The 114,801-nt window shown below is 63.2% G+C and carries 97 protein-coding genes, 6 tRNA genes and 1 other RNA gene (1 of these 104 only partly in view); 48 read left to right on the forward strand and 56 right to left on the reverse strand.

Annotated elements, in window-relative coordinates; genetic code table 11:
- Positions 1-579: 579 nt before the first annotated feature.
- The 4 genes from pssA to JFY56_RS15605 form a co-directional block, all read right to left on the reverse strand.
- Positions 580-1,395 carry a CDP-diacylglycerol--serine O-phosphatidyltransferase gene (gene pssA / locus JFY56_RS15590; protein ID WP_208314760.1) on the reverse strand — a complete coding sequence of 272 codons (816 nt, stop codon included), beginning with the start codon at positions 1,393-1,395 and terminating at the stop codon, positions 580-582.
- A gap of 152 nt (positions 1,396-1,547) precedes the next feature.
- Entirely contained in the window at positions 1,548-2,564 is a 1,017-nt protein-coding gene (gene ilvC / locus JFY56_RS15595; RefSeq protein WP_208314761.1) for a ketol-acid reductoisomerase, read from the reverse strand.
- A 46-nt stretch (positions 2,565-2,610) separates the two neighbouring features.
- Entirely contained in the window at positions 2,611-3,102 is a 492-nt protein-coding gene (gene ilvN / locus JFY56_RS15600; RefSeq protein WP_208314762.1) for an acetolactate synthase small subunit, read from the reverse strand.
- A 2-nt stretch (positions 3,103-3,104) separates the two neighbouring features.
- Positions 3,105-4,835 carry an acetolactate synthase 3 large subunit gene (locus JFY56_RS15605; RefSeq protein ID WP_208314763.1) on the reverse strand — a complete coding sequence of 577 codons (1,731 nt, stop codon included), beginning with the start codon at positions 4,833-4,835 and terminating at the stop codon, positions 3,105-3,107.
- A gap of 402 nt (positions 4,836-5,237) precedes the next feature.
- Here JFY56_RS15605 and JFY56_RS15610 point away from each other — a divergent pair, with 402 nt between their 5' ends.
- A complete protein-coding gene (locus JFY56_RS15610) occupies positions 5,238-5,708 on the forward strand; it encodes a DUF4124 domain-containing protein (protein WP_208314764.1) in 471 nt (156 codons plus the stop codon).
- Between the two features lie 10 nt (positions 5,709-5,718).
- On the opposite strand, the gene JFY56_RS15615 is transcribed toward JFY56_RS15610, so the two are convergent.
- From JFY56_RS15615 to mrcB, 3 genes are read right to left on the reverse strand one after another with little or no spacing between them, the layout of a single operon-like run.
- The gene (locus tag JFY56_RS15615; RefSeq protein WP_208314765.1) at positions 5,719-6,048 is read right to left on the reverse strand and encodes a YqcC family protein; all 330 of its coding nucleotides are present in this window, start codon (positions 6,046-6,048) and stop codon (positions 5,719-5,721) included.
- Entirely contained in the window at positions 6,048-6,818 is a 771-nt protein-coding gene (locus tag JFY56_RS15620) for a tetratricopeptide repeat protein (RefSeq protein ID WP_208314766.1), read from the reverse strand. Before JFY56_RS15620 ends, JFY56_RS15615 begins: the two co-directional genes overlap by 1 nt.
- 16 nt (positions 6,819-6,834) lie before the next feature.
- Positions 6,835-9,156, reverse strand: a complete 2,322-nt coding sequence (gene mrcB, locus JFY56_RS15625) for a penicillin-binding protein 1B (protein ID WP_208314767.1) — start codon at positions 9,154-9,156, stop codon at positions 6,835-6,837.
- 215 nt (positions 9,157-9,371) lie between these two features.
- Between mrcB and JFY56_RS15630 the strand changes: the two genes are divergently transcribed.
- The 3 genes from JFY56_RS15630 to JFY56_RS15640 all read left to right on the forward strand — a co-directional run bounded on the left by JFY56_RS15630 (position 9,372) and on the right by JFY56_RS15640 (position 12,319).
- Positions 9,372-10,934, forward strand: a complete 1,563-nt coding sequence (locus JFY56_RS15630) for a bifunctional aminoglycoside phosphotransferase/ATP-binding protein (protein ID WP_208314768.1) — start codon at positions 9,372-9,374, stop codon at positions 10,932-10,934.
- Between the two features lie 219 nt (positions 10,935-11,153).
- Complete coding sequence (locus tag JFY56_RS15635) at positions 11,154-11,426, forward strand: TfoX/Sxy family protein (RefSeq protein ID WP_208314769.1); 273 nt, start codon at positions 11,154-11,156, stop codon at positions 11,424-11,426.
- Positions 11,427-11,527: 101 nt separating this feature from the next.
- The gene (locus JFY56_RS15640) at positions 11,528-12,319 is read left to right on the forward strand and encodes a Crp/Fnr family transcriptional regulator (protein ID WP_208314770.1); all 792 of its coding nucleotides are present in this window, start codon (positions 11,528-11,530) and stop codon (positions 12,317-12,319) included.
- 1,052 nt (positions 12,320-13,371) lie between these two features.
- On the opposite strand, the gene JFY56_RS15645 is transcribed toward JFY56_RS15640, so the two are convergent.
- From JFY56_RS15645 to JFY56_RS15665, 5 genes are read right to left on the reverse strand one after another with little or no spacing between them, the layout of a single operon-like run.
- Complete coding sequence (locus JFY56_RS15645; RefSeq protein ID WP_208314771.1) at positions 13,372-14,265, reverse strand: ChaN family lipoprotein; 894 nt, start codon at positions 14,263-14,265, stop codon at positions 13,372-13,374.
- Positions 14,266-14,276: 11 nt separating this feature from the next.
- On the reverse strand, positions 14,277-15,044 hold the full coding sequence (locus JFY56_RS15650) for a heme ABC transporter ATP-binding protein (RefSeq protein WP_208314772.1): 768 nt from the start codon (positions 15,042-15,044) through the stop codon (positions 14,277-14,279).
- Positions 15,044-16,048 (reverse strand): FecCD family ABC transporter permease, encoded by a 1,005-nt coding sequence (locus tag JFY56_RS15655; protein WP_208315204.1) that lies wholly within the window; start codon positions 16,046-16,048, stop codon positions 15,044-15,046. The genes JFY56_RS15650 and JFY56_RS15655 overlap by 1 nt, the downstream gene beginning before the upstream one ends.
- Before the next feature lie 29 nt (positions 16,049-16,077).
- Positions 16,078-16,971, reverse strand: coding sequence for a heme/hemin ABC transporter substrate-binding protein (locus JFY56_RS15660; protein ID WP_208314773.1), 894 nt, complete (start codon positions 16,969-16,971; stop codon positions 16,078-16,080).
- 13 nt (positions 16,972-16,984) lie between these two features.
- A complete protein-coding gene (locus JFY56_RS15665) occupies positions 16,985-18,046 on the reverse strand; it encodes a hemin-degrading factor (protein WP_328824887.1) in 1,062 nt (353 codons plus the stop codon).
- Positions 18,047-18,233: 187 nt separating this feature from the next.
- Here JFY56_RS15665 and JFY56_RS15670 point away from each other — a divergent pair, with 187 nt between their 5' ends.
- On the forward strand, positions 18,234-20,441 hold the full coding sequence (locus tag JFY56_RS15670; RefSeq protein ID WP_208314774.1) for a TonB-dependent hemoglobin/transferrin/lactoferrin family receptor: 2,208 nt from the start codon (positions 18,234-18,236) through the stop codon (positions 20,439-20,441).
- A gap of 86 nt (positions 20,442-20,527) precedes the next feature.
- Complete coding sequence (locus JFY56_RS15675) at positions 20,528-20,848, forward strand: Rieske (2Fe-2S) protein (RefSeq protein ID WP_208314775.1); 321 nt, start codon at positions 20,528-20,530, stop codon at positions 20,846-20,848.
- A gap of 70 nt (positions 20,849-20,918) precedes the next feature.
- On the opposite strand, the gene sfsA is transcribed toward JFY56_RS15675, so the two are convergent.
- Both sfsA and JFY56_RS15685 read right to left on the reverse strand, forming a co-directional pair.
- Complete coding sequence (gene sfsA / locus JFY56_RS15680) at positions 20,919-21,626, reverse strand: DNA/RNA nuclease SfsA (protein ID WP_208314776.1); 708 nt, start codon at positions 21,624-21,626, stop codon at positions 20,919-20,921.
- Positions 21,626-22,798 (reverse strand): pyridoxal phosphate-dependent aminotransferase, encoded by a 1,173-nt coding sequence (locus JFY56_RS15685; RefSeq protein ID WP_208314777.1) that lies wholly within the window; start codon positions 22,796-22,798, stop codon positions 21,626-21,628. Before JFY56_RS15685 ends, sfsA begins: the two co-directional genes overlap by 1 nt.
- Positions 22,799-22,985: 187 nt before the next feature.
- Here JFY56_RS15685 and dksA point away from each other — a divergent pair, with 187 nt between their 5' ends.
- From dksA to JFY56_RS15770, 17 genes are all read left to right on the forward strand, one after another.
- The gene (dksA, locus tag JFY56_RS15690; RefSeq protein ID WP_208314778.1) at positions 22,986-23,429 is read left to right on the forward strand and encodes an RNA polymerase-binding protein DksA; all 444 of its coding nucleotides are present in this window, start codon (positions 22,986-22,988) and stop codon (positions 23,427-23,429) included.
- Positions 23,430-23,489: 60 nt separating this feature from the next.
- Complete coding sequence (gene gluQRS / locus JFY56_RS15695; protein WP_208314779.1) at positions 23,490-24,374, forward strand: tRNA glutamyl-Q(34) synthetase GluQRS; 885 nt, start codon at positions 23,490-23,492, stop codon at positions 24,372-24,374.
- A 100-nt stretch (positions 24,375-24,474) separates the two neighbouring features.
- Positions 24,475-24,651 (forward strand): hypothetical protein, encoded by a 177-nt coding sequence (locus JFY56_RS15700; RefSeq protein ID WP_090416064.1) that lies wholly within the window; start codon positions 24,475-24,477, stop codon positions 24,649-24,651.
- The gene (locus JFY56_RS15705; RefSeq protein ID WP_208314780.1) at positions 24,635-27,586 is read left to right on the forward strand and encodes a sensor histidine kinase; all 2,952 of its coding nucleotides are present in this window, start codon (positions 24,635-24,637) and stop codon (positions 27,584-27,586) included. Before JFY56_RS15700 ends, JFY56_RS15705 begins: the two co-directional genes overlap by 17 nt.
- A gap of 25 nt (positions 27,587-27,611) precedes the next feature.
- Entirely contained in the window at positions 27,612-29,054 is a 1,443-nt protein-coding gene (locus JFY56_RS15710; protein ID WP_208314781.1) for a sigma-54-dependent transcriptional regulator, read from the forward strand.
- 797 nt (positions 29,055-29,851) lie between these two features.
- A complete protein-coding gene (locus JFY56_RS15715) occupies positions 29,852-31,255 on the forward strand; it encodes a polynucleotide adenylyltransferase PcnB (protein WP_208314782.1) in 1,404 nt (467 codons plus the stop codon).
- On the forward strand, positions 31,252-31,737 hold the full coding sequence (gene folK / locus JFY56_RS15720) for a 2-amino-4-hydroxy-6-hydroxymethyldihydropteridine diphosphokinase (protein ID WP_208314783.1): 486 nt from the start codon (positions 31,252-31,254) through the stop codon (positions 31,735-31,737). Before JFY56_RS15715 ends, folK begins: the two co-directional genes overlap by 4 nt.
- A 189-nt stretch (positions 31,738-31,926) precedes the next feature.
- Positions 31,927-32,727 carry a 3-methyl-2-oxobutanoate hydroxymethyltransferase gene (panB, locus tag JFY56_RS15725; RefSeq protein ID WP_208314784.1) on the forward strand — a complete coding sequence of 267 codons (801 nt, stop codon included), beginning with the start codon at positions 31,927-31,929 and terminating at the stop codon, positions 32,725-32,727.
- Positions 32,724-33,575, forward strand: coding sequence for a pantoate--beta-alanine ligase (gene panC, locus JFY56_RS15730; protein WP_208314785.1), 852 nt, complete (start codon positions 32,724-32,726; stop codon positions 33,573-33,575). Before panB ends, panC begins: the two co-directional genes overlap by 4 nt.
- Before the next feature lie 75 nt (positions 33,576-33,650).
- Positions 33,651-34,031, forward strand: coding sequence for an aspartate 1-decarboxylase (panD, locus tag JFY56_RS15735; RefSeq protein ID WP_208314786.1), 381 nt, complete (start codon positions 33,651-33,653; stop codon positions 34,029-34,031).
- Between the two features lie 71 nt (positions 34,032-34,102).
- On the forward strand, positions 34,103-35,767 hold the full coding sequence (gene pgi, locus JFY56_RS15740) for a glucose-6-phosphate isomerase (RefSeq protein ID WP_208314787.1): 1,665 nt from the start codon (positions 34,103-34,105) through the stop codon (positions 35,765-35,767).
- Positions 35,768-35,904: 137 nt separating this feature from the next.
- Entirely contained in the window at positions 35,905-37,842 is a 1,938-nt protein-coding gene (gene acs, locus JFY56_RS15745) for an acetate--CoA ligase (protein WP_208314788.1), read from the forward strand.
- A 128-nt stretch (positions 37,843-37,970) separates the two neighbouring features.
- Positions 37,971-38,849: an oxygenase MpaB family protein gene (locus JFY56_RS15750; protein WP_208314789.1), complete on the forward strand. Its 879-nt coding sequence runs from the start codon at positions 37,971-37,973 to the stop codon at positions 38,847-38,849.
- 92 nt (positions 38,850-38,941) lie between these two features.
- Positions 38,942-40,120 carry an acetyl-CoA C-acetyltransferase gene (locus tag JFY56_RS15755; RefSeq protein WP_208314790.1) on the forward strand — a complete coding sequence of 393 codons (1,179 nt, stop codon included), beginning with the start codon at positions 38,942-38,944 and terminating at the stop codon, positions 40,118-40,120.
- 208 nt (positions 40,121-40,328) lie between these two features.
- A complete protein-coding gene (locus JFY56_RS15760; RefSeq protein ID WP_208314791.1) occupies positions 40,329-43,373 on the forward strand; it encodes a DUF748 domain-containing protein in 3,045 nt (1,014 codons plus the stop codon).
- Positions 43,370-43,669 carry a DUF2845 domain-containing protein gene (locus JFY56_RS15765; protein ID WP_208314792.1) on the forward strand — a complete coding sequence of 100 codons (300 nt, stop codon included), beginning with the start codon at positions 43,370-43,372 and terminating at the stop codon, positions 43,667-43,669. Before JFY56_RS15760 ends, JFY56_RS15765 begins: the two co-directional genes overlap by 4 nt.
- 13 nt (positions 43,670-43,682) lie before the next feature.
- Positions 43,683-43,985, forward strand: coding sequence for a DUF2845 domain-containing protein (locus JFY56_RS15770; protein ID WP_208314793.1), 303 nt, complete (start codon positions 43,683-43,685; stop codon positions 43,983-43,985).
- A gap of 121 nt (positions 43,986-44,106) precedes the next feature.
- Here the strand turns inward: JFY56_RS15770 and JFY56_RS15775 are convergent, their stop codons facing one another.
- The 16 genes from JFY56_RS15775 to rlmE form a co-directional block, all read right to left on the reverse strand.
- The gene (locus JFY56_RS15775) at positions 44,107-44,457 is read right to left on the reverse strand and encodes a BON domain-containing protein (protein ID WP_208315206.1); all 351 of its coding nucleotides are present in this window, start codon (positions 44,455-44,457) and stop codon (positions 44,107-44,109) included.
- A gap of 260 nt (positions 44,458-44,717) precedes the next feature.
- The gene (gene pnp / locus JFY56_RS15780) at positions 44,718-46,823 is read right to left on the reverse strand and encodes a polyribonucleotide nucleotidyltransferase (protein ID WP_208314794.1); all 2,106 of its coding nucleotides are present in this window, start codon (positions 46,821-46,823) and stop codon (positions 44,718-44,720) included.
- A 164-nt stretch (positions 46,824-46,987) separates the two neighbouring features.
- The gene (gene rpsO / locus JFY56_RS15785; protein WP_208314795.1) at positions 46,988-47,257 is read right to left on the reverse strand and encodes a 30S ribosomal protein S15; all 270 of its coding nucleotides are present in this window, start codon (positions 47,255-47,257) and stop codon (positions 46,988-46,990) included.
- Positions 47,258-47,355: 98 nt separating this feature from the next.
- Positions 47,356-48,270 (reverse strand): tRNA pseudouridine(55) synthase TruB, encoded by a 915-nt coding sequence (gene truB, locus JFY56_RS15790; RefSeq protein WP_208314796.1) that lies wholly within the window; start codon positions 48,268-48,270, stop codon positions 47,356-47,358.
- Between the two features lie 3 nt (positions 48,271-48,273).
- Entirely contained in the window at positions 48,274-48,663 is a 390-nt protein-coding gene (gene rbfA, locus JFY56_RS15795) for a 30S ribosome-binding factor RbfA (RefSeq protein ID WP_208314797.1), read from the reverse strand.
- 104 nt (positions 48,664-48,767) lie between these two features.
- A complete protein-coding gene (infB, locus tag JFY56_RS15800) occupies positions 48,768-51,293 on the reverse strand; it encodes a translation initiation factor IF-2 (protein ID WP_208314798.1) in 2,526 nt (841 codons plus the stop codon).
- A gap of 27 nt (positions 51,294-51,320) precedes the next feature.
- A complete protein-coding gene (gene nusA / locus JFY56_RS15805; protein WP_208314799.1) occupies positions 51,321-52,802 on the reverse strand; it encodes a transcription termination factor NusA in 1,482 nt (493 codons plus the stop codon).
- A 45-nt stretch (positions 52,803-52,847) separates the two neighbouring features.
- Positions 52,848-53,306 (reverse strand): ribosome maturation factor RimP, encoded by a 459-nt coding sequence (gene rimP / locus JFY56_RS15810; protein ID WP_208314800.1) that lies wholly within the window; start codon positions 53,304-53,306, stop codon positions 52,848-52,850.
- A gap of 124 nt (positions 53,307-53,430) precedes the next feature.
- A tRNA-Met gene (locus JFY56_RS15815) sits at positions 53,431-53,507 on the reverse strand.
- 91 nt (positions 53,508-53,598) lie between these two features.
- Positions 53,599-53,684, reverse strand: a tRNA-Leu gene (locus tag JFY56_RS15820).
- 10 nt (positions 53,685-53,694) lie between these two features.
- Positions 53,695-54,084: a preprotein translocase subunit SecG gene (gene secG / locus JFY56_RS15825; protein ID WP_208314801.1), complete on the reverse strand. Its 390-nt coding sequence runs from the start codon at positions 54,082-54,084 to the stop codon at positions 53,695-53,697.
- A 3-nt stretch (positions 54,085-54,087) separates the two neighbouring features.
- Positions 54,088-54,843: a triose-phosphate isomerase gene (gene tpiA, locus JFY56_RS15830; RefSeq protein ID WP_208314802.1), complete on the reverse strand. Its 756-nt coding sequence runs from the start codon at positions 54,841-54,843 to the stop codon at positions 54,088-54,090.
- Positions 54,844-54,908: 65 nt separating this feature from the next.
- Positions 54,909-56,249: a phosphoglucosamine mutase gene (glmM, locus tag JFY56_RS15835; protein WP_208314803.1), complete on the reverse strand. Its 1,341-nt coding sequence runs from the start codon at positions 56,247-56,249 to the stop codon at positions 54,909-54,911.
- Positions 56,246-57,115: a dihydropteroate synthase gene (gene folP / locus JFY56_RS15840; RefSeq protein ID WP_208314804.1), complete on the reverse strand. Its 870-nt coding sequence runs from the start codon at positions 57,113-57,115 to the stop codon at positions 56,246-56,248. Before folP ends, glmM begins: the two co-directional genes overlap by 4 nt.
- Before the next feature lie 9 nt (positions 57,116-57,124).
- The gene (gene ftsH, locus JFY56_RS15845; protein ID WP_208314805.1) at positions 57,125-59,032 is read right to left on the reverse strand and encodes an ATP-dependent zinc metalloprotease FtsH; all 1,908 of its coding nucleotides are present in this window, start codon (positions 59,030-59,032) and stop codon (positions 57,125-57,127) included.
- Between the two features lie 200 nt (positions 59,033-59,232).
- Positions 59,233-59,856, reverse strand: coding sequence for a 23S rRNA (uridine(2552)-2'-O)-methyltransferase RlmE (gene rlmE / locus JFY56_RS15850; RefSeq protein WP_208314806.1), 624 nt, complete (start codon positions 59,854-59,856; stop codon positions 59,233-59,235).
- Between the two features lie 77 nt (positions 59,857-59,933).
- Between rlmE and yhbY the strand changes: the two genes are divergently transcribed.
- Positions 59,934-60,248 carry a ribosome assembly RNA-binding protein YhbY gene (yhbY, locus tag JFY56_RS15855; protein ID WP_208314807.1) on the forward strand — a complete coding sequence of 105 codons (315 nt, stop codon included), beginning with the start codon at positions 59,934-59,936 and terminating at the stop codon, positions 60,246-60,248.
- Between the two features lie 46 nt (positions 60,249-60,294).
- Here yhbY and JFY56_RS15860 read toward each other — a convergent pair whose 3' ends face one another.
- From JFY56_RS15860 to grpE, 9 genes are all read right to left on the reverse strand, one after another.
- A complete protein-coding gene (locus JFY56_RS15860; RefSeq protein WP_208314808.1) occupies positions 60,295-60,693 on the reverse strand; it encodes a DUF4149 domain-containing protein in 399 nt (132 codons plus the stop codon).
- A gap of 10 nt (positions 60,694-60,703) precedes the next feature.
- The gene (greA, locus tag JFY56_RS15865; RefSeq protein ID WP_208314809.1) at positions 60,704-61,180 is read right to left on the reverse strand and encodes a transcription elongation factor GreA; all 477 of its coding nucleotides are present in this window, start codon (positions 61,178-61,180) and stop codon (positions 60,704-60,706) included.
- Positions 61,177-64,398 carry a carbamoyl-phosphate synthase large subunit gene (gene carB / locus JFY56_RS15870; RefSeq protein WP_208314810.1) on the reverse strand — a complete coding sequence of 1,074 codons (3,222 nt, stop codon included), beginning with the start codon at positions 64,396-64,398 and terminating at the stop codon, positions 61,177-61,179. Before carB ends, greA begins: the two co-directional genes overlap by 4 nt.
- Positions 64,399-64,417: 19 nt before the next feature.
- Positions 64,418-65,068 (reverse strand): leucine efflux protein LeuE, encoded by a 651-nt coding sequence (gene leuE / locus JFY56_RS15875; protein WP_208315207.1) that lies wholly within the window; start codon positions 65,066-65,068, stop codon positions 64,418-64,420.
- 14 nt (positions 65,069-65,082) lie between these two features.
- Positions 65,083-66,219, reverse strand: coding sequence for a glutamine-hydrolyzing carbamoyl-phosphate synthase small subunit (carA, locus tag JFY56_RS15880; protein ID WP_208314811.1), 1,137 nt, complete (start codon positions 66,217-66,219; stop codon positions 65,083-65,085).
- A gap of 195 nt (positions 66,220-66,414) precedes the next feature.
- Positions 66,415-67,221 (reverse strand): 4-hydroxy-tetrahydrodipicolinate reductase, encoded by an 807-nt coding sequence (dapB, locus tag JFY56_RS15885; RefSeq protein ID WP_208314812.1) that lies wholly within the window; start codon positions 67,219-67,221, stop codon positions 66,415-66,417.
- Positions 67,222-67,288: 67 nt separating this feature from the next.
- Positions 67,289-68,419: a molecular chaperone DnaJ gene (gene dnaJ, locus JFY56_RS15890; protein WP_208314813.1), complete on the reverse strand. Its 1,131-nt coding sequence runs from the start codon at positions 68,417-68,419 to the stop codon at positions 67,289-67,291.
- A gap of 123 nt (positions 68,420-68,542) precedes the next feature.
- Positions 68,543-70,459, reverse strand: a complete 1,917-nt coding sequence (dnaK, locus tag JFY56_RS15895) for a molecular chaperone DnaK (protein WP_208314814.1) — start codon at positions 70,457-70,459, stop codon at positions 68,543-68,545.
- An 89-nt stretch (positions 70,460-70,548) separates the two neighbouring features.
- Positions 70,549-71,112 (reverse strand): nucleotide exchange factor GrpE, encoded by a 564-nt coding sequence (grpE, locus tag JFY56_RS15900; RefSeq protein ID WP_208314815.1) that lies wholly within the window; start codon positions 71,110-71,112, stop codon positions 70,549-70,551.
- Positions 71,113-71,279: 167 nt separating this feature from the next.
- Here grpE and recN point away from each other — a divergent pair, with 167 nt between their 5' ends.
- Positions 71,280-72,956: a DNA repair protein RecN gene (gene recN / locus JFY56_RS15905; RefSeq protein WP_208314816.1), complete on the forward strand. Its 1,677-nt coding sequence runs from the start codon at positions 71,280-71,282 to the stop codon at positions 72,954-72,956.
- A gap of 232 nt (positions 72,957-73,188) precedes the next feature.
- Here recN and fur read toward each other — a convergent pair whose 3' ends face one another.
- On the reverse strand, positions 73,189-73,593 hold the full coding sequence (gene fur, locus JFY56_RS15910; RefSeq protein WP_208314817.1) for a ferric iron uptake transcriptional regulator: 405 nt from the start codon (positions 73,591-73,593) through the stop codon (positions 73,189-73,191).
- Between the two features lie 97 nt (positions 73,594-73,690).
- Here fur and bamE point away from each other — a divergent pair, with 97 nt between their 5' ends.
- Positions 73,691-74,224, forward strand: coding sequence for an outer membrane protein assembly factor BamE (gene bamE / locus JFY56_RS15915; RefSeq protein WP_208314818.1), 534 nt, complete (start codon positions 73,691-73,693; stop codon positions 74,222-74,224).
- Between the two features lie 52 nt (positions 74,225-74,276).
- Here bamE and JFY56_RS15920 read toward each other — a convergent pair whose 3' ends face one another.
- Positions 74,277-74,585 (reverse strand): RnfH family protein, encoded by a 309-nt coding sequence (locus JFY56_RS15920; RefSeq protein ID WP_208314819.1) that lies wholly within the window; start codon positions 74,583-74,585, stop codon positions 74,277-74,279.
- Positions 74,578-75,012, reverse strand: a complete 435-nt coding sequence (locus JFY56_RS15925; RefSeq protein WP_208314820.1) for a type II toxin-antitoxin system RatA family toxin — start codon at positions 75,010-75,012, stop codon at positions 74,578-74,580. Before JFY56_RS15925 ends, JFY56_RS15920 begins: the two co-directional genes overlap by 8 nt.
- Positions 75,013-75,220: 208 nt before the next feature.
- Here JFY56_RS15925 and smpB point away from each other — a divergent pair, with 208 nt between their 5' ends.
- Positions 75,221-75,700: an SsrA-binding protein SmpB gene (gene smpB, locus JFY56_RS15930; protein ID WP_208314821.1), complete on the forward strand. Its 480-nt coding sequence runs from the start codon at positions 75,221-75,223 to the stop codon at positions 75,698-75,700.
- A gap of 29 nt (positions 75,701-75,729) precedes the next feature.
- Here smpB and JFY56_RS15935 read toward each other — a convergent pair whose 3' ends face one another.
- Positions 75,730-76,497: an FCD domain-containing protein gene (locus tag JFY56_RS15935; RefSeq protein ID WP_208314822.1), complete on the reverse strand. Its 768-nt coding sequence runs from the start codon at positions 76,495-76,497 to the stop codon at positions 75,730-75,732.
- Positions 76,498-76,793: 296 nt separating this feature from the next.
- Between JFY56_RS15935 and JFY56_RS15940 the strand changes: the two genes are divergently transcribed.
- The 10 genes from JFY56_RS15940 (at position 76,794) to JFY56_RS15985 (ending at position 92,854) form a co-directional block, all read left to right on the forward strand.
- Positions 76,794-78,467 (forward strand): lactate permease LctP family transporter, encoded by a 1,674-nt coding sequence (locus JFY56_RS15940; RefSeq protein ID WP_208314823.1) that lies wholly within the window; start codon positions 76,794-76,796, stop codon positions 78,465-78,467.
- A gap of 152 nt (positions 78,468-78,619) precedes the next feature.
- Positions 78,620-79,765 carry an FMN-dependent L-lactate dehydrogenase LldD gene (gene lldD / locus JFY56_RS15945; RefSeq protein WP_208314824.1) on the forward strand — a complete coding sequence of 382 codons (1,146 nt, stop codon included), beginning with the start codon at positions 78,620-78,622 and terminating at the stop codon, positions 79,763-79,765.
- A gap of 277 nt (positions 79,766-80,042) precedes the next feature.
- Complete coding sequence (locus JFY56_RS15950) at positions 80,043-82,856, forward strand: FAD-binding and (Fe-S)-binding domain-containing protein (protein WP_208314825.1); 2,814 nt, start codon at positions 80,043-80,045, stop codon at positions 82,854-82,856.
- A 206-nt stretch (positions 82,857-83,062) separates the two neighbouring features.
- Positions 83,063-83,323 carry a hypothetical protein gene (locus tag JFY56_RS15955; protein ID WP_208314826.1) on the forward strand — a complete coding sequence of 87 codons (261 nt, stop codon included), beginning with the start codon at positions 83,063-83,065 and terminating at the stop codon, positions 83,321-83,323.
- A gap of 260 nt (positions 83,324-83,583) precedes the next feature.
- Positions 83,584-84,261, forward strand: coding sequence for a type 1 glutamine amidotransferase domain-containing protein (locus tag JFY56_RS15960; RefSeq protein WP_208314827.1), 678 nt, complete (start codon positions 83,584-83,586; stop codon positions 84,259-84,261).
- Positions 84,262-84,334: 73 nt separating this feature from the next.
- Positions 84,335-84,691, forward strand: a transfer-messenger RNA (tmRNA) gene (gene ssrA / locus JFY56_RS15965).
- A 164-nt stretch (positions 84,692-84,855) separates the two neighbouring features.
- Positions 84,856-86,082, forward strand: coding sequence for a tyrosine-type recombinase/integrase (locus tag JFY56_RS15970; protein WP_208314828.1), 1,227 nt, complete (start codon positions 84,856-84,858; stop codon positions 86,080-86,082).
- A gap of 572 nt (positions 86,083-86,654) precedes the next feature.
- Complete coding sequence (gene dsr1 / locus JFY56_RS15975; protein WP_208314829.1) at positions 86,655-90,485, forward strand: anti-phage defense-associated sirtuin Dsr1; 3,831 nt, start codon at positions 86,655-86,657, stop codon at positions 90,483-90,485.
- 1,066 nt (positions 90,486-91,551) lie between these two features.
- Positions 91,552-91,797 carry a YdcH family protein gene (locus tag JFY56_RS15980; RefSeq protein WP_208314830.1) on the forward strand — a complete coding sequence of 82 codons (246 nt, stop codon included), beginning with the start codon at positions 91,552-91,554 and terminating at the stop codon, positions 91,795-91,797.
- Positions 91,798-92,080: 283 nt separating this feature from the next.
- Positions 92,081-92,854 (forward strand): bestrophin-like domain, encoded by a 774-nt coding sequence (locus JFY56_RS15985; protein ID WP_208314831.1) that lies wholly within the window; start codon positions 92,081-92,083, stop codon positions 92,852-92,854.
- 178 nt (positions 92,855-93,032) lie between these two features.
- Here JFY56_RS15985 and JFY56_RS15990 read toward each other — a convergent pair whose 3' ends face one another.
- From JFY56_RS15990 to ampD, 4 genes are all read right to left on the reverse strand, one after another.
- A complete protein-coding gene (locus JFY56_RS15990) occupies positions 93,033-94,502 on the reverse strand; it encodes a sensor histidine kinase (protein WP_208314832.1) in 1,470 nt (489 codons plus the stop codon).
- A gap of 106 nt (positions 94,503-94,608) precedes the next feature.
- Positions 94,609-95,688 (reverse strand): 2OG-Fe(II) oxygenase, encoded by a 1,080-nt coding sequence (locus JFY56_RS15995; RefSeq protein ID WP_208314833.1) that lies wholly within the window; start codon positions 95,686-95,688, stop codon positions 94,609-94,611.
- A 73-nt stretch (positions 95,689-95,761) separates the two neighbouring features.
- A complete protein-coding gene (ampE, locus tag JFY56_RS16000) occupies positions 95,762-96,601 on the reverse strand; it encodes a regulatory signaling modulator protein AmpE (protein WP_208314834.1) in 840 nt (279 codons plus the stop codon).
- The gene (gene ampD, locus JFY56_RS16005) at positions 96,598-97,164 is read right to left on the reverse strand and encodes a 1,6-anhydro-N-acetylmuramyl-L-alanine amidase AmpD (protein WP_208314835.1); all 567 of its coding nucleotides are present in this window, start codon (positions 97,162-97,164) and stop codon (positions 96,598-96,600) included. The genes ampE and ampD overlap by 4 nt, the downstream gene beginning before the upstream one ends.
- Before the next feature lie 383 nt (positions 97,165-97,547).
- Here ampD and JFY56_RS16010 point away from each other — a divergent pair, with 383 nt between their 5' ends.
- A complete protein-coding gene (locus tag JFY56_RS16010) occupies positions 97,548-98,075 on the forward strand; it encodes an REP-associated tyrosine transposase (protein WP_208314836.1) in 528 nt (175 codons plus the stop codon).
- 346 nt (positions 98,076-98,421) lie between these two features.
- On the opposite strand, the gene JFY56_RS16015 is transcribed toward JFY56_RS16010, so the two are convergent.
- Complete coding sequence (locus JFY56_RS16015) at positions 98,422-100,725, reverse strand: DUF1631 domain-containing protein (RefSeq protein ID WP_208314837.1); 2,304 nt, start codon at positions 100,723-100,725, stop codon at positions 98,422-98,424.
- Positions 100,726-101,007: 282 nt separating this feature from the next.
- On the opposite strand from JFY56_RS16015, the gene nadC reads away from it, so the two are divergent.
- Complete coding sequence (nadC, locus tag JFY56_RS16020) at positions 101,008-101,856, forward strand: carboxylating nicotinate-nucleotide diphosphorylase (RefSeq protein WP_208314838.1); 849 nt, start codon at positions 101,008-101,010, stop codon at positions 101,854-101,856.
- A gap of 178 nt (positions 101,857-102,034) precedes the next feature.
- On the opposite strand, the gene JFY56_RS16025 is transcribed toward nadC, so the two are convergent.
- A tRNA-Thr gene (locus JFY56_RS16025) sits at positions 102,035-102,110 on the reverse strand.
- Between the two features lie 135 nt (positions 102,111-102,245).
- Entirely contained in the window at positions 102,246-102,665 is a 420-nt protein-coding gene (locus tag JFY56_RS16030; protein WP_208314839.1) for a pilin, read from the reverse strand.
- 231 nt (positions 102,666-102,896) lie between these two features.
- On the opposite strand from JFY56_RS16030, the gene pilB reads away from it, so the two are divergent.
- The 5 genes from pilB to yacG all read left to right on the forward strand — a co-directional run bounded on the left by pilB (position 102,897) and on the right by yacG (position 107,572).
- Positions 102,897-104,600: a type IV-A pilus assembly ATPase PilB gene (gene pilB, locus JFY56_RS16035; protein ID WP_208314840.1), complete on the forward strand. Its 1,704-nt coding sequence runs from the start codon at positions 102,897-102,899 to the stop codon at positions 104,598-104,600.
- 3 nt (positions 104,601-104,603) lie between these two features.
- Positions 104,604-105,821 (forward strand): type II secretion system F family protein, encoded by a 1,218-nt coding sequence (locus tag JFY56_RS16040; protein ID WP_208314841.1) that lies wholly within the window; start codon positions 104,604-104,606, stop codon positions 105,819-105,821.
- 2 nt (positions 105,822-105,823) lie between these two features.
- Entirely contained in the window at positions 105,824-106,696 is an 873-nt protein-coding gene (locus tag JFY56_RS16045; RefSeq protein WP_208314842.1) for a prepilin peptidase, read from the forward strand.
- Between the two features lie 64 nt (positions 106,697-106,760).
- Entirely contained in the window at positions 106,761-107,369 is a 609-nt protein-coding gene (coaE, locus tag JFY56_RS16050) for a dephospho-CoA kinase (protein ID WP_208314843.1), read from the forward strand.
- The gene (gene yacG / locus JFY56_RS16055; protein WP_208314844.1) at positions 107,366-107,572 is read left to right on the forward strand and encodes a DNA gyrase inhibitor YacG; all 207 of its coding nucleotides are present in this window, start codon (positions 107,366-107,368) and stop codon (positions 107,570-107,572) included. The genes coaE and yacG overlap by 4 nt, the downstream gene beginning before the upstream one ends.
- 302 nt (positions 107,573-107,874) lie before the next feature.
- On the opposite strand, the gene JFY56_RS16060 is transcribed toward yacG, so the two are convergent.
- The 3 genes from JFY56_RS16060 to JFY56_RS16070 are packed head-to-tail and all read right to left on the reverse strand — an operon-like array spanning position 107,875 to position 109,442.
- Positions 107,875-108,558, reverse strand: a complete 684-nt coding sequence (locus tag JFY56_RS16060; RefSeq protein WP_208314845.1) for an energy-coupling factor ABC transporter permease — start codon at positions 108,556-108,558, stop codon at positions 107,875-107,877.
- Positions 108,555-109,022 (reverse strand): FAD/FMN-containing dehydrogenase, encoded by a 468-nt coding sequence (locus JFY56_RS16065; RefSeq protein WP_208314846.1) that lies wholly within the window; start codon positions 109,020-109,022, stop codon positions 108,555-108,557. Before JFY56_RS16065 ends, JFY56_RS16060 begins: the two co-directional genes overlap by 4 nt.
- 3 nt (positions 109,023-109,025) lie before the next feature.
- Positions 109,026-109,442, reverse strand: a complete 417-nt coding sequence (locus JFY56_RS16070; RefSeq protein WP_208314847.1) for a GNAT family N-acetyltransferase — start codon at positions 109,440-109,442, stop codon at positions 109,026-109,028.
- Between the two features lie 101 nt (positions 109,443-109,543).
- Between JFY56_RS16070 and JFY56_RS16075 the strand changes: the two genes are divergently transcribed.
- The 3 genes from JFY56_RS16075 to JFY56_RS16085 all read left to right on the forward strand — a co-directional run bounded on the left by JFY56_RS16075 (position 109,544) and on the right by JFY56_RS16085 (position 112,222).
- Positions 109,544-110,173, forward strand: a complete 630-nt coding sequence (locus JFY56_RS16075) for a DUF1780 domain-containing protein (RefSeq protein ID WP_208314848.1) — start codon at positions 109,544-109,546, stop codon at positions 110,171-110,173.
- A gap of 526 nt (positions 110,174-110,699) precedes the next feature.
- Entirely contained in the window at positions 110,700-110,870 is a 171-nt protein-coding gene (locus tag JFY56_RS16080; RefSeq protein ID WP_208314849.1) for a DUF3094 family protein, read from the forward strand.
- A gap of 53 nt (positions 110,871-110,923) precedes the next feature.
- Positions 110,924-112,222, forward strand: coding sequence for an NAD(P)/FAD-dependent oxidoreductase (locus JFY56_RS16085; protein WP_208314850.1), 1,299 nt, complete (start codon positions 110,924-110,926; stop codon positions 112,220-112,222).
- Positions 112,223-112,709: 487 nt separating this feature from the next.
- Here JFY56_RS16085 and JFY56_RS16090 read toward each other — a convergent pair.
- The 3 genes from JFY56_RS16090 to JFY56_RS16100 form a co-directional block, all read right to left on the reverse strand.
- Positions 112,710-112,785, reverse strand: a tRNA-Lys gene (locus tag JFY56_RS16090).
- 6 nt (positions 112,786-112,791) lie between these two features.
- Positions 112,792-112,868, reverse strand: a tRNA-Pro gene (locus JFY56_RS16095).
- Positions 112,869-112,877: 9 nt separating this feature from the next.
- Positions 112,878-112,953, reverse strand: a tRNA-Asn gene (locus JFY56_RS16100).
- Positions 112,954-113,164: 211 nt separating this feature from the next.
- Here JFY56_RS16100 and JFY56_RS16105 point away from each other — a divergent pair.
- Positions 113,165-114,801 carry the 5' portion of a DUF1631 domain-containing protein gene (locus tag JFY56_RS16105; RefSeq protein ID WP_208314851.1) on the forward strand. 655 nt of this gene lie beyond the right edge of the window, so only the first 1,637 of its 2,292 coding nucleotides appear in the window; the start codon lies at positions 113,165-113,167; its stop codon lies off the right edge, out of view.

The raw sequence follows: 114,801 nt of genomic DNA on the forward strand, positions 1-114,801 counted from the left end.
CAAACTCTTCAGTTCAATACTGCTTGGGTTTTGAGAAAACCCTAAACTTGGCTCAGCAATCGCAAAAAACTCTCGAATTCACGAGTGTTACTTGTGATGCTGATAATCTTGCGATCGATCAGTCTTAACTCACAAGCACCCACACGAATTGCTTGATTCAACTTGTTAAAGAGCAGCTGGTTGAGGCCTTCGCTTCAACCGAGGCGCGCATTCTACGCTAACCTCTTCGTCCGTCAAGCCTTATTTTTCGAAATTTTCGTTTCTACTCAATCGCTTGCGCCAAGGAGAAGATCGAACCTTCTCATCAGCGGGAGGCGCATTCTACAGCGATCAATCTCGCTGTCAAGCCCCTCTCGGCACTTCACTCTCACTTCGTTGCTGCTTAAGTGCTTGATTTTCAAGCTCTTTGCCGGCACCGCCGTGAGAGTGGGGCGCATTATAGGGACTCAGAAAACTGAGTCAACGACTTTCTGAAAGAATTTTCAGCAAGAACGGAAACAGAAAGAAGATAAGGGAGCCGAAAGCAGCGCGGGGACTGGCTTGGCAGCCAGTCCCCGCGGAGATAAAAGCCAGATCGAATCAGCTGACTTGTTTGCGGCGACGCAACTGCAGCAGGTATTGCACCGGACCGGAGCCGGCATAGGCAAGGAACAGCAACAGCAGGATACGCGGCGGATCGGTGAAGACCACGGCGAAGGCCAGCACTACGATCAGGATCGCCACGAATGGAACGCGACCACGCAGGTCCAGATCCTTGAAGCTGTAGTACTTGATATTGCTGACCATCAGCATGCCGGCAGCCGCGACCATCAGGGCCACCAGCAACGATACCTTGGCACCCTGGATCTCGAAATCGGCGAACGCCCAGACCGTACCGGCCACCAGAGCCGCCGCAGCCGGGCTGGCCAGACCGATGAAGAAGCGCTTGTCCGCCTTGCCGACCTGGGTGTTGAAGCGCGCCAGACGCAGCGCCGCACCAGCGACATAGATGAAGGCGACCATCCAGCCGACCTTGCCCAGACTGCTCAGTGCCCACTCGAAAGCAACCAGAGCCGGCGCGACGCCAAAGGCGACCATATCGGAAAGGGAGTCGTATTCGGCACCAAAGGCGCTTTGCGTATTGGTCAGGCGGGCGACGCGACCATCCAGGCCATCCAGCACCATTGCGACGAAGATGGCGATGGCAGCGTTGGAGAACTGCCCGCTCATCGCATTGATGATGGCGTAGAGGCCAGTGAATAGAGCCGCGGTAGTAAACAGGTTGGGCAACAGATAGATGCCGCGATGACGGACCTTGCGGCCATCGGCGTCCTGGCTTTCCTCGATATGCTCATCGATGGGCAGCAGGCTTTCGGCTTCGGGGGCCTTGTTCGGCTCCTCGGGTTGTTCGCTCATGGACAAATTCCTTGGGAACGCGTTAGCAACGGAAAAGCCGAGGCGACTCCTGACTGCAGGGACAGCCCCGGCGCAGTGGCTTTATACCAGATCGCCGGCGGAGAACGAAAAAACGCGGCCAAAGCCGCGTTTCTTCGTGTGTCGAACAGACCTTAGTTCTTGGTCTTGTCGACGATCTTGTTGGCAGCGATCCACGGCATCATGGCGCGCAGCTTCTCGCCGACCACTTCGATGCCATGGGCAGCGTTGTTGCGGCGGTAAGCAGTCATCGACGGGTAGTTGGCCGCGCCTTCGGTGATGAACATCTTGGCGTATTCGCCGTCCTGGATGCGCTTCAGAGCGTTGCGCATGGCCTGACGGGATTCGGCGTTGATCACTTCCGGACCGGTCACGTACTCGCCGTACTCGGCGTTGTTGGAGATCGAGTAGTTCATGTTGGCGATGCCGCCTTCGAACATGAGGTCAACGATCAGCTTCAGCTCGTGCAGGCACTCGAAGTAGGCCATTTCCGGCGCGTAGCCAGCTTCGACCAGAGTTTCGAAACCGGCCTTGACCAGCTCGACGCAACCACCGCAGAGAACAGCCTGCTCGCCGAACAGGTCGGTTTCGGTCTCGTCCTTGAAGGTGGTTTCGATGATGCCGGTACGGCCGCCGCCAACGCCGCAGGCGTAGGACAGGGCGACGTTCTTGGCGTTGCCGGAAGCGTCCTGGTAGATGGCGATCAGGTCAGGGATGCCGCCGCCCTTGACGAACTCGGAACGCACGGTGTGACCCGGGGCCTTCGGCGCGATCATGATCACGTCGAGGTCGGCACGCGGAACGACCTGGTTGTAGTGGATGGAGAAGCCGTGAGCGAAGGCCAGGGTGGCACCCTTCTTCAGGTTCGGCTCGATCTCGTCCTTGTACAGGCGGCCCTGGAACTCGTCCGGAGTCAGGATCATGACTAGGTCGGCAGCGGCGACAGCGCTCGGCACGTCAGCCACTTTCAGACCGTGGGCTTCGGCCTTGGCAACCGAAGAAGAGCCCGGGCGCAGGCCGACGGTAACGTCGACGCCGGAATCTTTCAGGTTGCAGGCATGGGCATGGCCCTGGGAACCGTAACCGATGATGGCAACTTTCTTGCCCTGGATGATGGAAAGGTCACAGTCTTTATCGTAGAAAACGCGCATGGGTATACCCCTGTCAAATATGGCCTCGTGGGCCGTCTTTCAGATTTCAGATGCTCAGAGTCTTGTCGCCGCGGGCAATCCCGGTGACACCACTGCGAACCACTTCGAGGATCGACGCAGTACCGACAGCCTGGATGAAGCTGTCCAGCTTATCGCTGGTGCCAGCCAACTGCACGGTATAAACACTGCTGGTGACGTCGACGATCTGTCCGCGGAAAATGTCGGTAGTACGCTTGACCTCGGCGCGCTGAGCGCCGGTGGCCTTGATCTTCACCAGCATCAGCTCGCGCTCGATGTGCGCACTTTCCGACAGATTGACCAGCTTCACCACCTCGATCAGCTTGTTGAGGTTCTTGGTGATCTGCTCGATGACCTCGTCCTGCCCGACCGTGGTCAGGGTCAGGCGCGACAGGGTCGGGTCCTCGGTCGGGGCGACCGTCAGGCTTTCGATGTTGTAGTTGCGTTGGGAGAACAGACCGACCACGCGGGACAGCGCGCCTGGCTCGTTTTCCAGCAGCAGGGAAATGATGTGTCGCATGATCAGGTACGCTCCGTCTTGCTCAGCCACATGTCGCGCATCGCGCCGCCACGGATCTGCATCGGATAGACGTGTTCGCTGGAATCAACCTGGATGTCCATGAACACTAGGCGGTTCTTCAGAGCGAACGCCTCTTCCATCTTCGGCTTCAGATCCTTCAGATCGGTAACGCGCATGCCGACATGGCCATAGGCCTCGGCCAGCTTGACGAAGTCCGGCAGGGATTCCATGTAGGAGTGCGAATAGCGGCTGTTGTACTGCATGTCCTGCCATTGGCGAACCATGCCCAACGCACCGTTGTTCAGGTTGATGATCTTCACCGGCAGGTCGTACTGCAGGCAGGTCGACAGCTCCTGGATGTTCATCTGGATGCTGCCTTCACCGGTCACGCAGGCCACGTCGGCGTCCGGGAAGTTCAGCTTTACGCCCATCGCCGCCGGGAAGCCGAAGCCCATGGTGCCGAGACCGCCGGAGTTGATCCAGCGATTGGGCTTGTTGAACTTGTAGTACTGCGCCGCGAACATCTGGTGCTGGCCGACGTCGGAAGCGACGAAAGCGTCGCCCTTGGTCACTTCCCACAGAGTCTCGATCACGGTCTGCGGCTTGATGATGCTGCCGTCGCCCTTGTCGTACGGGAAGGTGCCGCGACTGCCGCGCCATTCCTCGATCTGCTTCCACCAGGCAGCCTGGGCTTCCTTGTTCGGGGTCTCGCCGATTTCCTTGAGGATGGCGACCATTTCGGTCAGCACGCTGTCCACCGGACCGACGATCGGGATGTCAGCCTTGACGGTCTTGGAGATCGAGGCCGGGTCGATGTCGACATGGATGATCTTGGCGCCCGGGCAGAACTTGGCTGCCGTTTCACCATTGATCACACGGTCATCGAAGCGCGCGCCGACGGCGAAGATCACGTCCGCATGGTGCATCGCCAGGTTGGCGGGGTAGCTGCCGTGCATGCCGAGCATGCCGAGGAACTGGCGATCGCTGCCCGGATAGCCGCCGAGGCCCATCAGGGTGTTGGTCACCGGCAGGTTGAGCATGCGCGCCACTTCGGTCAGCGGCTCGGCAGCATTGCCCATGATCACGCCGCCACCGGCGTAGAGAATCGGGCGCTTGGCGGCGATCAGCATTTCCGCGGCCTTGCGGATCTGGCCGGAGTGGCCGCGAACCGCCGGGTTGTAGGAGCGCAGCTTGACCTTCTTCGGATAGGAGTACTCGAACTTCTTGGTCGGGTCGCCCATGTCCTTCGGAATATCGACCACCACCGGACCGGGACGGCCGGACTGGGCGATATAGAAGGCCTTCTTGATCACCTCGGGAATTTCCGACGGATGCTTGATGATGAAGCTGTGCTTCACGATCGGGCGGGAAATGCCGACCATGTCGGTTTCCTGGAAGGCATCGGTACCGACCACGGTGCTCGGCACCTGGCCGGAAATGATCACCATCGGGATCGAGTCCATGTACGCGGTAGCGATGCCGGTGATGGCATTGGTCGCGCCCGGACCGGAGGTCACCAGAACCACGCCCGGCTTGCCCGTCGCACGGGCATAGCCGTCGGCCATGTGGGTAGCCGCCTGCTCGTGGCGCACGAGGATGTGCGTCACTTCGTTTTCTTTGAACAGTGCGTCGTAGATATGCAGCAGGGCACCGCCCGGGTACCCGTAGATGTACTTAACGCCTTCGTCACGCAAAGAGCGGACGACCATTTCAGCGCCGGATAAAAGCTCCACGTTTTCACCTCTAGAACGCTATACGGCCTCCCAAAACGGGTGACCGAAACTTGGTTGGCTGCCCGGCAGACATTGGGCGAATGTGATCGCCGGCTACGTCGACTGCCGAATGAGCAGAACTTGGAGGCGCTCCTGGTGTGTTACGGAGCACCTCCACCCAGCGCGAGGTAACGCGAAGCAGGGTGAAGCTGAGCGGCGCGGGTAGCGCCCCTTGTCTGCCGAGTAAAACCAGCTTGCGGCCGGCCCACTGCAGCGAACTTGGGATTCTTCGCATTCAATTGCGTCAAGTCAAGCCATATCTGGCACTGTTCATGCGTGCGCTGTGATCTTTCTCCGGATGAATGCCCTGGCGTTTTGGTTATAGTTACCGGCAAGACTCTGCCTTCCAAGGATCGAAACAGCATGCGACGGTTTATCTTCATGGGCAGCCTGCTGCTCGCCTTGACCACTCCGGCAATGGCTGCGCAGGTCTACAAGTGGGTCGATGACAAGGGCATCACGCATTTCGGCTCGCACCCGCCGGAGGGAACCCGCGCCGCGAGCATCAGCACCAGCACCTCCCAGCCGAAGTCCGGTTTCCCGCTGCCTCCGGCGCCGAAGGCAGCAGCGCAACCGTCGCCGAATGCACCCGTGTCGCCGGCGCCGGCCGATCCGCAGAAAACCGTGGATGAAAAGGTGAAGCGCGACATCGCCCAACAGGAAGCCGAGCGCGGCAAGTATTGCGAGGGCATGCGGACCAATCTGTCACAACTGAAGAACAATCCGCGCGTGCGCGTCCAGGAAGAGAACGGCGAGATGCGCAGATTGCCTGAAGAGGAACGCCAGCAGCGGATTACCCAGACCGAGCAGGCGATCCGGGAAAACTGCGACTAGGAATCGCAGCTCAGGACGCTTCGCCGATCAGCCTGTCGAAGGTCCCGAGCGCGTCGAGCAGGGGCAGCACGCGCACGCCCTGCTCGGCATAGGCCATTTCAGCCATGGCGCGAATACCCGAGGCATGGGGCAGTTCAGCCTCGGCTTCGATGATCAGCTTCATGCGCGGCAGGAATATCCACTGCAGCCACTCCTCGAATGCCAGCGTATCCACGCAGAACGGCTCCGAACTGGCCAGGGCAGTATCACTCGGCGGCAGCAGCGCCCACATCCCCAGAGCACGCAACTCACGCTCGATCAGCAGGAGCTGATCGGCGAGAGCAGGCAGACGCTGGTCCATCACAGGGTTACCTTGGCGTTCTGCCTGGCTTGCGCGGCACCCGCCGAGTCGCCCTGGCGTTCACGGGACTGCGCGATCAGCTCCCACAGGCTGGCCTGCAGGGTCGGCCGCCCACTGGCGTAGGACAGGCCGCGGCGCGCCAGTTGCTCCGCCTGCGGTGCATCGCCCTGGGCAAGGCGCACCTGGGCAAGCTTGTAGAGCACCTGCGGCTCCCGCGGCGCAATACGCTGGGCGCGCTCGAGGCTGGCAGCAGCGCCGTTCAGGTCGCCGCCGCCCTGTTGCTGCTGGGCAGTGGTCAGCAGCGCCAGCACCGGCCCGTCCAACTGCTCGTCGGCGGCCAGGTTGCCGTTGCCGCTGGCAGCGCTGTTTCCACTGGGAATGCCAGTCGGTTGAGATGGCGTTGTCGCTGGCGGCTGGTAGGTTCCACCCACCGTCGGCGACGGCACGCTGCCCGGCGTGCCGTATTGCGGCCCCGGGGTGATCGGCGCCGAGGTGCTGAGCGGCGCGCTGCCGGTCTGTGCCGGGAATGTCTGAATCGGTGCAGCACCTGCGTCCTGCGGAACCATGACCACGACGCCGGAATCGCCTTGCGGAATGTTCTGCGCGGTCCCTGCAGCAGGTGCTTGCTGAGCGCGGCCGCCCGGGCTGACACGCTCCTGATTGGACACCGGGGCACCGGAGTCCTGCACGGGGATCGCCCCGCGCTGGGGAGTCGTACAGCCAGCCAGCAACGCCGATGCGGCCACAGCCGCAAACCAAGCCTTTCTCACTTCGAATCCTCTCGCCTCAGTTCAGCCAGCCACGAACCCAGTCCATCACTTCGTTAGCTGGCGCTTGGATGCCACAGCCAGCGCCTGGTGCCGGCTCGCTACCACGAATATAAGGCATCTGCACGGCACCCGGACAACTGGGGTCGCTGCCCTGGCCAGAATGGGGATCGACCCAGGCCATCACCACATTATCCGGCATCGGCATGTCCAGCGGCAGAGGGTCGGCCTTGCGCATGAAGCTGGTCCAGATCTGCAGGGCTCCGGTGGCACCGGTGAGCGGCGTCTTGCCGTTGTCGTCGCGGCCGATCCAGACCACCGCCAGCAGATCCTGTCCGAAGCCGGAGAACCAGCTGTCGCGGGAGTCGTTGGTGGTGCCGGTCTTGCCCGCCAGGCTCAGCGAGGACGGCAGCTGGTTGTACACCGAGCGCGCCGTACCTTCGCGCATCACCCGCTGCATGGCGTTCTGCACCAGGTAGATGGCGCCCGGATCGAAGCGCTGCTGGACCTGGAAGGGATAACGCTTGAGCGGCTGGCCGTCGGCGGTCAGCACGCTGCGGATACTTCGCAGCGGCGTGTTGAAACCGCCGCTGGCGATGGTCTGGTACATGGTCGCCACCTGCATCGGGCTCATGGCGCCGGCGCCGAGGAGCATCGACGGATAGGCCGGCCAGTTCACCGACACGCCCAATCGCTCCAGGGTCTTGAGTACGTTCGGCACGCCGAGGCTCATGCCCAGCTTGGCCGTCGACAGGTTCAGCGAATTGGCCAGCCCCTGATAGAGGAAGATGGTGCCGCGCGCCTGATGGTCGTAGTTCTGCGGTCTCCAGACCTGGCCATCCCTGCCCTTGATGGAGAACGGCTGGTCCTCGATCCAACTGGTCAGGGTGTACTGGCTGGGCTGTTCCAGGGCGGTCAGGTAGACGGCCGGCTTGACCAGCGAGCCGATCGGCCGCATCGCGTCGATCGCCCGGTTGAAGCCGGCGAAGCGCGGATCGCGGCTGCCGAGCAGCGCCTGGATCTCGCCGGTTTCCGGGTTGGTCACGACCATCGCGGTTTCGGTCTGGTCGACGCCCTTGCGACCGTCCAGCCGCTTGAAGGTCTCCCTGACCGCGCCTTCCGCCTTCAACTGCAGGATCGGATCGAAGCTGGTGAAGATGCGCAGGCCTTCTTCTGTCAGGTCTTCCTCGCGATAGTCCTCGCGCAACTGGCGCTTCACTAGGTCGAGGAAGGCCGGATAGGAGCTGTCGGCCATGCTGCCTTTCTTGGTGATGCCCAGCGGCCGCTGCTTCGCCTGCTCGGCTTCCTGGGCGGTGACCACGCCCTGCTCGGCGAGCACGTCGAGCACTAGGTTGCGCCGCTCCAGCGCGCGCTCCGGGTAGCGCCGCGGGTTGTAGTAGGACGGCCCCTTGACCATGCCGACCAGCAGGGCGACCTGGTGCACTTTCAATTCGGCGAGCGGCTGGCTGAAGAAGTACTGGCTGGCCAGACCGAAGCCATGCACCGCGCGCTGGCCATCCTGGCCGAGGAATACCTCGTTCAGGTACGACTCCATGATGTCGCGCTTGTCGTAATGCAGCTCCAGCAGCAGCGCCATCATCGCTTCGTTGAGCTTGCGCCAGAGGCTGCGCTCATTGGTGAGGAAGTAGTTCTTCACCAACTGCTGGGTCAGGGTGCTGCCGCCCTGGCGCAGGTGCCCGGCGGTGGTGTTGACCCAGACGGCGCGGGCGATGGACTTCAGCGAAACGCCGTGGTGATTCCAGAACTCGCGGTCTTCCACCGCCACCAGGGTATCGAGCAGGTACGGCGGGACCTGATCCAGCTTGATCAGGATGCGGTCCTCATGGTGCGCCGGGTAAAGCCCGCCGATCATCAGCGGCTCCATGCGCGCCACAGCGAGATCGCTGCCATTGGCCCCGGCGAGGCCGGCGACATAATCCCCGGAGAAACGCACACGGATGCGCTGCGCCGGCTCGGTACCTTCGTAGAACTGGAAGCCGCGGGTATTCAGCTCGACCGTATTGCCGGCCACCGAAGCCGCGCCGGGGCCGTTCGCCGCGCTTTCACGGCGATAGCCGAGGGCGTCCAACTCGCGCAGGAAGTCCTCCTTGTTCAGCTTGAGGCCGACGAAGAGCTCCAGCGGCCGGGCGTAGACCTTGGCCGGAATGGTCCAGCGCTTGCCGGAGAATTTCTCCTGGACAGTCGCATCGAGATAGACGGCAAAGCCTGCGACCACGACAAGACCGACCAGAGCGAGCTTTGCAGCCCAGCCCAGCCACTTGTGCAGTTGCGACGAGGATTTACCACGGTTACGGGAACGGGGGGATCGGGGACGCGTCATGGCGGCGCATTATACGTACTTTATCCACAGGGGACAGACGCCGCGGCAGGCAGCGTCCACGCTTGGCTTGTCGCAGGCGGCACGGGGCGCGGCCGCAAGCGACGATGCTTCGACCAGCCGGCCGACGATTGGTTGCCGCGCCCCGGCAAAGTTTGCACCAGCCCCTCCAACCGCCATAATGCCAGGCTTTCGAATTCGCCAAGCAAGGACCTACCGTGAGCCAGACGCTGATCGCCGCCCTGCAGAACCCGGCCCTCTTCCCGCATCCGGTAGAGAACCTCCGACTGATCGAGACCCACATTTCCTGGGTCATTCTCACCGGCCCCTACGTCTACAAGATCAAGAAGCCGGTGAACTTCGGCTTCCTCGACTTCACCAGCCTCGAAGCCCGCAAGCACTTCTGCGAAGAAGAACTGCGCCTCAACCAGCGCCTGACCGAAGGCCTGTACCTCGAAGTCCTGCCGATCACCGGCAGCGAGGATGCACCAGTGCTGGGTGGCGACGGCCCGGCCATCGAGTACGTGCTCAAGTGCCGCGAATTCTCCCAGGAAGGCCTGCTCAGCGAGGTCCAGGCGCGCGGCGAGCTGAGCGAAGCGCACATCGACGCCCTGGCCCGGCAGATCGCCGATTTCCACCAGCGTACTCCGCAGGTCCCCCAGGAAAACCCGCTGGGAACCCCCGAGGCCTGCATGGCGCCGGTGCGGCAGAATTTCGAGCAGATCCGCCCGCTGCTCTCGGAAACCAGCGACCTGCAGCAACTGGACGCCCTGGAAGCCTGGGCGGAAACCTCCTTCGATCGCCTGCTGCCGGTATTCCAGGCGCGCAAGGCCAACGGTCTCATCCATGAATGCCATGGCGACATCCATCTCGGCAATGCCGCGATCATCGACGGTCAGGTGGTGCTGTTCGACTGCATCGAATTCAACGAGCCGTTCCGCTTCACCGATGTCTGCGCCGATTTCGCCTTCCTCGCCATGGACCTCGAGGACCGCGGCCTGAAGAGCCACTCGCGGCGCTTCGTCAGCCAGTACCTCGAATACACTGGCGACTACCAGGCACTGGAATTGCTGAATTTCTACAAAGCCTACCGCGCCCTGGTGCGCGCCAAGATCGCCCTGTTCAGCCTGGCCCATCTCAACGACGCCGTGCAGAAGGCGGCGACCCTGCGCCAGTACCGCAACTACGCCAACCTGGCGGAAAGCTACAGCGCCATTCCCACGCCTTTCCTGGCCATCACCCATGGTGTTTCGGCGGTGGGCAAGAGCGGCGTGGCGCTGCGCCTCGTCGAGGCCCTTGGCGCCATCCGCCTGCGTTCGGATGTCGAGCGCAAACGTCTGTTCGGCGAACAATCGAGCGCCGAGCAGGGCCAGATGAACGCCGGCATCTACAACGCCAATGCCAGCAGCGCGACCTACGAGCGCCTGCATCGACTGGCCGCCGGCATTCTCCGCGCCGGCTATCCGGTGGTGCTCGACGCGACCTACCTGAAGCTCGCACAGCGCGCGGCAGCCTGGGAAGTCGCCGAAAACACCGGCGTGCCCTTCCTGATCCTCGACTGCCACGCCCCGGACAGCGTGATCGCCAGTTGGCTGGGCCAGCGCCAGAGCGAAGGCCGCGATCCTTCCGACGCCACCCTGGAAGTCATCCAGGCCCAGCAGGCCAGCCGCGAGCCACTGAGCACCGCGGAACTGCCGCACAGCAAGCGCGTCGACACGCCGGACAGTGCCAGCCTGGACGGACTGGTGGAGAGCATCCGCCAGCGTCTGCCCGGCCTGTAAGCCCATCGCCACACGGTCGGGTGCGCCGCAACGGGCGCCCCGCCCTCCTCTCCCGCCGTTCCAGGCGCCGCCAGCAGCCGGCCGCGCCCCTTGCGCACAACATCAAAACGCCACGCTTTTCAAGTGGGCCGCTACACTTTCATGCAATGCCCCAGCCGTTGCGAGCAGTTCACGGCCGGTGCGCATCACTGCCCATCGCGCCGCATCGCAAGGATCGAGATGAACGACGAACTGCTGCATCTGAAGAACCTTGGCAAGACCTCGGCCCAATGGCTGCATGCCGTTGGCATTCACAACGCATCGGATCTTCGCCGCCTGGGTGCCGTCGGTGCCTACCGGGCAGTCAGGGCGCGAGGCTTCAGGGCGTCCAAGGTGCTGCTCTATGCCATCGAGGGGGCTCTGCTCGATGTGCACTGGAACGACCTCCCTCCCGCCCACAAGGCCGCGCTTCTCGGCGAGCTTGAGACATTTCCCGCAAGGAACAAGAGCTAGCTCACAGGCGCTGTAGGAAAAGGTTTACCGACTACCCGGACACGCCTATCGTTCCAAGGGCGCTCGTACGCCTTCGACAGCCTGTGCAAGGAATTACGGCTATGTATCTACTTGGAGAACAACCGGCTTACGCGGACCAGCTGATCAATCACCTGCAGGGCATTCCGAGCCAGTTCCTCGCCGGATTGCAGCCTTGCGCAGAATCCATCCGCCTGGAACGAACCGAAGACCTGAGCGCCGAACTGCCGAGCAATCAGCTCTTCCTGATCGAAAACGGCCTGCTGCACGCCCTGGTGGACGAACGGCCGCTGTTCTACCTCCAGGAAGGCGACCTCGTCGGCCTGCGCCAGGGCATCGACCTGCCGCCCTGCCGCTACAGCAGCGACGAGCCGCTGTGCCTGATCCCCTATTCACGCAGCGACGTATTCCGCCACCTGCACGCCAGCGAGCAGCGCCAGGAACAGTTCCTGCACTACCTGCTCGGCCACACCGTCCTGCTTTCCGAGGCCCTGGCGCACCTCAAGCAGCCGGATATCCGCCCCTCCACCGGCTTCCAGCATTTCGCTGCCGGCGACCAGCTGATCCAGCAGGGCGACGATGCCGAGCATGTGTTCATCATCATCGAGGGGCACGCCGAAGCCTTCGTCGACGGACAGAAAGTCGGCGACGTGCAGAAGGACGAGATATTCGGCGCGATGGCGGTATTCACCGGCGAGAAGCGCAGCGCGACGGTGATCGCCAGCGAGCCCTGCACCGTGATGCTGATTCCCAAGGATCAGTTCCTCAACCTGATGCAGAGCAACCCGAAGATCGCCCACAGCCTGGTCGAGGGCATGGCCCGGCGCATCGACCTGTTGAACCGGGAAGTCACCCAGCTGCGCCAGCAGCGCTGACCCAACCGCCCCACCATGGAGAGCCCGGCCAAGCGCCGGGCTCTGTCGTTTTGCAGCGAGCTTCGGCAACAACGCAGCGGCTGCAAAAAAAAGTTTCGCCAGGGCGTTGACATGAAAATGAGAATTGTTATTATTACCACAACTGGTCGCGAGGCCAGTGGATAAGCTGAGAGATTCAACGCAGTCGGACCTCTTCAGATTATCTCCTCATCAGGCTAATCACGGTTTTAGACCCGGCTCTTGCCGGGTCTTTTTTTGCCCGCAGGAAACCCCGGAACTCCGTCGTCGCCCCCGGTTCAAAGCAGGACCACCAAGGGCATCCACCTCCCCCACGCATCCTTTCAACAAATCTCAACGAAGTGAAAAAATACCGTTGACATGGAAATGAGAATTGTTATTATTACCTCACCTGGCCGCGAGGCCAGCCGATAAACTGAGAGATTCAACGCAGTCGGACCTCTTCAGATTATCTCCTCATCAGGCTAATCACGGTTTTAGACCCGGCTCTTGCCGGGTCTTTTTTTTGGTTCTTCGCGGATCATCGGGGAAGTCAGGGACGGCGGTTTTCACCCGTCCTGCCGAAAGTCGGCGTCAAAGTGTAGGAGCAACTGTCTTGCCGCCGATGGTGCTTTTTTGTAGGAGCGAGGGGGACGCCCAGTCCGATGCTCGCGAAGCTTTTGAGTTGCCGGCATTCGCGAGCAGAGCTCGCTCACAGGAATTCGCCCCACGACGGACTGTAGGAGCAACTGTCTTGCATGGTCGTGATGCTTCCCCCTCACCCTAGCCCTCTCCCTCGAGGGAGAGGGGACTGTTCGGAGTCGCCGGTTGGCACGGTGTACCACCTCACACCGTCGCGCCCCCTCTCCCTCCGGGAGAGGGTTGGGGTGAGGGGATCGCAACGCCGGAGTATCTGTAGAAGCGGGCCATGCCCGCGATTCGCGCCCATGGGGCGCTCCTACAGACGCTCCCTTAGCTGAAGCGTGCGAATCTGCGAAAAGCAGCGGCAACGAAAACGGGGCCCGCAGGCCCCGTCGTCTTGTTCCGCTAGCCGATCATTGCTTGCGGGGTATCTTCGCGCAGTGATCCTGCGGTGGCAGGGCCGGCGTGTACCAGACGTAGTCCGCCTGCTGCGCACTGACCGGCTTGCCCACTTCCGCCAGCATCACCACCTGGTCACCCTGCCCCGCTTCCAGGTCCTGCAGGTGCAGGGGCACGCTCAGGTCGCGACGCACATGGAAGCCGCCGGCAAACAGCAGCGCCGGCTGCGGAGCCTTCTTCAACTGCTCCGCCATGCGCCGGTCACGCTGCTGCTGCACGGCCAGCATCGCCGGGATCTGCTTCTTCGGCAGCAGGCCGCAATGGGACTCGCGGATATCGTCCTGCAGCGCCTTGCGCACCTCGGCCCCGGTCGACGCCTTGCCGCTCAGCTTTGGCCGCGACTTGTAAATCTTCATGATCTCCGCCCGATCCAGGTTGGCCGACAGCAGCGGCGCTGGCTGCTGCACCAGCCAGCCGACCAGCGGCCCGTACAGCGACCAATCCCAGCCCTTCTGCCAGGCGAGCTCTTCCTTCAGATCGGCCGGCGGCTCGCCAGCCGCGGTTGCCGCCTGCGCCCTCAGCACGCGCTGCTGCTGGTCCGGATTGATCATCTCCATCAGCACGCTGCCCTGCGGCCGGCGCTCGGCCAGGCCCTGCGCCAGCCACAGTTCAAGAGCATGGTGATCGGGATTGTCGTGCTGCTCACCGACCAGCACACGCGGCGCGCCGGAAAGACGATCGAGCAATTGCGCCGGGCTCAGTCGCTCGCCGGTCCGCAGATCGCGAATGACGCCCAGATCGGCGCTGTCGCGGCCTTCCGGACTCTGCCATTCCGGCAGCGGCGGGGCGACGGAGGGGACCTGGCAGGCGGCCAGGAACAGGACAGAAGCTAGTAAACAGATTCGCATGGAAATTCCTTTCAGCGGGCGACGATCAACGGATGGCCACGCTCTGGATGGCGCTGGACCAGGACATCCAGACCAAAGACTTCACGCAGGGGTTCCGGAAGCAGCACCTCGTCCGGCGTGCCGAACAGATGGGGACTGCCGTCGCGCAGGAGCAGCAGGCGGTCGCAATAACGCGCTGCCAGGTTGAGATCGTGGAGGATCACCAGCACCGCCGCACCGCGCCCGGCGAACTCGCGCACGGCGTGGAGAATGGTGTGCTGGTGCAGCGGATCGAGCATCGAGGTGGGCTCGTCGAGCAGCAACACCTGCTCCGATCCGCCCGGCCACAGCTGCGCCAGTACCCGCGCCAGATGCACGCGCTGGCGTTCGCCGCCGGACAGGGCCAGATAGCTGCGCCCCGCCAGGTGGCCGGCATCCGCGGAGCGCAAGGCTTCGGCGATGATCTCGTTGTCGCGCTGGCGGCCACTGTCATGCGGCAGGCGGCCGAAGCCGACCACCGATTCGACGAGGAAGCCGAAGTTCAGCGTGGACGACTGCGGCAGCACGGCGAGGCGCCGGGCGCGCTCGACGCCTTTCCAGACATCGAGATCACGGCCGGCGAGCGTCACCTGCCCTTCGGCAATCTCCAGCTCGCCATTCAGCGCCCCCAGCAGGGTGCTCTTGCCGGCGCCGTTAGGCCCCAGCACGCCAAGCACTTCGCCCGGCTTCAGTTCCAGCGAAACGCCCTGCAGCACCGTGGTTTTGCCGCGTTTCACCATCAGGTTTTCGGCGCGCAGCATCAGGACCGCCCCCTCACCAGCAAATAAAGGAAGAAGGGTGCGCCGATCATTGCCGTGACGATACCGATCGGCAGTTCGGCCGGCGCCAGCGCCAGACGCGCCACCAGATCGGCGAGCAGCAACAGGATCGCGCCACCGAACATGGAGGCCGGCACCAGCAGGCGATGATCCGGTCCGACGATCAGGCGCAGCAGATGCGGCACCACCAGACCGATGAAGCCGATCAGCCCCGCCGCCGCCACTGCGGCACCGACGCCCAGCGCGGTGCACAGCACCAGCTCGATCTTCAGCCGCTCGACGTCGAAGCCGAGATGACGGGCCTCCGATTCGCCGAGCAGCAGGGCGTTCAGGGCGTCGACCCGGCGCGGCAGCCAGCAGGCGACCAGCAGGGTGATCAGCAGCAGCGGCCAGAGCCGCGGGTAGCTGGCACCGTTGAGGCTGCCCAGGTTCCAGAAGGTCAGGGTGCGCAGGGTCGCGTCATCCGCCAGATAGGTGAACAAGCCGATCAGCGCGCCGGCCAGCGCGGTCAGCGCGATACCGGCGAGCAGCATGGTCGCCACGCTGGTCTGGCCGTTATGGCGACCGAGGCGGTAGACCAGCCAGGTCACGCCCAGACCGCCGCCGAACGCGCAGGCCGAGAGCAGATACGGTGCGAACGCCTCCGGCAGACCACCGAAAGCGGCGCCGAAGACGATTGTCACCGCCGCTCCCAGCGCGGCTCCACTGGATACGCCGACCAGCCCCGGGTCCGCCAGCGGGTTGCGGAACAACCCCTGCATGGCCACGCCGGAAAGCGCCAGCACACCGCCCACCGCCATTCCCAGCAGGGTGCGCGGCAGGCGGATCTGGCCGACGATCAGCTCGGCCTGGCCGAGGTTGTCGGACTGCGCCGAAAGACCAAGAAGGCGCAGCAGCGCCTTCAATGTATCGCCCAGCGGCAGGCTGACCGGCCCGAGGGCCAGGGACAGCCAGAGCACCAGTAGAAGTAACGAACCTAACGCGATGAATAAAGGACGAGCACGGACAGCTTGAGTCAAGGACGACCTTCCGAAATCAGCGGTTGCGCGGAAGGATAAAAGGCTGCGGACAGCGTCGCCAGTCCGTCAGGAATCCTCGGTCCCAGACCGCCGACCAGCAGGGTCGGGTCCATGCTGATCAGCCGACCGTCGTGCACCGCACGGGTTGCCGCCAGCCCCGGGTTCTGCCGGACCAGTGCCGCCCGTGCGGCCTCGTCGGCCAGACTGCGATCGGCCATCACCACGACATCCGGGTTCAGCGCCGTCAGCGCTTCCGTCGACAGGGTCTTGTAGCCCTTGTGCGTGGCCAGGTTACGTCCGCCGGCCCTCTGCACCATCCAGTCGCCGGAAGTGTCCTGCCCTGCCACCAGCAGGCTGGCGCCTGCGCGGCCGATCAGCAGGAGCACGCCCGGAGCTTTCTGTCCCTGCTGCGCCTTGCTCACCCACGTCGCCTGCTGTTCCAGGCGACGCTGGAAGTCGGCGGCGACGCGCTCGGCCTGCTGCGGCTGACCGAGCAGCGCACCGATACGCTGCAGGTTCTCCTGCACCGTCTGTACGTCGGCGCGAGCCGGCAGGGTCTCGATGCGCACGCCCGCCGCACGCAGTTGCTGCAGCACGGGCGGTGGCCCCATTTCCTCGGTGCCGAGCAGCACATCCGGGCGCAGGGCCAGGATGCCCTCGGCCGCCAGCTGACGCTGGTAACCGATCTTCGGCAGGGCGTTCAGGCTGTCGGGGTGCAGGCTGGTGGTGTCGACACCGACCAGCTTGGACTCGCCGCCCAGGGCAACCACCCACTCGCTCAGCGAGCCACCGGCGCTGACCCAGCGTTGCGGCAATGGCTCCGCCACAGCGCTGGTACCAGCGCACAGGAGTGCGCCGAACAATCCGACCAGCAGGCGTTTCGCACGCATCGCGATCTCCTTTTTATTGCGCCGCGTAGGATTCGGCCAGGGCGCGCCAGTCGTCGCGCTCCGGGATACCCGGCTTGCGGGCGCCGAACACCTGCATGATCAGCTCGCCGTCGGCGTCGAAGGCTTCCCAGCTGGTGATCACACCGTCGCTGCTCGGCTTGCGCACACGCCACAGCTGACGCACGCCAGTGGTTTTCAGGTGCAGGTTGAACTCCGGATCGAGCACGTTGAACCAGTCGTTCATCCACTTCAGGTTGGTGACGGTGCCGGTGTGGATCTGGATGCAGTGGGCATTACCGACGAACACCATGATCGGCAGTTGCTGAGCACCGGCGGCTTCGAACAGGCGCGGCAGTTCGGCGACGTCCAGCGGCTCGGCCCACTCGCGACCGGCCAGGCGCAGGGCCTGGGTACGCTCGACCTGATGCTTCTTCAGCAGGGCGAAGAAGTGGTGGGTATCTTTCAGGCTAGCCCAGCCATCCTTCAGGCTGGCAGTGTCGATTTCCGCGTCCGGAGTGGCAGCGGCCTTGGGCTCGGCTTCGCGCAGATCCAGCTCAGCCGACTGCTCCTCGGCACGGAAGCGCTCGACCAGCGGCTCCCAGGCTTCCACCTGGCTGCGGTTGGTGAGGAACACCTTGTGCACCGCGTTGCCCTGCGCGTCGAAGATCTGGATGCTGCGCTGGGTGCCGCGCTCGGTTTCCTCGGCGATGGCGAACACGCTGCTCCAGCCGGCCAGGAACAGGCGCAGGTCGATGTCCGGAGAAACCACCAGACCGATCTGGCCGCCGCCGGAAACCGTCACATCGCGATACGGACCCTTGCGCTCATGCACGCAATGCTCGTTGCGGGTCAGCGCCATGATCGGGCCCAGCTCGCCCAGTGCCGGCAGCAGTTCCTTCCAGTCCGGACGCAGGCGCAGCGCATCCACGCCCAGGCGGCTGGCGGTCAGTTCACCCTCGCTCACCTCCAGACGCTGTGCCGCGTCGCGCGCGCGCATATGCGGCTGCTCGGCGCGCAGGGTCTGCCAGGCACGGTAAAGCTCGGAAGCGTGCTGCGGGATCGCTGAATTCGTCACGGAATTTTCCTCATCTTGTACGGAATAGGGACGCCCGTCCTACAGGCGACATGGGCGCACTTTGCCATACCTCTTATAAAAAATCTATTTGATAATAATTTGCATTTGGTTTCGTAAGTGATTAACTTCTGCACGCTAGTTCCACTACCGGCCAATTGCCATTTCATACAAGACCAATAGGTGCTCCATGTCGACCACTCCGCCTTTCGCTCGCCGTAATTGGCTGGCCCTGCTGTTGCTGAGCCCGTCTCTCGCCCTTGCGAACGACGCCGTTTCCCTTGGCGAAACCACGGTGACCGCTACTCGTATCGAGCAGCCGGTAGACTCAGTTCCGAGCACCGTAAGCGTGCATACCGAACAGGAAATCGACCGTAACAACGCCAACAACATCAAGGACCTGGTGCGTTACGAGCCGGGCGTATCGGTGAGTGGCACCGGCAGCCGCTTCGGCCTTTCCGGCTTCAACATCCGCGGCATCGACGGCAACCGCGTGCTGACCCAGGTCGACGGCGTGGGCGTGCCCTCCGCGTTTGCCTTCGGCCCGTTCCTCGACGCCCGCCGCAACTACATCGACCTGGATACCGTGAAGCGCGTGGAAATCATCCGCGGCCCGGCCAGCTCGCTGTACGGCAGCGATGCGATTGGCGGTGCGGTGAGCTTCATCACCAAGGACCCGGCCGACTATCTCGAAGACGGCGACGACACCTACGCCCGCCTGAAGACCGGCTTCGACGGCTCCGACAGCAGTTGGCTGGGCAGCGCCACCCTCGCCGGCCGCCAGGGCCCGGTGGACGGCCTGGTGACCATCAGCCGCCGCAGCGGCGACGAAACCGAAACCTTCGGCGGCCAGGGCGGCCTCGGCCCGGCGCGCGAAGAAGCCAACCCGGTCGACTTCGACACCGACAACCTGCTGGCCAAGGTGGGCTGGGACTACAAGGAAGGCGCCCGCGTCCAACTGACCTACGACCGCTATGCCGATGACGCCGACACCAACGTGCTCAGCGAATCCAGCACCGCCGGCACGATCCGCACCTCGAACGCCACCGACAGCACCGACCGCGAGCGCATCAGCCTGAACAACCGTTTCCTGGTCGACAGCCCGATCGCCGACCAGGTGCAATGGCAGCTGAGCCATCAGGACAGCCAGATTCGCCAGCAGACCTTCCAGGAACGCTTCAGCGGCGGCCGTCTGCGCGACCGCACCCGCGATTCCAAGTACCAGGAAGAGCTGTGGGCGCTGAACAGCCAGCTGGACAAGCAGTTCCAGCTGAACAACACCGCGCATCACCTGATCTACGGCTTCGACCTCAAGCGCACCGAAAGCAGCGACGTGCGCAAGGGCGGCGAAACCTTCCGCGACACCGGCCGGCCGGTTCCGCCGGCGTTCGGCGGCGAAACCATGCCGCTCAGCGACTTCCCCGATCCGATCACCAACGAGTACGCGGTATTCGTCCAGGACAGCATCGACATCGGCAACTGGACCCTGCTGCCGGGCCTGCGCTACGACTACTACGAGATGAAGCCGCACGTCACGCAGAAGTACCTGAACGGCCAGCCGGTGGACACCGACCCGTCCAACTTCAGCGACCACGCCATCTCGCCGAAACTCGGCGTGACCTACCGCTTCAACGACAACTACAGCGCCTACGGCCAGTACGCCGCCGGCTTCCGCGCGCCGGACCCGATCGATATCTTCGGTGAGTTCATCAACTTCGATATCGGCTACCAGACCATCGCCAACACCAGCCTCAAGCCGGAAACCAGCGACAGCTACGAGATCGGCCTGCGCGGCAAGTTCGACGAGGGCAGCTTCGGCGTCGCCCTGTTCTACAACCGCTACGACGACTTCATCGAGCAGGTCACCCTGCCGAACGACCCGACCGGCAACAACCGCCTGACCTTCCAGTCGGTCAACCTGGACAAGGTCACCATCCGTGGTGCCGAAGCCAAGGGCGACCTGCAACTGGACAAGACGCTCGGCCTGCCGACCGGCACCTACCTGCGCGGCGCCGTTTCCTACGCTCGCGGCAAGGACGAGGAAAGCGGCGAGCCGATCAACAGCATCGACCCGCTCAAAGGCGTGTTCGGCCTGGGTTACGACGCTGGCGGCCGCTTCGGCAGCGAACTGGCCTGGACCCTGGTACAGGGCAAGGAACGCATCAACGACAGCGAAACGCCCAACCAGTACGCGCCGGGCGGCTTCGGCCTGCTCGACCTCAACAGCTGGGTGCGCGTGACCGACAGCGTGACCGTCAACGTCGGCCTGTTCAACCTGACCGACAAGAAGTACTGGCAGTGGGGCGATGTCCGCGGCTTCACCGACAACGCACCGCAGCTCGGCCGCCTGACCCAGCCGGGCCGCTACGCAGCAGCCAACATCGTCTGGGAAATCTGATCGGACGAACCTCTTCGGCACATGGATGTGCCCCCTTCCCCTCCGACGCCGCTTGCGGATAATGCGCGCACGACCGGAGGGCCATCATGATCCTGCTCTGCAGTCCGGACGCACTGGCCGAAGGCCAGAGCCGGAGCTTCGATATCGACGACCTGGCGCTGTTCGCAGTACGCAAGAACGGCAAGGTCCACGCCTACCTCAACCGCTGCCCGCACCGCGCAACCCGTCTGGAATGGGAAGAAGACCGCTTCCTCGACGACAGCGGCAACCTGCTGCGCTGCGCCCATCACGGCGCGCTGTTTCTCATCGATTCCGGCGAATGCATCCAGGGCCCGTGCTTCGGCGACGTGCTGGAGATGCTGGAGTGCCGGGAGGACGAGCGAGGAATCTGGGTAGAACACCCGTAGGTTGGCGCTGAGCTTGCGAAGCCCAACATCCGGCAGCGGCAATGTTGGGCTTCGCAAGCTCAGCGCCAACCTACAGACGCACTTCCAGCTTTCGGCGCAGGCTGACTTCCTGCGGGGTCAGGTCGACGCCATAGGCCAGTATCTCGACGCCGACGTCCCGCGCTTCGCGCAACGCGCGGGTGTAGGCCGGGTCGATCTCTTCCGCCGGTCGTACCGAATCGATGCCGGTCAGGTTCACGCAGTACAGCAGCACGGCGCGCGCCCCGGCGTCGGCCAGCGTTGCCAGCTCCCGCAGGTGCTTGGCGCCGCGAGTGGTCACGGCATCCGGGAAGGCCGCGACCGGCGAGCCGTCGAAACCGAGGGTGACGCTTTTCACCTCGACGAAGACGGCGTTGCCCTCATAGTCCAGGCGAAAATCCGCGCGGCTGTTCTCCACCCCGTAGGCCACCTCCCGGCGCAATGCGGAGAAACCGGCCAGCTCGCTCACCACGCCATCCAGCAAGGCCTCCTCGACGATGCGATTGGCCCGCCCGGTGTTCACGCAGGCCAGCCGGCCCTGCGGCGTTTCGCTGATTTCCCAGGTGCCCGGCAGCTTGCGTCGCGGATCGTCGGAACGGCTGAACCAGACCCGGCAGCCCTCGCTCATGCAATTGAGCATGGAGCCGGTATTCGGGCAGTGGATGGTCAGGCGCTCGCCCTGCGGTGTTTCGATATCGGCGAGGAAGCGCTTGTAGCGGCGCAGCAGGCGCGCCTCCTCGAGAGCCGGCTGGAAACGCATCAGGGACGCCAGCTCTTCAGGCCGCGGGCGATGCGCTCGACCGCCTGCTGCAGACGCTCCAGGTTCTGCGTATAGGCGAAGCGCACGTGGTGCGAAGCGAGGTGGCGGCCGAAGTCCAATCCCGGCGTGATAGCCACGTGCTCGGTTTCGATGAAGTGCTGGCAGAACGCGTAGGCATCGCCGCCGAACGCGCTGATATCCGCATATAGATAGAAGGCCCCCTCCGGCTCCACGGCGATGCGGAAGCCCAGGTCGCGCAGGGCCGGCAGGAGATAATCGCGCCGGCGGGCGAACTCTTCGCGGCGCTGTTCGAGGATTTCCAGGGTGGCCGGCTCGAAGCAGGCCAGCGCGGCATACTGGGCCATGCTCGGTGCGCTGATGTAGAGGTTCTGCGCCAGCTTCTCCAGATCGCCGACCGCTTCCGGTGGCGCCACCAGCCAGCCGAGGCGCCAGCCGGTCATGCCGAAATATTTGGAGAAACTGTTCAGCACGAACGCTTCGTCATCTACCTCCAGCACACTGCTGGCGTCCACGCCGTAGGTCAGGCCGTGGTAGATCTCGTCCACCACCAGATGGCCGCCACGCGCCTTCAGTGCTGCCGACAGCGCCGCCAGTTCGTCCTTGTGCAGCAATGTGCCAGTAGGATTCGCCGGCGATGCCGCCAGAGCGCCTACACTGTCATGATTCCAGTATCGCTCGACGAGCTCGGGAGTCAGCTGGTAGCGGCTCTCCGGCCCGACCGGCACCAGTTGCGCGGCGCCTTCCACCAGGCGCAGGAAGTGCCGGTTGCACGGATAGCCGGGGTCGGCCAGCAGCCAGTGCTTGCCCGGATCGACCAGCAGGCTGCTGGCCAGCAACAGGGCGCCGGAACCGCCGGGGGTGATGAGGATGCGTCCGGGGTCGATGGTTAGCCCGTAGCGCGACGCGTAGAAACCGGAGATGGCCTCGCGCAGCTGCGGAATGCCGCGCGCGGCGGTATAGCGGGTATGCCCGGCGGCGAGCGCGGCCTGGCCGGCGGCGACTATCGGCGCGGCCGTGGTGAAGTCGGGCTCGCCGATCTCGAGGTGGATGACGTCATGGCCCGCCTCCTGCAATTCGTTGGCCCGGGCCAACAGCGCCATGACGTGGAACGGTTCGATGGCGCGGCTACGCGCGCTATAGGAAGTGGCCATGATCAATCCGAACTTGTCGACGAAGAGGCGATTCTAAACAAGCTGTGAGCGAGCGGCAGCATGCTCGATAACCGGGAGTAGCATCGTGGTTATCGTTCTGGTAAGTTCGGCCGCTTGCAAGCGCGGGGCCGGCGACGCCGGAGATGGACTATCCGCGACTGGACTAGAGAGTGAGAGGCGGCCATCCATGACCACCAAAGCAAAGCAACAGAGCAGCCAGCTGATTCGTGGCTTCGAACCCTATCAAGAGAAAAAGGGCGAGGAGTACATGAGCGACCCCATGCGCGCCCACTTCACCTCGATCCTCAACAAGTGGAAGGTTGAGCTGATGGAGGAAGTGGACCGCACCGTTCACCACATGCAGGACGAAGCGGCAAACTTCCCCGATCCGGCCGACCGCGCCAGCCAGGAAGAAGAGTTCAGCCTCGAACTGCGCGCCCGCGACCGCGAGCGCAAGCTGATCAAGAAGATCGACGAGACGCTGCAGCTGATCGAAGACAACGACTACGGCTGGTGCGACTCCTGCGGTGTGGAAATCGGCATCCGCCGCCTGGAAGCCCGCCCGACTGCCACCCTCTGCATCGATTGCAAGACGCTGGCGGAAATCAAGGAAAAGCAGATCGGCTCCTGATTCGATCCTTTCCCGAATGGGGCGCTGCGGCGCCCCTTTTCATTTGCGCCGAGACACTGAATGGCTGAGTCCCACTACGTCGGCCGCTTCGCCCCGACACCGAGCGGCTACCTGCACTTCGGCTCGCTGGTCGCCGCCGTCGCCTCCTACCTCGACGCCCGCGCTGTCGGCGGGCGCTGGCTGGTGCGCATGGAAGACCTCGACCCGCCGCGGGAAGTCCCCGGCGCCCAGGCGGCGATCCTCGATACCCTGGAGCGCTACGGCTTCGAGTGGGACGGCCCGGTCGAACGCCAGAGCGAACGCAGCGAAGCCTACATGGCGGTGATCGAGCAATGGCTGCGCAGCGGCCTGGCCTACGCCTGCACCTGCTCGCGCAAGCAACTGGACGGACTGCACATCTATCCCGGCACCTGCCGCAACGCCGTGCATCCGCTGGAGGATGCGGCACTGCGCATCCGCGTGCCGGAACTGGAATACGCCTTCATCGACCGTGTGCAGGGCGAATTCCGCCAGCACCTGGGGCGCGAGGTCGGCGACTTCATCATCCGCCGCCGCGACGGTCTGTACGCCTATCAGCTCGCGGTGGTGATCGACGACGCCTGGCAGGGCGTGACCGATATCGTCCGCGGCGCCGACCTGCTCGACTCGACGCCGCGCCAGCTCTACCTGCAGGAGTTGCTCGGGGTAACGCAGCCGCGCTACCTGCATGTGCCGCTGATCATCCAGCCGGACGGGCACAAGCTCGGCAAGTCCTATCGCTCGCCACCGCTGCCGCCCGACCATGCCGCACCGCTGCTGATACGCGCCCTGCACGCCCTCGGCCAGCAGCCACCCGGCGAACTCGCCGGCGCCATGCCGCGCGAAGTGCTCGCCTGGGGGATCGGGAGCTGGGATGCCACGCGCATTCCGCGCGTACACAGCATTCCCGAAGCGCAGCTGGAATGAGGCGACGTGGCTCCGGCCCGGTTAGACTCGTCAATGCGTAGCACACTGCTTATTACCGGTTATTACTAGCAGCCTGAAGCCTCCAGCCTGAGCCTTTCCTATGTACATCTATCGACTGGTGCTGATCCTGGTCGTGGGCATCTACCTGTTCTCGCCCGCCATCATGGATTGGTGGACCGCTCCCAATGGCGCCTGGTACCGCCCCTACCTGCTGTGGCTGATCCTGATCGTCGTGACCTTCATTCTGCAGAGCCAGCGCGATGTTGATGACCTTTAGCCTGCCGCAGCTGGTCCTGATCAGCGCCGTCTACCTGACCCTTCTCTTCGGCGTCGCCTGGATCACCGAACGCGGCCTGGTGCCGCGCTGGCTGGTACGCCACCCGCTGATCTACACCCTGTCGCTGGGCGTGTATGCCAGTGCCTGGGCCTTCTATGGCTCCGTCGGCCTGGCCTACGAATACGGCTACGGCTTCCTGGCGATCTACCTGGGTGTGTCCGGCGCCTTCCTGCTGGCGCCGGTGCTGCTCTCGCCGATCCTGCGCATCACCCGCGCCTTCCAGCTGTCGTCGCTGGCCGACCTATTCGCCTTCCGCTTCCGCAGCACCTGGGCCGGCGCGCTGACCACGCTGTTCATGCTGATCGGCGTACTGCCGATGATCGCCCTGCAGTTCCGAGCGGTCACCGACTCCCTGCGCCTGCTCACCCGGCAGCCGGAGCAGACCCACGCCGGCCTGGCCTTCTGCGTGCTGATCATCCTCTTCTCCATCCTCTTCGGCGCACGGCGTATCGCCACCCGCGAGCGGCATGAAGGACTGGTGATGGCGCTGGCGTTCGAGTCGCTGGTCAAGCTGGTGGCCATCGGCGCGCTCGGCCTGTTCGCCCTGTATGCGGTGTTCGACGGCCCGGACGGACTGGAAATCTGGCTGATGCAGAACCAGTCGGCGCTCAACACGCTGCACACGCCGCTCGCCGAAGGGCCGTGGCGCACCCTGCTGCTGATGTTCTTCGCCTCGGCCATCGTCATGCCGCACATGTACCACATGGCGTTCACCGAGAACCTCCGGCCGCGCTCGCTGCTCAGCGCCAGCTGGGGCCTGCCGCTGCTCCTGCTGCCGATGAGCCTGGCCGTGCCGCCGATCCTCTGGGCCGGCCTGTACCTCGGCCTGCCGGTCAATCCGGAATACTTCACCCTCGGCCTGAGCCTCGCCGCCAACAGCCCCGGACTTGCCCTCGCCGCGTACATCGGCGGTATTTCCGCCGCCAGCGGACTGCTCATCGTGATGACCCTGGCGCTGTCCAGCATGGTGCTCAACCACCTGGTCCTGCCGCTCTACCAGCCGCCCGCCGAAGGCAATATCTATCGCTGGCTGAAATGGACCCGGCGGGTACTGATCGTCACCATCATCCTCGCCGGCTACGGCTTCTATTCCCTGCTCGGCCCGGACCACGACCTGTCCGACCTCGGCATCGTTTCCTTCGTCGCCACCCTGCAGTTCCTCCCCGGCACGCTGGCCGTGCTGTACTGGCAGACCGCCAACCGCCGCGGCTTCATCGCCGGGGTGATCGCCGGCATGGCGGTGTGGGCCGTCACCCTGCTGATTCCGCTGCTGAGCAACCTGCAGGGCTTCCAGATTTCCCTGGGCAACACCATCTACATCATCGAGGAAGGCAACTGGCACCTCGCCGCCCTCGCCTCGCTGGCGGCCAACGTGCTGGTGTTCACCCTGGTCTCGCTGTTCAGCGAAGCCAGCGACGAGGAGAAGAGCGCGGCGGAGGCCTGCGCCGTGGACAACGTGCGCCGCCCGCAACGCCGCGCGCTGCTCGCCGGCTCACCGCAGGAATTCGCCACCCAACTGACCAAGCCGCTCGGCGCGAAGACCGCGCAGAAGGAAGTGGAACAGGCACTGCGCGATCTGCACCTGCGCTTCGACGAGCGCCGCCCCTATGCCCTGCGCCGTCTGCGCGACCGCCTCGAGGCCAACCTGTCCGGCCTGATGGGGCCGAGCGTGGCGCAGGACATGGTGGAAACCTTCCTGCCGTACAAGTCCGGCAACGAAAGCTACGTCACCGAGGACATCCACTTCATCGAGAGCCGCCTCGAGGACTACCACTCGCGCCTCACCGGCCTGGCCGCCGAACTCGACGCCCTGCGCCGCTACCACCGGCAGACCCTGCAGGACCTGCCCATGGCCGTCTGCTCGCTGGCCAAGGACCAGGAAATCCTCATGTGGAACCGCGCCATGGAGGAACTCACCGGCACCAGCGCGCAGCGTGTGGTCGGCTCGCGCCTGTCGGCCCTCGGCGAACCCTGGAAGAGTCTGCTGGAAGGCTTCGTCGACGCCAGTTACGAGCACCTGCACAAGCAGCGCCTGGCGGTCGACGGGCAGATCCGCTGGCTCAACCTGCACAAGGCGGCCATCGAAGAGCCCCTGGCGCCCGGCAACAGCGGCCTGGTGCTGCTGGTCGAGGACCTCACCGAAACCCAGGCGCTGGAAGACAAGCTGATCCACTCCGAACGCCTGGCCTCCATCGGCCGCCTCGCTGCCGGCGTCGCCCACGAGATCGGCAACCCGATCACCGGCATCGCCTGCCTGGCGCAGAACCTGCGCGAGGAACGCGAAGGCGACGGCGAACTCAAGGAAATCAGCGAACAGATCCTCGAACAGACCAAGCGGGTCTCGCGCATCGTGCAATCGCTGATGAGCTTCGCCCACGCCGGCGGCAAGCAGGTGCGGACGGAAGCGGTCTGCCTGGCCGACGTTGCCCAGGAGGCCATCAGTCTGCTATCACTGAACCGGCGCAGCGTGGATGTGCAGTTCTTCAACCTCTGCGAACCCACGCACTGGGTCGAAGGCGACGCCCAGCGCCTGGCCCAGGTGCTGATCAACCTGCTGTCCAATGCCCGCGATGCCTCGCCACCCGGCGGCGCGATCCGGGTGCGCAGCGAAGCATCGGAGCAGACCATCGACCTGATCGTGGAAGACGAAGGCAGCGGCATTCCGAAGGCGATCGTCGATCGCCTGTTCGAGCCGTTCTTCACTACCAAGGACCCGGGCAAGGGGACCGGACTCGGCCTCGCGCTGGTCTATTCGATCGTGGAAGAGCATTATGGGCAGATATCCATAGACAGCCCGGCATACCCCGAACGCGAGTGCGGTACGCGCATTCGTGTCACTTTGCCGCGGCATCCTGGCCCGACGGCCGAGCAGTAACGAGCACGTCGAGAGAGCTGAATACATGGCACATATCCTCATCGTCGAAGACGAAACAATCATCCGTTCCGCCCTGCGACGTTTGCTCGAGCGCAACCAGTACCAGGTCAGCGAGGCCGGCTCGGTACAGGAGGCGCAAGAGCGCTACAGCATCCCCTCCTTCGACATGATCGTCAGCGACCTGCGCCTGCCGGGCGCACCGGGTACCGAACTGATCAAGCTGGCCCAGGGCACTCCGGTGCTGATCATGACCAGCTACGCCAGCCTGCGCTCGGCGGTCGACTCGATGAAGATGGGCGCGGTGGACTACATCGCCAAGCCCTTCGACCACGATGAAATGCTCCAGGCAGTGGCGCGCATCCTCAAGGACCGCCAGGAAGCCCGCAGCGCCCAGGCCGAGCGCGGCAGTGCCAGGCCGGCCGCCGAACGCAGCGCCAGCAACGGCGCCGCGGCGGTCGACGGCGAAATCGGCATCATCGGCTCCTGTCCGCCGATGCAGGAGCTGTACGGCAAGATCCGCAAGGTCGCGCCCACCGATTCCAATGTGCTGATCCAGGGCGAGTCCGGCACCGGCAAGGAACTGGTCGCCCGCGCCCTGCACAATCTTTCCCGGCGCACCAAGGCACCGCTGATCTCGGTGAACTGCGCGGCCATTCCGGAAACCCTGATCGAGTCCGAACTGTTCGGTCACGAGAAAGGCGCCTTCACCGGCGCCAGCGCAGGACGCGCCGGCCTGGTGGAAGCCGCCGACGGCGGCACCCTGTTCCTCGACGAGATCGGCGAACTGCCGCTGGAAGCCCAGGCCCGCCTGCTGCGCGTGCTGCAGGAAGGCGAAATCCGCCGGGTCGGCTCGGTGCAATCGCAGAAGGTCGACGTGCGCCTGATCGCCGCCACCCACCGCGATCTGAAGACGCTGGCCAAGACCGGCCAGTTCCGCGAAGACCTGTACTATCGCCTGCACGTGATTTCCCTGAAGCTGCCGCCGCTGCGCGAGCGCGGCGCCGACGTCATGGAAATCGCCCGCGCCTTCCTCGCCCGACAGTGCGAGCAGATGGGCCGCGCACCGCTGAGCTTCTCCCACGAAGCGGAACAGGCCATCCGCCACTACCCGTGGCCGGGTAACGTGCGCGAGCTGGAGAACGCCATCGAGCGCGCGGTCATTCTCAGCGAAGGTTCGGAAATCCCTGCCGACCTGCTGGGCATCGACATCGAGCTGGACGACCTGGAAGACGACTTCGGCGACGAGCTGGACAGCCGCCCTGCCAACGGCCCGAGCACCAGCGCCCACGAGCCTACCGAAGACCTGTCGCTGGAGGACTACTTCCAGCATTTCGTCCTCGAACACCAGGATCACATGACCGAGACCGAGCTGGCCCGCAAGCTGGGCATCAGCCGCAAATGCCTGTGGGAACGCCGCCAGCGCCTGGGCATTCCGCGCCGCAAATCGGGTGCGTCGGCCGACTCGTAACAGCGTGCCAACCTGTTACCTCGGACATGCTCCGTAACAGAAGCCGGGTTCATCGGTAACGAAAACCCGGCTTTTTTGTGCCTGCTCGCCACCAACAAAAATAGCTAAGCCATTGAAAATAAAGGATTTCAAAAAGTTGGCACGCTGCCTGCTTATGTATTTGGCACAACAACAATAACAAGCAAAACAACACAACAAGAACAACACGTAACGGCTCCAGCACAACAAAAACAAAATCGCGGAGGCGCAGCTAACTGATTCTTTTGGAGAAGGGTGCAAGTCGGGAGAAATCCCGCAGCCAGTCGAATAACAATAAAACTGCCCCAAGGCAGCGACGACACTGGTTGGATCGCAAGATCGCCGCTCACTCAGCGACCAAAGCAATCCGTTTGCTCTTGACTGGTCCCGAATTCGGGACGAATCCCCGAGGTGACTGACCTTGCGGGACGGGTCGACAAACAAGAACAACAAGCCCGCAGCATAATAACAACAAGAGCACGCAACAATTTGGGGGAGCTTCGGCTCCCCCAGTAGCTTCCAGCTCCCCTGCCGCTCCACTCCCGCCGCTGCTTTCGTTCACCATCCCCGCACCCGATGCTAGAATCTGGCCTTGAATAAACGGCATCAGAATTGCTGCCTTTCATTAGCGAAATGCATGATGCTCGCTGGTGGCATGAGATGATCCACAGCCGTTCTCCGATAGCGCGACATGACAGAGCGTCGCGTCATCCACAGACCGTCCAGCCAGGAAAGACCAGCGTGCAACCCCATTCCGACAAGCTTCCGATAGTGCCTACATGCTGAAAAAGCTGATCCAGTCCATTCGTTCGCCCCTGCGCAAGAAGCGCGCCGTCCGCACTACTCCGGAAGTCATAGGCAATCACCAGCACCCGTTGCGCCGCGAGCAGTTCAGCCGAAACGCGGTGAATGTGGTCGAGCGCCTGCAGAAGGCCGGCTACCAGGCCTACGTCGTCGGCGGCGGCGTGCGTGACCCGCTGCTGGGCATTCCGCCGAAGGACTTCGACGTCGCCACCAGCGCCACCCCGGAGCAGGTGCGCGCGGAGTTCCGCAACGCCCGGGTGATCGGCCGCCGCTTCAAGCTGGTGCACGTGCACTTCGGTCGCGAGATCATCGAAGTCGCCACCTTCCGCGCCAACCATCCGCAGGACGACGACGAGAGCGACAGCAACCAGTCCTCGCGCAACGAGAGCGGCCGCATCCTGCGCGACAACGTCTACGGCACCCTGGAAGACGATGCCCAGCGCCGCGACTTCACCATGAATGCGCTGTACTTCGACGTCACCGCCGAGCGCATCCTCGACTACGCCCACGGCGTGCACGACATCCGCAATCGCCTGATCCGCCTGATCGGCGATCCCGAGCAGCGTTACCTCGAAGACCCGGTGCGCATGCTGCGTGCCGTGCGTTTCGCCGCCAAGCTCGATTTCGAGATCGAGAAGCACACCGCCCAGCCGATCCATCGCCTGGCGCCGCTGCTGCGCGACATTCCCTCCGCCCGCCTGTTCGACGAAGTGATCAAGCTGTTCCTCAGCGGCCATGCCGAGCGCACCTTCGAACTGCTGGTCCACTACGGCCTGTTCGCCCCGCTGTTCCCGGCCAGCGCCAAGGCCCTGGAACGCGACCCGGAATATGCCGGCAAGCTGATCCGCCAGGCCCTGGCCAATACCGACACGCGCATCCACCAGGGCAAGCCGGTAACCCCGGCGTTCCTCTTCGCCGCCCTGCTCTGGCCGGCGCTGCCGGCTCGCGTCCTGCAACTGCAGGAGCGCGGTATGCCGCCGATCCCGGCGATGCAGGAAGCCGCCCAGGACCTGATCTACGAGCAGTGCCAGCGGACCGCCGTGCCCAAGCGCTTCACCATCCCGATCCGCGAAATCTGGGACATGCAGGAACGCCTGCCGCGACGCCAGGGCAAGCGTGCCGACATGCTGCTGGAGAACCCGCGCTTCCGCGCCGGCTACGACTTCCTCCTGCTGCGCGAGAGCGCCGGCGAGGAGACCGGTGGCCTGGGCGACTGGTGGACCGACTACCAGGACGCCAGCGACAGCGAACGCCGCGGCATGATCCGCAACCTGAGCAGCCAGGAAGACGGCGCCGCGCCGCGCAAACGCCGTCGTGGCGGCAGCAACCGCCGTCGCCGTGGCCCGCGCAGCGACAGCGATGGAGCCGGCAACGAGTGAGCGAGCGCGTCTACATCGGCCTCGGCAGCAACCTCGCCGAGCCGCGCCAGCAGCTGGAAAACGCGCTGGCCGCCCTCGGCGACATCGCACAGACCCACCTGGCCGGCGTATCCCCCCTGTATGTCAGCGATCCCCTCGGCCCGCCCGACCAGCCACGCTACGTCAATGCGGTCGCCGCGCTGGATACCGGACTGGAGCCGCTCGCCCTGCTCGACGCGCTGCAGAAGATCGAGCTGGAACAGGGCCGTGTGCGCAAGGACGAGCGCTGGGGCCCGCGCACCCTCGACCTGGATATCCTGCTGTTCGGCGAGCGCCTGATCGACGAGCCGCGCCTGCGCGTGCCGCACTACCATATGCAGGCGCGCGCCTTCGTGCTCTACCCGCTGGCCGACCTGGCCCCGGATCTGCGCCTGCCGGATGGCCGCGTGCTGGCGGAAATGCTTGCCGCCTGTCCGTTCGAAGGACTCGAGCGACTGCCCTGAACAGGCGGCCTGAGGCCATCATCGCGACGGACGGCGGTAACGCAGTAACAGTCCGGTAACACCCTGTAATTGACTTCAGGTCCCCCCATCAGGACTATAGGTGCCCGTTTGCAATGCGCCGGCGCAGAACCGGCCCAACCAGGCAATGTGAAAAAATGTCGCACATGGTCTGTAACGAGGAACACTTTCATGCCTGATGTAACCGTGACCACCCTGCAGGGGCTGAAGCAAAGCGGCGAAAAGATCGCGATGCTGACCGCCTACGATGCGACGTTCGCTCACATCGCCAGCCAGGCCGGTGCCGACGTGCTGCTCATAGGCGACTCCCTGGGCATGGTGCTGCAAGGTCATGACAGCACGCTGCCGGTGACGGTCAGCGAAATGGCCTACCACACCGCCTGCGTGAAGCGCGGCAACAAGGGCTCGCTGATCCTCACCGACCTGCCCTTCTCCTCCGGCACCTCCCTGCAGCAGACCCTGGCCGACGCGGTCGCCGTGATGCAGGCCGGCGCCCAGATGGTCAAGCTGGAAGGCGGCGCCTGGCTCGCCGAGCCGATCATCCGCCTGGCGCAGATGGGCGTGCCGGTGTGCGCGCACCTCGGCCTCACCCCGCAGGCGGTGAACCTGTTCGGCGGCTTCAAGGTACAGGGCCGCCAGGAAGCGCAGGCCCGCCAGCTGCGCGCCGACGCCATCGCCCTGGAGCAGGCCGGCGCCGCCATGCTGCTGCTGGAGTGCGTGCCGTCCGCCCTGGCCCAGGAAATCAGCGAAGCGGTGAAGATCCCGGTGATCGGCATCGGCGCCGGCAGCGGTACCGACGGCCAGGTGCTGGTGATGCACGACATGCTCGGCCTCTCGCTGACCGGTCGGGCGCCGAAATTCGTCAAGAACTTCATGGAAGGCCAGCCGGACGTCCAGTCGGCCATGGCTGCCTACGTCAAGGCCGTGAAAGACGGCACCTTCCCCGGCCCCGAACACGGATTCTCCTCATGATCACCGTCAAGACCGTCCGCGAACTGCGTGCCGCGATCGCCCGTGCCCGCGGTGAAGGCAAGCGCATCGCGCTGGTGCCGACCATGGGCAATCTCCACGCCGGGCACGCCGCACTGGTGTCCAAGGCCGGCCAGCGCGCCGACTTCGTGGTCGCCAGCATTTTCGTCAACCCGCTGCAGTTCGGCCCCAGCGAAGACCTCGACAAGTACCCGCGCACCCTCGCCGCCGACCAGGAGAAGCTGCTCGAAGCCGGCTGCCACCTGCTGTTCGCCCCGAGCGTCGAGGAAATGTATCCGGACGGCCGGAGCGACCAGACCATCGTCAGCGTGCCCGGCGTTTCCGAGGGCATGTGCGGCGCCAGCCGTCCCGGCCATTTCGATGGCGTGGCGACCGTGGTCTGCAAGCTGCTGAACATGGTGCAGCCGGACATGGCGCTGTTCGGCGAGAAGGACTTCCAGCAACTGGCGGTGATCCGCAAGCTGGTGCGCGACCTGAACATGCCGGTGCAGATCTTCGGTGAGCCGACCGTGCGTGCCGAGGACGGCCTGGCGCTGTCGTCGCGCAACGGTTACCTGAACGACGAGCAGCGCGCCAGCGCCCCGGTCATCCAGCGTACCCTCAAGCTGCTTGGTGAGCGCCTGCAAGCCGGCAGCAGCGACTTCGCCCAACTGATCGACGATGGCCGCCAGCAGATCGAGCAGGCCGGCCTGCGCGTCGACTACCTGGAAATCCGCGAGGCCAACACCCTGCAGCCGGCCCGCTCGGAGGACAAGTCCCTGGTCATCCTGGCGGCGGCCTTCCTTGGCACCACCCGTTTGATCGACAATCTCGCGCTACACCTGGACTAACCCCATGCGAGGCTCTGCCTGGGCCTCGCCAATCCAACCCCGTGCCGCCACACCAAGAAAAAGAGGAGCCCCGTCATGCATGCCATCATGCTCAAGGCCAAACTGCACCGCGCCGAAGTCACCCATGCCGTGCTCGACTATGAAGGCTCCTGCGCCATCGACGGCGAATGGCTGGATCTCGCCGGTATCCGCGAGTACGAGCAGATCCAGATCTACAACGTGGACAACGGCGAGCGCTTCACCACCTATGCGATCCGCGGCGAGGAAGGCTCGCGGATGATCTCGGTCAACGGCGCCGCCGCGCACAAGGCCAAGGTTGGCGACCGCGTGATCATCTGCGCCTATGCGCAGTACAGCGAAGCCGAACTGGCCAACTACCAGCCGCGCATGCTCTACATGGCCCCGGGCAACGAGCTGAGCCACACCAGCAACGCCATCCCGGTCCAGGTAGCCTGATCCCCCCAAGAGCCCGGAATTTCCGGGCTCTTGCGCGTTCAAACAGTAGTCACATCCCCCGCAGGTAAGACATGGAACACCACCTCACACCGCTGGATGCCACCCGCCTCGGCAGTTGGCAGGCGCTCGTCGCGCATCGCAAGGAACTGCAGAACTTCAGCATGCGCCAGGCCTTCGTCGACGACCCGGACCGCTTCAAGCGCTTTTCCCTGAGCGCCTGCGGCCTGTTCCTCGACTTCTCGAAGAACCTGATCCGTGAGGACACCCTCGACCTGCTGGTGCAACTGGCCAAGGACGCCCACCTCGACGACGCCATCCAGGCCATGTTCCGCGGCGACGTGATCAACGCCTCCGAGCGCCGCCCGGTGCTGCATACCGCGCTGCGCCGGCCGATCGGCGACAAGGTTCTGGTGGATGGCGTGGATGTGATGCCGGAAGTGCACCGCGTGCTGCATCAGATGACCGAGCTGGTCGGCGCCGTGCACAACGGCCTGTGGCGCGGCTATACCGAGAAGCCGATCACCGACGTGGTGAACATCGGCATCGGCGGTTCCTTCCTCGGCCCGCAGCTGGTTTCCGAAGCCCTGCTGCCGTTCGCCCAGAAAGGCGTGCGCTGCCACTACCTGGCCAACATCGACGGCAGCGAGTTCCGCGAACTGGCCTGCCGCCTGAGCGCCGAGACCACCCTGTTCATCGTTTCCTCGAAGTCCTTCGGCACCCTGGAAACCCTGAAGAACGCCCAGGCCGCGCGCGCCTGGTACCTGGCCATGGGCGGTAACGAGGCGGAGCTCTACCGGCACTTCATCGCCGTTTCCAGCAACAAGGAAGCCGCCGTCTCCTTCGGCATCCGCACGGAAAACGTGTTCCCGATGTGGGACTGGGTCGGCGGGCGCTATTCGCTGTGGTCGGCCATCGGTCTGCCGATCGCCATGTCGATCGGCATTTCCAACTTCAAGGAACTGCTGTCCGGCGCCTCCAGCATGGACCAGCACTTCCTCACCGCGCCGTTCGCCAGCAACATCCCGGTGCTGCTGGCCCTGCTCGGCGTCTGGTACGGCGATTTCTGGGGTGCACGCAGCCACGCCATCCTGCCGTACGACTACTACCTGCGGAACATCACCGACCACCTGCAGCAACTGGACATGGAATCCAACGGCAAGAGCGTGCGCCAGGACGGCACGCCGGTTTCCGCCGGTACCGGCCCGGTGATCTGGGGCGGCGTCGGCTGCAACGGCCAGCACGCCTACCACCAGTTGCTGCACCAGGGCACGCACCTGATCCCGGCCGACTTCATCGTCCCGGTGAGCAGCTACAACCCGGTCGCCGACCACCATCAGTGGCTGTACGCCAACTGCCTGTCGCAGAGCCAGGCGCTGATGCTCGGCAAGAGCCGCGCGGAAGCGGAAGCCGAGCTGCGCGCCAAGGGCCTGGACGAGGCCGAGGTGCAGCGCCTGGCGCCGCACAAGGTGGTCCCCGGCAACCGCCCGAGCAACACCCTGGTGATGGAGCGCATCAGCCCCCGCCGTCTCGGCGCGCTGATCGCCATGTACGAGCACAAGGTGTACGTGCAGAGCATCCTCTGGGGCATCAACGCCTTCGACCAGTGGGGCGTGGAACTCGGCAAGGACCTCGGCAAGGGCGTCTACGGCCGCCTGGTGGGCAGCGAGGAGTTGCCCGCCGAGGACGCTTCGACCCAGGGACTGATCGACTACTTCCGCGGTCGTCACCGCGGCTGATCCCGCCCCTCCAGAGCCCGGCCCAGCGCCGGGCTCTTCGTTTCCGCCATAGACGGCACTTGAACAGCGCCGGTCATTGGACCAGTCTAGGTCCAGAGTCAAAGTTCCCGCGAACACACAAAAACAAGGAATCAGACATGTTCGAAATCACCGTTCACCCGGTGCCGGACGCCGTTCGCCAGCGTGCCCATCTCGACGACGAGGCCTACCAGCGCCTCTATCGCCAGTCCATCGAGCACCCGGAAACCTTCTGGGGCGAACAGGCCAAGGCTTTCCTCGACTGGTTCAAGCCGTGGAACTCCGTCCACCACGGCGACCTCACCAAGGGCCAGGCCAGTTGGTTCAAGGGTGGCCAACTGAACGTCGCCTACAACTGCATTGACCGCCATCTGGAAAAGCGCGGCGAACAGATCGCCATCATCTGGGAAGGCGACAACCCCGCCGAATCGGCGCACATCACCTACCGCAAGCTGCACAGCCATGTCTGCCGCCTGGCCAACGTGCTGAAGAGCCGCGGCGTGGAGAAAGGCGACCGGGTGTGCATCTACATGCCGATGATTCCCGAAGCCGCCTACGCGATGCTGGCCTGCGCGCGGATCGGCGCGATCCACTCGGTGGTGTTCGGCGGCTTCTCGCCGGACTCCCTGCGCGACCGCATCCTCGATTCCGACTGCCGCACCGTGATCACTGCCGACGAGGGCGTGCGCGGCGGCAAGTACATCCCGCTCAAGCAGAACGTGGAAAAGGCCCTGAAGGACTGCCCGAACGTCTCCACCGTGGTGGTGGTCGAGCGCACCAAGGGCGAGATTCCCTGGGTGGAAGGCCGCGACCTGTGGTACCACGAGGCGCTGAAGACGGCCAGCGACGACTGCGCGCCGGAACCGATGGACGCCGAGGACGCGCTGTTCATCCTCTACACCTCGGGCTCGACCGGCAAACCCAAGGGCGTACTGCACACCACCGGCGGTTATCTGCTGAACGTGGCGATGACCCACAAGTACGTGTTCGACTACCACGAAGGCGACATTTTCTGGTGCACCGCCGATGTCGGCTGGGTCACCGGGCACAGCTACATCGTCTACGGTCCGCTGGCCAACGGTGCCACCACGCTGATGTTCGAGGGCGTACCAAACTATCCGGACGCCTCACGTTTCTGGCAGGTGATCGACAAGCACCAGGTGAACATCTTCTACACCGCGCCGACCGCGCTGCGTGCGCTGATGCGCGAGGGCGAGGGGCCGGTGAAGAAGACCTCGCGCGCCAGCCTGCGTCTGCTCGGCTCCGTGGGCGAGCCGATCAACCCGGAAGCCTGGGAGTGGTACTACCACGTGGTCGGCGAAACCCGCTGCCCGATCGTCGATACCTGGTGGCAGACCGAGACCGGCAGCATCCTCATCACCCCGCTGCCCGGCGCCACCTCGCTGAAACCGGGTTCGGCCACCCGCCCGTTCTTCGGCGTGCAGCCGGCGCTGCTCGACGAGCAGGGCAAGGAGATCGACGGCCCCGGCGCCGGCGTGCTGGCGATCAAGGCCAGTTGGCCGAGCCAGATCCGCAGCGTCTATGGCGACCACCAGCGGATGATCGACACCTACTTCAAGCCCTATCCCGGCTACTACTTCACCGGCGACGGCGCACGCCGCGACGAGGACGGCTACTACTGGATCACCGGGCGGGTCGACGACGTGATCAACGTCTCCGGCCACCGCATCGGCACCGCCGAAGTGGAAAGCGCCCTGGTGCTGCACGACGCGGTCGCCGAGGCGGCGGTGGTGGGTTATCCGCACGACCTCAAGGGCCAAGGCATCTACGCCTTCGTCACACCGATGAGCGGCGTGGAGCCCAGCGACGAGCTGAAGCAGGAACTGCTTGGACTGGTCAGCAAGGAGATCGGCAGCTTCGCCAAGCCGGAGCTGATCCAGTGGGCCCCCGCCCTGCCGAAGACCCGTTCGGGCAAGATCATGCGACGCATCCTGCGCAAGATCGCCTGCAACGAGCTGGAAAACCTTGGCGACACCTCGACGCTGGCCGACCCGAGCGTGGTGCAGGGGCTGATCGAGGCGCGACTGAACCGGTAGCGCGGCTGCAAGCTGCAAGCTGCAAGCTGCAAGCTGCAAGCTGCAAGCTGCAAGCTGCAAGCAAGAGGTTACAGTTGTCTGTGTGCTCTAACTTGCAGCTTTCCGCTTGAAGCTCGAAGCTATCCGTCATGGAAACCATCCGCCGTCACATCGAAAGCCAGGTGCTCAGCCTGACCGGCCTCGCCCTCGGCGGGGTCGACTTCGAGTCGCCCAAGGGCGATCCCGGTCTGTTCGGGCCGGATTCGGCGTGCTGGAAAGTGCATGGCGACTTCAGCTCCATGCTGATCGGCGGCATCAGCGCGCTGCTCCTGCAGATGCTCCACCCGCTGGCCCTCGGCGGCGTGTGGGACCACTCCAACTTCCGCAACGACATGCTCGGCCGCCTGCGCCGCACCGGCCAGTTCATCTCGACCACCACCTACGGTTCGCGCGCCGATGCGGACAAGCTGATCGCCCGGGTGCGGCGCATCCACGACAACGTCCACGGCACCCTGCCCGACGGCCGCGCCTATTCCGCCAACGACCCGGACCTGCTCACCTGGGTCCATGTGGTCGAGGTGAACAGCTTCCTCAAGTCCTACCTGCGCTACCGCAATCCCGACCTGCCGGGCAGCGAACAGGACCGCTACTACGACGAGATCGCCCTGGTCGCTGAACGCCTTGGCGCACGCGATGTGCCGCGCTCGCGACGGGAGATCGACGACTACCTCGAAGGCATGCGCCCCAGCCTGGGTTACGACGAGCGCACCCGCGAGGTCGTCGAGGTGCTGCTCGATGCCCCCGCGCCGAGTTCCCTGGCCAAGCCTTTCAGCGCCCTGATGTTGCGCGCCGGCATCGACCTGTTGCCGGAGTGGGCCGGGGACATGCTCGGCCTGACCTTCAACAACGTGCAGCGCCAACTGATCCGCACCAGCGTCAAGCGCAGCGTGCCGCTGCTGCGCTGGGCCGTGCGCAACGGCTCGCTGCACCGTGCCCGCCGACGCATGGGCCTGCCGCCGCTGCGCTGACGCCCCGCCCGGAAAGGGTAGTGGTCCTGGCCGGGAGCTCTGTGTCACCATGGTTTTTTGCTTCGGCCCGCTTTATCCAGAGGATCTGCGTCATGCAAGAAGTCGTCATCGTTGCCGCCACCCGTACCGCCATCGGCAGCTTCCAGGGTTCCCTGTCGTCCATCCCGGCCGCCGATCTCGGTGCCGTGGTGATCCGCAGCCTGCTCGAACAGAGCGGCCTCGCTCCGGAACAGCTGGACGAAGTGATCCTCGGCCAGACCCTCACCGCTGGCGCCGGGCAGAACCCCGCCCGCCAGGCCGCGATCAAGGCCGGCCTGCCGGTCAGCGTACCGGCGATGACCGTCAACAAGGTCTGCGGCTCCGGCCTCAAGGCCCTGCACCTGGCGGCCCAGGCGATCCGCTGCGGCGACGCCGAGGCGATCATCGCCGGCGGCCAGGAAAGCATGAGCCTGGCGCCCTACGTCATGCCCGGCGCCCGCACCGGCCTGCGCATGGGCCACGCGAAGATGGTCGACAGCATGATCAACGACGGCCTGTGGGACGCCTTCAACGACTACCACATGGGCATCACCGCCGAGAACCTGGTGGAGAAGTACGGCCTCAGCCGCGAGCAACAGGACTCCTTCGCCGCCGAATCGCAGCGCAAGGCCGCCGAAGCCATCGAGGCCGGCCGCTTCAAGGCGGAGATCACCCCGGTGCTGATTCCGCAGCGCAAGGGCGAGCCCATCGCCTTCGACACCGATGAGCAGGTCCGCGCCGGCACTACCGCCGACTCGCTGGGCAAGCTGAAGCCGGCGTTCAAGAAGGACGGCAGCGTAACCGCCGGCAACGCCTCCACCCTCAACGACGGTGCCGCCGCCGTGCTGCTGATGAGCGCAACCAAGGCCAAGGCGCTCGGCCTGCCGGTGCTGGCGAAGATCGCCGCCTACGCCAATGCCGGCGTCGATCCGTCGATCATGGGCATCGGCCCGGTATCGGCCACCCGCCGCTGCCTGGAAAAAGCCAACTGGCAACTGGCCGACCTCGACCTGATCGAAGCCAACGAAGCCTTCGCCGCCCAGGCCCTGTCGGTCGGCAAGGAACTCGGCTGGGACGCCAGCAAGGTCAACGTCAACGGCGGCGCCATCGCCCTTGGCCACCCGATCGGCGCGTCCGGCTGCCGCGTGCTGGTGACCCTGCTGCACGAGATGATCCGCCGCGACGCGAAGAAAGGCCTGGCCACCCTCTGCATCGGTGGCGGCCAGGGCGTGGCGCTGGCCATCGAGCGCTGATCCCCTGCATCCCGCCGCCCCGTTCCAGCGGGCGGCGGGATCTTCACCTGCCGGACCGGGCGCTGAAGCCCGTCGCCATCGCCGGCGAAACAGGCCGAATTTCGCCCAGCTCCATGACCAGCCTGCCACCTGCTGCCGCATATCACCTTCGGAACTTTGTCTGCGTGCCATACTCCTAGGCACGTCACGACGGAAAGCGGCACTCCCCATGTCCAAAGGATTGATACGCACTATCGGCACTTTGGTGCTGATGGCTCTTCTTTATTGCTTGCTGGGTTTCCTGATTCTCCCCGGAATCGCCCTTCGCGTGGCGAACCAGCAACTCGCCAACTACGCCACGCTTCCGGCAAAGCTCGAACGGATCGAGTTCAACCCCTTCAGCCTGGAGCTGACCCTCTGGGGCCTGCATATCGGCGCCCCCGGGCAGGAACAGCTCAGCTTCAAGCGCCTCTACGCCAACGCCGAACTGGACAGCCTCTGGGAACGCCATCTGCATCTGGCCGATGTCGAACTGGAGGGCCCGCATACCGAGCTGCTGTTCGCTGAAGACGGCACGCTGAACCTGACCCGCCTGTTCAAGCTGCCGCCCAGCCAGCCGAGCGCCGAGCCGCCCGGAGATCCCTTCCCGCTGCGCATCGACCGCGTCGAGCTTGCCGAGGGCAGCCTGCACTTCCAGGATCGCCGCCCCAGCGAGCCCATCGACTTCCTCCTCAGACCGCTGGGGTTCGAACTGCACAACCTCACTACCCTGCCCGGCCAGGGCGCGACCATGACCCTGCTCGCCACCGGCCCGCATGGCGGCCGGCTGGACTGGAAGGGCGACCTGAGCCTGGTGCCTATCACCTCCCAGGGCAGCCTGTCGGTCAAGGGCATTCCGCTGAAGGCCTGGTGGCCGTACGTACGCGACAACGCACCGCTGGACCTGGAGAAAGGCATGCTCAGCCTTTCCTCCGACTACCGTCTCGACCTGTCGAAGGAAACCCAGCTGCTGCTCGACAAGGCGACCGTGAACCTGCAGGACTTCGCCCTGCATACCCCCGACAAGAAACCCCTGGTCAAGCTGGCCAGCCTCGACGTCAGCGACACCAGCATGGACCTGGCCAAGCGCGAAGTGGTGATCGGCCAGGTACGCAGCCAGGGCCTGGAAGCCTGGGCTGCCCGCGAGAAGGATGGCCAACTGGACTGGCAGAAGCTCTTCGCCAATTTCCAGCCCTTCAAGCGTAAGCCCGCGCCACCAGCGGAAACCACGACGCCAGCACCGGCAGAGCCGGCAAATGCAGCTCCGGCAACAGCGGAAGATGTCGCCACCGGCAAGGACAAGCAGGTTGCCGAAACGCAGACGGAAACCCCAACGCCTGCACCTGCAGAAAAACCTGCGACTGCCGAAGCGGCAACACCAGCGGAAAGCCCCTGGCATGTGCTGATCCGCGATACCCAACTGCGCGGCTACAAGGCGCACCTCGTCGACCGTGCGCCGTCGCCGGAAGTACCGCTGGATATCGGCCCGCTGGACCTGGACCTGCAGAATCTCGACAGCCTGCGCAAGTCGCCGCTGACCCTCAAGCTCAAGACCGGCCTGGGCAATCGCGGCCAGGTGGAAGCCAGCGGCCAGGTAGCTCTGGAACCGATCAGCGCCCGGCTCAAGGTCGCCACCCGGGATATCGACCTGCGCATCGCCCAGTCCTACATCAGCCCGTTCATACGCCTGGAGCTGCGCAGCGGCTTCCTCGCCAGCGATCTCGACGTCGACCTGAAGAGCACCGAGCCGCTGGCCTTCAGCGTCGGCGGCTCGGCCCAGGTCACCCAGCTGCATACCCTGGACACCCTGAAGAGCCGCGACTTCGTCAAATGGCAGCAACTGACGCTCGACGGCCTGGCCTACCAGCATGGCGACAGCCTGGCGATCCAGAGCCTGTCCCTCGAAGAGCCCTATGCGCGCTTCATCATCAACGAGGACCGCACCACCAACGTCACCGAGCTGATCATCGAGCAGCCCCAGGGCGCCGCCCCCACAAGTACCGGCGCAGCCTCGCAACCCGCCAGCAAACCGCTGGGCATCCGCATCGGCGGGATCAAGGTCAACAACGGCTCGGCCAACTTCGCCGACCTGACCCTGCGCCCCGACTTCGCCACGGCGATCCAGCAGCTCGGCGGCTCGATCGGGACCATCGACAACCGCAATCCACGGCCGGCGAACGTCGACTTCAAGGGCAAGGTCGACAAATACGCCCCGGTCAGCATCAAGGGCAGCCTGAACCCCTTCTCGCCGCTGGAGCAGCTGGATATCGCCACCAGCTTCAAGCGCGTCGAGCTGACCACCCTGACGCCCTACTCCGGCAAGTTCGCCGGCTACCGCATCCGCAAGGGGCGCCTGAACCTCGACCTGCACTACAAGATCACCAAGGGCCAGCTGAACGCCGAGAACAAGGTGCTGGTGGAAAAACTCCAGCTCGGCGAAAAGGTCGAGAGCCCGGACGCCGTCGACCTGCCCGTCAAGCTGGCGGTGGCGTTGCTGAAGGACGCCAACGGCAACATCGACATCCAGCTGCCGGTTTCCGGCGACCTGAACAACCCGCAGTTCAGCGTCATGCCGATAGTCTGGCAGACCCTGCGCAACCTGATCGTGCGGGCCGTGCAGGCGCCCTTCAAGTTCATCGCCGGCCTGGCCGGTGGCGGTGGCGATCCCGACATGGGCAGCGTGCCCTTCAGTGCCGGCTCCAACGAACTTTCGGGCACCGCCCAGGGGCGTTTGGACAAGCTCGCAGCAGCCCTGAAGCAGCGCCCTGCCCTGCGTCTGGAGGTGGAAGGCGTCAGCGCGGCATCCAGCGACGGCCCGTTGCTGGCGGAACAGCGCCTGCAGCAGGAATTCCAGAACAACTACTACCGTATCCTCCAGCGGCGCGGCGAGAAGCTACCCAGCGACGCCAGCCAGCTCGAAGTCCCGGAAGACCTGCAGCCCGCGCTGCTCGAAGGCATCTACCGCACGCGCCTGAAGCAGCAGCCGCCGGCGGAATGGAAGGAGCTCGATAAAGACGAACGTACGGCCAAACTGCATCAGGCCGTACTCGACTCCTGGAGCAAGAGCGAGCTGCTGCTGCGCAGGCTGGCCCAGGCCCGTGCAACGCAGATCAAGGACTATCTGGTCAGCAAGGGCGGGCTGCCGGATGAGCGCGTCTACCTGATCGACGTCAGCCTCGCCGAGGCGGAGAATAACGGGGACGTCATCAGCCAGCTGAACCTCGACAGCGAATGAAAACCCTCTGTCTGAACCTTCTCCTGCCGTGCACGCTGCTGCTCGGCGCAACCGCGGCGCAGGCGGAAAGCATGCGCTGCGGCAGTGCCCTGGTCAGCATCGGCGACCGCGCATGGGAAGTCGAAAAGAAATGCGGTACTCCTGCCCACCGCGATGAGGTCGGCTACACGCTCGGCGGCTACGACCGGCGGGAGTTCCGCGTCGAGGAATGGGTCTACGGACCGCGCAACGGCACCACCTACATCCTCACCTTCGAAGCCAATCGCCTCAAGTCGATTGAATTCCAGCGCAACTGACAATGGATTGCCCATGCGCCCACTACTTCTGCTGCTCCCGCTCCTGCTACTCGCCAGCGTCGAACTCCAGGCCGCGAGCCTGCGCTGCAACAGCAAGCTGATCAGCACCGGCGACAGCACCAGCGATGTGCTGAGCCGCTGCGGCGAGCCCGTCGATCGGGCCCACCTGGGCTACAAGGAAATATCCGTCGGCTGGGGCCAGCGCACCGAAGTAGCGGTCGAGGAATGGATCTACGGCCCGTGGAACGGCATGGTCTACTTCGTCCGTTTCGAAGGCAATCGCCTGACCACCATCCAGAGCAAGCGCGGCAACTGATCGCCAGACTCGCCAGTCACATGGAGAAAAGCCCCGCCGGGTAGTCCCGTGCGGAGCTTCGTCCATGCATCCCTGCATACTCGATTGCTGAGCTTCCCGGCTCCAGCCGTAGCGCCGGAAATCACTCGACGGATTTCAGGCCATCGGCGGCTACATCCTTCACGCCCTTGATGCCCTGAGCAGTCTGCACGGCAAGATCACGCTCGGCATCGGTCTTCACCGTACCGGACAGGGCAACCACACCCTGGTTGGTCTCGACCTTGATGTTGGTGCCACTGATGTCCTTGTTGGCAATGAGGCTGGATTTGACCTTGCTGGTGATCCAGGTGTCGGAAACCGCTTCTTCGGCTTTTTGTACCGTATCGTTCGCTGCCAGCGTGGTCGGCTGAGCGAACACCGTATTGGCGAACGAGAAGCTCAGGGCAGTCGCAGTAGCGGTTGCAAGGGCCAGCTTGCGGAAATTGGATTTCATGGCGGTTTCTCCTGTTTCATTCGGGAAACTGCGGCCAATTCCTGGCGGCAGTTGCACAGTTACCGTCGCAACACCTGTGCCAGCCTTCGGTGACAGTAAAAGTCCAGACTTATCAGACAGATACGAAAACCTGTCTTGGGCAATCTGCAAGGCTGCGCAAAAACCACCGTGCAGAATGCACGACTGGCAGGTCCGCCAAATCCTTTTCTCCAGACAAAAAAAGAGGGCCCACAAGGGGCCCTCTCCGTTTCGCCGTTTGCTTACACGCCAGAGGCTTCGGCAGCGGCAACGTCCTTGATGGACAGCTTGATGCGGCCACGGTTGTCCACATCGAGCACCAGGACTTTGACTTCCTGGCCTTCCTGCAGCACGTCGGTGACCTTGTCGATGCGCTTGTCGCTGATCTGCGAGATGTGCACCAGACCATCCTTGCCCGGCAGGATGTTGACGAAGGCGCCGAAGTCGACGATACGCTCGACCTTGCCGACGTAGATCTTGCCGATCTCGGCTTCCGCGGTGATCGCCAGGACGCGCTGCTTGGCGGCCTCGGCGGCGTCCTTGGTTTCGCCGTAGATCTTCACGCTGCCATCGTCCTCGATGTCGATCGAGGCCTTGGTTTCTTCGCAGATCGCGCGGATGGTGGCGCCGCCCTTGCCGATGACGTCGCGGATCTTGTCCGAATCGATCTTCATCTGAATCATGGTCGGAGCGTTTTCCGACAGCTCTGCACGCGGAGCGGCAATGACCTGGTTCATCTGGCCGAGGATGTTCAGGCGAGCTTCCAGGGCCTGGCCCAGGGCGATCTCCATGATCTCTTCGGTGATGCCGTTGATCTTGATGTCCATCTGCAGGGCGGTAACGCCCTTGTCGGTACCGGCGACCTTGAAGTCCATGTCGCCCAGGTGGTCTTCGTCACCCAGGATGTCGGTCAGGACGGCGAACTTGTCACCTTCCTTGACCAGACCCATGGCAATACCGGCAACCGGCGCCTTGACCGGAACGCCTGCATCCATCAGAGCCAGCGAAGCACCGCAAACGGAAGCCATGGAGCTGGAGCCGTTGGATTCGGTGATTTCGGAAACCACGCGGATGGTGTACGGGAAATCAGCCTGCTGCGGCAGCATGGCAGCGACGCTGCGGCGGGCCAGACGACCGTGACCGATCTCGCGACGGCCCGGGCTGCCCATACGGCCGCACTCGCCCACCGAGAACGGCGGGAAGTTGTAGTGCAGCATGAAGGGGTCTTTACGCTCGCCTTCCAGGGTATCCAGCAGCTGAGCGTCGCGCGCGGTGCCGAGGGTGGCAACGACCAGCGCCTGGGTTTCGCCACGGGTGAACAGCGCGGAACCGTGGGTTTTGCCCAGAACGCCGACTTCGATCTTCAGCGGGCGAACGGTGCGGGTGTCGCGACCATCGATACGCGGCTTGCCGTTGACGATGTTCTCGCGAACGGTGCGGTATTCCAGCAGACCGAAGACATCTTTGACTTCGCCAGCCGGGAACTGGCCTTCGCCTTCACCGGCGAACTTGGCGACGATCTGATCGCGCAGGGCGTCCAGAGCGGCGTAACGCTCCTGCTTGATGGTGATGGTGTACGCCTCGGAGATGGCAGCACCGAACTCGCCCTTGATGGCGTTGACCAGCGCGGTGTTCTCGACCGGAGCGGTCCAGTTCCAGGTCGGTTTGCCAGCTTCGGCAGCGAGTTCCTGAACGGCACGGATGACCGACTGGAATTCGTCGTGTGCGAACAGCACGGCGCCCAGCATCTGGTCTTCGGTCAGCTCGTCGGCCTCGGATTCAACCATCAGGACGGCGTCAGCGGTACCGGCCACGACCATGTCGAGGCTGGAGCTCTGCTGCTGTTCGTAATTCGGGTTGAGGATGTAGCCGAGTTCCGGGTGGAAGCCAACACGGGCGGCGCCGATCGGACCGGCGAACGGAATACCGGAGATCGCCAGGGCGGCGGAGGTGCCGATCATGGCAGCGATGTCCGGATCGGACTTCTTGCCGGTGGAAACGACGGTGCAGACGACCTGCACTTCGTTCATGAAGCCTTCCGGGAACAGCGGGCGGATCGGACGGTCGATCAGGCGCGAGGTCAGGGTTTCCTTCTCGGAAGGACGGCCTTCACGCTTGAAGAAACCACCGGGAATGCGGCCGGCTGCGTAGGTTTTTTCCTGGTAGTGAACGGAGAGCGGGAAGAAGCCCTTGTTCGGGTCGGCCTGCTTGGCACCTACGACGGTTACCAGCACGGTAACGTCGTCCATGGTGACCAGCACAGCGCCGGTGGCCTGACGGGCAATACGGCCAGTCTCGAGGGTTACGGTCGATTGACCGAACTGGAATTTCTTGATTACCGGGTTCACGGTGTTTTCCTTCTCTTTGTTGCCTTGGGGGAAACTGTGGGAATGTCGGGAGTCGGCCCGTTTTCATTCCCTTAAAAAGCGGAAAGCTGGGAGCCCGAAGCCGAAGGCCGGTTCGCACCGACTTTCAGCTCCAAGCTCCCAGCCTCCCACTTCAGGCTTACGTCTTAACGACGCAGGCCCAGGCGACCGATCAGGGCGCTGTAACGAGCAGTGTCCTTGCTCTTCAGGTAGTCCAGCAGCTTACGACGCTGGTTGACCATGCGGATCAGACCACGACGGGAGTGGTGGTCTTTGCCGTTGGCCTTGAAGTGGTCCTGCAGCTTGTTGATGTTGGCGGACAGCAGTGCAACCTGCACTTCCGGGGAACCGGTGTCGCCTTCAGCTTGCTTGTACTCGTTAACGATCTGGGCTTTCTCTTGGACGCTCAGTGCCATGATGGGGCTTCCTCTGAGGTAACAGGCCAGGGACTTTTCCCTGTGTTCATAAAAGAGGAGTGACCGTGCCTGCTGACAGCCACCCTCGGGTTTCGGTCTTACGACCGAATCAGTCGACGCGGGGCGATTCGCCCGTCGTCCGTCACCTCACCGATACCGATGAAGCGACCTTGATGATCCTGTACACGCATCCAGCCGAACTTCGGAGCATCCGGGGCGCGTACGGGTTGTCCGTGCAACCAGTAATAGGCGCTGTGCTCGGAAAGCTGGATCAGCGGCCAGTGCTCCAGGCCCGAATCCACTGGCATCAGGAAACGATCCAGCGCTTCGTTGCCGCCTTCGGCATGGGCCTGTTCCAGGGCTTCCAGGCTGATGGCCTGGTCCAGCCCGAACGGGCCCGCCTGGGTCCTGCGCAATGCCGCGACATGCGCGCCGCAACCTAGCGCCTGGCCGATATCCTCGACCAGAGTACGCACATAGGTGCCTTTGCTGCAGGCTACCGCCAGCGTCGCGCAAGGCGCTTCGAAGGCGAGCAAATCCAAGCGCGCAATAGTAACAGAACGCGCCTCGCGCTCCACTACTTCTCCTGCACGCGCCAGCTTGTAAAGCGGCTGGCCGTCCTTCTTCAGCGCCGAGTACATCGGCGGGACCTGCTCTATATCGCCACGGAAACGTGGCAGTACCGCCTCGATCTGTTCCCGACCGACGGTCACTTCGCGCTGCTCGACGACCTCGCCCTCGGCATCGCCGGTGGTCGTGGTCAGGCCGAGTTGCATGACCGTCTCGTAGCCCTTGTCGGCGTCCAGCAGGTACTGGGAAAACTTGGTCGCCTCGCCGAAGCACAGCGGCAGCACGCCAGTAGCCAGTGGATCGAGGCTGCCGGTGTGCCCGGCCTTCTCGGCGTTGATCAGCCAGCGCACCTTCTGCAACGCCTGGTTGGAACTCATGCCACGCGGCTTGTCCAGAATCAGCACGCCGTTGACTGCGCGGCGGATACGTTTTACCTGGGCCACGCCTTACTCCTCGGTATCCTTGCTGTGCCCGCGATCCTCGGCGACGGCGCGCTCGATCAGCGCCGACAGTTCAGCACCGCGACGAATACTCGCGTCATAGCTGAAGTGCAGTTGCGGCACGGTACGCAGCTTCATCGCCTTGCCCAACTGCATGCGCAGGAAGCCCGCTGCATCGTTGAGGATCGAGATGTTCTGCTTGATCACCTCGGCGTTGTCGTCCTGACCCATGACGGTAATGAACACCTTGGCATGGGACAGGTCACGAGCGACGTCGACGCCAGTGATGGTCACCAGCCCGAGGCGCGGGTCCTTGATCTCACGCTGGATCAGCAGTGCCAGCTCACGCTGCATCTGATCGCCGATGCGCTGGGTGCGGCTGTATTCTTTTGCCATTTTCCTAACCTGCCTCCACCGGCCTACGGCCAATGGACAAATAAGCGACAAACGCCCGGGACAGCTGAAAAGCCGGCCCGGGCGCTGTGGTTGCGCTCACATCATCAGAGACTGCGAGCGACTTCGACCTTCTCGAATACTTCGATCTTGTCGCCAACGCGAACGTCGTTATAGCTCTTCACGCCGATACCGCACTCCATGCCGGCACGGACTTCGGCGACGTCGTCCTTGAAGCGACGCAGGGATTCCAGTTCGCCTTCGAAGATCACAACGTCGTCGCGCAGTACACGGATCGGACGGTTGCGGTGCACCAGACCCTCGGTGACCATGCAGCCGGCGACCGCGCCGAACTTCGGCGAGCGGAACACATCGCGGACTTCGGCGATGCCGAGGATGTTCTCGCGAACATCGCTGCCGAGCATGCCGGTCAAGGCTTTCTTGACGTCCTCGATGATGTCGTAGATCACGTTGTAATAACGCATATCCAGACCTTCAGCTTCGACGATCTTGCGCGCACCCGCATCGGCACGCACGTTGAAGCCGAACAGCACGGCGTTTGAAGCCAGTGCGAGGTTGGCATCCGACTCGGTGATACCACCGACGCCGCCACCTACCACACGAACCTGTACTTCATCGTTGCCCAGACCGCTGAGCGAACCCTGCAGGGCTTCCAAGGAACCACGGACGTCGGATTTGAGGACGATGTTGAGCGTCTTCTTCTCTTCCTGACCCATGTTCTCGAAGATATTTTCCAGCTTACCGGCGTGGGCACGTGCCAGTTTGACTTCGCGGAACTTGCCCTGACGGAACAGAGCGACTTCGCGGGCCTTCTTCTCGTCGGCAACCACGGTCAGTTCATCACCGGCTTCCGGAGTGCCATCCAGACCGAGGATCTCGACCGGAATTGCCGGACCGGCTTCCTTGATCGGCTTGCCGTTCTCGTCGAGCATGGCACGCACGCGGCCATAGGTGACGCCGCACAGAACCATGTCGCCCTGACGCAGGGTGCCATCTTGAACAAGCACGGTTGCCACCGGGCCACGGCCCTTGTCCAGACGCGATTCGACGACCACACCACGGCCCGGAGCCGACGGGGTAGCGGTCAGCTCGAGAACCTCGGCCTGCAGCAGTACGGCTTCGAGCAGTTCGTCGACGCCGGTACCGAGCTTCGCCGAAACAGGAACGAAAGGCGCATCGCCGCCCCACTCTTCCGGAATCACATCCAGCGCGGCCAGGCCGTTCTTGATGTTGTCCGGATTGGCTTCCGGCTTATCGATCTTGTTCACCGCGACCACGATCGGAACGCCAGCCGCTTTCGCATGCTGCACGGCTTCCTGGGTCTGCGGCATCACACCGTCGTCCGCCGCAACCACGAGGATCACGATGTCGGTAGCCTTGGCGCCACGGGCACGCATCGCGGTGAACGCGGCGTGGCCAGGGGTGTCGAGGAAGGTGACCATGCCGCGGTCGGTTTCCACGTGGTAGGCGCCGATGTGCTGGGTAATGCCGCCAGCTTCGCCAGCCGCCACCTTGGCACGACGGATGTAGTCGAGCAGCGAGGTCTTGCCGTGGTCGACGTGACCCATCACGGTCACTACCGGCGCGCGGGATACCGCCTCGCCTTCGAACTTCAGCAATTCTGCCAACTGCTCTTCCAGAGCGTTCTCGCTGACCAGCTTGACCTTGTGGCCCAGCTCTTCGGCGACCAGCTGTGCGGTCTCCTGGTCGAGCACCTGGTTGATGGTCACCGGAGTGCCCATCTTGAACATGAACTTGACGACTTCAGCGCCCTTCACCGACATCTGCTGAGCAAGCTCACCCACAGTGATGGTTTCGCCGATACTGACTTCGCGCACAATGGGTCCTGTCGGGCTCTGGAACCCGTGCTGATTACGCTTCTTCAGTTTCCCCTTGCCGCGACCGCCACGACGGCCGAAACCGTCCTCGTCGTCTACCGGGCTGCGCACTACGCGCGGAGCAGAGGTCTTTTCCTTTTCCTTGATCGACGGGCGATGCTGCGCATGCTTGCGATCGCGGCGTTCGTCTTCTTCCTCGCGCTTGGGCGCACGACGAACCTCTTCCTTCTTGCGCTCGTCGGCTGTCGGCGCGGCCGGCGCAGCAACCGCTGCGGCAGGAACCGGCACGGGCGCAACCGGGGCGACAGGAGCAGCCGGCGCCTGGCCAGCAGGGGCTGTAGCCTGACGGGCAGCCTCGGCCTTGCGACGGGCTTCCTCTTCGGCAGCGCGCTGGCGGGCCTCTTCCTCGGCTTTCAGGCGAGCAGCCTCTTCCGCTGCACGCTGCTCTTCCAGCTCGCGCTGCTTCTCGGCCTCAAGCTCATCCGGGCTGCGCTTGACGTATGTCTTCTTCTTGCGAACCTCAACGCTGACCGTCTTGCTACCCGAGACTTTCAGGGTAGAGGTGGTCTTGCGCTGCAAGGTGATCTTGCGTGGTTCTTCCAGGCGATCGCCGTGGCTGCTCTTCAGATGAGCCAGCAGGGCCTGCTTCTCGCCGTCGGTTACAACCTGTTCAGCGCTGGTATGCGACAGACCTGCGTCGCGCATCTGCTGCAGCAGGCGCTCAACCGGCGTATCGACCACTTGGGCCAGTTCTTTCACCGTGACTTGCGTCATGCACTTCTCTCCTCAGGCCGCGAATGCTTACTCGAACCAATGGGCTCGGGCGGCCATGATCAACTTGCCGGCACGCTCTTCGTTCATACCGTCGATGTCGAGCAGGTCGTCAATCGACTGCTCGGCAAGGTCTTCGCGAGTGGTTACGCCACGCAGCGCCAGGTCCAGCGCCAGCTCTTTGGTCATCCCATCGAGGCTGAGCAGGTCTTCGGCCGGTTGCGCGTCGGCAAGTTTTTCTTCAGTGGCGATGGCTTTGGTCAGCAGGCGATCCTTGGCGCGCGAGCGCAGCTCATTGACGATGTCCTCGTCGAAGCCGTCGATGCTGAGCATCTCTTCCATCGGTACGTAGGCGATTTCTTCCAGGGTGGTGAAACCTTCTTCCACCAGTACCTGAGCAAGTTCCTCATCGACGTCCAATTCGTCGACAAAACGCTGCAGGACGTCGCCAGTCTCAGCCTGCTGCTTGGCCTGAATGTCGGCCTCGGTCATCACGTTCAGGGTCCAGCCCGTGAGCTGGCTGGCCAGACGCACGTTCTGGCCACTGCGGCCAATGGCCTGGGCCAGGTTGTCTTCGGCGACGGCGATATCCATGGTGTGGGTATCTTCGTCGACGATGATCGCCGCCACTTCGGCCGGAGCCATGGCATTGATCACGAATTGTGCGGGGTTGTCGTCCCACAGCACGATGTCCACGCGCTCGCCGCCCAGTTCACCGGAAACGGCCTGTACACGCGAACCGCGCATACCGATGCAGGCGCCCTGCGGATCGATACGCTTGTCCTTGGAACGAACGGCAATCTTGGCGCGCGAACCCGGGTCACGGGCGGCGGCCATCACGTCGATCAGTTGCTCGGCGATTTCCGGCACTTCGATACGGAACAGCTCGATCAGCATTTCCGGCGCGGTACGCGACAGCACCAGCTGCGGGCCGCGGTTCTCGCTGCGAATTTCCTTGAGCAGGGCACGCACGCGGGTACCGACGCGGAAAGTCTCGCGCGGGATGATCTGGTCGCGGGCCAGCAGCGCTTCGGCGTTGTTGCCGAGGTCGACGATGACGTTGTCGCGGGTGACCTTCTTCACGGTGCCGGAGATGATCTCGCCAACCTTCTCGCGATAGGCGTCGACCACCTGGGCGCGTTCGGCTTCGCGGACCTTCTGCACGATGACCTGCTTGGCGGTCTGTGCAGCGATGCGGCCGAACTCGATGGACTCGATCTTTTCCTCGATCACTTCGCCGGCCTTCATGCCGGGGTGCTCTTCCTGGACGTCCTCTACGGTCAGCTCGGCGGCCGGGTTGGAATAGTCCTCGTCCTCGACGATAGTCCAACGGCGGAACGTTTCGTAGTTACCGTTGCTACGGTTGATCTGCACGCGCAGGTCGACCTCGTCCTCGAAACGCTTCTTGGTGGCGGTCGCCAGAGCCAGTTCCAGCGCTTCGAAAATCACGCCGGGCGGTACACCCTTTTCATTGGATACCGACTCAACAACCAGCAGTACTTCTTTGCTCATCGTACGCCTCGCCTTTCAATCCATTGGAACCCGCTGACTCGCGGCTCACTCAAATCGGGGAATGATGTTGGCCTTATCGATCGATTCGATCGGCAGCAGGTATTCATGATTGTCCACGAGGACCACCACGTCCTGCTCCTCCACACCACGGAGAATGCCCTGGAAGTTGCGCCGCCGTTCGAAAGGCGTGCGCAGTTTGATCTTCACCTGCTCACCAACGTAGCGGGCGAATTGGTCGAGAGTGAACAGCGGCCGATCCATGCCCGGCGACGACACCTCAAGGGTGTACTCGCCACTGATGGGATCTTCGACGTCGAGCACCCCGCTGACCTGCCGGCTGACCGCTTCGCAGTCGTCGATCAGAATTCCTTCGGGACGATCGATATATACCCTCAGCAGGGAATGGCGACCCTGGGAAATGTATTCCAGGCCCCAGCACTCATAGCCGAGCGCTTCTACTACAGGGGCCAACAAGGCCTGCAACTGTTCTAGCTTGCTCGACACCTGATCGCCTCGCGTATGCTGTAGAAACAAAAAATGGGCGAAACGCCCATCCCTATGTGCCGCCCAACCGTGGCGGCGGACTGTCCAGCTAGCAAAAAGCCCCTTAAAAGGGGCTCTGCCAAACTGGTTGCGGGAGCTGGATTTGAACCAACGACCTTCGGGTTATGAGCCCGACGAGCTACCAGACTGCTCCATCCCGCGTCAAAGCTGGTGCAAAATTATACGGACAGCGACCATGCAGGTCAACCAAACTGCCCGAACGAAAAGGCCCGCTACGCGGGCCTTCCGTATATGGTACCGAGGAGGGGACTCGAACCCCTACAGCCTATGGCCACTACCACCTCAAGGTAGCGTGTCTACCAATTCCACCACCTCGGCATAAACCGACTTACTTCTGCTCCGGAGTCGCAGGAACGTCTCCTTCGCTGGCAGCAGGCTTCTGCTGCTCTTGCGGGACCGGCACATCGCTTGCCGCCGGAACCGACTCTTGTCTCTGCTCAACAACCGCCGGATCTGGCAAACCAGCGTTGCGAATCATATCAGCTTTTTCTTTAGCATAATACGCTAAACCCAAGCTGGTAATGAAAAAAACCGCAGCAAGTATAGCAGTAAAACGGCTCAGGAAGGTAGCAGAACCCTGGCTACCGAACACCGTCGCCGAAGCACCCGCGCCAAAGGACGCGCCTGCATCAGCACCCTTGCCGTGCTGCAGAAGAATCAGCACAACCAGACCCAGCGCCATCGCTAGGTGAACCACAATCACTACTGTTTCCAGCATTTCTCAGCTTCCCGCAGCGCAACAAATCGCGCCGAACTCGTCCGCATTGAGAGAGGCTCCACCAATCAGCCCCCCATCTATATCCGGCATACCGAACAGCTCAGCAGCATTCGCCGCCTTGACACTGCCGCCGTACAGGAGACGAACTCCCTGGGCGACCTCGGCATCTTCTGCCGCCAACTGCGCACGGATAGCCGCATGTACTTGCTGGGCCTGCTCGGGAGTTGCTGTCAGCCCCGTCCCGATCGCCCATACCGGCTCGTAAGCCACAACGGCGCGAGAAAACACCTCTACGCCCAGATTCTCGATCACCGAGCCCAACTGGCGCCCGACAACCTCGAGAGTCCTGCCCGCCTCGCGTTCCTCACGGCTTTCACCGATGCAGAGCACCGGAATCAGCCCGCAGGACTGCGCGGCGGCGAATTTGCGACTGACGACGTCATCGCCCTCACCGATGATCTGGCGGCGTTCGGAATGCCCCACCAGCACTAGGCGACAACCTGCATCAGCCAGCTGACTGGCGGCAATCTCGCCTGTCAGCGCACCCTGCTCCGGCTCGAGCGCGCAATTCTGCGCCCCAACCGCAATCGACTTGCCTTCCAGCCCTTTCAGGACCTGCTCGATGTAGAGATAAGGCGGAAAGACCGCGACCTCGACATCCGTGGGCAACGCCAACTGCTGCAGTCCTTTGATCAGCTCCGACACACTGGAACGGGTACCGTGCATCTTCCAATTACCGGCTACTAAAGCTCGCCGCATGCTGTACCTCGCTGAGCAAAGTGGGCGCAGATGTTACTCAACGAAAAAGAGACTGGCAAGAGAAATCAAGCACATACCTCCGAAACAACCTTCGCCAGCTGTTCCGCGTGGGCTCGCACCTGCTTTTCATCGTCGCCTTCGACCATTACCCGCAGCAACGGCTCGGTACCGGACTTGCGCAGCAGCACGCGGCCACGTCCAGCCATGCTTTCGGTCGCGCGCGCGCAGGCGTCCTTCACCGCAGGATGCTCGAGCGGATCGACGCTGCCGCCCTTGAACCGGACATTGAGCAGCACCTGCGGGCACATGCGGATACCCTTGCGCGCCTCGGCCAGGGTCTGACCGCGATGCTTCAGGGCCATCAGCACCTGCAGCGCCGCAATGATCGCATCGCCGGTAGTGGTGTGCTGGCAGCACACGACATGGCCGGAGTTCTCCCCACCAAGCTGCCAGCCGCGCGCCAGCAGCTCAGCCATGACATAGCGGTCACCGACCTTGGCGCGAACGAAGGGGATGTTCATTTCCTGCAGCGCCAGTTCGAGCCCCAGATTGCTCATCAGGGTGCCAACCACGCCACCTTGCAACAGCTTCCGCTCATGCAGATCACGGGCGATCAGGAAGAGAATCTCGTCGCCATCCACCACCGCACCGGTGTGGTCGACCATCAGCACCCGGTCGCCATCGCCATCGAAGGCGATGCCCATGTCGGCATGCTCGGCGATGACCGTCTTGCGCAGCGCCTCGATATGGGTCGACCCGCACTGCTCATTGATGTTCAGGCCGTTCGGCTGCGCGCCGATCACCGAGACCTGCGCCCCCAGCTCGCGGAATACGCTGGGCGCCACCTTGTAAGTGGCCCCGTGGGCGCAGTCGAGCACCAGCTTCAGGCCGGCGAAGTTGGTACTGGTCGGCACGCTGCTCTTGCAGAATTCGATATAGCGGCCGGCCGCGTCGTTGATTCGCGACACCTTGCCCAGGCGCGCCGACTCGACCACCGTCATCGGCGCATCGAGCAATTCCTCGATGACCAGCTCGACCTCGTCCGGCAACTTGGTGCCCTGGCCGGAGAAGAACTTGATGCCGTTGTCGTCGTGCGGGTTGTGCGAGGCGCTGATGACGATACCGGCCTCGGCATGGAAGGTACGGGTCAGATAGGCGATACCCGGGGTCGGCATCGGCCCCAGCAGCATCACGTCGGCACCCGCGGCCGACAAACCGGCTTCCAGGGCGGATTCGAACATGTACCCGGAAATACGGGTGTCCTTGCCGACCAGCACGCGGCACGTGCCCTGCCGGCGGAATGCCATGCCAACAGCCCAGCCCAGCTTGAGCACGAAATCCGGCGTGATCGGCGGAGTTCCGACGCGCCCACGAATACCATCGGTACCGAAATACTTTCTGCTCATACCTGCAATCCTTCCTCTCGCGATTTTGCCACCGCGTCGATCATTCGAACCACGTCCACCGTTTCGGCGACATCATGCACCCTGATGATGCTTGCCCCCTTGGCGACCGCCAGGGCCGCAAGGGCCAGGCTGCCATACAGGCGCTCGCCAACTTCGCGGTCAAGGGCGCGGCCAACCATGCTCTTGCGCGACACGCCGACCAGCAGCGGACAGCCCAGTTGCAGCAGGCCCTCCATCTGGCGGAACAGGCTCAGGTTATGCACCTGGGTCTTGGCGAAGCCGAAGCCCGGGTCCAGCACGATACGCTCGCGCGGGATACCTGCTGCCGCGCAAGCCTGCATGCGCTCCTCGAGAAAACCTCGCACCTCGACGAGGATATCCGCATAGCGCGGGTCATCCTGCATATTCCCCGGCTCGCCGCGCATATGCATCAGGCACACCGGCAACCCTGTATCGACGGCCGCATCCAGCGCGCCGTCACGTTGCAGCGAGCGGACATCGTTGATCAATCCGGCGCCAAGGCGACCGGACTCACGCATCACGGCCGGTGTAGAAGTATCGACCGAGACGACCACGTCCAGTTCGCGGGCGACAGCTTCGACCACCGGCGCGACACGCTCGAGCTCCTCCGTCGGCGAGACGGTACGGGCACCCGGCCGGGTCGATTCGCCGCCGATATCGATCAGCATCGCACCGGCTTCGACCATCTCCGCCGCATGACGCAGCGCGACATCCAGCCGATTGAAACGGCCGCCATCGGAAAAGGAATCGGGGGTGACGTTGAGGATGCCCATGACATGCGGGCGCGTTAAATCAAGAACCCGGTTGCCACATGGCAACCGGGTCGGGTATTGCGGAAAACTCATCGGGTTCTCTCAGTGCTCGCCGGCGGGACCACCAATCGGTTTCTCGGGGCGAGCACCTTCTTCCCGGGACGGGCTTGCCGGCCCGGAACCGCCCTGCCAGTCGCGCGGTTCGCGCGGCACACGGCCCGCCATGATGTCGTCGATCTGATCGGCGTCGATAGTTTCGTACTTCATCAGCGCGTCGGACATCATGTCGAGCTTGTCGCGGTTTTCCTCAAGCAGGCGCTTGGCTATGCCATAGCAGTCGTCGATGATGCGGCGGACTTCCTGGTCGATCATCTTGGCGGTATCACCGGACAGGCTGGAGTGCTGGCCTCCAGCGCTGCGACCGAGGAATACCTCACCCTCTTCTTCCGCATACATCAGCGGACCGAGTTTTTCCGACAGGCCCCACTTGGTCACCATGTTCCGCGCCAATTGAGTGGCGCGCATGATGTCGTTGGAGGCACCCGTGGTGACGCCTTCGAAACCAAGGGTCATCTCTTCCGCGATACGGCCGCCGAACAGCGAGCAGATCTGGCTTTCCAGCGCACGCTTGGACAGGCTGTAGCGGTCCTCCTCCGGGAGGAACATGGTCACGCCAAGGGCGCGGCCACGCGGGATGATGGAAACCTTGTAGACCGGGTCATGCTCCGGCACCAGGCGACCGACGATGGCGTGGCCAGCCTCGTGGAAAGCGGTGTTCCGCTTCTCTTTCTCGGACATGACCATGGTCTTGCGCTCGGCGCCCATCATGATCTTGTCCTTGGCCAGTTCGAACTCGCGCATGTCGACGATGCGCTTGTTGGAGCGCGCGGCGAACAGCGAGGCCTCGTTGACCAGGTTGGCCAGGTCGGCGCCGGAGAAGCCCGGAGTACCGCGGGCGATCACACCCGGGTCGACGTTCTCGCCGAGCGGAACCTTGCGCATGTGCACCTTCAGGATCTGCTCGCGGCCACGAATGTCCGGCAGACCGACCACCACCTGGCGGTCGAAGCGGCCCGGACGCAGCAGCGCCGGGTCGAGCACGTCGGGACGGTTGGTCGCGGCGATCACGATGATGCCGTCGTTCATCTCGAAGCCGTCCATCTCCACCAGCAACTGGTTGAGGGTCTGCTCGCGTTCGTCGTGACCGCCACCCAGGCCGGCGCCACGATGGCGACCTACGGCGTCGATCTCGTCGATGAAGATGATGCACGGAGCGTGCTTCTTCGCCTGGTCGAACATGTCGCGCACGCGGGACGCGCCCACACCGACGAACATTTCGACGAAGTCGGAACCGGAAATGGTGAAGAACGGCACCTTGGCTTCGCCGGCGATGGCCTTGGCGAGCAGGGTCTTACCGGTACCGGGCGGGCCGACCATCAGCACGCCGCGCGGGATGCGACCACCCAGGCGCTGGAACTTGCCCGGGTCGCGGAGGAATTCGACCAGCTCGCTGACCTCTTCCTTGGCCTCGTCGCAACCGGCGACGTCGGCGAAGGTGGTCTTCACCTGATCTTCGGAAAGCAGGCGCGCCTTGCTCTTGCCGAAGCTCATCGGGCCACCGCGGCCACCGCCGCCGCCCTGCATCTGGCGCATGAAGAACATGAACACGGCGATGATCACCAGGATCGGGAAGCTGGCGACGAGCAACTGGGTCCAGATGCTCTGCTGCTCAGGCTGCTTGCCCTCGACGACCACGTTGTTGTTGACCAGGTCGCCGATCAGGCCATTATCCTGGATCGCCGGACGAATGGTCTTGAAGGTATCGCCATCCTGACGCTTGCCGGTGATGACGTAGCCATCCACGGTCACGCGCTCGACCTTCCCATCCTTCACCTGCTGGATGAAGTCCGAGTAGTTGAGCGTCTGCGGCTCACTCGGGCTGGAGAAGTTGTTCATCACGGTAACCAGTACGGCCGCGATGATCAGCCACAGGATCAGGTTCTTTGCCATGTCGTTCAATTGACTACCCTCTGAAGCCGGCTCCGCCCTGGAAACCGCTTCGCACGACGGCCAGACTCCTTTCCGGCCAAATTACTACACAACCCCTGCCCCGAGCAGGAGCCGTCTGTAACCCTTTATGAACTCCGGCGCGAACCGGCACAAGCGACGCTTGAGGGCTGCAGACCTGCAGCCGGCCCACTCAAATCAGTCTAGGCCCCTCGAAAGCCCCGTGCGAGCAGATACTGCTCGCGCGAACGATCGCGGGAAGACAACGGCTTGCGCATCTGCACCTTGTCGAAATTTTCGCGGACCGACTTCAGGTACACGTCGAAACCTTCGCCCTGGAAAATCTTGATCAGGAAATCACCGCCCGGACGCAACACCCGGGTGCAAAGATCCAGCGCCAGCTCGCAGAGGAACATGGCACGAGGCATGTCCACAGCCGGCAATCCACTCATATTGGGGGCCATATCCGAAATCACAAGGTCTACCGGATTTTCTCCGATGGCCTCGAGCAATTTGGCAAAGACCTCATCCTCGGTGAAGTCCCCCTGGATAAAGGTGACGTCCGGAATGCTGTCCATCGGCAGGATGTCCGAGGCGATCAGAGTGCCCTTGTCGCCGATCACCCGACTGGTGACCTGCGACCAGCCGCCCGGCGCCGCGCCGAGATCGACCACGGTCATGCCCGGGCGCAGGATGCGATCCTTCTCCTGGATTTCCAGCAGCTTGTAGCTGGCGCGCGAGCGGTAGCCGTCGCGTTGCGCCATCTTCACGTACGGATCGTCGAAATGTTCTTTCAGCCAGCGATGGCTAGTCTTGGAACGGGCCACGTATTACCTCGTATCAGCAGCACCCGATATAACCGAAACTCGGGTAAAATATCCGCCTTTTTCCCAGGGGTCTGATTATGGCGCTCACTCAGGAGCAGAAGAAACAGTTCAAATCTATCGGCCACCACCTGAAACCGGTATTGATCGTTGCAGAGAACGGTCTGACCGAAGGTGTCATGGCCGAGCTCGAGCGTGCGCTCAACGATCATGAACTGATCAAAGTACAGTTCCGCATCACCGAACGCGAGGATCGTCGTGCACTGATCGACGAACTCTGCCAGAACGGCAGCTGCGAGCTGGTTCAGGTCATCGGCAAGATGGCGCTGATCTATCGCCGCAATCCCAAGCCGAACCGCAACCTGTCGAACATCAGCCGCTTCAGCGGTCTGTGACAGGCAGGCATCGATAATGCGGGAGCGGTAACGCTCCCGCGGCATTTCAGGCTTCCCGCCCCGGCGCCGGCTGCAGCACCAGCAGCAACCCGCAGAGCGCCAGCACCAGATAGTTGAACAGCAGCCAGCGCTGCGCATCCGGCGCGATGCTGTGCACCACGAAATAAGCTCCCGCCATCGCCAGAACAGCGAGCAGCAACTGGCCGCGCACATCGCGCCAGAGGCTGGCGACTCCGCGCATCTGAACCAGTACCAGCGCCTGCAACGCCGCGCAGAAGCCGGTAAAACCGACGAGCAGCGGGATCAGCACGGCAGCCACGGACTCGACCAGCAACGGCGCCAGGCCGATCTTCTCCAGCGACGGCAGCACCACAAAGCGCAACAGCCAGAGGCCACCGACCCAGAATGTCTGGGCCAGCAGCCAACTGGCGGTTCCGGCTTGCAATGACGTGCGATCAGTCGTGGCGGACTTCAACGATCTCGTACTCGACTTCGCCGCCCGGGGTCTTGACGATCACGGCATCCCCTTCGGTCTTGCCGATCAGGGCGCGGGCGATGGGCGAGCTCACCGAGATCTTGCCGCGTTTGATATCGGCCTCGTCGTCACCGACGATCTGGTAAGTCACGGTTTCATCGGTATCGACGTTGGCGATATCCACGGTGGTGCCGAAGATCACCTTGCCGGTGTGCGGGATCGCGGTGACATCGATGATCTGGGCGTTCGACAGCTTCGCCTCGATATCGCGGATACGCGCCTCGGACATGCCCTGCTGCTCGCGCGCGGCATGGTACTCGGCGTTCTCCTTGAGATCGCCCAGCTCACGCGCTTCGGCGATGGCCTGGGTGATCTGCGGGCGCAGTACGGTCTTCAGGTGTTTCAGTTCTTCTTCCAGGGCGCGGGCGCCCTGGACGGTCATGGGGAACTTGCTCATGCGTTGATTCCTGCATGCAGATCCTGCAGCCGGCGAACGGTCTTCTCAGGACCGAACTTGAGCGCCTCACAGATCGCCTGACCACCGGCAATGGTGGTGGTACAGCAGATCTTGTGCTGCAGGGCGTTGCGACGGATGGAATAGGAGTCAGCGATCGACTGACGCCCTTCCGTGGTGTTGATGATCAGCGTTACTTCGTCGTTCTTGATCATGTCGACGACATGAGGACGACCTTCGGTGACCTTGTTCACCCGACGAACCGGCAGGCCGGCCGCCTCGATCACCTTGGCGGTGCCGGCGGTGGCGACCACTTCGAAGCCGAGCTCGACCAGATCGCGGGCAACCTGGGTGACGAACGGCTTGTCGTCCTCGCGCACGCTGATGAAGGCGCAACCGCTGGTCGGCAGGATCTCGCTGGCACCCAGCTGAGCCTTGGCGAAGGCCTCGGCGAAGCTGTCGCCAACACCCATCACTTCACCGGTGGACTTCATTTCCGGGCCGAGGATCGGGTCGACGCCGGGGAACTTGGCGAACGGGAATACCGCTTCCTTGACGCTGAAGAACGGCGGGATGATTTCCTCGGTGAAGCCGATTTCCTTCAGGCTCTTGCCGGCCATGACGCGAGCCGCCACCTTGGCCAGCGAGTCGCCGATGCACTTGGAAACGAACGGCACGGTACGCGAGGCACGCGGGTTCACTTCGATGACGAAGATGTCCTCACCCTGCACCGCCATCTGCACGTTCATCAGGCCGACCACGCCGAGCTCCAGGGCCATCTTCTTGACCTGGGAGCGGATCTCGTCCTGGATGTGCGCCGGCAGCGAATACGGCGGCAGGGAGCAGGCGGAGTCGCCCGAGTGCACACCGGCCTGCTCGATGTGTTGCATGATCGCGCCGATCACCACAATCTCGCCGTCGCACACCGCGTCGATGTCGACTTCGATGGCGCAGTTGAGGAAGTGGTCAAGCAGTACCGGGCTGTCGTTGGATACTTTCACCGCTTCACGCATGTAGCGCTTGAGCTCTTCTTCCTCGTAGACGATCTCCATCGCACGACCGCCCAGCACATAGGACGGACGCACCACCAGCGGGTAGCCGATGACCTTGGAGTGAGCCAGGGCTTCGTCTTCGCTGCGCGCGGTGGCGTTGGCCGGCTGGCGCAGGTTGAGGCGCTGGACCATCTGCTGGAAGCGCTCGCGGTCTTCGGCGCGGTCGATGGCGTCCGGGGAAGTGCCGATGATCGGCACGCCGGCTTCTTCCAGGGCGCGGCAGAGCTTCAGTGGGGTCTGGCCGCCGTACTGGACGATCACGCCCTTCGGCTGCTCGACGCGGACGATTTCCAGCACGTCTTCCAGGGTCACCGGCTCGAAGTACAGGCGATCGGAAGTGTCGTAGTCGGTGGAGACGGTTTCCGGGTTGCAGTTGACCATGATGGTCTCGTAGCCGTCTTCGCGCATCGCCAGCGCCGCGTGTACGCAGCAGTAGTCGAACTCGATGCCCTGGCCGATGCGGTTCGGACCGCCGCCGAGGATCATGATCTTGTCGCGAGTCGACGGATTGGCCTCGCACTCTTCCTCATAGGTCGAGTACATGTAGGCGGTGTCGGTGGCGAATTCGGCGGCGCAGGTGTCCACGCGCTTGTACACCGGCACGACCTTGAGCTTGTGGCGGTGGTTGCGCAGGTTCTTCTCGGTGACGCCGAGCAGCTTGGCCAGGCGCGCGTCGGAGAAGCCCTTGCGCTTGAGCTTGAACATCAGGTCGCGGTCGATGGAGGCCAGGCCCAGGGTCTTGACCTTCTCTTCGTCCTTGACCAGGTCCTCGATCTGCACCAGGAACCACTCGTCGATGCGAGTCAGGTCGAACACTTCGGCGATGGTCTTGCCGGCACGGAAAGCGTCGGCAACGTACCAGATACGCTCGGCGCTCGGCACGGTCAGCTCGCGCTTGAGGACGCTTTCGGCTTCCGCGCTATTCAGGTCCAGTTTCGGATCGAAGCCGGTGGCGCCGACTTCCAGGCCGCGCAGGGCTTTCTGCACGGACTCCTGGAAGGTGCGGCCGATGGCCATGACCTCGCCCACGGACTTCATCTGGGTGGTCAGGCGGGCGTCGGCTTTCGGGAACTTCTCGAAGGCGAAACGCGGGATCTTGGTGACGACGTAGTCGATGGACGGCTCGAAGGACGCCGGGGTGCGACCGCCGGTGATGTCGTTCTGCAGTTCGTCGAGGGTGTAGCCGACGGCCAGCTTGGCGGCGATCTTGGCGATCGGGAAGCCGGTGGCCTTGGAAGCCAGCGCCGAGGAACGCGACACGCGCGGGTTCATCTCGATCACGACCATGCGGCCGGTGTTCGGGCAGATGCCGAACTGCACGTTGGAACCGCCGGTTTCCACACCGATCTCACGCAGCACCGCCAGCGAGGCGTTGCGCATGATCTGGTATTCCTTGTCGGTCAGGGTCTGCGCCGGAGCCACGGTGATCGAGTCGCCGGTGTGCACGCCCATCGGGTCGAAGTTCTCGATGGAGCAGACGATGATGCAGTTGTCCTTCTTGTCGCGGACAACCTCCATCTCGTATTCCTTCCAGCCGATCAGCGATTCGTCGATCAGCAGTTCCTTGGTCGGCGACAGGTCGAGACCGCGGGCGCAGATTTCCTCGAACTCTTCGCGGTTGTAGGCGATACCGCCGCCGGTGCCGCCCATGGTGAAGGACGGACGGATGATGCAGGGGAAACCGACCTTGTCGAGGACGCTATAGGCCTCTTCCATGCTGTGGGCGATGCCGGAGCGCGGGCAGGCCAGGCCGATGGACTTCATCGCCTTGTCGAAGCGCGAACGGTCTTCGGCCTTGTCGATGGTGTCGGCGTTGGCACCGATCATCTCGACGCCGAACTTCTCCAGCACGCCGTGGTGCTCGAGGTCCAGCGCGCAGTTCAGCGCGGTCTGGCCGCCCATGGTCGGCAGCAGCGCGTCAGGGCGCTCCTTCTCGATGATCTTGGCGACGGTCTGCCACTTGATCGGCTCGATGTAGGTGGCGTCGGCCATGGCCGGGTCGGTCATGATGGTGGCCGGGTTGGAGTTCACCAGGATGACGCGGAAGCCTTCTTCCTTCAGGGCCTTGCAGGCCTGTGCGCCGGAGTAGTCGAACTCGCAAGCCTGGCCGATGACGATGGGGCCGGCACCGAGGATCAGGATGCTCTTGATGTCTGTACGCTTGGGCATGGGACTCTCGTTGCAAATTTCAGGATAGGGTTGCGCTGGCCAGCTTCACGCCAAAGCCGACGAACAGGGCGCCGACGCCACTCGAGGCGCCGGCAGCCAGCCGTTGCCGCCGGCGGAACCAGGCCGCCAGGCGCACACCGGAAAAAATCAGGAAACTCAGGTAAAGGGCGCTGATCAGTTCGAGGATCGTCCCCAGCACCAGGAACGACAGCCCCGGATAGGCGTATGCCGGGTCGACGAACTGGATGAAGAAGGAGACGAAGAACAGGATCGCCTTGGGGTTCGACAGGCTGAGCAGCAGCGCCTTGCGGAACGGCTGGTTGACGTCCACCTGCTCCACCGCATCGCTCGACACCTGCGGCTGCTGGAGTTTGCGCCAGCCACCGCGCAGCATGCCGACGCCGAGGTAGAACAGGTACGCCGCGCCAAGGTACTTGAGGCCGAGGAACAGCATCGGCTCGGCCTTCAGCAACGAGGCGATACCGAGGGCGGACAGCAGCATCAGCACCGCATCGCCGATGAACACCGCGGACGCCGCCCGGTAGCCCGCAGCCACGCCGCGCTGGGCGGCGGTGGCGAGCACGAACAGCGAGTTCGGCCCGGGCAGCAGGATGATGAACAGCGTACCCAGGACATAGGTCCAGAGGTCGGTGATCCCCAGGGTCGGCACCATTTCCACGAACCTCAACGGCGCTCGGCCATCGCCGCGATGAAGCGGTCGAACAGCGGCGCGACGTCGTGCGGGCCCGGGCTGGCTTCCGGGTGACCCTGGAAGCTGAAGGCGGCCTTGTCGGTACGCTCGACGCCCTGCAGGGTGTTGTCGAACAGCGACTTGTGGGTAGCGCGCAGGTTGCCCGGCAGGGTCGACTCGTCCACTGCGAAGCCGTGGTTCTGGCTGGTGATCATCACCACGCCGGAATCGAGATCCTGCACCGGGTGGTTGGCGCCATGGTGGCCATGACCCATCTTCATGGTCTTGGCACCGGAGGCCAGGGCCAGCAGCTGGTGGCCGAGGCAGATGCCGAACACCGGAATCTCGGTATCGAGGAACTCGCGGATCGCCTGGATCGCGTAGTCGCACGGCTCGGGGTCGCCAGGGCCGTTGGAGAGGAAGATGCCGTCCGGGTTCAGGGCCAGCACTTCGCTGGCCGGAGTCTGCGCCGGCACCACGGTCAGGCGGCAGCCGCGGGCAACCAGCATGCGCAGGATGTTCAGCTTGACGCCGTAGTCGTAGGCGACCACGTGGTACGGCAGGTCGGCGGCGGCGATTTCCGGATGACTGTCGGTTTCCAGGTTCCACACGCTGGAGCGCCATTCATAACGCTCGGTGCAGGACACCACCTTGGCCAGATCCATACCTTTCAGGCCGGGGAAGCTGCGCGCCAGTTCGAGGGCTTTCTCTTCGGTGGCGTCGTCACCGGCGAGGATGCAGCCGTTCTGCGAACCCTTTTCGCGCAGGATGCGGGTCAGGCGGCGGGTATCGATGCCGGCGATGGCAACGGTGCCGTTGGCCTTCAGGTATTCCGGCAGGGATTGCTTGTCGCGCCAGCTGCTGGAGAGCAGCGGCAGGTCGCGGATGATCAGGCCGGCAGCCCAGACCTGGTTCGACTCGGCGTCTTCCGGCGTGGTGCCGGTGTTGCCGATGTGCGGATAGGTCAGGGTGACGATCTGTTGGGCATAGGACGGATCGGTAAGGATTTCCTGGTAGCCGGTCATGGCGGTGTTGAACACCACCTCACCAACGGTCTGACCGTCGGCACCGATGGCTTCACCGCGAAAAATGCTGCCGTCGGCAAGTGCGAGTATGGCTGGCTTAGTCAAGAAGACCTCCCGTAAATCAAGCCTGGCTGGGCGTACGCAGGTTGTAAAAAAGCGGGATGACAAAGAAAAGTCATCCCGCTTTTTTATGGTTCATTCTGCGCTGCTTTTAGTGGACACACTAAATTTGTAGTTTACAGAAAAGCGACAATTCGGTCCACCTTTTGGTCAGCGCTTTGCATACCGCTCAGCACTTGCCTAGCGCAAACCCAGAACATCCTGCATATCGAACAGGCCGTTTTCGCGCCCATCCAGCCACAACGCCGCACGCACCGCGCCGCGGGCAAAGGTCATGCGACTGGAGGCCTTGTGGGTAATCTCCACGCGCTCGCCTTCGGATGCGAAAAGAACGGTGTGATCGCCGACCACATCGCCGGCACGCACGGTGGCGAAGCCGATGGTCTCGCGCTCGCGGGCGCCGGTCTGGCCTTCGCGACCATAGACCGCAACCTTCTCCAGATCACGACCGAGAGCCTGGGCAACCACCTCGCCCATGCGCAGCGCGGTACCGGACGGCGCATCGACCTTGTGCCGGTGGTGCGCCTCGATGATCTCGATATCCACCTCGTCGCCCAGCACGCGCGCGGCGGTATCCAGCAGCTTCAGGCAGAGGTTCACGCCGACGCTGTAGTTGGCCGCGAAGACGATCGGGATATCCTTCGCCGCGTCGGCCAGCAGCTGCTTTTCCTCGACGCTGAAACCGGTGGTGCCGATCACCATGGCCTTGCCCGCCTTGCGGCAGACTTCCAGGTTCTTCAGGGTCACTGTCGGATGGGTGAAGTCGATCAGCACGTCGAACTCATCGAGCACCTTCGCCAGGTCGCCCGACAGCGGCACACCGATGCGTCCCAGCCCTGCCAGCTCGCCGGCATCGGCACCGACCAGGGTGCTGTCCGGACGATCGACGGCCGCCGTCAGGCCGGCGCTGCCGCCCGTAGCCTGCACCGCCTCGATCAGGTTCTTGCCCATGCGCCCGGCGGCGCCCATCACGGCTATACGTCGCATAAAAACAGCTCCAGGCTGCGAGCCGCAGGCTGCAAGCGACACCATCGCCTGCGGCCTGCCGCCTTGGTTATAGATCGTCGAAGAAACGCTTCATGCCCTCGAACCAGCCACTGGCCCTGGGCGAATGGGAGGTATCGCTCTGCAGCGTGCTGCGGAACTCCTCGAGCAACTCACGCTGGCGCTTGTCCAGCTTGACCGGAGTTTCCACGACCACCCGGCACATCAGGTCACCGGCGCCGCCGCCGCGTACCGGGGCCACGCCCTTGCCGCGCAGGCGGAACAGTTTACCGGTCTGGGTGCCTTCCGGAATCTTCAGCTTGACCCGGCCGTCCAGGGTCGGCACTTCCAGCTCACCGCCCAGCGCCGCATCGGCGAAGCTGATCGGCACCTCGCAGTACAGATGCTTGCCGTCGCGCTGGAAGATCGGATGCTCGCGGACATTGACCACCACATAGAGGTCGCCCGACGGCCCGCCATGGGCACCGGCCTCGCCCTCGCCGCTGAGGCGGATGCGGTCGCCGGTATCGACGCCAGCCGGCACCTTCACCGACAGAGTCTTGTGCTCTTCCACGCGCCCCTGGCCATGGCAGGTACCGCACGGATCGGAAATCATCTTGCCGTTGCCGTGGCAGCGCGGGCAGGTCTGCTGTACCGAGAAGAAGCCCTGCTGCATGCGCACCTGACCGACACCACCGCAAGTGGTACAGGTCACCGGCGAAGTACCCGGCTTGGCGCCGCTGCCGTTGCAGGTCTTGCAGCCGACCAGGGTCGGCACGCGGATGGTCACGGTAGTGCCGCGCACCGCATCTTCCAGGTCGAGATCGAGGGTGTAGCGCAGGTCCGCGCCGCGCTGCACACCGCCGCGCGAGCCGCCACGACCGCCGCCACCGAAGAAGTCGCTGAAGACGTCGCCGAAGATGTCCGAGAAGCTCGCGCCGCCGAAACCGGCACCGGCGCCCGCCCCCATCTGCGGATCGACACCGGCATGGCCGTACTGGTCATAAGCCGCGCGTTTGCTGGCGTCGGAGAGAATCTCGTAGGCCTCGTTGGCTTCCTTGAATTTCTCCTCGGACTCCTTGTCGCCGGGATTGCGGTCCGGGTGGTGCTTCATGGCCAGCCGGCGATAAGCCTTCTTCAGCTCCGCCTCGCTGGCGCCGCGCTCGACACCCAGTACCTCGTAGAAATCACGCTTGGACATAACTTTCCTGCACTCTGAAAACCTCTCCTCCAGACACGCCGACGCGGGAGCAAGCCCCCGCGCGACGGTTCATGCGCGCCGACCGCGAAGGACAGCGCGCAGGAGCGGAAGCAAGCCTGCGGCTTACTTGTTCTCCTTGACCTCTTCGAACTCAGCGTCGACCACATCGTCGCCCGCCTTGTTGTCCGAGGCATCGCCCTGGGCCGCGGCACCCGGCTGCGGCTGTTCGGCGTACATCTTCTGGGCCAGCGGAGTGGACGCCTGGGACAGCGCGTTCATCTTCGCTTCGATCTCGGCCTTGTCGTCGCCCTTCACGGCAACTTCCAGCTCGCCGAGCGCTTTCTCGATGGCAGCCTTGTCTTCGGCGGAAGCCTTGTCGCCAGCCTCGGTGACCATCTTGCGAGTCGCATGGACCAGCGCGTCACCCTGGTTGCGGGCAGCGGCCAGTTCCTCGAACTTGCGGTCTTCCTCGGCATTCGCCTCAGCGTCGCGGACCATCTGCTCGATCTCGTCCTCGGACAGACCGGAGGAAGCCTTGATCACGATGGACTGCTGCTTGCCGGTGGCCTTGTCCTTCGCACCTACGTGCAGGATGCCGTTGGCGTCGATGTCGAAGGTCACTTCGATCTGCGGCACACCGCGCGGAGCCGGCGGAATGTCGGCCAGGTCGAACTTGCCCAGCGACTTGTTCTGCGCGGCCTGCTTGCGCTCGCCCTGCAGCACGTGGATGGTCACGGCGCCCTGATTGTCGTCGGCAGTGGAGAACACCTGCGACTTCTTGGTCGGGATGGTGGTGTTCTTGTCGATCAGCGCGGTCATCACGCCACCGAGGGTTTCGATACCCAGGGTCAGCGGGGTGACGTCGAGCAGCAGCACGTCCTTGACGTCGCCAGCCAGCACGGCGCCCTGGATGGCAGCACCCATGGCAACGGCTTCGTCCGGGTTGACGTCCTTGCGCGCTTCCTTGCCGAAGAACTCGGCAACGGTCTTCTGTACCAGCGGCATGCGGGTCTGGCCGCCGACCAGGATCACTTCGTCGATCTTGGAAACGTCCAGGCCGGCATCTTTCAGCGCGATACGGCACGGCTCGACGGTGCGGTTGACCAGGTCTTCCACCAGAGATTCCAGCTTGGCGCGGGAAACCTTGACGTTCAGGTGCTTCGGACCGCTGGCGTCGGCGGTGACGTACGGCAGGTTGACGTCGGTCTGCTGGGTCGAGGACAGCTCGATCTTGGCCTTCTCGGCAGCTTCCTTCAGACGCTGCATGGCCAGCGGGTCGCCTTTCAGGTCGATGCCCGACTCTTTCTTGAACTCGTCGACGAGGTAGTCGATCAGGCGCAGGTCGAAGTCTTCACCACCGAGGAAGGTGTCGCCGTTGGTAGCCAGCACTTCGAACTGGTGCTCGCCGTCGACTTCGGCGATCTCGATCACCGACACGTCGAAGGTGCCGCCGCCCAGGTCATAGACGATGATGGTGTGGTCGCCCTTGGCCTTGTCCATGCCATAGGCCAGCGCAGCCGCGGTCGGCTCGTTGATGATGCGCTTGACGTCCAGACCGGCAATGCGGCCGGCGTCCTTGGTGGCCTGACGCTGGCTGTCGTTGAAGTAGGCCGGTACGGTGATGACCGCTTCGGTCACCGGCTCGCCCAGGTAGTCCTCGGCGGTCTTCTTCATCTTCTTCAGCACTTCGGCGGAAACCTGCGGCGGAGCCATCTTCTGGCCCTTGGCTTCTACCCAGGCGTCGCCGTTGTCAGCCTTGACGATGGTGTACGGCACCATCTTGATGTCTTTCTGCACGACGTCTTCTTCGAAGCGACGACCGATCAGGCGCTTCACCGCGTACAGGGTGTTTCGCGGGTTGGTCACAGCCTGACGCTTGGCCGGCTGACCTACCAGGATTTCGCCATCGTTGGCGTAGCCGATGATCGACGGCGTGGTGCGCGCGCCTTCGGCGTTCTCGATGACCTTGACGTTACCGTTCTCCAGGATGGACACACAGGAGTTGGTGGTCCCCAGGTCGATACCAATGATTTTGCCCATATTCACTCTCCAGAAATTAGATTCCGTGCTGACCTTGTCGCAGGTCTTTCGCTCGGTTGATTACCCAGATGGGGACCGGGTGTCGGATTTCAAGCCTTCTCGTCGATCGACGGCGGAGTTTCTTCCGGTGCCTTGCTCACCACGACCATCGCCGGGCGCAGCAGGCGGCCATTCAGCAGATAGCCCTTCTGGAACACCTTGACCACGCTGCCCGGCTCCACGTGCGCGCTCTCCTGCATGGCCATCGCCTGGTGATGCTCAGGGTTGAACGGCTCGCCATGCGGATCGACCGGCTCGAGGTTGAAGCGCTTGAGGGTGTCGTGGAACATCTTCAGGGTCAGCTCGATGCCTTCGCGCATCGGCTTGATCGCTTCGTCGTCCGGACTGGACATCTCCAGCGCGCGCTCCAGGGTGTCGACCACCGGCAGGAGGTCGCCGGAGAACTTCTCCAGGGCGAACTTGTGCGCCTTCTCCACGTCCTGCTCGGCGCGACGGCGAATGTTCTGCAATTCGGCGGCGGCGCGCAGGTTGTGGTCTTTCGCCGCGGCGAGCTGCTCTTCCAGCTCCAGCACGCGGGCGTTCAGATCCTCGGCGGCAGCGACTTCCGGCTGTTCGCCGTTCTGCGGGTCCAGGGTCTGTTGCTCGTCAGACATACGTCTCTCCTTCGAAAAATAAGCCTTGAAAAACAATGTGAACCCTCTGGTTCATGGCTTTGTGGCCTATATGGGGACCGAATCCGGCGCTTCAAGGGGCGAAGGAAAATTGCCAGACGGAAAAAATACTGTATAAATAACCAGAAAAGTCCCTGGAGCCGCCGCCCATGCTGGTTCATCTGTCCGTGCACAACTACGCCATCGTCGAGCACCTCGATCTCGAACTCGCCGCCGGCATGACCGTGATCACCGGTGAAACCGGCGCCGGCAAGTCGATCATGCTCGATGCCCTCGGCCTCGCCCTTGGCGACCGGGCGGACAGCGGCGTGGTACGCCCCGGCGCGGACAAGGCGGATATTCTCGCCAGCTTCGATGTCAGCGCGATTGCCGAAGCACGGGACTGGCTGGCCGAACGCGACCTGGAGCAGGACGGCCCGTGCATCCTGCGCCGGGTGATCACCGCCGAGGGCCGCTCGCGCGCCTACATCAACGGCACCCCCTGCCCGCTCGGCGACCTGAAGAGCCTCGGCGAGCTGCTCATCGATATCCACAGCCAGCACGAGCACCAGTCGCTGCTGAAGTCCGACACCCATCGCCGCCTGCTCGACGAATACGCCGGCAGCCACGATCTCGCCCGCCAGGTGCAACTGGCCGCGCAGCGCTGGAAGCAGACCCGCGCGGAACTCGATCGCCTGTCGCGCAGCAGCGACGAGCAGCGCGCCCGCCACCAGTTGCTCAGCTACCAACTGGAGGAGTTGGAAAATCTCGCCCTTGGCGAAACCGAGCAGGAAGATCTGGAACGGGAGCACAAGACCCTGAGCAACGCCGGCAGCCTGATCGGCGCCTGCCAGCAGGTGCTGGACATGTGCAGCGAGAGCGACGCCGGCAATGTGCTCTCCGCTCTCACCGCCAGCCTGCACCGGCTGACCGCCTTCCAGAGCCAGCCGGCCGCGCTGGCGGAGGCGGTCAATCTGCTGTCCAGCGCACAGATCCAGGTGGAGGAAGCGGTCGGCGAACTGAATCGCTTCGTCGACAACTTCGATGCCGATCCCAACCGCCTGCAGCAACTGGAAGAACGCCTGGACAGCATCTACAGCCTGGCGCGCAAGCATCGCGTGCAGCCTGCCGCCCTGCTCGAACTGCAGCAGCACCTGCTTGATGAACTGGAAGCGCTGAACGCGGACGACGAAGCAGTGGAGCGCCTGGGCGAAGAGCTCGAAGCCTACGCCCGCCACTACCAGGAAAAGGCCGCCGAACTCAGCGCCCTGCGCCGCGCCGCCGCGTCACCACTGGCCGCCGCAGTGGAACACGAGATGCAGCGCCTCGGCATGCCTGGCGGGCGCTTTGCCATCGAACTGGGTGAACTGACCCAGGCGGAGCCGCAGGTCAACGGCATGGAACAGGTGGAGTTCCTGGTCAGCGCCAACCCCGGCCAACCGATGAAGACCCTGGCCAAGGTCGCCTCCGGCGGCGAGCTGTCGCGCATCAGCCTGGCGATCCAGGTCATCACGGCGCAGACCTCGCGCATTCCCACCCTGGTGTTCGACGAAGTCGACGTCGGCATCGGCGGCCCGACCGCCGAAGTGGTCGGGCAACTGCTGCGCAACCTCGGAGCCCGCGGCCAGGTACTGACCGTCACCCACCTGCCGCAGGTCGCCGCCCAGGGCCATCAGCACCTGTTCGTGCACAAGGAACGCGGCACCAGCGAGACCCGCACTGCCGTGGCGAATCTGAAGAAGAACGAACGCATCGAGGAAGTCGCCCGCATGCTCGGCGGCGTGGACCTGACCAAGGAGTCGCTGGCCCATGCGCGGAAGATGGTGGATAGCGCACTGCAGGGCTGACCCCACCTGATCGCGGGCTGCAATGCCCACCGTAGGTTGGCGCTGAGCTTGCGAAGCCCAACATCGCCATCGTTGGGCTTCACTGCGTTCAGCACCAACCTACGCGGGTTATGGCCCAGCCACGTAGGTTGCTCCTATGGCCATGCAGAGCTCGCTCCAACTACGCCACCACAGGCATGCAAAAGAAAACGGCGACCCAAGGGTCGCCGTTTCGCTTTCCAGAAATATGCGCTTACTTTTTCTTGCGCACGTAGAGCACCAGATTGTGATCGACCAGCTCCAGACCTCGCTCGGAAACGAGCTCCTTCTGCCGCTTCTCGATCTCCGAATCCATGAATTCGATGACTTCACCGGTGTCGACACAGACCATGTGATCGTGATGGCCACTGTCGGCCAGCTCGAATACCGCATGACCACCGTCGAAGTTGTGACGCACCACCAGACCGGCAGCCTCGAACTGGGTCAGAACGCGGTAGACCGTGGCCAGGCCTACATCTTCGCCCGCCTCCATCAGCGCCTTGTAGACATCCTCCGCGCTCATGTGGCGCTGCTCCGTGGAGTCGAGCATCTGGAGGATCTTGACGCGCGGCAGCGTGACTTTCAGGCCGGCTTTTCGCAGTTCGCTGTTTTCAACCATTTTGCTTTCTCGGCGCGGGGATGCTTCGCAGCCTCCCTCAATGCGGGTATGATCGGGATTTTCGTAGCCCAGCCAAGATAGTGGAAGTCATCCCCTGATGCAAAACGCCAAGCACATGCTGACCAGTCTCGCATTCGTACTGGGACTCGCCGCACTCGCCGGTTGCTCTTTTCCCGGGGTTTACAAAATCGACATCCAGCAGGGCAACGTCGTTACACAAGATATGATAGACCAGTTGAAGCCCGGAATGACCCGCCGGCAAGTGCGGTTTATCATGGGCAACCCGCTGATTACCGACACGTTCCATCCCAATCGCTGGGATTACCTGTACAGCATCCAGCCGGGCGGCGGCGCTCGCCAGCAGGAGCGGATGAGCCTGATCTTCAGTGATAACGACCAATTGGTCGGCCTGAACGGCGATTTCATGCCGGGTGTCAGCCGCGACGAGGCGATCCTCGGTACGGAAGCGGCTCCCGCTACCACTCCCGAGCAGCCGGCCCAGCAGCCGGAGCAGCCGAAGGAACAACCCGCCAAACCGGGCTCCCTCGAAGAACAGATCCAGCAGGAAGTCGACCAGGTGGAAACCGTGCCAGTTCCGACTCCAGAACCGCTGGACGCGAACCCGCAGTAAGGTTCGACAGCCCGAACATGAAAGAGCCCGGCACACGCCGGGCTCTTTCGTTTCAGCCTTTCGCCGCCTTCGCCCGTGCGGCGCGCTGCTTGCGCACCTCCTTGGGATCGGCAATCAGCGGGCGATAGATTTCCACCCGCTCGCCATCCTCCAGCACGCGTTCCTCCGGCAGCGCGACCGCCTTGCCGAAAATGCCGAGCGGGCAATGGCGCACATCGATCTCGGGGAACTCCGCGGCGATGCCTGACAGCTCGACCGCCTCACGCATATGCGTGCCATAAGGCACACTCAGGCGCAGCAGGCGCTGGCGCTCGGCCAGCGCGTAGACCACTTCGATGGCGATGCTGCGCGCCTCAGCCATAGAGCTGCTTGGCCCGCTGGCAGAAGGCATCGACCATGGTATTCGCCGCCTGGGTGAACAGCGGCCCGAGGGTCGCCTTGACCAGCGCTCCCGCGTAATCGAAACGCAGGTCGAGGGTGATTTTGCAGGCCTTGTCGCCCAGCGCCTTGAAGTGCCAGACGCCGTGCAGTTCGGTGAACGGCCCCTCGACCAGATTCATCTCGATGCTCTCTCCGGGCACCAGCACATTGCGCGTGGTGAAGCGCTGGGTGAGGCTGCCCTTGGACACCGTCAGCTCGGCGTGCATCGCTTCCTCGCTCGCCTCCAGCACCTTGCTGGCCGAGCACCAGGGCAGGAATTCCGGATAGCGCGCCACATCGTTCACCAGGTCGTACAACGCCCGCGCGGGGTAAGGCAGCAGCGCCGAACGCTGGATATGCGTGCTCATATGAATGTCTCGCTTGCTCGATCCAACGGTTGCGCCACACCGACCCGCAGCGGAACGCACCGACTATGCAAAAAACAGCGCGCATTCTCCGAGATTAGCCACGCCCCCTCAAGCACGCATCCCGTCCGGATCACGCCGCACGCTGCATCGCGGCGATTTGCATGGCCCGATAGCGGCGCAGCCGGCGACTCCCTATAATGCGCGGCCTATGGCTAAACAGAAGAAACACCCTTCGGGGACCATCGCGCAGAACAAGAAGGCTCTGCACGACTACTTCATCGAGCAACGCTTCGAAGCGGGCATTGCCCTGGCTGGCTGGGAAGTGAAAAGCCTGCGGGCCGGCAAGGCGCAGCTGGTGGACAGCTATGTCCTGCTGAAGGACGGCGAAGCCTGGCTGTTCGGTGCGCATATCACTCCGCTGACCACCGCCAGCACCCACGTGATCGCCGACCCGATCCGCACGCGCAAGCTGCTGCTGCACAAGCGCGAACTGGGCAAGCTGTTCGGCTCCGTGCAACAGAAGGGATATGCCTGCGTCGCGCTGTCGATCTACTGGAAGAAGCACCTGATCAAGTGCGAGATCGCGCTGGCCAAGGGCAAGAAGGAATACGACAAGCGCGACACCGAGAAGGAACGCGATTCCAATCGGGAAATCCAGCGCGCGATGCGCCACGGCAAGGACGATTAAGGGCAGTTGCAAGCAGCGTAGGATCTGCCTTAGGTTCCCTGCCGCCGCTGCGACCGCTCCAGCCTGAGCGCTTCCGCCTGGGCGTCGCTCAGCACTTCACGCACGTAATCGATGTGCCGCTGGGAAATCTCCCGCGCCTCTTCGGCACGCCCGCCAACGATGGCTTCGTACAGATCGCGATGCTGACGCATCAGCTGTTCGCGGGTCTCGTCGCGCTGGGCGTACATGCCGCCGATATTGGTCACCACGTTGCGCCTCAGCAGGTCGAACAGGGCGCGAATGGTGTGCAGCAGCACGGCGTTATGACTGGCCTCGGCAATCGCCAGATGGAAATTCGCATCGGCCGCGCCCTCTTCCGCGCGGCTGACCTTGCCGTGGCGCAGGTAGCAGTCCTGCAGCGTATCGAAGGACTGCTTCAGGCGTTGATGATCCACTTCCGTGGCACGTTGCGCCGCATAGAAGGCACAGGAACCTTCGAGGGTGTGGCGGAACTCCAGCAGGTCCCGCTGCGCCTCGGGATTGCTCTCCAGCAGGTGCAGCAGCGGATCGCTGAACATCGAGCCGAGCTCCTCGGTGACGTAGTTGCCACCACCCTGCCGGCTGATCAGCAGGCCCTTGGCTACCAGCTTCTGGATCGCCTCGCGCAGCGACGGCCGTGACACGCCGAACTGCTCGGCCAGCATGCGCTCGGCCGGCAGGCGCTCGCCGGCCTTCAGCGTCCCCTCCAGAATCATCGCCTCCAGACGCTCGACGATGTCATCCGACAACCGGCGATGTTTCACCTGACCAAAAGCCATTTCCTGCAAATCTCCCGCTAGAACCCTCTACACCAGCCGTTTCGCCTGGCGCCGGGCAGCCTACCCAGCCCACTCCGGCACAACAAGCCCGGATGTAGGAAGGATGCCTTCAACAAAAGTCGTACTGCAGCAAATTGACAGTGCCCTGATATGGCTTTTACCCTGAGCCATCGGATTTGTAAATTGGTCTTACCAATTAATCCGACAAAATAGCAAAACGATCAGTCGACAGCCCGGCGGCCCTCGAAACCGACCGGCACCAGGCACTCACCAATAACAATCAGGGAGCCACCCAGATGCAAACCTGGCAGCAAATCTATACCCCGCTCGGCAGCCTCGGCCTGTCCGCGCTAGTCGCATTGATTCCAATCATCTTCTTCTTCCTCGCCCTCGCCGTATTCCGCATGAAGGGCCACGTCGCCGGCACCATCACCCTGGCGCTGTCGATCGCGGTCGCCATCTTCGCCTTCCAGATGCCTGCCGACATGGCCTTCGCCGCCGCCGGCTACGGCTTTGCCTACGGCCTGTGGCCGATCGCCTGGATCATCGTCGCCGCGGTATTCCTCTACAAACTCACGGTGAAGAGCGGCCAGTTCGAGGTCATCCGCAGCTCGGTGCTGTCGATCACCGGTGACCAGCGCCTGCAGGTGCTGCTGATCGGCTTCTCCTTCGGCGCCTTCCTCGAAGGCGCGGCCGGCTTCGGCGCCCCGGTGGCGATCACTGCGGCCCTGCTGGTCGGCCTCGGATTCAACCCGCTGTACGCCGCCGGCCTGTGCCTGATCGCCAATACCGCGCCGGTAGCCTTCGGTGCGCTGGGTATCCCGATCATCGTCGCCGGCCAGGTCACCGGCATCGACGCCTTCAAGATCGGCGCCATGACCGGCCGCCAACTGCCATTCCTGTCGATCCTCGTACCGTTCTGGCTGGTGTTCATGATGGACGGCCTGAAGGGCGTGAAGGAAACCTGGCCGGCCGCGCTGGTGGCCGGCGGCAGCTTCGCCATCACCCAGTACCTGACCTCCAACTTCATCGGCCCGGAACTGCCGGACATCACTTCCGCCCTGGTCAGCCTGGTATCCCTGACTCTCTTCCTCAAGGTCTGGCAACCGGCCAGCGAGCGCGAGGTGGTCGGCGTCTCCGGCGGCGCCGCGGTGCTTGGCGGCAACTCTCGCAGCAGCGAGCCTTCGCCCTACAGCTTCGGCGAGATCGTCAAGGCCTGGTCGCCGTTCCTGGTGCTCACCGTGATGGTCACCATCTGGACCCTGAAACCGTTCAAGGCGATGTTCCTCCCGGACGGCGCGCTGTACAGCCTGGTGTTCAACTTCGCCATCCCGCACCTTGACCAACTGGTGGTCAAAACCGCCCCCATCGTCGCCAACCCGACGGCGATCCCCGCGGTATTCAAGCTGGACCCGATTTCTGCCACCGGCACGGCGATCCTGCTGTCCGCGGTGATCTCGATGTTCATCCTCGGCATCCATGTGAAAACCGGTCTGACCACTTTCAAGGAAACCCTGGTCGAACTGAAATGGCCGATCCTGTCCATCGGCATGGTGCTGGCCTTCGCCTTCGTCACCAACTTCTCCGGCATGTCCACCACCCTGGCCCTGGTACTGGCCGGCACCGGCGCGGCGTTCCCGTTCTTCTCGCCGTTCCTCGGCTGGCTGGGCGTGTTCCTGACCGGCTCGGACACCTCGTCCAACGCCCTGTTCGGCTCCCTGCAGTCGACCACCGCGCACCAGATCGGCGTCAACGACACCCTGCTGGTGGCTGCCAATACCAGCGGCGGCGTGACCGGCAAGATGATCTCGCCGCAATCCATCGCCGTGGCCTGCGCCGCGACCGGCATGGTCGGCAGGGAATCCGACCTGTTCCGCTTCACCCTCAAGCACAGCCTGATGTTCGCCACCATGGTCGGCCTGATTACCCTGGCCCAGGCATACATCTTCACCGGCATGCTGGTTCACTGACGGAGCCCTGATCGGCTGCGCGTCGGCGATACAGCGTTGGAAATGGCCTCGGCCTGCTCACCTACAGTCGTAGGCTCCGCACCCTCGGCCATTTCCGTCTTGTCTCGCTCTAGCTCGCTCGATCCAATAGTTTTCATCAACGGAAGAGCCCAATGATCATTTCTGCCTCTACCGACTACCGCGCCGCAGCCCAACGCAAGCTGCCGCCGTTCCTATTCCACTACATCGACGGCGGCGCCTACGCCGAATACACCATGCGTCGCAACGTGGAAGACCTGGCTGGCATCGCCCTGCGCCAGCGCGTGCTGAAGAACATGTCCGAACTGAGCCTGGAAACCCGGCTGTTCAACGAGACGCTGTCGATGCCGGTGGCGCTGGCCCCGGTCGGCCTGACCGGCATGTACGCACGCCGTGGCGAGGTGCAGGCAGCGCGGGCGGCGGCGGCGAAAGGCGTGCCGTTCACCCTCTCCACCGTTTCCGTCTGCCCGATCGAGGAAGTCGCACCGGCGATCAACCGGCCGATGTGGTTCCAGCTCTACGTGCTGAAGGATCGCGGCTTCATGCGCAACGCGCTGGAACGCGCCAAGGCGGCAGGCGTGACCACCCTGGTATTCACCGTCGACATGCCAGTACCCGGCGCCCGCTACCGCGACGCCCACTCCGGCATGAGTGGCCCGAACGCCTCGGTACGGCGCATCCTGCAGGCCATGACCCATCCGGAATGGGCGTGGGACGTCGGCCTGCTGGGCAAGCCCCACGACCTCGGCAACATCTCCACCTACCGCGGTCACCCGACCGGCCTGGAGGATTACATCGGCTGGCTGGGCGCCAACTTCGATCCGTCGATCTCCTGGAAGGACCTGGAGTGGATTCGCGACTTCTGGGACGGCCCGATGGTGATCAAGGGCATCCTCGATCCGGAAGATGCGAAGGACGCGGTGAAGTTCGGTGCCGACGGCATCGTCGTCTCCAACCACGGCGGCCGCCAGCTCGACGGCGTACTGTCGAGCGCCCGCGCGCTGCCGGCCATCGCCGACGCGGTGAAGGGCGAACTGGCGATCCTCGCCGACTCCGGCATCCGCACCGGCCTCGACGTGGTACGCATGATCGCCCTCGGCGCCGACTCCGTACTGCTCGGCCGCGCCTTCGTCTACGCACTGGCCGCCGCCGGCGAAGCGGGAGTTATGAACCTGCTGGAACTGATCGAGAAGGAAATGCGCGTCGCCATGGTCCTGACCGGCGCCAAGTCCATCAGCGAAATCAGCGCCGACTCGCTGGTACGCGAGTTGGGCAGGTAATCGCTCTCTGTAGGGACAACGGTCTTGCAGGCCGCTGTCGGAGCGGCTTTTTGTAGGAGCCAGCTTGCTGGCGATCATCCGAGCCAACTGGCAGCTTTGTGCTTGCCGATGATTCCGGGATCGCCAGCAAGCTGGCTCCTACAGGTGAATACCAATGCTTGTAGGAGCGGGCCATGCCCGCGAAAAATCGCACGCATGGCGCGCTCCTACAGGATCTGAACTCAAAAAACCGATGGGCTGCCTGACAGCCCACACACCGATGATGACTGGAGCCGCCATGAGTCTGCCCGCCGCTTTCATCGACGCCATTGAACACCTGATTCCCCGCGAGCGCCGCTTCGACGATCCGCTCTCCACCCTCGCCTTCGGCACCGACGCCAGCTTCTACCGGCTGATCCCCAAGCTGGTAATCCGCGTCGAGAGCGAAGACGAGGTCATCACCCTGCTCAAGCTCGCCCACTCCCAGGGCGTGCCGGTCACCTTCCGCGCCGCGGGCACCAGCCTCTCCGGGCAGGCGGTCAGCGATTCGGTGCTGATCGTCCTCGGCGACAACTGGAACGGCCGCGACATCCGCGGCCAGGGCGAGCAGATCCGCCTGCAACCCGGCGTGATCGGCGCCCAGGCCAACGCCTGGCTGGCGCCGTTCGGCCGCAAGATCGGTCCCGACCCCGCTTCGATCAACGCCTGCAAGATCGGCGGCATCGTCGCCAACAACGCCAGCGGCATGTGCTGCGGCACCGCGCAGAACACCTACCACACCCTCGCCGGCATGCGCCTGGCACTGGCCGACGGCACCCTGCTCGACAGCGAAGACCCGGCCAGCGTCGCGGCCTTCCGCGAGAGTCATGGCGAGCTGCTGGAGCAACTGGCCAAACTGGGCCGGCAGACCCGTGCCAACACCGAACTGGCCGCGAAGATCCGCCACAAGTACCGGCTGAAGAACACCACTGGCCTGTCGCTGAACGCGCTGGTCGACTACGACGAGCCGCTGGACATCCTCACCCACCTGATGGTCGGCTCCGAAGGCACCCTCGGCTTCATCAGCGCGGTGACCTACGACACCGTGCCAGATCACCCGCACAAGGCCTCGGCGCTAATCGTCTTCCCCGATGTGGAAAACTGCTGCACCGCCGTCACCGTGCTCAAGCAGCAGCCGGTATCCGCCGTGGAACTGCTCGACCGCCGCAGCCTGCACTCGGTGGAGAACATGCAGGGCATGCCGGAGTGGGTGAAGAGCCTCTCCGCCGATGCCTGCGCGCTGCTGATCGAATCCCGCGCCGCCACGCAAAGCCTGCTGCATGAGCAACTGGCGCAGATCAGCGCATCCATCGCCAGCTTCCCGGTGGAAAAGCAGGTCGACTTCAGCGAAGACCCGGTGGTCTACAACCAGCTCTGGCGCATCCGCAAGGACACCTTCCCGGCGGTCGGCGCGGTGCGCGAGACCGGCACCACGGTGATCATCGAGGACGTCACCTTCCCCATCGAACAGCTCGCCGAAGGGGTGAACCGCCTGATCGCGCTGTTCGACAAGCATGGCTACGACGAGGCGATCATTTTCGGCCATGCGCTGGAGGGCAACCTGCACTTCGTCTTCACCCAGGGCTTCGAGTCGCCGGAGCAGATCGCCCGCTACTCGGCGTTCATGGACGACGTGGCGCATCTGGTCGCGGTCGAATACGGCGGCTCGCTGAAAGCCGAACACGGCACCGGGCGCAACATGGCACCCTTCGTCGAACTGGAATGGGGCCACGATGCGTATCAGTTGATGTGGCAACTCAAGCGCCTACTCGATCCGCGCGGCATCCTCAACCCCGGCGTGATTCTCAGCGAGGATCCGCAAACCCACCTGAAGAATCTCAAGCCGCTGCCCGCCGCCGACGAGATCGTCGACAAGTGCATCGAATGCGGCTTCTGCGAGCCGGTCTGCCCGTCGAAGGGACTGACCCTCAGCCCGCGCCAGCGCATCGTCATGTGGCGTGACATCCAGGCGAAGAAGCGCGCCGGCATCGACACCGCGCAACTGGAGCGCGACTACCACTACCAGGGCATCGACACCTGCGCCGCCACCGGCCTGTGCGCCCAGCGCTGCCCGGTGAACATCAACACCGGCAACCTGGTACGCAAGCTGCGCGGCGCGGAGACTCGCCATCCCGGCACCGCCACCTGGCTGGCGCGCAATTTCGGCACCGCCATGCGCGGCGCACGCTTCATGCTGTACGCCGCCAACGGCACGCGCAGGCTGCTCGGCGCACCACGCCTGGCCCGGGTCAGCGCAGCGCTCAGCGAAGCTTCCGGCGGTCGCGTTCCGCAGTGGACACCCGCCATGCCGCAGCCGGTTCGCCTGGCCGAGGCTCCTCAAGTTCACGACGACAGCCGCCCACGGGTGGTCTATCTCACCGCCTGCGTGTCCCGCGCCATGGGCCCGGCGGCCGGCGACGAGGAACAGGTGCCGCTGATCGACAAGACCCGCCAGCTCTTGGAGAAAGGCGGCTACCAGGTGGTGTTCCCGGACAACGCCGACAGCCTCTGCTGTGGCCAGCCGTTCGCCTCCAAGGGCTACGCGAAACAGGCCGACGACAAGCGCGACGAACTGCTCGCCGAACTGCTGCGCGCCAGCCGTGGCGGACTCGACCCGATCTACTGCGACACCAGTCCCTGCACCCTGCGTCTGGTCCAGGACCTGGCCGACACCCGGCTGCAAATCTACGACCCGGTGAAGTTCATCCGTACCTTCCTGGTCGACCGCCTGGAGTTCCAGCCGCAGGACAAGCCGGTGGCCGTGCACGTCACCTGCAGCACCCAGCACCTCGGCGAAAGCCAGGCGCTGATCGACCTGGTGAAGCGCTGCACCCGCGAAGTGGTGATCCCGGAAGGCATCCACTGCTGCGGCTTCGCCGGCGACAAGGGCTTCACCACGCCGGAGCTGAACGCCCACTCGCTGCGCACACTGAAGGACGCCGTGCAGTACTGCGAAGAAGGCATCTCCACCAGCCGCACCTGCGAAATCGGACTATCGGTCCACGGCGGCATCGACTATCACGGCGTGGTCTACCTGGTGGATCGCGTCACCCGCCCGATAGTCCCGGCCTAGACGACCCCGCGCCACATCCCGCACCGGCCGCTCCGCTCCGGAGTGGCCGGCAGCGGCGATCGCTTCCCGCCCGGAAAATCACCGATCGGCAGCTACCGTCGGGAATTTTTTCTGAACCTGCCGGAAAACACTGGGGTCCACCCTTCAGGCACCGGTTTCCGGGCCTGTTCAAGTGCAACCACAGGCAATCCCGCCAGGAGAGCCCCATGAAACGTACCGTCCTTGTCATTGCCATGGCCATGCTGGCCGGCCCCGTGTTCGCCGACGATCTCTGCAGCACCAACATCCAGAAGATCGACGACACCATGAAAACCAGCGCAACCACGAATCCCACTGTTGAGGACCAGGTGATGCGGTTGCAGGAAAAGGCTTTGGAAAAACAAGCCGCCGGTGACACCAAAGGCTGCATCGCGGCCAGCAGCGAAGCGCTGAAACTGCTTGAACGCCAGACTGGCGGCAAATCATGACCGCAATCGGGGGCCGTCGCGCCGAGGCTCGACGGCCCTCTACCTGAACCGCCCCTCGCCGCCCCAACACCCCGCGGATGCAATGGTCCGCCAAGCCGCTGGCCACTCCCCTCGAACCACCACTGAAAAACGCCGTTTCCTTGTGCGTCCCGCCCGGCGACAACGCTCTCGCGACGAGCGCCTAAACTGACGATTCCGTGCAGCCGTTTTTCGGCCGGCACGGCGCAGCTACCGTCATCGTTCTACGCGAAGGAAAGGCCATGAATATTCTCGTAGTCCTCACCTCCCACGACCGCCTCGGCGATACCGGGGAGAAAACCGGCTTCTGGCTCGAAGAATTTGCCGCGCCCTATTACGTCTTCAAGGATGCCGGCGCGCAAATGACGCTCGCCTCACCCAAGGGCGGACAGCCTCCGCTCGATCCGAAGAGCGACGCGGCCGATGCACAGACGCCGGCGACCGAGCGCTTCCGCAATGACCCCGGCGCCCAGGCTGCGCTGGCGAATACCCGGAAATTGTCCGAAGTGACTGCGAACGACTACGACGCGATCTTCTACCCCGGCGGCCATGGCCCGCTCTGGGATCTCGCCGAAGACAGCCACTCGATCGCCCTGATCGAATCCTTCCACGCCGACGGCAAGCCGGTCGCCGCGGTCTGCCACGCCCCCTGCGTGTTCCGTCACACCCGGGCGGAAAACGGCGAACCGCTGGTCAGGGGCCGGCATGTCACCGGCTTCACCAACAGCGAGGAAGAGGCCGTCGGCCTGACCAAGGTCGTACCGTTCCTCGTCCAGGACATGCTCAAGGCCCACGGCGCACGCTTCAGCAAGGCCGACAACTGGCAGAGCCACGTGGAAGTGGATCGCCTGCTGATCACCGGCCAGAACCCCGCCTCCTCCGAAGCGGTGGCCGAAGCGGTGCTGAAACTCCTGAGCTGACAAGACCTTGCCGTCACCCGGATGGACCGCGTGACGGCTTTCCCGTACACTAGCCCCGACCTTCATAGGTTTTGGGGCCGATTAGGATTCGACGCCGGTGACAAAACTTGAGGGGCATGCCGAGTAGGTGACAGTTCTCGTAAATCCGCTGCCACACTTTCATAGTTGCCAACGACGACAACTACGCTCTGGCCGCCTAAGGGCGCCAGCTGACCCTAGGGGATGCCTGTAAACCCGAAGATTTGGTCAGTCATATAGAACAGGATCGCCGCCAAGTTCGCTGTAGACGTAACGGCTAAAACTCATACAGCTCGCTCCAAGCGCCCTGCCACTCGGGCCGCGAGGAGTTAACCTAATAGAGATGGCTAAGCATGTAGAACCGATAGCAGCGTGCTGGCGGACGGGGGTTCAAATCCCCCCGGCTCCACCAAATGCAAGTTTCCACATGTTCCCACATGATCGGAAACGCCCTGAAAAGCCCGCCTCGTGCGGGCTTTCTTGTTTCCGCACGTCCCCCAATATGGATACACAGCACAGCCCGCCGTGTATCCTCCCCTGTACCCGACTCAAAAATTGAAACTAAGGGGTACAAGGATGAAGCGCAGCGAAATCAAGCGCCGCCCACTGGCTGACACAGTGCTTGCCACTCTGGAGCCAGAAGACAAGGAATACCGGGAGCATGACGGCAGCAGCCTGTATCTGCGCGTCAAACCGGACGGTCGAAAATCCTGGCAGCTTCGCTACAAGAAGCCCGACGGCAAATGGTCATGGATAGGCCTTGGCAGTTATCCCGAGGTCGGCGGCTCTCTCGCCCGTCAAAAGGCGGCCGAACTAAGAGGCGATGTATCCCAGGGTCGTAACCCTCTTGCGATGAAACACGTTCGAAAAGCGGCCGAAGCCGAAGCAGCTGCCAATACTTTCGAGAAGCTGGCCCGCGAGTGGTATGCCAATAAGCGCAAGACGTGGACCGAGGGCACGGCGGTACGGACCATAGGCGCTCTGGAATTGCATGTCTTCCCAGTATTCGGGAAACGTCCCTTTGCCGAGATTCTGCCCATCGAGTGGATGGAGTTCCTGCGCAGCATGGAGCAAAAGGGCATCGTCGAGCAGACCAGCCGCGTACGTGGCATGTGCCGGGAAATCTATGACCTGGCCCGTGTGACTGGTCGGGCAACCCATAACCCGCTGGAGGGGCTGCACAAGTTCCTGCAGACCCGGCCGGTGGAAAACTTCGCCCATGTATCCCAGGCCGAATTGCCGGCGCTGCTACGCGCCATTCGGTCATACCCCAGTGCAACTGACATTCGGATCGGCCTGCAACTGCTGTCACTGCTGGCATGCCGCCCTTCGGAGCTACGGGAAGCCAGTTGGTCGGAGTTCGATCTTGACGGGGCCTTATGGGCGATTCCGGCCGAGCGCATGAAACGCCGCCGTGAGCATCTGGTGCCGCTGCCTCAACAGGCCGTTGAGCTGCTGCGCGACCTGCACATACTGACTGGTACCTATCCCCTGCTCTTCCCCGGCCGCAGCGACACGACTAAGCCCCGAAGCAATACCGTTTTCCTGATGGCCCTGCGCCGTCTCGGCTATGAAGGCCGGCAAACCGGCCACGGCTTCCGGCACATCGCCTCCACGACTCTCAATGAACACGGCTTCGACGAAAACCACATCGAGGCCCAGCTATCTCACGTCAAGGAAGGGGTAGCGGGTGTGTACAACAAGGCAGTGTATCTGCCCCAGCGTCGGGAAATGATGCAATGGTATGCAGACCACCTAGACAAACTAGCAACAGGAAATGTTGTGGGATTTAAGCGCGCGTGACACCTCTCATGGGCCGCCCTTTTTTTGAACAGCCCCCACTCCACAAGCTTAAAACCCAGGCACATGCAGAAGGACCACGCAATTGGGTACCTGATTGGGGAACTGTTGCTGAATCACGCGCTGAATGCGCTTAACACCACGTACATCCACACCACCGCCGAAACTCTGAAGCGCAACGCCTTGGAACGATGGCATGCCTGGCTCGATGAGCGTGGGTTTAGCGCCCTTCATAGCCCTACACGATCGACAGGGAAGATATAACCGAGACAAAGCCAGCCCGGCAGAACGACCAATCTCAGGTCCCTGCTGGGCCGGCCCTGTAACGCAGCAATGATTGCAGGGGAGTCCGCTGATGCAGATGTTTTGCGCGTCGCAGCTTGGTTCTCGACCAGCAAGCCGCATCTTCCATTTCCAGGCTGACCCTTAGCAGATAACGCGCTATTTTTCGTGCAGGTAGATAGCGAGCCCTGGTCGCTAGGCTCACGACCACCGCACTTGATGCAAGCCTTAGAAGGGTGGCCTCTACTGGGCTTTACCCCGCGTCAGCACGTTTTGGATAGGAAGCATACGGAATGCAATTCATAACCCATGGACCCGATATTCCAGATGCCCTATTGCAGGCACACGAAGAAGGTCGCGTAGTGTTCTTCTGCGGCGCAGGGATTTCCTATCCCGCCGGCCTGCCTGGCTTTAAAGGACTTGTGGAAGAAATCTACCGACTGAACGGGACGACGCTCAATGATATTGAGCGCGAGGCTTTCGACCGTGGGCAGTTTGACGCCACGCTCGATCTGCTGGAGCGACGTCTGCCCGAACAGCGCATGGCTGTTCGTCGTGCAATGGCTCAGGCGCTGAAGCCGAAACTGCGTCGAAAGGGAGCCACTAATACTCAGGCTGCGCTGTTAAGACTAGCGCGCAACCGAATGGGCGCACTACGACTGGTAACCACCAACTTTGATCGCGTGTTTCACACAGCGGCCAAACGCACTGGACAGCCATTCCAGCCTTATGCCGCGCCGATGTTGCCGATCCCGAAGAACAGCCGCTGGGATGGACTGGTCTACCTGCACGGTCTACTGCACGAGAATGCAGACGATACGACCCTGAACCGTCTGGTGGTAACCAGCGGCGATTTTGGTCTGGCTTACCTGACCGAGCGCTGGGCCGCTCGTTTCGTAAGCGAGCTGTTCCGCAACTATGTAGTCTGCTTCGTCGGTTACAGCATCAACGACCCAGTTATGCGCTACATGATGGATGCGCTGGCCGCTGACCGAATGCTGGGTGAGGTCACACCACAGGCCTGGGCACTGGGCGATTGCGTGCCTGGGCAGGAGCAGCGTAAGACCATCGAATGGGAAGCCAAAGGCGTCACTCCCATCCTCTATAAGGTGGCTGTCGGCAGCCATGACCATTCTGCGCTGCATGAGACCCTGAGCGCTTGGGCAGATACCTATCGTGACGGAGCAGAAGGCAAGGCAGCTATCGTCGTCAAACATGCTCTAGCCCGTCCACAGGACAGCACGCAACAAGATGACTTCGTCGGTCGGATGCTCTGGGCTTTATCGGATAAGTCAGGGATCCCCGCCAAAACATTTGCTGACTTCAACCCTGCCCCATCTCTGGATTGGTTGTTAGAAGCCTTCGCAATCAATCGTTGGGGACACGAAGATCTGCCCCGATTCGGTGTCCCCCCCCACGACGATACAGACGCCAAACTGAGCTTCTGCCTGGTCCGCCGGCCTGCACCCTATGATCTGGCACCGCCGATGCTGCTGGCATCTGGAGGCGACGCCGGCAGCCAGTGGGATAAGGTGATGTTTCATCTGGCCCGCTGGCTAGTGCGACACTTAGACGACCCTAAACTGGTTATCTGGATCGCACAGAGTGGTGGCCAGTTACATGATCGCTGGAGGTGGTTGATTGAGCACCAACTGGATCGAATTACCTCACTTGAGCACGAAGGCAAAACCGCCGAGCTGGATGATATTCGTTCTCAGGCGCCCAAATCCCTACCCGGCCCCTTAATGCGCACTTTGTGGCGCTTGTTGTTGAGCGGACGAGTTAAATCTACACAGCGCGACCCAGACCTTTACCGTTGGCATGAGCGACTGAAACGAGAGCAGTTGAGTACAACTCTGCGTTTGGAGTTACGAGAGCTGCTCGCCCCCAAAGTAGCCTTGAAGAAGCCGTTTCTCTGGGGAGACGAAGAGGAAACCCCCGACGAGCCTACGCGCTTAGGCCAATTAGTGGACGCGGAGCTGCAGCTGACGGCCGATCATGTGCATTCAACCCTACTTGATCTTGGCGGCGAGTACTGGGCTAGCGCCTTGCCGCACCTTCTGGAAGATTTCCAGCATCTGTTGCGCGATGCCTTGGACCTGCTGAAGGAGTTAGGCGAGGCCGACGAGCGTAATGATCGGTCGCACTGGGATTTACCATCCATTTCACCGCACTGGCAGAACCGGGGCTTCAACGACTGGGTGAGCTTGATCGAATTGCTGCGCGATGCTTGGCTGGCCGTACGCTCCGGCGACGCATTACGGGCAATGCGAACCGCACAGACCTGGTTCGAGTTGCCATACCCCACCTTCAAACGATTGGCCTTGTTTGCCGCCAGTCAAGACGACTGCATCTTGCCCGAGCAGTGGGTGGAATGGCTTCTAGCCGATGGAGCGTGGTGGCTGTGGTCCACAAATACTGGGCGGGAGGTGTACCGATTGCTCGTTCTACAGGGACGCCAGCTAACGGGGGCAACTCAAGTGCGACTGGAAACGGCCATCTTGGCAGGACCACCGCGCGAGATGTACCGAGATGATCTGGAAGAAGATCGGTGGCAATTCATAGTGGCGCAGTCAGTTTGGCTACATCTGGCAAAACTGAGCGCATCGGGCCTCACTTTGGGCACCGACGCCGCAGCCCGTTTAACAGAGCTGGCAGCTGCCCACCCGGAGTGGGAACTGGAAGACAACGAGCGCGACGAATTTTCCCACTGGATGAGCGGCACAGGCGATCCAGACTACGAGGAAAACCGAGAGGTAGACATTGCTCCCCGCAAGCGACAAGAGCTGGTGCAGTGGCTCAAAAAACCGCCCCCCGAGCAGCAGGCTTACTACGAAGATACGTGGCGCGACGTGTGCCGTACCCGCTTCTTTCACAGCCTATGTGCGCTAAACGACCTAGCGCGGGATGATGTATGGCCTGCCGGCCGATGGCGCGCAGCATTGCAGGTCTGGTCCGAAGAAAGCATGGTGCTGCGCTCCTGGCAATACGCTGCACCTCTGGTGCAGACGATGCCAGATGCCGTACTTCAAGAGATTGACCATGCTGTCACTTGGTGGATAGAAGCCGCATCCAAGTCGATAAAACGCCATGAGGTCATTCTTCAGGATCTGTGTCGCCGCGTGCTGGCCCTGCCGTTGGAGGCAGGACCGGGTTCGCGCATGATCCGCGATGGCGTCGAAGTCGTTGATCCTGTTGGCTCGGCAATTAACCACCCGGTAGGGCATATCACGCAGGCTCTAATTAATCTGTGGCTCAAACGGAACCCCAACGATAATGACCTGCTTCCGCCCGAACTTAAGCCACTCTTCACTATGCTGTGCGATCTGCAGGTAGATCGGTTCCGCCATGGCCGCGTACTACTAAGCTCTCGCCTGATTGCTTTTTTCCGCGTAGATCGCCCTTGGTCAGAGCAATATCTCCTGCCACTTTTCAACTGGAATAACCTGCTCGAAGCAAAATCTGCGTGGGAAGGTTTCCTATGGTCACCCCGTTTATATCAGCCCCTCCTCGCCGCATTCAAAACGCACTTCCTAGAATGTGCGCAACACTATGCCGATCTTGGCGAGCACCGCCAGCAGTTTGCGGCGTTCCTTACTTATGCTGCATTAGGCTCGACTGAAGGCTATACGGTGCAGGACTTCCAATCCGCGATTGGCGCGCTGCCACAAGATGGGCTGGAGAAAGCCGCACAGGCGCTCTCTCAGGCGCTTGAAAGTGCCGCCGATCAACGTGAGGATTATTGGAAAAACAGAGTGCAGCCGTTTTGGCAGCAGGTCTGGCCCAAGTCCCGTGATCTACGCAGCCCGCGAATTTCCGAAACGTTGGCCCGGTTGGTCATTGCAGCCCGAAATGAGCTCCCAGCAGCCTTGACTACCGTGCGAGGATGGCTGCAGCCAATTGAGCACCCTTACTACGTAGTCCATGTGCTCCACGAATCAGGCTTGTGTAGCAGGTTCCCTAAAGAAACATTGTCGCTACTGAGTATTGTGATAGCCGACCAACCGTGGCCCCCAGAGGAGCTAGGGCAGTGCTTAGACGCTATAGCCCTAGCCGCACCACAGCTTGCTCAAGATCGCCAATACATACGGATACGAGAGTACGAACGGCAGCAAAGGGGATAGCGACGAAATATGCCTTCCGCATATTGGCCTGGTCTGATAACAGCTTGAGTGCCTGCTATCGGACGAATTTGCCTATCAAATCGGAGCCCCCCTTTGAGCTCCGATTGATCGGCTGCACGACTGATGCAGACGTCAAAAGCTGCTTCTTGCGTACTTTTTCTGCTGCTTCGACTGCTGAAATCCAGGCTTCGTACCACTACCGTCCGGCTCCGCCAGAGGCGCCAAGAAGCAAGAGCAGTAATTAAGAGAGAGTGCGACGCTCTAGTGGATTCTAGGTCGTATGCCCCACCTGGGGAGGGGGGTGGGCAAATCCCTATGGCCTCATAGGCCGGCCACCGAGCCCCCAGCCTTTTTCATACGGCCGCAAAATAAAAAATTTCACCTAATGGCTGACAACGAAAGTCCAGCCGACCGTGCGCTGTATCCTGACATGTATCCCGCACGTCCTTTGAGATAAATTAACCTTTAAAAAACAATACCTTATGTGAACCGCTCAAACGACCCGGCCCAAATGAAAACAGCCTAAGCCCCTGATATTCAGAGCAAATCTCAGGGGCTTTTGCTTTCTGGGTCATTCGATTGACCCAAAATTGTCCTACCAACTGACGTAATAGACCCCGGTGAACTGCCCGTGGTGCTTCCAGTGCTTCCGAATGAAACTCACCAGTTCGGACGACACTGGCACCGTACACGGCTACCGACCTGCGGACTCCACGGTCATCTGGCCGCCCATTTCACACGCATCCGACCACCCTTCCGAGCAGGCAGCCACATCACTATGGGGCTGACGATCGCTACGCAGCGCCTTGCCGTGGCGTCGCCGGCACCGATAGCTCGGGCTTGGCGCGCGCGGCATTCCTCTGTCGTTCAACAACCGCCACAGCTGTTCGATGGCCCGTCTTTTCTCAACGAATAGCACCCGTCACTCAGGGCGCAACAGTCTCAAGGGTGGCGTTCTCCAAATGGTCTTTGGCGCCCTTTTGTTGCGGTGCCTTCAGTGATCTACCTCAACGCTAGACACCTCCGTACCCTGCAAAGTACTTTTTCACCCCATTGGAGAACCCTCATGTTTCCCGAATTCCGTGAAAAAATTTCTCGCCTCAAATCCGAGGATCCGCACTTTGCGAAGCTTTTCCATAGCCACAACGCTCTCGACCAAGAGATAAAGAACATGGAAGCTGGTATCACCCCGGCTACTCACGAAACCATTGAGTCGCTGAAGAAGCAGAAACTGCAGCTAAAGGACGATCTCTACGCGATTCTGCGCAAAGGGAAGGATGCCTGCCAATGCGGGCATGGCTGTGGCGGCTAATTAGCTCTGGCGCATAGATTGCCGGCCTTTGATGCGCAGTCGTTGTATCAGGCCGACAGCGAATAGAGCGGGTGGCGGTAATAAATCGCAGGCAGTAAAACCCCAGCCAGTGGCTGGGGTTTTTAATTTATTGGGGCTTGCCCCGTGTACGGGAATTTGACCACCGCAGGTTAATACCTAGCATCTCTATATACGCAGGCACCGAAACGCGCCGGTTACTTCACCCGCTAGCGGCCCGGAAGAGGCGCGCGGTCGATGCATTCATGTGTCAGGAGAACTGGCAATGCAACAAAGTGGCGGCCCCCTCGATGCTCTGCCTCTTTGGGGGCTTTTCGTAACTATCCTGATCCTCGTCCTGCTTTCCGTTGAGGGCGGCTACCGTTTAGGCAAGTACCGGCGCAGTCGATCGGAAGAGGAGAAAGAGTCAGCCGTTGGCGCGATGGTCGGGGCCACTCTTGGGTTGCTGGCCTTTATTCTTGCCTTCACTTTTGGCTTGGCAGCTGAACGCTTCGATACGCGCAGACAGGTCGTCCTCGACGAGGCCAACGCGATTGGGACAACCTATCTACGCGCCGGGATGCTTCCTGAGCGACGCGAAGAAATCCGTACCCTCCTGCGCGAGTATGTGGATGTGCGCCTGGAGGCCGTGCGCTCGGGCACCATTGCCGCAGGCATACGCCAGTCGGAGCAGCTGCATACTCAACTGTGGGCGCAGGCCACGGCCATCGGCGAGGCACACCCCACGTCGATTGTCCTGGGTCTCTTCGTCCAGTCGCTCAACGAGGTGATCGACCTCCACGCGAAACGGGTGACCGCTGATGTGAGGAACCGCATTCCCGCTGCCATCTGGATAGCGCTGCTCGCGGTAGCCGTCCTGTCGCTCGCCGCCATGGGCTATCACGCTGGCCTTTCTCGGACGAGCCGCTCGCTCGCCGAGGTGGTGGTCGCGCTCACCTTCTCTATCGTCATCGGGCTCATCGCGGATCTCGACCGCCCCCATGAAGGAGCCCTGCAAGTGAGCCAGCAGGCGCTGATGGACCTGCGACGATCCATGTAGGTGGATACTCCGTGAGCCTGCACTGCCACCTCACACCCTGAACCGCCCCCTGCAGATCGCAACCCAGCCGCGCCAGCACCTGGCTGGAGCCGGCCGTTTCCTGGCAGGCCTGCATGCCTTGCATAGCCCGCCTCAGAGCACTCCCCTGCCACCCGCCAACCGCAGAATGCCCTTGCGCTCAGCCCGCCGCGCCAGCCACTCCCCGGGCGACCCTGAAGCTCAGGCGCACGCTGGTGCCCTCGTCCTCGTGGCTGGTCAGGCTGACCCTGCCGCCGAAGTGCTCCATGATCTGCTTCACCATGTACAGGCCGATGCCCAGCCCGCCGCGCTTGGTGGTGTAGAACGACTTGAAGGCCATCAGCTCCTGCTGCCGCGACATGCCCTGGCCGGTGTCGTCGATGCTCAGGTGCAGCCACTCGCCGGTCGGGTCCGGGAGGACGCTGACGCTCAGCCGGCCGCCGCGCGGCATGGCCTCGATGGCGTTGGCCAGCACGCTGTTGAACACCTGCGAGAGCAGCAGGCGGTGGTTGATCACTGGTGGGGCCGACTGCTCGACGATCTCGGCCTGGATGTTCGACCACTCCAGTTGCTGCTTGTAGCCCTGCAGCGTCTCGCGCATCACAGCGAGCGGCTCCACCGGCTCCGAATCGCCGCTGAGCGGGCGCAGGCACAGCAGCAGGTCGCGAATCCAGGTCGACATGCGGTCGACCTGACTGATGATGTCGTCGACGCACTGCCGCACCGCCCCGCTGCTGACCTGCTGCGCCAGCTCGGCGCTGGTGCGGATCGACGCCAGCGGATTGCGCATGCTGTGGGCGACGGCGGAGGACATTTCGCCCAGCGCCGTGTAGGTCTGGTTGGCCACCAGTTGATGCTGCTGCGCGGCGAGCTGGATCGAGGCGCGGCGGACGATCCAGAAGAGGCCGAAGTAGATCAGCGCGCCGCCGAGCGCGGTGGCGATCCAGATCAGCCGGTAGCCGCGATTGACGCGCTCCACCAGGTCGACCGGCTCCTTGTAGATCTCCACCACCGCCAGCACCTTGCCGTCGTTGTCGTGCAGCGGAATGTAGTTCTCGATGAAGAAGCGCTTCGGCGGGCGGAGCAGCTTCTGTTCCACGCTCCCCTCCTCCACATCGCTGTATTCGGCGGTGATCTCCGCGCCGGTCAGGAACGCCGCATCGAGGTCTTCGTCGCCGGCCATCCGCTGGCCGACCAGCGCCTTGTTGGTCGACCAGACCACCACCTTGTCCGCCGAATAGACGGTGGCCAGCAGCGAGTCGGGCAGGCGGGCCAGGTGCTCCAGGAACTCCGTGCGCGCACGCAGGCGCCGGTGGCGGACGTCCTCGGGGATGTCGGCGGCGTTGCGCATGATCAGCAGGTCGGCCATCTGCACGCCGGGCACACCGTGGTGCACCAGTTCGCCCGCCGCCAGGGTCTGGATGAACTGGCTGGTCAGCAAGGCGTCACGTTCGAGGCTTTCGCTTACGACGAAGCGCGTGGAGATGAATCCCAATCCGGTCGCCACCGTGGCGATGATCGCCAGGCTGATGACCGAAAACCAGCGCAGAAGGTTGAACGGCCTGGTCGGCGCGATGGCGTTCGCCTCGCGTTCCAGAACGTACTTTCCCCATACCGATGCCACGTCCATGAGCACTACTCCAGCAAGGCTTTTTTCTTGTTGTATAGCAGGGTGCCAGCAGAGCCGCTGGGGCTGCCGACCAACCGCCGCCAGGTGAATCGAATCAGTCGATCAGTCAGACGTCGAGGTACTGCCGATTCTCCTGGCGGATGGCCCGCGCCACCTCGTCGTAGAGGAACGGCAGGAACATGTAGCGGCGCCCGCTGGTCACCGGCGTCGCCTCGTGCAGCAGCGAACAGGAGAACACCACCGCACCCCCGGGCGGAGCGCTGTAGAGGCCGCCGCCATACTCGGGGAAGCGCAGTTGGCCGCCCTCGTAGCCACTGTTGAGGAACAGCGACACGGCGAAGCGCCGGTGTGCCGTGCCCTTGGTGGTGTTGTCGCGGTGCGCGCGGAAATGCCCGCCCTCCTCGCCGTCGTAACAGGCCACCAGATAGCGCTCGATCCGCGTGGCCTCGAACTGGAACGCCTTGTGGATTTCCGGCAGCAGCCGCTTCTGGATGCGCCAGGTGCAGCCGTCGAGCAGCGCCTTCTCCTGGACGAAGCAGTCGCGCCGGCGCTTGTGCAGCGGATCGGCCATCTCCACCGTGCGCCCGTCGCGTTCGACCATGAAGCCGGATTCCGTGCCACCCTGAGCCTCGTAGTAGTCGATCAGTGCCTTGCACAGCGTCGGCTCGAAGATACCGGGCACCACCAGCACCGGCGCGTGCTGCGGCGCCGGATGCGGCGAGTCGAGGGCCGGCAGGCGATCGAGGAAGCGGATCAGCGAGGGGATGTGGTTTTCCACAGGCTCATCGACCGGCACGGCGGCCAGCACGCGGAGCGCGGGATCGAGCACGTAGGTCACCCGGCGGATACCGCCATCGGCCTGCGCCACGCCGTACAGCGTGCTTACCGCACGGTCGAAATCCCAGAAATAGCGCACGCCCCGCAGCGAGTGGTCGAAGCGCTCCAGCCGCTCGTCGTCGGGGTCCGTGGAGACGCCGAAGAAACAGGTGTGATCGTCGCGAAAATGCGCGCGATGGGCGGCGAGATCGCTGAGCAACTGGCGCGACACCGGGTCAGCCGCCGAGCCGAAGAACGACAGCACCAGGTAGCGACCGCCCATGGAGTCGAAGCAGAAGTGCTCCCGCTGGCGGGTACGGCAGGTGAACCAGGGCGCCGGTTCACCGGCGCTGAGCAGGGTACTACGCATGACGACTCCTCGATCCGGCCTACTGGAAACGCTAGATCAGGGGCTCCAGCGCTGTCCAGAAAGCCGTCGGGAGTCAGAGCAGCAGCGCGCAGGCGGCGAACACCGCGTACCAGAGTACCGCCGAGCGCACCAGCAGCTGCCAGAGGGCATCCAGGCTGGCGACGCCCTTCGCGCCGACCTTGCCCTGGTCGGCGTGTTCGGCGCTGCAACTGGCCTGGGCCAGCAGGCGCGGAGCGGGGATTTCCCAGGACAGCAGCTCCTGCAGGAGCGTCTTGCTGACCACCACGAAGTCGCCGATCAGGGCGAAGCTGGCTACCAGCACCCGCGCCGGCAGCCAGTCGAACGCATGCCGCACGTACGCGGCGCGCTCGGCCAGCGCCGGCTGGCCATGCTCGACGATGAGCGCCAGCAGCCGGTAGGCCAATGCGGCCACCGGCCCCAGCAGCGCGTACCAGAAGATCACCGCGAAGAAACCCTGGTAGCCCTGCCAGACGAGCGTCGCCTGCACCTGCGCCAGCAGATCGCTGTCGCTTTCCCCGCGCAGGCCCAGATCGCGCTCGGCCACATGGTAGGCGCCCTGCACATCCTCCCGCCGCCAGGCATCGCGGAACGGCCCGATGGAACGCAGCACATCGCCGCGACCAAGACTCCAGACCACCACCGCCAGATGCACGGGCAGCAACAGCAGCCCATATGCCAGCGGCTGCAGCAGGGTTATCAACAGGGCGAGCAGCAGCAATGGCGGCAGCACCGCCAGCAGCACGCCCAGCCAGGGCCGGCCCGCCACCGCCGGCATCGCCTCCACCGCGCGCAGCAGGCCGAGCCACGGCCGGTCGTACTGCAGGTGCAGGCGCGTGCGCCAGCCGGAAAACTTCTCGATCAACAGCGCCAGCAACAGCACCAGAAAACTCATTGCGACTCCTTGTGATGGCTCACCGCAGCCAGGTAACGCCCCCAGTCGAACGCCTCGCCGGGGTCGGTCTTGCGCTCCGGCGCGATATCGCAGTGCCCACGGATGCGCTCGGGCGTGATGCCCGGATAGGCATGCAGCAACTGCCGGGTCAGCTCCTCCAGCGCGGCGTACTGCTCGTCGCTGTATGGATCGCAGTCGGTGCCTTCCAGTTCGATGCCGATGGAAAAGTCGTTGCAGTTCTCCCGCCCGTCGAACCGCGAAACGCCGGCATGCCAGGCGCGGTCGTTGCAGGAAACGAACTGGAACACGCTGCCATCGCGCTCGATGAGGAAATGCGCCGACACCGTCATCGCGCAGATATCGGCGAAATAGGGATGCTCGTTCGGGTCCAGGCAGTTGCGGAAGAACTCCTGCACCTTGCCCGTACCGAACTGCCCGGGCGGCAGGCTGATGTTGTGGATGACCAGCAGGGACACCACCTCGCCTTCAGGACGGGCATTGAAATTCGGCGAATGGCAGTGCGCGATGCCATGGCACCAGCCGCTGAGGGGGTCGAGTTGCATATCGGGGCCGCAGGAGTGGACGGGATGCCCCACTCTAGCCTTCCAGCCATGCGCCGGGCAAACCCGTAGGTTGGCGCTGAGCGCAGCGAAGCCCAACATCCGCCAAACTCGGCCCCCCCGTTGGGCTCCAGCACCCGTAGGTTGGTGCTGAACGCAGTGAAGCCCAACATCCGCCACGCCCGAACACCACCTCGTTGGGCTTCGTACCTCAGCCCAACCTACGGGAGCGAAGCCCAACATCCGGGAGCAAAGCCCAACATTACGATGCTGAACGCCCCAACCTCGCTTCCCACCCAGCAATCTCCCTGCTCCCACAGCACTCTCAGCCCTGTAGCAAATTCCCGCCACCTAGACTCGCCCTTTCCCCGCACAGAGCAAAATCCATGCGCTACCGCAGAACCCTCACGCCCGGCGCTACCTATTTCTTCACCGTCAACCTGGAAGATCGCTCCCAGCATCTGCTCGTCGAACACATAACGATCCTGCGAGCAGTGACCAGGCAGGTGAAAGCCACACACCCGTTCGAGATCCGGGCCATGGTCGTGCTACCGGAGCACATCCATGCGATATGGACCTTGCCGGAGGGCGACGAGAATTTCCCCACACGCTGGTCGCTGATCAAATCCGGCTTTTCCCGCCATCTACCCCGTACGGAAACCATCAACCGGACTCGCCACAATAAGCGCGAACGAGGAATCTGGCAGCGACGCTATTGGGAACACCGCATTCGGGACGAAGAGGACCTGCAACGACACGTGGACTACATCCACTTCAACCCGGTCAAACACGGCCATGCGCCCCGCGCCATGGACTGGCCGTACTCATCGATACACCGCTACATCCGCCAGGGCCTTCTGCCTGCGGACTGGGGTAGTAACGAGGAAACCGGAAGCTTCGGCGAACGCCAGTAACGTGGTTGGGCTTCTCGTAGGTTGGCGCTGAACGCAGTGAAGCCCAACATCCGCCACACCCGGACACCACCCCGTTGGGCTTCGTGCCTCAGCCCAACCTACAGGAGTAAAGCGCAACATCCGCCACACCCGGACACAACCCCCGTTGGGCTTCGTACCTCAGCCCAACCTACGGGAGTGAAGCCCAACATCCGCCGCACCCGGGCACCACCCCCGTTGGGCTTCGTACCTCAGCCCAACCTACAGGAGTAAAGCGCAACATCCGCCGCACCCGGGCACCACCCCGTTGGGCTTCGTGCCTCAGCCCAACCTACGAGAAGCCCAACTCGCGGTGAGGGGGAAGGATCTAGGTGTGCTTCAACCGCCGCAGGTTGCCGATCACCGACTCCAGTGCGCGGTCGAACAGCAGGGCGTCGTCCAGCAGGCGTACGGCGTTGCGGCGGAATTCCACGGCCAGTGCCATGCGGGTCTTTTCCAGCACCTTCATGCCGGTGCGGTTGACGAAGATGTAGCGGCCGCTCGGCTTGATGATCGCCGCCAGCTTGCAGCGGACCTTGTGATCAGGCCGGTCGCGGATCTCCAGCCAGCTGCCGACGCGCAGCGCGTCGACCTGCAGGAGTGCTTCGTCATCGTCGGGGAGGAATTCCTCCGGCTCGCGAGTGCGCGGTTCCTCGGGTGAAGCGAGGACGATTTCCTCGACCACCGCGACCATGCCCAACGCATCGGCGGCGGGGTCGTCTGCTGGCACGACCAGCGGTGCATCCAGCAGCAGGATGTCGTCCACAATCGACTGGTCCCCGGCAACCGGAGCTGCGGTCTGCTGCGGCTCCACCTCTTCCACCTGCTTGAAGCGCTGGAAGGCCTTCACGTGCAGCCCTTCCAGACGGCTGAAGAATTCGCCGGTGCGGAATGGATCGAACGCCGCGCTGGAAAGCCCCTCGCGCAGCGACTTGAGCAGGCGCGGCACCATCACCAGCAGTTGCATGCGCGACTCCGGCTCTTCGTGCGGCTCGACGCTCCAGATCAGCTCGTCCATGGTCGTCAGCGCCGCGCGCCACTCTGCCGAGTCGGTGCCGTGCTTCAGGCAATTCAGCAGCAGTACCTTGCTCCAGGCTTCCTCCAGCAGGCGCACCACCACCTCGGGCAGGGTGCGGCCCAGCATGCGCTGGTTCAGCACACGCTCGACTTCCTGGCGGGCCAGTTCGGCGCGCATGCGGCCTTCTTCGGCATCACGAATGCGCTGTTCGAGCAGCTCGCTGCGGCGCCGCTCCGCGCCGGTGAAGACGATGAAGTCCTCCAGCAACTCGGAGAAGATCGCCGGGTCATCGGTGAAATCGTTGAGCAACCGCATCATCACCTGCTCGATCTTCTGGAAAAGACTGTCGCGCTGCACATCGCTCTGCTCGCCCCAGCCGAGCGCCGCCGAGGCGATCTCGTTGAGCAGGCGCCGCGCCGGGTGGCCGCCATGGCTGAAGAAGGTCTTGTCGAGCACGGCGACCTTGAGCATGGGAATCTGCATCCGCCCGATCAGCGCCTTGAGCGAATCCGGCAGGCTGCGGTCGTCGAGGATGAATTCGAAGAGCATCGACACCAGGTTGATGACGTCCTCGTCGACCTGGCCGACCACCCGCGAACGCCCGCTCCGGTTGCTGACGCGCGCCAGCAACTGATCGAGGCTCTGCCGCACGTCCAGTTCATCGAGGCTCTGCGTCGGCATATTCGACTGCAGGTGGGAAAGCAGCCGCATCAGATCGTTGCTGGTGATCGGCAGTGCATCGGCCGGCATTGCCTGCCGGGGAGCGCCGCTGCCGCGCACCTGGGCCAGCAGCTCCTGCAGGACGTCGAACGCCTCCTGGCTGCCGGCATTGGCAAACCCCGACGCCGGGACGGCCGCTTGTTCCGCCTGCCCGACGCCGCGCGCCGCCACGCCGCGATGCTGCGGACGCGGCACCGGGGTGCCCTTCAGCTCCGGCAGCACGCCGTGTGCCACCAGCACCTGGTTGGCCTCGGCGTAGAGCTGCCCGGCATCGCCCAGCACGTATTTTTCGAACAGCTTGAGGATGATCAGCTTGACCTTGATCTCGACGCCCAGCCCCTGGCAGGCCTCGAGGAACGCCTCGCACAGCATGCGCGGCCCCAGCGGGTTGGTCTTGTCCTCGACCTTGCGGGTGACCAGGGTATTCAGGCGGGTACTCAGGTGGGCCAGCGCGGTGGCATCGCGGCTCATCACCTTGGCGACCATGGTGTCCATCGCGACGGACTCTTCCAGTTCGTCGTTCTGCACCAGGGTCAGGCTGTCGGAGGAAACCGGTTCCAGCACCGCACCCTTGGCGACGTCGTACTGGTTGAGGCTGGCGATGTTATCGGCGAATTTCTGCAGGAAACCGCGCTCGATGCCCTTGCGCTTCAGGCGCAGGTCGCGCATCGCCTCGAAGAAGGTGTTCTGTTCGCCGTTGCTGGTGGAACGATCCGCCATCTCGAACAGCGTATCGTCGGCATTGTCGAACAGCGCCTGCATGGCGTGCTTCAACTGCCCGGCGAACTTGTCGCGCACATTGACCAGCGCCACGGGCAAACGGCCCATGGAAGAATTCTGCGACTGCCCTGCAGCGGCCTTGTTCAGCGGCACTACGTTCGCGTCGTTCTGCATCGCAAGTCTCCGGCTGCCGGACCTGGTGGTGATCCATGGACAGCTCTATAAACGAACGCGTCATCCGTGACGACAATTTCATGGCGTCAAAATAGGAAAAGCCGCTGCATTATTCAGGAACGATCCCTCACAACCAATAAAGATTTCGTACAGAGTTGATAGAAATCACAGTAGCCGTTTCTTTCGTCCTTCACACCATCTAAATAGTTCCAAGCAACTGCCCTTCAACACCAGACGACGTGCGGCCCGTATAATCCCGCCACCGCGAACCAGGAGTCCCAGATGCCGAACCTCAACCTTGCCGACCTGACCGGGGAAATCCAGGCCAACGTCCGCGCCGCCCTGGCCGAGGACATCGGCAGCGGCGACATCACCGCCCAGCTGATTCCCGCCGAGCGCACGGCCTCCGCCCGCATCATCACCCGCGAGGACGCCACCATCGCCGGCAGCGCATGGGTGGACGAGGTCTTCCGCCAACTCGATCCGCAGGTGCAGGTGGAATGGAAGGTCAGCGACGGCGAACGCGTCTCGGCCGACCAGACCCTGTTCACCCTCCAGGGACCGGCCCGTTCCCTGCTCAGCGGCGAACGCAGCGCACTGAACTTCCTGCAACTGCTCTCCGGCACCGCCAGCCGCGCCCGCTACTACGCCGACCTGGTGGAAGGCACCGGCGTGAAACTGCTCGACACCCGCAAGACCCTGCCCGGCCTGCGCCTGGCGCAGAAATACGCGATCACCTGCGGCGGCTGCCACAACCACCGCATCGGCCTCTACGACGCCTTCCTGATCAAGGAAAACCACATCGCCGCCAGCGGCGGTATCGCCCAGGCTATCGCCGCCGCCCACCGGATCGCCCCCGGCAAGCCGGTGGAAGTGGAAGTGGAAGACCTGGAAGAACTGCGCCAGGCCCTCGAAGCCGGCGCCGATATCATCATGCTCGACGAACTGAGCCTGGACGACATGCGCATCGCCGTGCAGCTCACCGCCGGCCGCGCCAAGCTCGAAGCCTCCGGCGGCATCAACGAAACCACCCTGCGCAGCGTCGCCGAAACCGGCGTGGACTACATCTCCATCGGCACCCTGACCAAGGACGTCAAGGCGCTGGACCTGTCGATGCGACTGAGCCTGTAAGCCCGAATCGAACGTGGTTGGATTGGTGGACGCAGGTTGGCGCAGAGCGCAGCGAAGCCCAACAATTCAATTGCCGGACAGTCACACCGTTGGGCTTCGCAAGCTCAGCCCAACCTACAAAAGCCGAAACCCCGGACAACAAAAAGCCCCGCACGAAGCGGGGCTTTTTGTTTGAGGCTGGTGCCGTTGAAGGGAGTCGAACCCCCGACCTACTGATTACGAATCAGTTGCTCTACCGACTGAGCTACAACGGCGGCGGCAGGAAGGTAACATTAGTTACAACACAGATCAACACTCTGAGACATCAACTATATATAGAAAATCTCACTTCCCCCGCCTTCTTATATACATGCCTCGCGCTAGGTGAGGCATGTATATAAGCACAACACTTACTGCTTACAGAGATTCGCTGTAGTACAAGTACCGGTAACTGCCCAAGTCACACCCTGCCCAGCCCGAATAGTAGGTGTAAGAATATAGGTCTCGCCGGCCAGGCCCTGGCCAGTCACCGCAGTAGCGGTAATTACACCATTTTCAACCTTCGTACTAGCAAGATATTTTGTGCCTGCTGCTGTTGCAACGTCAGCAGGGATATTGTTTGAACCACCATCGCAAGCATCCAAAGCGCCAAGATCAGTAGCACAAACCTCAACTGCAGTCTTAAGCGACTGGGTAGCTTGAGTAACTTCAGTAAACTTGGCGCGGGCAGTATAAGTTTGATATTGCGGGATAGCGATAGCGGCAAGAATACCGATAATCGCCACAACAATCATCAGTTCGATAAGGGTGAAGCCTTTTTGAGCCTTCATAGAACTCTCTCCTAGATTTAAGTACGGCCGAATGGGCCTGAAAGCAGAGCTGCATAAGGCATGCCAAAGCCAACCAACCCTGAATCCAATAGGGTGGGAGCATGCAAAAACGAAATTTCACACAACATACAAGGCAGGAACTGACAAAAAATGGCACCAGCTAGCTAGCAATTTGGCACCGCTCACTGTGTGGGTTATAAGTCCTTAAAATCCCCACTCGACCTTATCCTCATGAACGATCACGTTGTGCTCTCCGGTCTTGCCCGGCAACTGGTTATCGCCGAGCTACTCGATGAAAGAAGCGCACAGCAGGCGCAACAGCAGGCACAGCGCAACAAGCTGCCGCTGGTGACCTACCTGGTGCAGAACAAGCTGGTGAAGAGTCGTCCGCTGACCGAACTGGCGGCGGAGCAGTTCGGCATCGCCTACTGCGACCTGAACAGCCTGGACCGGGAAAGCATGCCGAAGGAGCTGGTCAGCGAGAAGCTGGTGCGCCAGCACCGCGTCATCCCGCTCTGGCGCCGCGGCAACAAGCTGTTCGTTGGCCTTTCCGACCCCACCAACCACCAAGCGATTACCGATGTACAGTTCAGCACCGGCCTGACCACCGAGGCCATCCTGGTCGAGGACGACAAGCTCGGCGATGCTATCGAGAAACTGTTCGAAAGCATGTCCAGTGGACTGGATGATCTGGCCGATGTCGATCTGGAAGGGCTGGATATCGAGAGTGGGGATACGGAACGGAAGGACGAGGCGATTGGTGGCGATGCCGACGACGCCCCGGTGGTGCGCTTCGTCAACAAGATGCTGCTGGATGCCATCCGCGGCGGTTCTTCCGACCTGCACTTCGAGCCTTATGAAAAGGTTTACCGGGTACGTTTCCGCACCGACGGCATGCTGCATGAAGTAGCCAAACCGCCGATCCAGTTGGCCAACCGCATTTCCGCGCGCCTGAAAGTCATGGCCGGGCTGGATATCTCCGAGCGGCGCAAGCCACAGGATGGCCGGATCAAGATGCGCGTATCGAAGAGCAAGTCCATCGACTTCCGCGTCAATACCATGCCCACCCTCTGGGGTGAGAAGATTGTGATGCGGATTCTCGATGCGGCCAGCGCACAGATGGGCATCGATGCCCTGGGCTACGAGGACGAGCAGAAGCAGCTTTACCTGGATGCACTGAAGCAGCCGCAAGGGATGATCCTGGTAACCGGCCCGACCGGCTCGGGCAAGACCGTCTCCCTGTATACCGGCCTGAATATTCTCAATACCCCAGATATCAATATCTCCACAGCCGAAGACCCGGTGGAGATCAACCTGGAGGGCATCAACCAGGTCAACGTCAACCCGAAGCAGGGCATGGATTTCTCCCAGGCACTGCGTGCCTTCCTGCGCCAGGACCCGGATGTGATCATGGTTGGTGAGATCCGCGACCTGGAAACTGCGGAAATCGCCATCAAGGCCGCCCAGACCGGGCATATGGTGATGTCCACCCTGCATACCAACAGCGCGGCGGAAACCCTGACCCGCCTGCTCAATATGGGTGTGGCGTCCTTCAACCTGGCTACCTCGGTCAACCTGATCATCGCCCAGCGCCTGGCGCGCAAGCTGTGCCCGCAGTGCAAGAAGGAACACGACGTGCCGCACGACACCTTGCTGCAGGAAGGCTTTCCGGCGGACAGGATCGGCACCTTCAAGCTCTACGCCCCAGTGGGCTGCGAACACTGCAAGGGCGGCTACAAGGGCCGAGTGGGCATTTATGAAGTGGTTAAAAACACGCCCGCCGTGCAACGCCTTATCATGGAAGAAGGCAACTCCATGCAGATTGCCGAGCAGGCCCGCAAAGAGGGCTTCGCCGATCTGCGCACCTCCGGTCTGCTGAAAGCCATGCAAGGCATCACCAGTCTCGAGGAAGTCAACCGCGTGACCAAGGACTAATCCATGGCGGCAAAAGCAGAAAGAACCAGTGTCTTCACCTGGGAAGGTACCGATAGAAAAGGCGGGAAGATCAAGGGGGAACTGCCCGGGACCAACGCGGCACTGGTCAAGGCACAGTTGCGCAAGCAGGGTATCAACCCGCTCAAGGTGCGCAAGAAGGGTATGTCGCTGCTGAGCGCAGGGAAGAAGATCAAACCCCTGGATATCGCCCTGTTCACTCGACAGATGGCGACGATGATGGGTGCCGGCGTTCCGCTGCTGCAGTCCTTCGATATCATCGCCGAAGGCTTCGACAATCCGAACATGCGCAAGCTGGTGGACGATATCAAGCAGGAAGTGGCCGCTGGTAACAGCCTGGCCAACTCGCTGCGCAAAAAACCGCAGTACTTTGACGATCTCTATTGCAACCTGGTGGATGCCGGCGAACAGTCCGGTGCCCTGGAGTCGCTGCTTGACCGCGTGGCGACCTACAAGGAAAAAACCGAGTCGCTGAAAGCCAAGATCAAGAAAGCAATGACATACCCCATCGCAGTGATCTTGGTCGCCGTCATTGTTTCAGCGATCCTGCTGATCAAGGTGGTTCCGCAGTTCCAGTCCGTTTTCGCCAGTTTCGGTGCAGAACTGCCGGCCTTCACCATGATGGTCATCGGTCTTTCCGAAGTTCTGCAAAAGTGGTGGTTCATTGTTCTAATTGGTCTTCTAGCTTTTGCATTTGCTTTTCGGGAAGCGCACAGACGCTCTGAGAAGTTCCGTGACGGGGTTGACCGGGCCGTCCTCCGTACCCCTATTGTCGGCCCGATCCTCTACAAATCTGCAATCGCCCGTTATGCGCGCACCTTGGCCACCACATTCGCTGCTGGCGTACCACTGGTTGAAGCGCTGGATTCCGTAGCCGGCGCCACCGGCAACGTGGTTTTTCGCAATGCGGTAGGCAAGATCAAGCAAGATGTCTCGGCGGGCACCCAGCTCAATTTCTCCATGCGCACCACTGGCGTGTTCTCAAGCATGGCCGTTCAGATGACCGCCATCGGCGAGGAGTCGGGCTCGCTGGATGCCATGCTGGACAAGGTCGCCTCATTCTATGAGGAAGAAGTGGATAACGCCGTCGACAACCTGACCACCCTGATGGAACCAATGATCATGGCCGTTCTGGGCGTGCTGGTGGGCGGCCTGATCATCGCCATGTACCTGCCAATCTTCCAGTTGGGCAACGTCGTCTAAATATGCCGATCTTCGAATTACTGGCCAGCCATGCGCTGGCCTTTGTTTTGTGTGCTGCCCTGTTCGGTCTCTGTGTGGGCAGCTTCCTCAATGTGGTGATCCACCGCCTGCCGCGCATGATGGAGCTAGACTGGCAGCAGCAGGCGCGTGAGGCGCTCAGCTTGCCAAATACAGAAGCGCGGCCGGTCTATAACCTTGTGCTGCCGCATTCCCAGTGCCCGCACTGCGGCCATCAGATCCGTGCCTGGGAGAACATCCCCGTCATCAGCTATCTGGCGCTGCGCGGCAAATGCTCGTCGTGCAAGGCGCCGATCAGCGTGCGTTATCCGCTGATCGAACTGGCCACCGCCCTGCTCTCGGCCTTCGTCGCCTGGCATTTCGGCTTCACCTGGCAGTCCGGCGCCATGCTGCTGCTCACCTGGGGGCTGCTGGCGATGAGCATGATCGATGTCGATCACCAGTTGCTGCCGGATGCGCTGGTGCTGCCGCTGCTCTGGCTGGGGCTGATCGTCAATTACTTCGGGCTGTTCGCCAGCCTTGGCGATGCGCTCTGGGGCGCGGTGTTCGGTTATCTCAGCCTGTGGTCGGTGTACTGGCTGTTCAAGCTGCTGACCGGCAAGGAAGGCATGGGCTACGGCGACTTCAAGCTGCTGGCGATGATCGGCGCCTGGGGCGGCTGGCAGGTGTTGCCGCTGACCATCCTGCTGTCGTCGCTGGTTGGCGCGGTGCTGGGGGTGATCATGCTGCGCCTGCGCAACGCCGAAAGCGGCACGCCGATCCCCTTCGGCCCCTATCTGGCGATTGCCGGCTGGATTGCCCTGCTCTGGGGTGATCAAATAACCGCGACTTATCTGCATTTCGCAGGATTCCGCTAGTCTCCCGCCCGATCGCCTCCTCGCGCTCGCGGGGACGGCGGCTGGAATCGGCGTGAGGAGAACGATGAAACCCTGGATTCTTGGCCTTACAGGCGGCATCGGCAGCGGCAAGAGCGCCGCTGCCGCGCATTTTTCCGCAATGGGCGTGCATATGGTGGACGCCGACCACGCCTCGCGCTGGGTGGTGGAACCGGGCCGCCCGGCCCTGGAGCGGATCGTCGACCGCTTCGGCGATGCCATGCTGCTGGCGGACGGCAATCTCAACCGTGCCGCCCTGCGCGAGCGCATCTTCACCTCCGAGGAAGAGCGCCGCTGGCTGGAACAACTGCTGCACCCGCTGATTCGCCAGGAGATCGTCACCAACCTGGCGCAGGCCGAATCGCCCTACGCCATCCTGGTTTCGCCGCTGCTGGTCGAGTCCGGGCAGAACCAGATGACCCAGCGCGTGCTGGTGGTGGACACCCCCGAGCACCTGCAACTGCAGCGCACCATGCGTCGGGACAATGTCCCGGAGGAGCAGGTTCGCGCCATCCTCAAGGCGCAGGCACAACGTGAGGACCGCCTGAAGCATGCCGACGATGTGCTGGTGAACGACGCCGACCTGGACCATCTGCAACGGCAGGTCGAGCGCCTGCATGACTTCTATCTCAGCCTGCGAGGAGGACAACCATGAGCCAACCCCTGATCGTGGAATGCCCCACCTGCGGCGCTCCGGTGGAATGGAACGAAAAGAGCCCGAACCGCCCCTTCTGCTCCGACCGCTGCAAACTGATCGACCTCGGCGCCTGGGCCTCGGAAGACCACGCGATTCCCGGAAGCCCGCTGGAAGACGACGTATTCTCCGCCGACCTCGACGCACCGCCGCGCGGGCATTGAACCACACCGCCGGTTGACACGTAGGTTGGCGCTGAGCGAAGCGAAGCCCAACATCGACCGGCACAGGCATCGTTGGGCTTCGTACCTCAGCCCAACCTACCGAGCCGGATGTGCAGTGGAGGGTGAGCTACCTAGGATGGGTTGAGCTTGCGATACCCATCACCAATGCCGCATGGGTATCGCTTCGCTCAACCCATCCTACGAGTTCCGCCAATCACGGCGGCAGCTCCGTAGGGCGGGTGAAACCCGCCATCAGGTCTCCACATTGGCGGGTTGCACCCGCCCTACCTGCTTGAAAAGGGCTACTCATCACCATCCTTCCACGGCGCCTGCAGGTAGCGGGTGCGGTTGAAGGTTTCCAGCCAGTCCGGATAGAACACCACCAGCCCGGTAACGATGGTGCCGTTGATGAATGCCTCGGGGAACATGATCAGCCAGAGGTAGCCGACGAAGTCTTCCAGCCACGGCGGCATCGGGAAGATGCCGTCCACCCACAGCAGGCCGAGCCCCAGCATCAGGCTGCACACCGCCGCCAGCGCCGCCGGGAAGAAGCCCGAGCAGAAGATGTACACGAACAGGTTGCGCGGCTGTCGGCGTTCGACGTAGATGGCCGCCAGTTCGGTGATCAGCACCGGGACCAGCACCAGCAGCACGCCGTTCACGCCAATCGCCAGCCAGTCCTGCCGGTCGAGCACGCACAGGCCGAGTTGCGCCACCAGCCCTACCAGTATCGCCAGCGGCCAGTCGAGCAGCAGGGTGACGGCGGTCATGCCGAGGAAGTGGAACGACACCCCGGAGTCGAAATCGCGGCGCACCAGCCAGAGCAGGAACACGCCGAGCATGGTGCCGAAGAACAGGTGCTGGCGGCGGAAGTCGCTGATCAGCTCCAGCCAGGGTGCGCGCCAGGCCGCCCAAAGGAGCACCGGCAGGTAGATGGCCCAGCCCAGCTCCAGGCTTTCCGTGGAAAGCAGTTCTGCAGCGATCACCGGGGTGCCTGCTCCAGCGCTTCACGCAGCTTCTGCGCGGAATCGAAGGTCTGGCTGGACACCACGCTGCCGCCCTCCAGTTGCAGCCAGAGCACCTTTTCCGGTGCCTGCGGATAGCGGTTGGCGACCCGCGGGCCACGGTCGAGAAGCACGCGATAGGCGTAGTCGCGCATGGCCGGCACGGCGAACAGCTTCGAAATCACTGCCGGCATGCTGCTGATATCGGCGACGAATGCCGCATGCCGCGCCTCCAGATAGCCCTGCGGCCGCTCCGCCAGGGCCTCCTTCACCAGGTTGGCGCCGGTCATGTCGCGGGCAATCAGCAACACGCGCAGCCGGTCGTCCAGCGTGTAGGGCTTGTCGAACTGGTCGAGCAGGGTCCAGCCTGCCGGGCTCTCCGGCCCTTGCGCCCCGGCCGCCAGCGAAACCAGCCAGAGCAGCACCAACCCGCAGAATTTCCTCATCACTCAGCTCCCGACAGAAAAGACCTGGATATCCTCGCGGCGCTGCCAGCCCCGCTGCGCCTCCCAGAATGCCATCGCCTGGGGCTCGTCGCGCAGCACGAACACGTGGGATTTGCCGATGCCCAAGCGAGCCAGCCGCGCCAGCGCCTCGTCCAGCAGCGAACGCGCCAGCCCGCGTCCACGAAAGGCCTCGTCCACCAGCAGATGCTGCAGGTAGCCGCGCCGCCCATCGTGGCCGACCAGCAGGCTGCCGATCACCGCGTCGTCGTGCTCCAGCAGCAGGCTCAAGCCGGGATTGCGTTCGAGGTAGGCCACGAAGGGCTCGTATTCATCGTCGCGGCGCAGCTGGATGCCCGGGGTGCGCGCCCAGAGCGCCAGGAGTTCGGGATGGTCGGCAGGAACAACGGTACGCAGCAGCATCGATCGGCAACACCGGCTGGAGAAGGACCGACAGTCTACACCGGCCGCCCGGCGCACGGCCCGTGGTCGATCCGGCAGGGCTTCCCGGCTACGCTGTAGGCATGAACGAGTCCGACTATCTGCGCCTGCTGACACGCCAGGCCGAACAAGCCAACGACTTTCTTTCCAATGCCCGCAAGTGGGAAAGGGAGTGCTGGGCCTGCCAGCGGCTGCTGCAGGCTCTTGGCGTGCCGCATCGGCAGGAAGACTTCATCGAACCCGCCCAGCAGCCACCGGATGTGCTGTTTCGAGACGCCTCCTTCGAAGTGTTCTTCGTCCTCGATCCGGGCCGCCGGCTCAACGATGAATGGCGCGAGGAGCTGGTGCGCCGGCGCACCGCGCGCAGCCTCAGCCAACTGATTCGCCGCGAGCAGCGGCCACGGCGGATCAACTGCGCGGAACTGCAGGCCCGGCTGGCGCCCACCCTGCGCAAGAAGGCGCACAACTACCGCGAGCGCGGCTTCGACCTCGGCGAGCTGGACCTGCTGGCATTCGTCAGCCTGAAGCGCGAAACCCCGGACTTCAACACCCCTTTTCCGCCACCCACGGAATACCTCCGCCAGGGTTGGCGCTCGCTCTCCCTGGTCGGCCCGACGTTCTGCCGGGTGCTGTTCGCCCACATGGACGCACCCGATTTCCTGCGCGGCAACCTGGGCCGCAGCGTGCTCTTCGATATGGGAGTCGGCCTGTAATCGCAACGTCGGGCTGCGGTTGGGCTTCCCGTAGGTTGGACTTCGCTTTCGTAGGTTGGGCTGAGGTACGAAGCCCAACGAGGCGGAGCACCGGGCACGGCAAATGTTGGGCTTCACTGCGTTCAGCGCCAACCTACGATTGAACTCAGACGCTGCACGTCGTTGGGGTTCGCTCCCGTAGGTTGGGCTGAGGTACGAAGCCCAACAGAGTGGCCCCAGGTTCGGCGGATGTTGGGCTTCACTGCGTTCAGCGCCAACCTACGATTGAACTCAGACGCTGCACATCGTTGGGGTTCGCTCCCGTAGGTTGGGCTGAGGTACGAAGCCCAACAGGGTGGCCCCAGGTTCGGCGGATGTTGGGCTTCACTGCGTTCAGCGCCAACCTACGCGCGCTCCGCCAGCTCCGCGATTGGCGGGTTTCACCCGCCCTACCCGGCTCGCCAATCGCAACCAGGTATTTTGTATACATTGAGCCCATCCCCAATGGCCGACTAGAATGCTCGGCATTACAAACGGAGGCCTACCCATGCCCAGTCGTCTGAGCCCCGAAGACCAGCAGAAAGTCGAACAATACCTGAGCTCCCCGGTCCATCAAGTCGAGCGCGCGCCCTTCCGGCCGTGGCTGATGATGGGTGCGCTGCTGCTGGTGGTCATCGCCCTGGGCCTGCTCAGCCGCCTCCTGGCCTATCTGGCATGAACCCCATGCCCTCCCCGGCCCACACAGGATTCCCAAAACTATGAGACCCACTCATGTCACATCGCATCGTAATTGTCGGCGGCGGCGCCGGCGGGCTGGAGCTCGCGACCCGGCTCGGCCGCACCCTGGGTAAACGCGGCAAGGCCCAGGTCACCCTGGTCGACGCCAATCTCACCCACATCTGGAAACCCCTGCTGCACGAAGTGGCCGCCGGCTCGCTCAACTCCTCGGAGGATGAGCTGAACTATGTCGCCCAGGCGAAATGGAACCACTTCGAGTTCCAGCTCGGCCGTCTGAGCGGCCTGGACCGCGCCAGCAAGCGCATCCAGCTCGCCGCCACGCTGGACGAACAGGGCCGCGAGCTGGTTCCCGCGCGCACCCTGGGCTACGACAGCCTGGTGATCGCCATCGGCAGCACGACCAACGACTTCGGCACAGTCGGCGCGGCCCAGAACTGCATCTTCCTCGACACCCGCGAGCAGGCCGAACGCTTCCACCGCCAGTTGCTCAACCACTACCTGCGCGCCCATGCCGGCCAGCAGAGCGACGAGCAGATCAGCGTGGCCATCGTCGGCGCCGGCGCGACCGGTGTGGAGCTGGCCGCCGAACTGCACCACGCCGCGCACGAACTCGCCGCCTACGGCCTGAACCGCATCCAGCCGCAGAACATGCGCATCACCCTTATCGAGGCCGGCCCGCGCGTGCTGCCGGCGCTGCCCGAACGGATCAGCGGCCCGGTGCATCGCACCCTGGAAAAGCTCGGCGTGCGGGTGATGACCGGGGCGGCGGTCAGCGAGGTCATGGCCGATGGCCTGAAGACGGCGGCTGGCGAGCATATCCCGGCGAGCCTGAAGGTCTGGGCCGCCGGCATTCGTGCGCCGGCGCTGCTGAAGAACCTGGACGGACTGGAAAGCAACCGGATCAACCAGCTGCTGGTGCGCCCTACCCTGCAGACCACCCTCGACGACGACATCTTCGCCTTCGGCGACTGCGCCGCCTGCCCGCTCGGCGACGGCAGCGAACGCAACGTGCCACCCCGCGCCCAGGCCGCGCACCAGCAGGCGTCGCTGCTGGCCAAGGCGTTCGCTCTGCGCCTGGAAGGCAAGCCGCTGCCGGAGTATCGCTATCAGGATTACGGCTCGCTGATCTCCCTGTCGCGCTTCAGCGCCATCGGCAATCTGATGGGCAACCTGATGGGCAGCGTCAAGCTGGAGGGCTGGCTGGCGCGGATGTTCTACATCTCGCTGTATCGCATGCACCAGATGGCGCTGTATGGGCGCTTCCGGACGGTGCTGCTGATGCTCAGCGACCGCCTTGGACGCAGCACGGAGCCGAGGTTGAAGTTGCACTGAGTCGCGCAAACGCAATCCGTAGGTTGGTGCTGAGCTTGCGAAGCCCAACGGTGCCAACGCACGACCGATGTTGGGCTTCGCAAGCTCAGCACCAACCTACGCGCAGCGCCCGGTGTGGTGGTCGTTGGGGAATATCCCGTAGGGTGGGCAACGCGAAGCTTGTCCACCGCCCCGTCTGTCTTGCGGCCAAGGGCGCTGTTTTGGAGCGAGCTCTGCTCGCGAAGCTTTTGAGTTGCCGGCGTTCGCGAGCAGAGCTCGCTCCTACAGGAATATGCCCCGCGTCTGACCAGGAGCGGGCCATGCCCGCGAAAAAAGCATTTCGCACGCTTGGCGTGCCGTCAGGACCGCCTGGGTGGCGCCGACGGCGGATGGCTGGAATTTCAGGCGTTTCACCGCCGAGGAGATGCGCAGGCCGTACGGCGCCGCAAGAACGAAAAAAGCCAGGACTAAGCCTGGCTTTTTTGACGCTGACGGTGCAGCGTAGATATGGTGGGTCGTGTAGGATTCGAACCTACGACCAATTGGTTAAAAGCCAACTGCTCTACCGACTGAGCTAACGACCCAGAAAATGGTCGGGGTAGAGAGATTCGAACTCCCGACATCCTGCTCCCAAAGCAGGCGCGCTACCGGACTGCGCTATACCCCGCTTGGAAGTTGGCTCCGCGACCTGGACTCGAACCAGGGACCCAGTGATTAACAGTCACTTGCTCTACCGACTGAGCTATCGCGGAACGACGAGCCTTCCAATCTCTTCTACAGTTTCGGCTGTTGCCGAGTTCCCGTAGCTGAGGCGCGCCATTTTACGGTTCCAGAAAGGCATGTCAACCCTCTGATCCAAAAAGTTTTTCTACCTTTGCAGGGATGGTTTCGGATTGCTATATGTGCCTGAATGACAAGAGAGCTCCGCAGGGTGTTTCGGAGTGACCACGGAAAGGATCGCCAATGAGCACCAAGGACACCCCACCGCCCACCATCATCGCCAGCCGAGGCATACAGCCGCGCTTCGGCGAGTTGGTACAGGGCTGCCGCCAACTGGCGATGAATCGGCTGGCCGAACTGCTCGCCGAGGTCTTCGCTCAGGTCGACGACACCCTGTTCGACTGCGCGGAGAAGGCCGAGAACAACAAGGTGCAGGCACTGTTCTTCGACAGCATGCGCGACATCCGCCGCCAGCGCCCGACGATGGAGCGCGCCTATCACCAGCGGGTCGCCAAGGGACTGGTCGACTTCCTCGAAGGCAAGCTTTCAACCAGCAGCGTGCTCGATGACGCCGATGTCGAGCAACTGGCGCTGGTGGAAGCCGAGGAATACGAGGAAACGGTGCTGATCACCAATATGGTCAACCGGGTCAAGGCGCAGTGCGCGCAGGCCCTGTTCGCCCTGGACCAGCGCCTGGCCCTGCTGAACAACGGCCGGAAGATCAGCGAAGACAACAACCCCTTCGGTCCCCAGGCAATCGCCCGCGCCTTCCGCGAAACCCTGGCCGAAACCTCGCTGCCGCTGCGCATCAAGACCGTGCTCTACGTGCTGTTCGAACAGAAGGTGATGCAGAGGCTCGCGCCGCTCTATGAACAGCTCAACAACCGCCTGGTCGAAGGCGGGGTATTGCCCAACCTGAAATTCCGCCCGCAGCAAGGCGTCACGCGGCAGCCGCCACAGCCGTCCGGAGGCGGCAAGGACGCACCTGCCGGCAACCCGGCGGAACCACCGCAGGGGGCCGCCGCCGGCCAGCCCGGCGACCACGCGCCAGCGGCCTCGATCGATCCGGGCGCTCTATATAGCAGCCTGGCTTCCCTGCTGTCGGAGTATCGCCACTCGGGCACGGGCAACCTGAACCTCGGCAGCAGCCAGAGCATCTCCAGCTTCACCCCGGACACCGCGACCCAGACCTACAGCGCCAACGAGCTGCTGGATGCGCTCAACCGCCTGCAGAAGGAGTCTGCGCAGGACCTCGCCAAGCGCCTGCGCTACCCGCAGCCCGTCGGCCAGTTGAAGGCCGACCTGCACCGGCAACTGGAAGCCGGCAGCGACAACCCGGGCCACTACCGGCTGACCGAGCAGGAAGCCGACGTCATCGACCTGGTCGGCATGGTCTTCGATTTCATCCTCGACGATCCCAACCTGCCCGACAGCTGCAAGACCGCCCTCTCCCACCTGCACACGCCCTATCTCAAGGTCGCGCTGCAGGACAAGGCGCTGTTCACCCAGCACCACCACCCGGCGCGCCGGCTGCTCAACACCATGGCCCAGGCCGGCGTGCTCTACGGCGGCGAAGGCGAGGAACGCAGCCTGCTGGCGAAGATGCATTCGCTGGTGGAGCGGGTCATCCAGGAATTCGCCGGCGATCTCGGCCTTTTCGACACCCTGCTTGCCGACTTCAACGAATATGTGGCGAGCCTGCGGCAGAAGGTCGAACTGCGCGAACGCCGGGCAGTGGAAGCCGCACGTGGGCGCGATCGCCTGCTGACGGCGCGCGAGCAGGCGATCGCCCTGGTGCGCAAGGCCATGCACGAGCATGAACTGCCGCAACTGATCAGCAACTTCCTTGAACTGAGCTGGAGCGACGCGCTGACCTTCAT

This window comes from Pseudomonas schmalbachii (assembly GCF_017589465.1).
Classification (GTDB): domain Bacteria; phylum Pseudomonadota; class Gammaproteobacteria; order Pseudomonadales; family Pseudomonadaceae; genus Pseudomonas; species Pseudomonas schmalbachii.

What these genes read in the sequence shown, in the direction of transcription:
- JFY56_RS15925 (WP_208314820.1), bottom strand. Translation starts at nt 75,012, where the DNA reads ATGAGCACGCATATCCAGCGTTCGGCGCTGCTGCCTTACCCCGCGCGG.
- coaE (WP_208314843.1), top strand. Translation starts at nt 106,761, where the DNA reads ATGAAACCCTGGATTCTTGGCCTTACAGGCGGCATCGGCAGCGGCAAG.
- JFY56_RS15980 (WP_208314830.1), top strand. Translation starts at nt 91,552, where the DNA reads ATGTTTCCCGAATTCCGTGAAAAAATTTCTCGCCTCAAATCCGAGGAT.
- dnaK (WP_208314814.1), bottom strand. Translation starts at nt 70,459, where the DNA reads ATGGGCAAAATCATTGGTATCGACCTGGGGACCACCAACTCCTGTGTG.
- JFY56_RS16065 (WP_208314846.1), bottom strand. Translation starts at nt 109,022, where the DNA reads ATGAGGAAATTCTGCGGGTTGGTGCTGCTCTGGCTGGTTTCGCTGGCG.
- JFY56_RS16070 (WP_208314847.1), bottom strand. Translation starts at nt 109,442, where the DNA reads ATGCTGCTGCGTACCGTTGTTCCTGCCGACCATCCCGAACTCCTGGCG.
- JFY56_RS15765 (WP_208314792.1), top strand. Translation starts at nt 43,370, where the DNA reads ATGAAAACCCTCTGTCTGAACCTTCTCCTGCCGTGCACGCTGCTGCTC.
- JFY56_RS16040 (WP_208314841.1), top strand. Translation starts at nt 104,604, where the DNA reads ATGGCGGCAAAAGCAGAAAGAACCAGTGTCTTCACCTGGGAAGGTACC.
- JFY56_RS15750 (WP_208314789.1), top strand. Translation starts at nt 37,971, where the DNA reads ATGGAAACCATCCGCCGTCACATCGAAAGCCAGGTGCTCAGCCTGACC.
- infB (WP_208314798.1), bottom strand. Translation starts at nt 51,293, where the DNA reads ATGACGCAAGTCACGGTGAAAGAACTGGCCCAAGTGGTCGATACGCCG.
- dsr1 (WP_208314829.1), top strand. Translation starts at nt 86,655, where the DNA reads ATGCAATTCATAACCCATGGACCCGATATTCCAGATGCCCTATTGCAG.
- JFY56_RS15995 (WP_208314833.1), bottom strand. Translation starts at nt 95,688, where the DNA reads ATGCGTAGTACCCTGCTCAGCGCCGGTGAACCGGCGCCCTGGTTCACC.
- yhbY (WP_208314807.1), top strand. Translation starts at nt 59,934, where the DNA reads ATGGCGCTCACTCAGGAGCAGAAGAAACAGTTCAAATCTATCGGCCAC.
- carB (WP_208314810.1), bottom strand. Translation starts at nt 64,398, where the DNA reads ATGCCCAAGCGTACAGACATCAAGAGCATCCTGATCCTCGGTGCCGGC.
- JFY56_RS15650 (WP_208314772.1), bottom strand. Translation starts at nt 15,044, where the DNA reads ATGCTGCGCGCCGAAAACCTGATGGTGAAACGCGGCAAAACCACGGTG.
- gluQRS (WP_208314779.1), top strand. Translation starts at nt 23,490, where the DNA reads ATGGCTGAGTCCCACTACGTCGGCCGCTTCGCCCCGACACCGAGCGGC.
- panB (WP_208314784.1), top strand. Translation starts at nt 31,927, where the DNA reads ATGCCTGATGTAACCGTGACCACCCTGCAGGGGCTGAAGCAAAGCGGC.
- JFY56_RS16085 (WP_208314850.1), top strand. Translation starts at nt 110,924, where the DNA reads ATGTCACATCGCATCGTAATTGTCGGCGGCGGCGCCGGCGGGCTGGAG.
- JFY56_RS15950 (WP_208314825.1), top strand. Translation starts at nt 80,043, where the DNA reads ATGAGTCTGCCCGCCGCTTTCATCGACGCCATTGAACACCTGATTCCC.
- nadC (WP_208314838.1), top strand. Translation starts at nt 101,008, where the DNA reads ATGCCGAACCTCAACCTTGCCGACCTGACCGGGGAAATCCAGGCCAAC.
- JFY56_RS15640 (WP_208314770.1), top strand. Translation starts at nt 11,528, where the DNA reads ATGTATCTACTTGGAGAACAACCGGCTTACGCGGACCAGCTGATCAAT.
- JFY56_RS15645 (WP_208314771.1), bottom strand. Translation starts at nt 14,265, where the DNA reads ATGCGAATCTGTTTACTAGCTTCTGTCCTGTTCCTGGCCGCCTGCCAG.
- JFY56_RS15955 (WP_208314826.1), top strand. Translation starts at nt 83,063, where the DNA reads ATGAAACGTACCGTCCTTGTCATTGCCATGGCCATGCTGGCCGGCCCC.
- nusA (WP_208314799.1), bottom strand. Translation starts at nt 52,802, where the DNA reads ATGAGCAAAGAAGTACTGCTGGTTGTTGAGTCGGTATCCAATGAAAAG.
- recN (WP_208314816.1), top strand. Translation starts at nt 71,280, where the DNA reads ATGCTGGTTCATCTGTCCGTGCACAACTACGCCATCGTCGAGCACCTC.
- JFY56_RS15715 (WP_208314782.1), top strand. Translation starts at nt 29,852, where the DNA reads ATGCTGAAAAAGCTGATCCAGTCCATTCGTTCGCCCCTGCGCAAGAAG.
- ampE (WP_208314834.1), bottom strand. Translation starts at nt 96,601, where the DNA reads ATGAGTTTTCTGGTGCTGTTGCTGGCGCTGTTGATCGAGAAGTTTTCC.
- JFY56_RS15755 (WP_208314790.1), top strand. Translation starts at nt 38,942, where the DNA reads ATGCAAGAAGTCGTCATCGTTGCCGCCACCCGTACCGCCATCGGCAGC.
- acs (WP_208314788.1), top strand. Translation starts at nt 35,905, where the DNA reads ATGTTCGAAATCACCGTTCACCCGGTGCCGGACGCCGTTCGCCAGCGT.
- tpiA (WP_208314802.1), bottom strand. Translation starts at nt 54,843, where the DNA reads ATGCGGCGAGCTTTAGTAGCCGGTAATTGGAAGATGCACGGTACCCGT.
- JFY56_RS15705 (WP_208314780.1), top strand. Translation starts at nt 24,635, where the DNA reads ATGTTGATGACCTTTAGCCTGCCGCAGCTGGTCCTGATCAGCGCCGTC.
- JFY56_RS15940 (WP_208314823.1), top strand. Translation starts at nt 76,794, where the DNA reads ATGCAAACCTGGCAGCAAATCTATACCCCGCTCGGCAGCCTCGGCCTG.
- JFY56_RS15990 (WP_208314832.1), bottom strand. Translation starts at nt 94,502, where the DNA reads ATGGACGTGGCATCGGTATGGGGAAAGTACGTTCTGGAACGCGAGGCG.
- dapB (WP_208314812.1), bottom strand. Translation starts at nt 67,221, where the DNA reads ATGCGACGTATAGCCGTGATGGGCGCCGCCGGGCGCATGGGCAAGAAC.
- JFY56_RS15960 (WP_208314827.1), top strand. Translation starts at nt 83,584, where the DNA reads ATGAATATTCTCGTAGTCCTCACCTCCCACGACCGCCTCGGCGATACC.
- JFY56_RS15770 (WP_208314793.1), top strand. Translation starts at nt 43,683, where the DNA reads ATGCGCCCACTACTTCTGCTGCTCCCGCTCCTGCTACTCGCCAGCGTC.
- JFY56_RS15760 (WP_208314791.1), top strand. Translation starts at nt 40,329, where the DNA reads ATGTCCAAAGGATTGATACGCACTATCGGCACTTTGGTGCTGATGGCT.
- bamE (WP_208314818.1), top strand. Translation starts at nt 73,691, where the DNA reads ATGCAAAACGCCAAGCACATGCTGACCAGTCTCGCATTCGTACTGGGA.
- JFY56_RS16010 (WP_208314836.1), top strand. Translation starts at nt 97,548, where the DNA reads ATGCGCTACCGCAGAACCCTCACGCCCGGCGCTACCTATTTCTTCACC.
- secG (WP_208314801.1), bottom strand. Translation starts at nt 54,084, where the DNA reads ATGCTGGAAACAGTAGTGATTGTGGTTCACCTAGCGATGGCGCTGGGT.
- JFY56_RS15685 (WP_208314777.1), bottom strand. Translation starts at nt 22,798, where the DNA reads ATGGCCACTTCCTATAGCGCGCGTAGCCGCGCCATCGAACCGTTCCAC.
- JFY56_RS16080 (WP_208314849.1), top strand. Translation starts at nt 110,700, where the DNA reads ATGCCCAGTCGTCTGAGCCCCGAAGACCAGCAGAAAGTCGAACAATAC.
- JFY56_RS16030 (WP_208314839.1), bottom strand. Translation starts at nt 102,665, where the DNA reads ATGAAGGCTCAAAAAGGCTTCACCCTTATCGAACTGATGATTGTTGTG.
- JFY56_RS15935 (WP_208314822.1), bottom strand. Translation starts at nt 76,497, where the DNA reads ATGGCTTTTGGTCAGGTGAAACATCGCCGGTTGTCGGATGACATCGTC.
- grpE (WP_208314815.1), bottom strand. Translation starts at nt 71,112, where the DNA reads ATGTCTGACGAGCAACAGACCCTGGACCCGCAGAACGGCGAACAGCCG.
- JFY56_RS15660 (WP_208314773.1), bottom strand. Translation starts at nt 16,971, where the DNA reads ATGCGTGCGAAACGCCTGCTGGTCGGATTGTTCGGCGCACTCCTGTGC.
- ilvC (WP_208314761.1), bottom strand. Translation starts at nt 2,564, where the DNA reads ATGCGCGTTTTCTACGATAAAGACTGTGACCTTTCCATCATCCAGGGC.
- JFY56_RS15675 (WP_208314775.1), top strand. Translation starts at nt 20,528, where the DNA reads ATGATCCTGCTCTGCAGTCCGGACGCACTGGCCGAAGGCCAGAGCCGG.
- smpB (WP_208314821.1), top strand. Translation starts at nt 75,221, where the DNA reads ATGGCTAAACAGAAGAAACACCCTTCGGGGACCATCGCGCAGAACAAG.
- JFY56_RS15920 (WP_208314819.1), bottom strand. Translation starts at nt 74,585, where the DNA reads ATGGCTGAGGCGCGCAGCATCGCCATCGAAGTGGTCTACGCGCTGGCC.
- ilvN (WP_208314762.1), bottom strand. Translation starts at nt 3,102, where the DNA reads ATGCGACACATCATTTCCCTGCTGCTGGAAAACGAGCCAGGCGCGCTG.
- JFY56_RS15775 (WP_208315206.1), bottom strand. Translation starts at nt 44,457, where the DNA reads ATGAAATCCAATTTCCGCAAGCTGGCCCTTGCAACCGCTACTGCGACT.
- greA (WP_208314809.1), bottom strand. Translation starts at nt 61,180, where the DNA reads ATGAGCAAGTTCCCCATGACCGTCCAGGGCGCCCGCGCCCTGGAAGAA.
- JFY56_RS15710 (WP_208314781.1), top strand. Translation starts at nt 27,612, where the DNA reads ATGGCACATATCCTCATCGTCGAAGACGAAACAATCATCCGTTCCGCC.
- JFY56_RS16075 (WP_208314848.1), top strand. Translation starts at nt 109,544, where the DNA reads ATGAACGAGTCCGACTATCTGCGCCTGCTGACACGCCAGGCCGAACAA.
- dksA (WP_208314778.1), top strand. Translation starts at nt 22,986, where the DNA reads ATGACCACCAAAGCAAAGCAACAGAGCAGCCAGCTGATTCGTGGCTTC.
- dnaJ (WP_208314813.1), bottom strand. Translation starts at nt 68,419, where the DNA reads ATGTCCAAGCGTGATTTCTACGAGGTACTGGGTGTCGAGCGCGGCGCC.
- JFY56_RS15615 (WP_208314765.1), bottom strand. Translation starts at nt 6,048, where the DNA reads ATGGACCAGCGTCTGCCTGCTCTCGCCGATCAGCTCCTGCTGATCGAG.
- ampD (WP_208314835.1), bottom strand. Translation starts at nt 97,164, where the DNA reads ATGCAACTCGACCCCCTCAGCGGCTGGTGCCATGGCATCGCGCACTGC.
- JFY56_RS15970 (WP_208314828.1), top strand. Translation starts at nt 84,856, where the DNA reads ATGAAGCGCAGCGAAATCAAGCGCCGCCCACTGGCTGACACAGTGCTT.
- JFY56_RS15610 (WP_208314764.1), top strand. Translation starts at nt 5,238, where the DNA reads ATGCGACGGTTTATCTTCATGGGCAGCCTGCTGCTCGCCTTGACCACT.
- JFY56_RS15700 (WP_090416064.1), top strand. Translation starts at nt 24,475, where the DNA reads ATGTACATCTATCGACTGGTGCTGATCCTGGTCGTGGGCATCTACCTG.
- pgi (WP_208314787.1), top strand. Translation starts at nt 34,103, where the DNA reads ATGGAACACCACCTCACACCGCTGGATGCCACCCGCCTCGGCAGTTGG.
- folP (WP_208314804.1), bottom strand. Translation starts at nt 57,115, where the DNA reads ATGAGTTTTCCGCAATACCCGACCCGGTTGCCATGTGGCAACCGGGTT.
- rbfA (WP_208314797.1), bottom strand. Translation starts at nt 48,663, where the DNA reads ATGGCAAAAGAATACAGCCGCACCCAGCGCATCGGCGATCAGATGCAG.
- JFY56_RS15635 (WP_208314769.1), top strand. Translation starts at nt 11,154, where the DNA reads ATGAACGACGAACTGCTGCATCTGAAGAACCTTGGCAAGACCTCGGCC.
- yacG (WP_208314844.1), top strand. Translation starts at nt 107,366, where the DNA reads ATGAGCCAACCCCTGATCGTGGAATGCCCCACCTGCGGCGCTCCGGTG.
- JFY56_RS15985 (WP_208314831.1), top strand. Translation starts at nt 92,081, where the DNA reads ATGCAACAAAGTGGCGGCCCCCTCGATGCTCTGCCTCTTTGGGGGCTT.
- lldD (WP_208314824.1), top strand. Translation starts at nt 78,620, where the DNA reads ATGATCATTTCTGCCTCTACCGACTACCGCGCCGCAGCCCAACGCAAG.
- rpsO (WP_208314795.1), bottom strand. Translation starts at nt 47,257, where the DNA reads ATGGCACTGAGCGTCCAAGAGAAAGCCCAGATCGTTAACGAGTACAAG.
- panD (WP_208314786.1), top strand. Translation starts at nt 33,651, where the DNA reads ATGCATGCCATCATGCTCAAGGCCAAACTGCACCGCGCCGAAGTCACC.
- JFY56_RS15670 (WP_208314774.1), top strand. Translation starts at nt 18,234, where the DNA reads ATGTCGACCACTCCGCCTTTCGCTCGCCGTAATTGGCTGGCCCTGCTG.
- sfsA (WP_208314776.1), bottom strand. Translation starts at nt 21,626, where the DNA reads ATGCGTTTCCAGCCGGCTCTCGAGGAGGCGCGCCTGCTGCGCCGCTAC.
- JFY56_RS16045 (WP_208314842.1), top strand. Translation starts at nt 105,824, where the DNA reads ATGCCGATCTTCGAATTACTGGCCAGCCATGCGCTGGCCTTTGTTTTG.
- mrcB (WP_208314767.1), bottom strand. Translation starts at nt 9,156, where the DNA reads ATGACGCGTCCCCGATCCCCCCGTTCCCGTAACCGTGGTAAATCCTCG.
- pilB (WP_208314840.1), top strand. Translation starts at nt 102,897, where the DNA reads ATGAACGATCACGTTGTGCTCTCCGGTCTTGCCCGGCAACTGGTTATC.
- pssA (WP_208314760.1), bottom strand. Translation starts at nt 1,395, where the DNA reads ATGAGCGAACAACCCGAGGAGCCGAACAAGGCCCCCGAAGCCGAAAGC.
- fur (WP_208314817.1), bottom strand. Translation starts at nt 73,593, where the DNA reads ATGGTTGAAAACAGCGAACTGCGAAAAGCCGGCCTGAAAGTCACGCTG.
- ftsH (WP_208314805.1), bottom strand. Translation starts at nt 59,032, where the DNA reads ATGGCAAAGAACCTGATCCTGTGGCTGATCATCGCGGCCGTACTGGTT.
- JFY56_RS16015 (WP_208314837.1), bottom strand. Translation starts at nt 100,725, where the DNA reads ATGCAGAACGACGCGAACGTAGTGCCGCTGAACAAGGCCGCTGCAGGG.
- glmM (WP_208314803.1), bottom strand. Translation starts at nt 56,249, where the DNA reads ATGAGCAGAAAGTATTTCGGTACCGATGGTATTCGTGGGCGCGTCGGA.
- panC (WP_208314785.1), top strand. Translation starts at nt 32,724, where the DNA reads ATGATCACCGTCAAGACCGTCCGCGAACTGCGTGCCGCGATCGCCCGT.